Below are 115343 nucleotides of genomic sequence, written 5' to 3'. Positions count from 1 at the left end.
GCTCCAAAGCCATCTCCGACTACGGCGCCCACAACCAGCGCAGCGAGATCACCCTGGAGATCACCGGCACCGACGACACCCCTTATCCCCTGCCCGTCCACGAGATCATCCAGCTGCTGCGCGCCACTGGCTCCGCTCCCGTCATCCCGCTTATCAAGCGGGATGATGAACGCGTCGTCACCATGCAGGCCTACGACCACCCCGTCTTTGTCGAAGACATCATCCGGGATATAAGCCTCACCTGCCGGGACAAAGGACTCACCCACACCGTCACGGCGAAGAACCTGGAAAGCATCCACAGCCACGACGCCATCGCCACCCTCACCTACAACCACTACTGACCCGCCACAGGCGGCCCCGACCGCCACCACGAAACGATCAATGTGGCGACTGCCCGCCCGGGTCGCACCAACCAACGGTCCGGTCACCGCCAAGGCGAGAAGCCAACCCCCGTGCACGAATCCAGCCCGAGCAGCACCCCTCGCGCGCCCGAGCATGCCCGGCCCGCGCCAACCTCTCACGTCCCGCCGCGTGCCGTGTGCGTGCCCGCACACGGCACGCGGCGGGGCCGCCGACAGACGCCAGGCGCTTGCGCTACATGAATCGCTCCGGCTCAGATGAAGGTTCAATCGGGGGCCTGCCCGGCGATCACATGTTGACCACATTGGTGGTCGACCTTGGCCGCCCTTCCATCAGGTCGCTCAGGGTGACGCACCTCAGCCCGGCCCTCCCTGCATGACAGTTCACCCATCCGACTCCCAAATATTGCTACTCAAGTAGCGGCGCCTCAAGATTGGGGCATGCCGTCCTCCACTGCCCCTTGGGTCCCATGGCCCCGCTTGGACCGTCGCACCTACCTCCTCCTGCTGGATGACCAGCGTCGGCTCCTTCTGTGCGGCGGATGCTGCGGCGGCTGGACCGTCCCCCAGGTGCGCATGACATCCAGCGCCAGTTTCCTGGAGTCAGCCACCCGGTTCCTGCAGGAGCGATTCGAAGTGGCGGCTCCACGCTATGGATCGGTGTATGGCATCCGGCAGTCACGCATCGGTGACGATTGGGAGTTCGACCGAGCCACGGCTACGCGGGTCTTCATCGTCCGCATCAGCGACGGCGAAGGGTCGGCAATTGAGAAGCAGTCGGTCACACACGCCCGATGGAGCATCGAGGAACTGCAACGGCGAAGAAGGGAAATCTCCCCAGAGGGGATCGTCTTACTGGTCACCGGTTACGTCGAAGGATGGATTCCCGATGGCCCCATCACTCTCCGGTGAGAGTGGCGCCGCAGCGCCGGCCGACACGCCCTGGTCAGCGATCTGCTTACCTACGGGCCATCACGAGGATCCCATCTGTGTGACCGGCGAGATCGGGCCCTGGGCAGATAGCGGCGGCGCACCCTGCATCGAGTTCGATGACCACGGGCATCCTAGCTCCGGAGCATTCAGTGCATTGGGTGTCTTCCTCCTCTGAGGCAGGCGGCCTGAAGCAGGGCGTTTATTGACTCTTCGCAGTTGAGGGTGTAGCCGCAGGGCGTGCGGTGCGCGCGTCGGTGGCTGGCTAGGGGTCGACGTCTTCCGATGTTGGAGGCTCTTGCGCTGCTCACCCCAACTACCCTCAACTGCAAGGAGTCACTACAGGAGCGGGCGATGGATAACGAGATTCAGCTGATCAGTGACGGCGATGGACTTGCGGTCGTCGGGAACCCGACGGATGTCGAGCGCTTCCTCGCCTCAGAGGGACTGTTGTCACTGTCGAAGGACCTCGGATTGCAAAGGCTCGGACCTCTCCTCCGTGCCGGGGCTGGAGTCGCACAGGCAGGTTCTGAAATTGCCGCGAACTCAGGTCGCTGGGTGAAGCTGACCGAGGAGTCCGCGCAGCTTGTCAAGAAGTTCGGGCTGATGGAAAGCAAGACGCCAGGCGTCAGCTATGCGATGGTGGGGAAACCGGGCTCAATCAAGTCATGGCTCCAGATCGCGAAGGGGCCCGGCTCGCTCCTGACCAACCCGGCGATTCTTGCTGGTGCCGCGGGGATTATGGCGCAGTTCGCGAGGCAGCATGAGATGAGCGAGATCAAGAGCTATCTCGCGACGATCGACAAGAAGGTCGACGACGTGCTCCGCGCTCAGAAGGATGCTGAGTTGGCGAAGGTGTTCGGAGCGGGCCTCGACATCGAGTCCGCCGTGAGCGTTCTGGAACGAACGGGTCGGGTCGACGACGATACGTGGTCGACCGTGCAGGCCAGGACCCATACAATCACGGACGCCCTGGGGTGGGCGCTGGGTCGACTCGACGCACTCGCGGAGAGGGTGGAGAGCACGACCAAGATCGGTGATCTCGCCAAGATGGCCAAGGAAGCAGAGTCCGAGGTTCAGGAGTTGCTCGCCGTTGTGGCTCGTTGCTTCGAACTGCAAGACGCGCTCGACGTGCTGCGACTGGAGCGGGTGCTGGACGAGTCTCCGGACGAACTGGACGGACGTCGGCTCGTGCTGAAGGATGACCGGCAGAAGCGGCGGGAACTCATTTCACAGAAGATTGAGCACCTGATGGCACGCATGGATGCGGCTGCCGACACGGCCAACTCGAATGTGCTGCTGCACTTGCCCGCGCACCGGGCTGTGGTGGGCTCGATCAACCATGTCGGCATCGCCGTCGATAACTTCCACAGGCCGCTCGGAATCGAGTCTGGTCGACATTCATTGGAGGCGACACGATGGTGGGACGCGGCCCGAGACTCGACGCAATTGAAGAACGCCGCCGCAGAGGCGGGACTCAAAGCGGCCATAGGAGCGGGTGTGGCGGTCGTGGGGGCTGCGGGGGTCTGGGCGAGCCGCGCCGCCCTTGCCTGCGAAGAACGCGGCGAAGAGGAGTGAGCGAGCGCCGGCCGTCAACCGTGTGGGCTCTCGGTTGAACTGGACAAATAAGTCTCTCCCGCTGGGTATGCCTCGACGGGCTCGACCCAGCTCGGCGATCGCCGCACGCCCCACGGCTACACCCTCAACTGCGAAGAGCCCGTTCATTGGCGTGGAGGCGGCCTTGACCAAGTCCCTCCATAGCTGATGCGCTTGGTGAGTTGGGGTGTCGAACTCGGGGGGCTTCGTGGTCAGGGCTGTTCTAGGTTCGATGTTTCGTGCCCGTGGTAGCAAGACGGATTCGATCTTTCCGCTCGGTGGACGGGCGGCCCGCGCATGAGACTCCGGCGGGGGATCACGATCGGTGTCGTGGCAGCCGGGGGTGCCGTGACAACGATGCTCGTGGGACTCGTCACGAACGCGGTGTCCGAGTCGGAGTGGCCAGGCTGGTTGGGGTGGTTACAGCGGCATGCCTGGTTCTCGTTCGCTGTGCTGGGCGGGGCTACGGTCGGGCTGACCATGCTGCTCGCCGCGCTGTCGGAGACCCGCACCCCCCTACGGTCCGCTGAGCCGCATCAGCCGGGGAACGGGGCGGAGCCTCCGGGGGCCGCCTTGGTACTGCGGTCGCTACCGCGCGACACCGCGGCATTCACCGACCGGAGCGCCGAGCTCGAGGCGCTGGTCCGGTCCGTGAGGGTCTCGCAGGAGAGCGGCTCGGCGCTGCCCGTGCATGTGATCGACGGAATGCCGGGGGTCGGCAAAACGACGTTCGCCGTGCACGCCGGGCATGTGCTGTCGGAACGATTCCCGGACGGGCAGCTGTTCGTGAACCTCAACGGGCATACGACGGGGCGCGCGCCGGTGCAAGCCACCGAGGCACTGGCTTCGTTGCTGGCCGCGACCGGCGTGCCTGTGCAGCGGATTCCCGTCGGCGACGACGTGGGCGCGGTCGCCGAGGCGCGGGCGGCCATGTGGCGGAGTCGGCTCGCGGACAAGAAGGCGCTGCTCATCCTCGACAACGCGGCCAGCTACCGCCAGTTTGAGCCTCTGATCCCGGGCGGGAGCGGCTGTCTCGTGCTGGTGACCAGCCGGAAGCGGCTGGCGGCGTACGAGGAGGTGGTCCTGCCGGTGGCGGCGTTGCCGCCGGAGCACTCGGTCGACCTCTTCGTACGCCTCAGCCGGCGGCCGGCGGACTCGCTCGACCATGCCGTGCTCGCGGAGCTGGTGGGGCTGTGCGGGTATTTGCCGCTGGGGGTTTCGTTGCTTGCAGCGCGGCTGCGCCATCATCCTTCGTGGAGCGCCGAGGACCTGCGGGCGCGGCTGGTGGCGGCACGGGACCGGCTGGGAGAACTCCGGGCCGGGGAGCGCGCAGTCGCCGCGACGTTCGACCTGTCCTACCGGGACCTCGCGCCGGAGCGGCAGCGCTTCTTCCAGCGTCTCGGCTTCTACCCTGGTACCGACCTCGACGCCTATGCCGGTGCCGCGCTCGGCTCAGTCTCGGTGGCTGCGGCACGCGAGCAACTCGACGCGCTCTACGACGCCCATCTGATCGACGAACACCCTGGAAGCCGTTATCGGCTTCATGACCTCTTACGCGACTACGCCCGCGGTCTCGCCGACGAGGGAGGCACCATGGAACAAGTTCAGGCCGTTCAGCGCGTGTGCACCTACTACTTGGCCGCCCTCTCTGTCGCGAACGGACACATCCTTCGCGGTGGCGCTGCCACACCGGCGCCACCACGCGTCGCCGCGCAGGTGGAGACGCCGCCCATGGAGTCGCGTACGGCGGCCCTGGGCTGGCTGGAGAACGAGCGGGCGAACGTCCTTGCCTGCATCCGGCGAGCGAACAGTCTCGCGCTGCATGAACTGGTCATCCGCATGGCCGCGGCCATGGCCCCCTTCCTGCGGCAGGCCGGCCCGTGGGACCAGGCCGTCAGCCTTCACCGCACGGCCGCCGAGGCCGCCCGGCACACCGGCGACCGGCGCGCGCTGGCTGGCGCGCTCGCCGAGGTCGGAGTCGTACGGCGCTTCATGGCCGCCTACCCTGAGGCGATCGAGGCCCTGAACGAGGCGGTGACGGAGTACGAGGCAGTCGGCGAGCGACGCGGCAAGGCGGACGCTCTGAACCAGGCGGGCATCGTCTCGTACATGATCGCGGACAACGACGCCGCGGCCCGCGCCCAGACCGAGGCCCTCGCCCTCTACCGCGACATCGGCGACCGGCTCGGCCAGGCGAACGCGCTCGCAGACCTCGGCATGGTGCGCCGGCAGACAAGCCAGTTCGACGTGGCGGTGGAGGAGCAGACCGAGGCCCTGTCGATCTATCGCGAGCTGGGTGACCGCTACGGAGAGGCCAACTCGCTGCGGGACCTGGGCATCGTGCACTGCCTCATGGGTGAGTATGAGCTGGCCACGCGGCGGCACCGTCAGGCGTTCGACATCTATCAGGAGCTCGACGACCGGGTCCACCAGGCGTACGCCCTCAACGAACTCGGCGTCGTACGGCGGCTGACCGGCGACCTGCCCGGGGCACGAGAGGCCCATGCCCAGGCGCTGGAGCACTACACGGAGCTCGGCGAGCGGTTCGGGCGCGCGAACAGCGTCCGCCACCTCGGGGTGCTGGACCGCATGGAAGGGAACGTCACCGAGGCGATCCGTGTGTTGGAGGATGCCCTGGGTTCGTACCGCGATCTCGGTAGCCGTGGCGGCGAGGCTGCCTCGCTGGGCGAGTTGGGTGTGGCGCACGGAATCGTCGCGGAGCAAGACCACGCTGTCGAAGCGTTCCAGCAGAGCCTGGAGATTCTGCGGGAGCTCGGCGACCGGTGCGGGGAGGCTGAGGTCCTGAACCACTGGGGGATGCTGCTGCACACTTCCGGTGACTGGGCCGCCTCGCGGGGATACTTCGAGCAGGCGCTGGGGTTGGCTCGAGACATCCGCTGTCCGTTGGAGCAGGCGCGGGCGCTGGAGGGAATCGGACGCTGCGACTGGATGGCAGACGGACCCGCGCAGGCCGAGGGCTCGCTGAGCGAAGCACTCGCCGTGTACCGGCGGTTAGGCGCGAATGGGGCCGCCGACACTCTCGAGCGGCTGCTTGCGTCGCAGGCGGGGTGAGCCGAGCTTGTGGCCGGATTGGGTATGCCATCGTAGGTAGTGGGACTGCTACGTTGCGGGCCGATCTGCCGACTCAACCGCCGTCGCACTGTTACGAGGAGCGTTGAATGCTGTCACGCACGTCCGTTCCCACGCCGCACGCCCCGGTGACGCCCGTGGCCCCGGAACCCACGCAGAACTCGGTTGTCCTGGACCGCGTCGCCGCCCGTGTACGGCAGCGACTGGCAGCCGAGCGGACCGCGGCGAACAGTACAGGCGAAGGTGGTCACCAGGCTTCACTGATCTGGACCTGGCCCCTGTGAGCTCTCCCGCTCGATGACGCCGCGCGAGAACATCGCTCCCTTTCGGTCCTTCATTCTCAAGGTCGCCAATCGATGCAACATCGACTGCGACTACTGCTACGTCTTCAACTCCGCGGACCAGGCGTGGCAGCGTCTACCCGCCCGGATGAGTGTGGATATTGCACGGGCGGCCGGGCGGAGGATCGGTGAGCACGCCGTGGCGCACGGCCTGCCGGGCGCGCATGTCGTTCTGCACGGTGGAGAGCCCCTACTCGCTGGCCCCCGACACATGGCTGACCTGCTCGGCGTCGTACGGGAAAGTGTTCCGGCCGGTGTGGAGGTACGTTTCGAGCTCCAGACCAACGGGACGCTTCTCACCGAGCCGTGGCTGGACCTCTTCGAGCGGTACGAGGTTGTCGTGGGCGTCAGCCTCGACGGGCCACCGTCCGCGAACGATCGGCATCGGCTGACCCATGCCTCCCGGTCGAGCGCCGCCTCGGCCGTACGCGGCATCGACCTCCTGCGGTCCCGACCCCACCTGTTCGCAGGAGTGCTCGCCGTTGTGGACCTGGCCAACGACCCGGTCGAGGTCCACGACTACCTGGCGTCGTTCGAGCCTCCGGTGATCGACTTCGGTCTGCCGCACGGGACGCACGACGAGCCACCGCACCGCGGCGATCCGAGCGTGCCCGAGTACGGGGTGTGGATGAGCCGCGTCTACGACGCCTGGCTTGCCCGGCCCGAAGACGGGCACGGCATACGGATGCTGGAGGACATCGTGGCGCTCAGCTCCGGCGTGCGCGGCTCGGTGGAATCCCTGGGTCTGGCCCCGCCGACGAGTGTCGTGATCGAGTCCGACGGCACGATCGAGGGCGTGGACACCCTGCGGTCCGTCGAGGAAGGCGCCTCCTGGCTGGGGCTCGACGTCTTCAGGCAGTCCTTCGACGAGGTCCTTCACCATCCAAAGCTCCTGCACCGGCAGTACGGGAAGGCCACGCTCGCTGAGGAATGCCAGGACTGCCCTCTGGTGGAGGTGTGCGGCGGAGGCTACCTCCCGCATCGCTTCAGCACCGCCCGCGGCTACCAGAATCCGTCCGTTTACTGCGCGGACCTGGAGTACCTCATCCGGCATGTCCAGGGCTCCCTACGTCGGCACGGCTGGGATCCGGCGGCCCCGCCCCTGTAGCCATGAGCCGTGCCGCCACGGCAGGATCACGCGTTGGAATGAACGAGTGAAGCGATGGAAGAGCGACAGGAGATGTCGATGACCGTGACGATCCGCCCCGCTGACAGGCGGGACATCGTGGCCGTAGCCGAACTGATCGAGGAGATCGAGCGGTTCTACGGATCGACCGAGATCCAGCCGCTCGAGGAACGCCGGTCCCAGGTAGAGGAGGCGCTCTTCGGCTCGCCGCCGCTGGCGTCCGCGCTCCTGGTCGAGGACGGGGCTGGCAACCTCGTCGGGCTCGCCGCCTACTCGTTCCTCTGGCCAGCGGCCGGCTCCTCCCACTCCTTGTTTCTGAAGGAGCTCTACGTCCGCGACACCCTCCGCCGCCAGGGCGTCGGCGCCCACCTCATGGACGAGCTCCGTGCCCTGGCCGCCGCACGCCCCGGGTGCAGCCGTGTCGAGTGGATGACGGACCACGACAACCCGAATGCGCGTTCCTTCTACAAGTCGCTGGGATTCGCGGAGTTCGATGGGAAGATCGTCTACCGGGTGGACACCAATACGGGCTGAGGGCGGGGTGCGGCTGTGCAGGAAGAGCGGTGCGACCGGTGTGAATGCATCCTCGGGCTGGGATGCGCCTGCTTGCCAAACGGGGTCGTATCGGAAAGACGTGCTGTACCGCAGCACAGGCAGGAGTGGCGGCGCTTCCCCGCGGAGACGATCCTGATCTCACCGACGCGGTACGCGCACCTGCCCGGGACCTGCGCCCACCTGACCGAGGAGTTGGTGACGGCCCCGCGCTGGGGCTGGATCCCCGAACCGCCGCACGGGCTCTGGGACCGGTTGAGCAGCAGCCACCCAGCGACCGCGACAGAGGGGAGCACCACACGGCAGGCGGTACGACGGTGCGAGGAGTGCCAGTCGGCATTGTCGTGATGTAAGCCGCCGTAGGCACGGTCGCACGTGACCGACCTGGGCTCGCCAGGTGACCGTGCGCAGGGCTACAGCCGGACGCTGCAGCCCTGCGGGTTTGAGTGTGGACAGGCCTTTGCTTTCGGGTCGGTGGTCCATGTCGCGCAGCCGCCTTTGCTTACGGCGGCCCCGCTCCCCCCCTCGTGGCCAGGACAGCGGCTTGGTCGGCCGCCTGCGCCCAGGTCAAACTCCAGGAGTGGGGACGGCCGCGCGGCTGCAAGTGCTGGTCGAGCTGTGCATGACCTTCACGGCTTTCAGGTGCAGGACTCGGGTCTCACCCAAGGCTCACAGAGAGGGTGATCTGCGCATCGAGATGGAGATACGCGCGGTTGCACCCCAGCCCTCCGAGCTGGCGGCCTCGCCAAGCGCACAGCCGCGCTTGGCGTGCTGAAGATGACGCGGCACACCGCCGCCGGCTCACGCCGCTGGTCGGACGTTCCTTGCCCTCGTCCTTCAGGACGGCGACAAGGTCACCGGCCGCCGGGCGTTCTTCCGGGCGTGCGGACTCGTGCTGCTCGAACCCGACACACCTGGTGCCGCATGGGGCTGCCCCGTCGTCTACATCCTCACGGCAGAGGAATCGGCAGCCTGGGGACCAGCACCCGGGACCTGAACTCGTTGCTTCGATTGGGACCAATGCGTCCTCGACCAGATGGAGTTCGCCTTCATGGTTCAGTCAGGTGGCGCGGTGATCAGCTGCGGGTGGGCCCACTCCCATGCCTGGTATCGGCCTTGCCGTTGGCGGCGGTAGCGGCCCTGGTGGCAAGCACCGGTTCAGGCCAGCTATCGGGCTTGCGAAGCGGAGTTCCAGGCCGTGTCTCGGCTGGCGGCTATCACACCCTTCAGCAGGCGCATCACACGGAAAGTCCTGCACGTGGCGAGGAACGCGCTCGGAGTATCAACCCGGCAAACCAGGGCACCTCGCGCCCTTGTCCTTGCCCAGGTTCACGCCGGGCGGGACATAGACACTGGAGCTCAGGGGCCCGTAGAGAGCGCGGGATGACTGACCGGAAGTCATGTAGGGCTTGCCCCCCTCACGATGCAACACGAATTCTGTCTGTCACCTACGTACCCCTCTTGCCCCTCTATAGGGTGAAGGGAAGAATCAGGGCACTGAGGGGTCGGAAGATGAAGTGGGAATGAGCCTCTCAGGACCCACGCGTGGTTGCTCACGGTTGTTGAGCCCAGGTGGTGTTCAACCCTTCAGGATGTGAGCACCTGTCACCGCTGCCCTGCGGCAGGAGCCAGCTAGCCGAGCGAGCTCTCCGGTGGCTGTCTCCTATCCCGCCTAGGGAATCCGGGCTGGGCCGTTCTCCTGAGTGCCTCTCACAGACTGAGCTGTGGTCGGGTTCTCAAGTACTCGCACACAGGAGTCGCGTCAAGTTTTAAGGGCCGTCACACGAGGTCAGAGCTACCGTTCTCCGACGGTTTCCGGGGCCTGAGGCATCACGCTCCCGGCCTCTCTGACGCGCCCTGGGCTGCCGGCGGATCCCCCGATGACTATCAAAGCGGGCGAGCCGGTGCTGTCGAGGCCCTATGGTGATCGCCATGCAGCCCACCGACAGTGGCGCCGCGTCCGCCAATCCCAGCTGGGTCGCGGTGGATATGGGTGCCCTGATTCACCAGTGCGATGCCGAGTTGGCACAGCACGACGCCATGCTCGACCGACTGACGTCGGGAGTCGCCGCGCTGGAAGCTGAGAAGCAAGCGGTGCGCTCCGCGCGCCAGCAGGTGGTGCTCACTCGCGAGGAGGCGCTGCGCGTTCAGGAGATGCTCCACGCGGCGGCCCGGGCTGGAGCCGCTCTTCGTAGCGGGCAGCGCGAGGGCGGGTCCAGTTTCAAGGACGTGCCGGATCCTGACGAATGCAAGGGGACCGACGCCTGCGCCGATGAGGCTGCGAACAGTTCGGATGCGGCGGCCACGTCGGCTGAAGAAGGCAGCCACACCGGCAAGGCTTCGACAGCGTTTGACGCATCGAAGCTCGGCCCTCGCGGCATGCAGGCCATGCAGATCATCAACAGTGAGCCCACGCTGCAGTGGACCGGGAAGCTGCTCGCGGTACGGCTGGAAGGCCAGGAGGTCGAGGCCGACGGGAAGGCGCACAATCGCGCGCGGACGCTCATGGACGACCTGGCAAAGAAGCAGCTCGTGGCGAAGATGTACTCGGATGATGGTCGTCGCTGCTACTTCGTCGCGGCCGCGGCAACGGAGGCCGCCTAGAGGCACCCCAAGGCGACCGCCTCCCGCGCTGGCATGGTTCCTAGGCCGACGCATCAACGCGGGAGGCGGTCTGACGACTCTGGGCCGTACCCCCCACGCTACCGGGCAATTCCCGGGCGAGGGGCCAATTCGGCCTGCGTTCCCTCGATCGAGAGGCCGACCTTCGCATGACAGGCGCACCATCGGACTTTTCCCGGCTATCCGACCCGGCCGGCTACTACTCCTCGCCGCTTCGCCGATGCGAGGGAATGGGCTGGTGACGGGCACCGTCATCGCCTGCGGGCCAATCGGTGTGACGCGGCCAGAGCATTTCGTCGAGCGTCTCCTCGATGCTTGCGAGCGTAAACATGTCGGGCCAAACGGTTCCGGCAAGGATGTTGGAAATGACTTGCCGGTTGACGCCGGACGCAGTCGCCAGCGCGTTGGCCGACAAGCCGCGCCGCTCCATCGCCTCCGCCAGGGCCCGGGCTACGGCCTGCCCGACCTGTGCCTGCCGGGCACTGTCCATCACTGCGTACGGCCAGTGGCCGGACACGGCATAGTCGCGCGGCTTCTTTCCACGTCTCGTTCCTCCGGGCATGCGACCAGTGTGACGGACGGGATGCCGACTTGCTCACCCCGCACAATCATGGGTTGCTATAACAATAGCAACCCATGATTGGTCGCGCTTCCATCCCGGCCGGTTTGAAAGGATTGGTATCTACAGTGTCGACTCGCCAGGCGGGAACACCGCCGACCAACGGCCGCGCCAGGCTGAGGCCTGAAGAGCGGCTGATGCCGTCGCCCAAGCTGCGGGCGGAGCAGTACCTCCTAGTCACCGTGGCCGCCTGCTCGGCGGTCAACCCGGTAGGGGCCGAGGAACTGGCAGCGGCGACTGGGGTCTATGCCAAGAACTGCGGACTGGTGCCGGTGTTCATCATGAACACCGGACTGCTCACCAAGGGGCACCGGCGAGCGACGTATCTGCCCAGCGAGAAGGGTCGGTACATCGCACGTGCCTTCGCGCGCGGTGAAGCCGAAGGGCTTGGAGCGCTGAGGACGAAGTGGAGGGGGCAATGGTTCGCGCGAACAGTCAGAGACCGTTGCCGACACGGCCCCGTCTCCCGTGAGGGCCTGGTGGCCGCCCTCATGGTGGCGGCCAAAGCCGGGCCTGAGCGCATCAAGCAGGCCCACGTTCTACTCGATCTGATGGTCGCGGTCGGTCTCGTCACGGTGGAGAAGTCCGGCGAGCTGAACTATTTCGAGGGCCCCAGTCACACAGACACCCCGCCCACAGGCACCCAGAGCACCGACACGCCTCACGAGGCACCGCAGACTGCCAACGAGGACGACGAGCCGAGCGCAGCCGAGGAACCGTTGCCTCAGGACGAGCGTCAGTCCGGCAGCACCCAACAGCCTGACTCCGAGGGCGTGCAAGACGGTGACGAGCAGCCGCAGACGGAGGTACCTCGCCCGCGCACTGAGGCCCCCGGCAGCCAGCCGCCTGGGGGAACGGGCCCCGATCAGGATCTCTTGTCACTTCTTCTGCCACCGGTTCTGCTGGCGGACTTGACTCGTCTGACTTCGGCGGAGGTCCTCGAACTCCACAGTCATCTGACGGCCGTCACGGCCCTCACCGCCAAACTCCGGGGCCATCGCGTCACCTAGGCCCCGGGACACAAAAAACAGTCCGGCAGCGCCAGCTTCCTTGGCCGGTGCGGCGCTGCCGGACTCCCACCTCCACCCGACGACCCGCCCGGCAGCGCCGTGCAGGAAAGGGCTTCGGCATGTCCTCACACAAGGCGAGGAACAACCACCGTAGCGCGATCGATCGCGGGCCCGCCCACGTTCGCGCGAGTTCCGGCCCTCTTCAGGGGGTGGTCCGGCATGGCTAGGCCCACCATCCGCCGGGTGCTACTCGAAGTCAGCCGTCAGTGGCTGCAGCAGGCAGCCGACGGCGACATGGCCATCGAGACAGTCGACCTCTACATCCAGATCAGTGAACGGTTCGACGTCTTCGCCGACGCCCAGGGTATCCACCGAATGGATGATGTCACCGGACAACTGACCGACTCGTTCATGGACGCGCCCGGCCGCGACCGCCACGACAACATCACCCTCGTTCCGAAAGACGGCACACGGCGGCAGCGCCGCTCCGCCCTCGCCTCCCTCTTCGTGCACGCCCGGGCCCTCGGCATGACCCAGGCCGTGCCCCTGCTCGACTCCCCTCCCATCCCGCGGCCGCCTCGCAGCACAGGCGCCGAACTGACCGACGCGGAAATCGAGGAACTCCAGTTCCACTCCGAACGCGGCATGCCTGCGACCCGGCATGCTGCCCTGCTGGCCCTGCTGCTGTCAGGCCTCGGCAGCGCCGAGACCGCTCAGGCGACCCCCGGCGACCTGGACCTCGCACTAGCCACCGTGACCACCGAAGGCAGCACACGCACCACCCCCAGAACCTGCCCGCTCAGCCCCTGGGCCGTCCGCGCCCTCCGTCTGCGCACCGACTACCTGGCCGAGCACCGGCCGGGCCGGCGCCGCCTCGTCACCAGCGACTCCTCCACCCCGTACGCGGCGCAGGCCAGCGTCGGCGCTGGCTTCAACGACATCGCACGGCTCTCGGGCCTCGCCACCACCGCCCGCAGGGTCGAACCCCGCGACATCACCCGCTACGTCGCCCGCCAGGTGCTGCTGCAGACCGGTCAGATCTCCGAAGTCGCCCGAAGGCTCGGTCTCTCGTCCCTAGACAACGCCGCCGACCTCGCCGGACTGGCCTGGAAGATCGGCGGAGATCCGCGATGACACCCCACAGGACCACGCGCCCCAAGCGCACGTCCAAGACCACCCGCAAGCCCAAGAACACCCCGCCGCCGTACATCTACGGAACGATCCCCGACGACACCTTCGGAGCGAAGAGCGACCCACCAGAACTGCACGGGCCGCAAGCCCCGCACCTGATCACCGACCGCCGTTTCGCCTACCTGATCAATAACCCGGACCTCTACGCCGCGGCCGATACCCTGCCCGGGCCCCGACCAGTCGGCCGACCTCCGCACCATCCCCCCGTCATCTACCTGATCTTCCTGTGCTCAATCTCCGTCTTCGGCTCCGCACGCGCGACCGCTGCCCACTTCCAGGATGAAGACTGGTGGAAGCGCATCCGCTCAGCGATCCGCACACACCTGGGCGACGAGGCTGCAGACGCACTGCGGCCGACCGGCCCCACCCGCAGCAACTGGAATCACTACTTCCGGCGGCACCTCAAGCCCGCTCACGACAAGATCCGTGACATCAGCAGCGACCTGTGGGTTGAGCAGGCCCTGGCGCACGGCATGCTCTGCGAAACCAGCAAAAGAACCAGCCGCGTCCGCCCCGAACGCCAGCAGGTCCTCCACGGCGACGCCACCGTCGCAAGACCTCCCTCCGGGCACTCCGAACACGAGACGGTCGACAAGAGGACCGGCGAGATCCGCCAGCACCGCGTGGACGAAGACGCCGGCATCTGCATCGAAGGCGGCGGCAAGCAGGTCTACGGCAACAAGTTCCTCTCCACCGCCGTACGCCTGGCCGCCACCCCTCACAGCCGCGTGATCCTCGCCCTGGAATCCATCCGCCACAAATCTGTGAAGGAAGACCCCGAACGCGAATCGGAAGGCATCGCCCTGGTCGCCATGGTCAAGCGCATCCTCAAGCGCGCCCACGGCACCAAGGCCGTCACCTACGACGCCGCCCTGCGCGGCAAGCACCGCGCACCCCTCATCGCCGAAGGCCTCGTCGTGTTCACCCCACAGCACGACGGGCTCACGCCCCAGTCGCTCCTGCGCCACAAGGACGGCCCCTGCTCCCACGACCTCTACGTCGCCGAGGGCAGAGTGTGCGAGCGCCGCTTCATCGACGGCAACGAGACGCTCTACACGCCTCTGCCCGTCGAAGAACTCGAGTGCCGTGACGGAAAGAACAGCACCCGCTTCTACCACCGCATCACCATCCCCTGCCCCACCACCAAGACACACCAGCTCCGGATCCGCGTCGACGAGACCGACGAGGACAGGCAGGTCGACCCGAAGACGAAGAAGCAGCGCTTCAACCGCACCGAGCATCTCCGCCAGGTACCTCCCAGCACCCCCGCCGGCCGCCGCCTGAAAGGCTTCCGCCAGGACAGCGAGTCCATCCACTCCCGCTTCGACCAGGCCTACCCCCATGAGCGAGTCCCGGCATATGGCGCCCGGGGAGCCCTGTTGATCTACCTCGGCTACGCCTGGCTGAACAACTCGATCACCCGAGCACTCAACGCACTCCACTCCTGACACCCTCCGCAAGCCACCCCACCCCAGCACCCGGCCCCAGGACAAGATCCCCAGCCCGCCACACACCCCGTACATCGAGCACGCCACCCGCTACACTGGCGGCGGCGAGCAGACCCTCACAGGTCGATCACCAACCTGTCCAAAACATGTCAAGAATCGGCTCCGTGCATTGTGCCGTTTTAGACACATTTTTGTACAGATCCCCGCCTTCGTAGCTCAGGGGATAGAGCACCGCTCTCCTAAAGCGGGTGTCGCAGGTTCGAATCCTGCCGGGGGCACCAGGGGAAAGGCCCGGACCGATCATGGTCCGGGCCTTTTTGACGGCACCATTTGACGGCAGCCGAGCCTCAGGCGCCCGGCAGACGGCGCTTGAGCAGGCGGTCCATGTGACTGATCGCCTCTCGCTGGGTGTCATGGACGACGTGGGTGTAGACGTCCATCGTGATGCTGATCTGGCTGTGGCCGAGGATCTCCATGATGACCCTCGGCGCGACGCCGGCCGCCGTCAGCAGCGTGGCGCAGCCGTGCCGGGCATCGTGCAACCGGACCACCCGCAGACCGGCACCGGCAGCGACCCGCGTGAACGAGCGGTAGACGTTCCGCGGCTCCACCGGCCGGCCGTTCCTCGTCGCGAAGATATAGCCGCCCTCGGACCAGACGACGCCCGTATCGGCGAACGTCTCCCGCTGTCTCAGCCGGTGCCAGCGCAGCGGTGCGACGCACAGCGCGGGCATCGGGACGACCCTGCGGCGACGGCTCTTTGGGTCGTCGTCGTAGAGCGTTCCCCGGCGGCGCTGGGTCTGGTGGCGGACGTGCAGCACCCGGTTGTCCAGGTCCACGTCGGACCAGCGCAGGCCCACCAGTTCGCCGCGCCGGAGACCCATGCAGATGGCCAGCATGAACGCGGCGTACAGCGGGTCTCGGCGCGCGGCCTCAAGGAAGGACAGGGTCTCTTTCAGGGACCACGGGTTGATCTCGCGCTGTTTCACGCGCGGTGGCTCGACCAGTGATGCGACGTTCCGGGCGATCAGCTCCTCTCGGACCGCAGCCGTGAGCGCGGTCCGCAACACCCGGTGCGCTTCCTTCGCCGTCGCGGCCGTCTGGGCGGTCTGGACCCGGGTGATGAACCGGCGCACGTCGGCGACGCTCAGCGACTCCAGCCGCTTGGTGCCCAGCATGGGGACGAGGTAGAGACGCACGTGCGCCTCGTACTTGTCGTAGGTGCTGAGCTTGCGGCGCGGCTCGATGTAGTGCTCCAGCCAGTACGGCAGCCATTCCGAGAGCTTGGCCGACCGGGTCGGCGTCGGGATGCCCTGACGGTCACGGCGCACCAGCTCTTGACGCTTGGTGTCGCACTCATCCCAGGTGGACCCGTAAACGGTTTTGCGCTTACGGGTGCCGTCGGGCTGAGGAACGTACACCCTTCCCTCATACCGGCCATCCTTGCGCTGCCAGATGCTGCCAGCGCCATTCGGATTCCTCTTGCGTGCCATCAGGCAGCGTCCTCCAACTGGTGATCGATAAAGGATCGGAGAGCGTCAGCGGGCACCCTGCGGCATCGACCGATCTTGATGCTTTTGAGCTGACGCGAGCGGATGAGGTCGTAGACCTTGAAGCGGCTGAGGGCGAGCGCGTCCATAACTTCCGGGACAGTGAGTGCTCGGTGAGTGGTGGGCAGGGCAGAACTCACTGCGGCCTCCAAGGGCGGAACATCGGGAGCGGGCGCGTGTCTGTCCAAGGTGCGGATTTCTGCGTCACGGCGTCACCAGCGTCACGTATGTCACCTGAGCTGGGGTTTTGTGGTGACGCAAGGGTGTGGGGGTGCGTCATCTGTGACGCAGGCGTTCGTCACCGTGACGCGCGCTGTGACGCAGGTGACGCAGGATGACGCAGCCGAAAGCGCTCTGCGTCACGGCTGTTACGGCAGCTCAGGGGGTATTTCGGGCTGTCTGGTGACGCTGTGACGCAGCGCTTCCTTTCTTAAGAAAAAAGAGAGGGTGGTTTCTGTTGTGGTGCGCTGCGTCTGAAGGCGTGAATGCAGAGCCGCGACGCGGCACGTCCTTTGGGCGGCAAGCCGCCGAACAGCAAGAGGAGCACGCCGCGCCGCGTGGCCGGGGGCGTGCTCCTCTTGCTTGTCGGGCCGGGGTCGGTCAGAGCAGCGGGGGCTGCTCGTGCGGCGGCAGGACCGGGCGACGGGTCATTTCGACGTAGCGCCCTTCTCTGGTGCGTCCCCAGTCGATGAGGACTCCTCGCGCGGCGAGGGTGGGCTGAAGGCGCTTGAGACGGTCCGAGAGGACTTTGCCGGTGGTGGGCCACCCTTTGGGCAGGGGGCGGCAGTCGTCGCCGCTGTAGCGACCGGTGAGGCTGTGCAGCCACTCCGAGGACGTCATGCGCTGCTCCGTACCCGGGTCGAGGGTGGCGGCGTGCTTGAGGACGGTCTGCGCGAGCAGGTCGCCTTCGATGACGTCGTCGTTGAGGTCGTCCAGGCTCCTGCGGTAGGCGGTGAGCGTCTGGAAGCTCATCGCAGTGTCGAGTTGCGCGCACAGGTGCGCAAAGTCCGCCATCCGCAGGTCGGTTGGAGTCTCGGCCTCGGCCGCGCGGACCGAGACTGTGAGGTCGAGCAGGGAGCCGAGGATGACGGGCAGGGCCTCCTCGAACTCCGCCCACAGCTCGGCCTCGGTCCGCCGCACCTTGGGGCGCTCCAGACGCAGGGGAAGCAGGCGTTCGGCGAGGTCGGGGCGGATAACGCCGACGTCGATGCCGGTCAGCAGCAACGGACGGCGGTAGCGGGAGCGCACGACGTCACCATCGCTGAACAGCGCCCGCTTGATGCTCTCGGCCCCGGTAACGATGCAGCACATGAGGTCGGACAGGTCCGGGGCCAAGTGGCTCAGGTTGTCCAGGGCAGTGACCCACCCGGCCGCGACGGCCGTGATCAGGTTCTCCTCGTCCCTCGGTGCGCGGCGCAGGTCCCCGGTCATGCCCTCGATGATCCGCACCAGCATCCGGCCCGCCGTCGACTTGCCGGCGCCCTGGGGGCCGGTGAGGAACGGGGCAGGGACGGGCACGGACGGCCCGAGGCAGCCGACGAGCCAGGCGAGGGCCAGAGACTCGGTCTCGGCGGTGGCGAAGTTCGTCAGCCGCAACAGGAGATCGATGCCCTTGCTGTCGGTGTCGCGGACGGGCATGGGGAGCTCCCCAGTGAGCTGAGTGCGCCGCCAGCACACCTCACGCGGATCGGGGACGCGAATGTCCCAGCCGGTGGGGTGGATACGGACGGACTGCCCGTCGTCGCGGCCCAGGTCCAGCCAGGTCGCCCCGTCGAACCCGGGGGCGACACGGATGTATGTGGGCTGGACGTCCTGGCTCAGCGCGAGTGCTTCGATCAAGTCCAACGCCTCTTTCAGCGATGTGCCGTTGAATACGCCGACCCCGTCTTTGAAGAGGCCGACCATGAGTTCCTGGCGGTGGCTGCCCGTCGTGCCCTGGGACCGGATCGGGCGGGCGACGGGGCACCCGTTGCGCTGCGCGTACACGGTGCCCTCGGTCGTGCGGAAGTACCTGAAGTGGCTTTGCGCGTATTCGGTGATGACTTCGCGTGCCGGGGTCTTCTCATCCTCGGACATGGCTCACATCCCCAGCGCGGTGCGGGCGTTAGACCACGCATCCGCGCAGTGCCGGGGGCCCTCACCCTTGGCCTGCGCGGCGGCGAACAGCCGCTGCATGTGCGTGTCGGTGAGGCAGCCGCACCGGCCGTGAGCGGACAGCACGGCGAGAAACGTCCGGTACACGGTGCTGTGGACCGCGCTGCGGGCCTCGGCGATGCGCTGCTCGGCCATCGCGATGCCACGCTCCAGATAGGCGGGCTTGCGATGGCGGCATTCCCCACCCCCGGCCGGAATGGACACCGCGACGGTCACGTGCCGGACCGGTGATGGCTCCTTCACGACCAGCGCACGCACGACGTCCGGCAGGTGGGTCATGGTGCCGGTGCCGGGCCCGAGCCACCGGGCGTAGACCATGGTCGACTTGATGTCGACGCCGGGTCGCGCGTTGTTCGCGGACCGCATCGAGCCCAGGTAGATCCAGTGCTCTCCGCGCGTGGTGGGCACGGTCCGTGTGGCGGGCAGCGACTGGCGGGCCCAGGTGATCGCGTCGGCGTTGTCGAGGTCAACCACGGTGAGCCCGGCCCCGCCGGGGTGGTAGGCGACGGCTTGGGCCTCCCGCCAAGCCTGACCCCACGCGGGGGACCGGAGTACGGCGGGGGCGGTGGTGGCGGCGGCCCAGCCGTGGCACGGCCGCGGGCACTGGCAGGCTCCGACGGTCTTCATGTTCGGCCGGCCGCCGCATGCGGTGTGCCGGCATGTGGCGCAGTTCCCGAACGGAAGTTTCCCCGCCCGCAGGGGCAGCACGGGCACGCCGGCCGCCGCCAGGTCCAGGGCGGTTTCCAGGTGAGTGGTCATGCGGCGGCGCTCCCTTCGAGGGTGGGCTGGTGCCAGGGCGGGATGGCGTCGATGACGCGGGTGCGCCAGCGCATCGCGTACTCGAAGCAGTTGGCGCAGTTCTTGTGCGTGTGGCCGGGCATGGAAGGGCGCTTGCGGGCGTGCAGGCTCCACGCAGCCGAGTCCGCAGACGCGAGCAGGTGCCCTACCTTGGCCAGGCCGAGGGTTTTGAAGCCGAAGCCGTGTAACCGCAGGCCGTGAGCGGCCATTGCGGTCACTATGGCCGCGCCCTCGTTCGTGGACTGCAACCGGCACACCGAGCCGAGCCCTACCGTCGGCTCTGCCCGCAGGTCGACCCCGGCGCGTTCGTAGAGCTCCCGGCAGTGCTCGTACTCCGGGACCGTGCTCCCCTGGAGCGTAGGGATGATTCGCAGGTCCGGTGCGAGGGACCGCAGTTCGATGAAGTTCTCCACGGTGCGCCGCTGGTGCTCGGCAACGCTCAGGTGGGTGCCGACGAAGGTGAGGGGGCCTGCTTGGCCGCCGTGGATGATGAGGTCCTCACACATCCAGTCCTGTCCGGCGGCCCAGTCGTAGGGGCCGACGTGCTCCCAGATGCGCCGCAGATCATCGACGTACTGGCGCGGGGTGCGGGTCCAGCGGCCGTGGCGCTGGAGCTCCGAGAACCCGCCGGAGTCGACCGCGTACGGGCCAAGGGCCTCGGGCAGGGTGCGGGCCACGGCGAAGTGCTCGGACTTGAGGAACAGCGGCTTGTCGGTGAGCTTCACCCAGTGGCGTTTGTGGGTGGTGAGGTAGAACCTCATGCCATCCACGGGCGGGGGGAGCTCCCGGATCGGGACAGGTTGAGTCATGCTGGGTGTCTCCAGTTCTCGTGAGAGAGCGGCTGGACAAGGGCGGCCCCGGATCATTGGCGTGAGACAGGGGCCGCCCTTGGCGTAGCTACTCGCAGGTGCAGTCAGGGCGCTCGCTGCTGCCGTCCGCGCCGCAACCGCAGCAGTGCGCGTACGGGTAGGGCTCGGTGTCGTCGGCGGGGTCGCACAGGTCGCAGTCGAGGTACTCGGGTTCCTCGGTCGCGTCGTAGGCGGCGTGGTCGGTGGTGTTGCTCATGCGTGGTGCCTCTCGGGTGGGGAAACGGGGCTGTGGAGGGGTTCGGGTGGGTGGTGTGCACCCCCCTTTACCGGCCTTACCTTGCAGGTCAGGGGCCTTTACCTCCCCCTCTACTGGGGTAAAGGGCCCCCTCTACTCCGGGGCCCCTCGCGGAGGGGTCGGGGAGGGTGGTTGGAGGGGTGTTCGGTGGGGGTGGGGTAGCGGGGGCCCCTTTACCTGCCGGTGCTGAGGAGGATCTCGGCGGGCACGGCGGCCTCGATGTCGCGGCGCTGGTATCCGGCGCCGTTGGAGCCGCTGATCTTGACCTGCTTGCTCGTCCGCTTCACGCCGGCGGCCTCCAGCTCGGCGGCGAGCTGCTCGGCGTTGAAGTCGCCGTACACGTCCTCGTCCAGGTTCACAAGACCGTTCAGCAGGTCCGTGGTGAACATCCGGGGCGAGTGCCGCATGACTTCCAGGGCGTCGGACACGATCGCGGGGACGGTGACGCCGGCCGCGTCGGCGGCGGCGGTGACGTCGCCCGCGGCTTCCCCGGTGAGCTGCCCGGCCTGCTCGCGCAGGGTCCGGCCCTTGCGGCACAGGGCGGCGAACGTCGGCCCGTCGAGGTAGTCCGCCCGCACCGTGACATACGACGCGGGGCCGGTGACGAGCACGCCGACACCCTTGTGTTCCTCGGACAGGACCGAGGCGTCGGCGCCCTGGGCGGCCTTGCCCTTGCCCAGCACCATGTCGCTGCTGGCCCGGTCGACGACCTGGGTCGAGTAGCGGATGGTGATGATTTCGCGCAGCTTGGTCGGCACGCTGTCGGCGTCGGGGCGCTGGGAGGCGAAGTTGCTGATGAATCCGGCGGCCGGTCCGCGTCGGGCGATGCGGCACAGGTCGTTGATGACCTGCTCGCGGTCCTCCTTCTCCATCGCGGTGAAGTACTCCTGCAGTTCGTCGATGGTGACGAAGATGACCGGCAGGTTGTACTTGGCGACGATGTCCGGGGTGAGCTTGCCCTCGGGGCAGACCGAGGTGGGCAGGTCCCTGAGCAGGGCGAAGCGGCGTTCCATCTCGGTGAGGAGTTCGGCGAGCATGGCCTTGAGGGCTTCGATCGCGTCGTCCTCGGCGCCCATGACGAGCCGGTGCGCGACGGCCTTCATGGGCATCCAGTCCGCGCCGCCCTTCCCGTCCGCGACGTAGTGCCGCACGTACGCGTCGAGGAGACCGGCGGCGGTGAGCAGGCGCTGGGAGAACGTCTTGCCCCGGCGCGGGAGTCCGCCGAAGAACATCGACTGCCACATGACCGGGATGTTCACGCGGACGCCCCGGGCGTCCTGGCCGAAGGGGACCGGCTCCCAGATCGAGAACCGCTCGGCCTTCTCCAGCGGCGACGGGTTCGGCGTGCCCAAGTACGGGTCGTCGTCCGCGACCCACATGGACACCCGACCGGCGTTGCCGCCCTTGGCGGCGCGGACACGGGACATGATGACCTGGATCTCGTCCACCCCGAGTTCCTGCGCGATGACCTCACGCTTGGCCAGGACGTCGGAGGCGGTCTTGCCGCCACCCCGGGGAAGGTCGAAGATCACGGCCCAGCCACGGCCGTCACGGACCGGGCCCATCGAGCAAGAAACGCGCGGGCCTTCCTCGTCGCCCTTGCCGCTTTTCAGGAGGCCGGCGGCGCGGAGCGCGTCGTTGAGCTGCTGCGCGGACATGTCGACCCGCAGGGGCGGGGCGCCCTGGTCGAGGAACTGGGTGTTCTTGCCCCTGCCGAGGTAGGCGAGCGGGGTCACGACGGCTCCGGCGATCCCGGTCTGAAGCACCGGGTCCGCCAGGGCGATGCCGATTACGGCGGCGGCCACCCCGCAGGCGGCGGCACCGAACCGCCACCTGCGGGTGCGGGTCCGCTCGGCGTGGGCCATCTGCAACCGGGTCGCCAGCTCGACATCCTCCGGCCGGGCCTTGCTCTGGGCGCGCAGGGCCTTGACGGTGGCGCTGTGGTCCTGCGCGGACAGGGTCGGCCACAGTCCGACCGTGGCGCGGAAGAAACCACGAGCTGCGAGCAGCACGGTCTTGACCAGGTACTTCGGGGTCCGGATGCCGTGGTAGCGGGCGTGCCACCAGGACAGCCGGACCAGCGCGGCGGTATTGGCCTTGATGGATGTGGCTGACCGGGCCCACGCGGGCAGGACCGGGGCGTCCGGGACGGTCAGCCAGTCGGCCAACGGGTTGTCCGCCCGGTCCACCGCCTCCACTTCGGCGGCGGCGGGGGCGGTCGTGGTGTCGGAGGGGTCCTTGGCCAGGGACACCGGCGGGGTAGCGGGGCGGTGGTCGTCGAGGTGGTGCAGGGTGCCCATGTCGGCCCCCTCAACAGCGAGTTCGGTCATGACGGATGTGCTCCTGCCTGGAACGGGGGGGCGGGGGTGGTGTGCTCAGCGCTCCGCGCGGGCGACGGCGCGTTCGGCGCGGCGCACGGCGTCCTCGGCCTGCTTGCGGGCCTGGCGGGCGGCGGGGCGGTCGGTGCGGGCGGCGGTGCGTTCGGTGGCCTTGGCGTTGGCGAGGCTCTGGCGGGCATCGGCCTGCACCTGGTGCAGGGCCCGTAGCTCCTGCGCGCCACGCTCGGCGGCCCGCTGGTCGATCCGCTCGATCGCCTTCTCGACCTTCGGGTCGACGCAGTCCGCGAGGGCCTGGCGGAAGCCCTTGCGGAACAGCCGGGCACGCTCGCGCTTCTCGGCGGGGGTGTAGCTCTCCATGACGGTGCCTCCCAGATATGGGCCGGACTGTCCGGTCCCTCCGCCCGCCCGGTACGAGACCGGACGGACAGAGGGACCGTCAGGCGGGCCGCAGTTCGTGGGTGTGGCACAGCACGGGAGCGATGAAGGGGCTGATCCTGTGCACGGTCCACCGGCCCTCGGTCAGCGGGCCGGGCGGTACTTCATCGACGATGCGGCCGGTTTTGCCGACCGCACGCGGGTCGTCCTCACACGAGACGATCCGCACCTTGGTACCTGCCTTGAACGACATGACGGTCCTTTCGGGTCAGCGGCGACGGGACTTGGAGAGGGACTTGGAGGCGGCCTTGCCGTCCGCACCGCCGACGGACTTCACGACGGTCACGACGCCCCAGGCCAGCACCACCACGAGAAAGGCGAGCAGGGCGATGTTCGCGGCAATCGCGGTGAGGACTCCGACCAGCAGCGGGCCGAAGTAGACGCCGACCGCGACCGCCCCGGCGCCGACACCGGAGCCGAGCGCGATCCGCTGGACCGTGCGGTCGGGCGGGGCCTGGTGGATGTGCTGGACGATCTGCTGCGGCGCCGCCTGCGGGACTGGCAGGTGGGCCGCGTCGGCGTAGGTGTAGGTGCCGTCCGGGAGTTGGACGACAGTGACCGCCCGGACGGGCTCGGGGAGGTTGTTCACGGCTGCTTCCTTCCGGCCCGGACGCGCTTGTTCCAGGCGTCCTGACGGGCGATGAACGCGGCGTGGATCGGGGCCCCGACGGTGCAGGGCTGGTCGTTCTGGCAGGCCGTGCAGGCTCCGACGTGCGTCGTGGACGCCTCGAAGGCCTTCATGTAGGCGATTAACTCGCTGTCGCGGGACACAGGTCTCCTCGGTCCAGGAAGTGCGGGTGATTTCAGGCGACGCGTTTCCATGCGGCCCGGAGCCGGGTCTCGGACGCGGAGTGGCCGGCGGCCCGGAAGCGGGCGGCCATGTCGCGGTAGGACAGGGCGGGGGATTCGCTGTGACGGATCTCGTCGACCAGGACGTCCAGGGCGTCATCGGTGAGCGCGGGCCCGGCCTCCAGAGCAGGGACCGGTTCCGTGGGGCCCCACACGGGCAGCTCCCACCGGAGCGCGACGCCGGGAGCCTCGTTGGGTGTGACGCCCACGGTCACGCTGGTCAGGGCCCGGTTCGTGCCCTCGCCGCCCCTTGCCTGCTCCAGCGTCGACCACGCGTCGGAGAGGGTCCGGGCGGTCTCGGCCTGGACGCGTGCGACGCGTGCCCCGGCCTGCGTCACGGCCGTCAGCCGCGTCTCCTCGGTGCCCGCCTGAGCGCGGAGCCGGGCACGGGCCACGGCCGCGTCGTCGCGGGCCTCCTGCTGGATGCCGCGGATCTGGGTCAGGGCCCCGGCGGTGAGCGCGGTCCGCTCCCACATGGAATGGACCAGCCACAAAGCCTTGGCCGCGATCGGCAGCCAGGCCACGGCCAGCCAAGCCCCCGTGGACTCTTCGGCGGTCAGTGCGTGCGCGACCAGGACACCCGTGGCGATCAGGCCAAAAGCCCAGCCGACCCCGGTCACCAGGTCGCTGTGGTCGCCCTGCGCGGCGAGTCGGCGTTCGTAGGCGAGGGCGGCCAGCCACCCGCCGTCGATCCCGAGACCGACGACCAGCGCGACCATCCACGGCATCACCGGGCCCAGCCACAGCATCACCACGGCCAGAGTCAGCGCCATGGACACCGCCGTCATCGCGACGGCCGGCAGAACGGTCTTCCAGGCCCTCACGCCGCACCGCCCGACTGGGCCGTGGCGCGGTTGGTCAGGTCCCGGCGCGCGGCCATGACCCGGTTACGGGCGCGGCGGATACGCCGCTCATCCAGCTCGGTGGCCGGACGGTCAATGGTCATGATCTGCGCGTCCAGCAGCTCGACCTCCGCCCGGATGAGCGGCATCTCCTGCTCGATCGCGTCCAGCTCAGCAGCCGACGGCCCGCCGTCGAGCGACGCCGCCGTAACGAGGGCCTGAAGTGCAGCGATGGTCTTCATGGGTCGTTTTCTCCTTAGACGGTGGGACGGCCCGAAAGCGGCCCCGGTGGTAGGACACCGGGGCCGCGCGCCGTCATTGGGGGCAAGCCGCTTTGGTAGTGGCGCCTCATCAAGCAGGCAGGGCCAGCAGCCCCCGCAGGGGTGCCTTCCTGCCTGCATGACGAGGGCGATCCGGTGCTCATCACGCGGGGATCGCCTTCGCAGGTGCGGCATCCCGACAGGCCCTCTCCAGGTGCCCGTGTGCCGCCCTTACTGCTACGTGGCCCGCTCGCCTTGGTCGTTGCGCCCGTCTGCCCTCTCGGGTACGGGGATGGTCCGCTCGCTCAGCCCGGCGGCCTCGGTTTCACCCGAAGCCACCACGCGCCACGTTCCCGGGGATGTTCCGGCCTCCCCGGCCGCCGTTCTGACCTGCCCTGCTCGCTCCCAGCGCGACCTTGCGCACCGACCAGCTCAACCGCTGTCACCTCCCACATCACCTGTGGGGTTGTCACCAGCGGGACACAGCAGATCTTCAGTTCTCAAGCAACACGGCTTCCTTCGGGCTCGCTCCCGTTGTCGGGGCCCTCCGGGCGCTCTGCGGTCGTGCAGCCCAAAGAAGGGCCATTCGCACTCACTGTCCTGGGACTGCGGTGCGTCTGGAATGACAATGACGCACAGTCCCAGGACTGTCAACAGTCCTGGGACTGTGCTTCACTGGAGTCGTTGAGAGGAGTGCGCGTGGCACCCAAGTGGCGAGACCTGGCAGACAAGCTGGCCGGGCGGATCAAGAGTGGTGAGCTGGCCCCTGGTCAGCAGTTGCCGCATATCCGGGAGCTGGTGGAAGCCGGTGAAGGATCAAAGTCCACAGTTCACGCGGCCTATAAGGCTCTGGAGGCCGAAGGTCTGGTGACCTCTTCCCGAGGTCACGGCACTGTCGTGCGGCAGCAGGAACCGCTCAAGCGGCTCGGCATTGCTCGGTACGACAAGGTCAAATGGCGTGACGGTGATGAGGTCGCCTTCATCGCTGACCGCGTGGCGTCGGGCCGCGCGCACAAGCGTGGCGAGCAGACGCAGAACGTCAGCCGTGTGCCGGCCACGCCGCTGGTAGCGGCGGCGCATGGTCTACCGGAAGGCTCCGAGGTGTATGCGCGCGTCCGCCTCGTGAAGGAGGGGGACCAGCCGACGCACACCCTGACCAGCTACTACCGCCCCGAGCACGTCGAAGGAACGCGGCTTGTCGACCCGACGCCGGGTCCGGCTGGCAAGGGCGGCGGGTACCGCGTGCTCTACGACGCAGGGTACGAGATCGACCACATGCGAGAAGAGCTGTTCGCGCGCCCTGCGGCATCGGAGGAAGCGGCGCTACTCCAGCTGACGCCCGGCGAGTGGGTCGTAGAGCTCCACCGCACCACCTACACGGCTGACGGGACCGTGGTGGAGTTCGCCATCGGCATTCACGCGGCGAGCCGCTTCGCCTGGGCATACGACTTCAAGGTTCCCGATTCAGCGCAAGGGGCGGCCCAGTGATCTCAGTGCAGACATGGTCTGACGCTCAACAGCTCTGGGACTTTCAGCAGATGCACCACGAACCGCGGCCTTGTTCGGTCGCCGTCGGTCTCGGCAGCCATGACTTGGGCGTGGCGGATGCGACCGTGGATCTGTATCAACGCGGCATGTTCCCGTTGATCGTCTTCACGGGCGCGACCAGCCGGACGACACGCGATCGGATGCCCCGAGGGGAAGCCGAGCACTATCGGGAACGGGCGCTGGCACTGGGTGTTCCCGCATCGGCGATCCTTGTTGAGCCCAACGCGCGCAACACCGGTCAGAACATCAACTTCTCCCGCGAACTGCTTACAGAGCGCGGCATCGACGTGTCGTCTGTCCTGCTCGTGAGCAAGCCGTACGAGGAGCGGCGAGCCTACGCGACAGCCCGCAGGCTCTGGCCGGAAGTCGAGATCGTCAGCGCGTCAGCACCCATGACGCTTTCGGAGTACATCGACTCCATCAAGGACCCACGTCTCGTGCTGGACATGCTTGTGGGGGCACAGCAGCGGCTGCTGATCTATCCGGAGCAAGGATTCATGATCAGGCAGGAGGTGCCGGACTCCGTAACCGCGGCCTACGAGCGCCTGTGTTCTGAGGGGTTCACGAGTCGCCTCGTGCCGACGCATTAAGGGCGCCATGGGCCATGTGTGGGCCAGGCGCCTTCATACAGGCCCGTTTTGAAGCGTATTCGCAGGTCAGAGGCGGTGAATTCGCTTCACCCGCAGCGCTCTTGAAAACCGTCACGCTCTCAGCGCGGTACAACTTTCCCTACTTCGGCCCCCGTCCCTCCTGCCGGGGGAAGGGGGGACAGTGCCCCTGCCTGGCCCTGGAGCGAGGTGCACCGATGTGGACTTCGGCTTCACCTGACTTCCTCCACACCACCAGCGCGGGTATCTACGGGCGAGTGACCTTGATCTAGCGCGGCGGCGAGGATGTGGGCAGCCAGAAGTGGCGGAATAGCGTTGCCGATCTGTTGGGGAATGTTTCTGCCTGCCCATGGGTGGTCAGCGGGAAAGCTCTGAAGGCGACCCGCCTCGGAGGAAGATAGGCGGGGTAGGTCGACGGCGTCGCCAGTCATGACCCGGCTGCGGGAGATCTTGCCGGTGACGGTGAAAGCTGGTTCTGCAGAGGTGCGCCGGCCCCGAGCCCTTGGGTCTCCGCCGGAGCCGTAGTCGGAGACCACGAGGAACGGCTCCGGGCGATCCAATGCTTCGCCCATCGTCACGCAGGCCGGCAGTGAGGGGTCGCCGGGAGCGCAGGCTACGGTCTTGCGATACGGCCGGTGCGTCGCTTTGGGGAGTTCTGCTGTCCCATGACGGCGCGCGATCAACACGGCGCGGCGCCGCGTCTGTGGGACTCCGAACTCCTCGGCATTCAATACGCCGCATGCCACCGAATAACCCTCAGTGGATAGAACTTCACCCACCGCCTGCCAGACCGGCAAGACGGTTGGCACCTGCTCCAGTACTACCGATTCGTAGGGGCGGCCGCCATCTATGGCGGTCAGAGCCCACCGCAGCGGTTCCAGCACCAGGCCCGTGCGTTCGTCATCCAGTTCAGCCAAACATGCAGCAATGTCCTCACGATCCGCCATACGCCGCACAAGGCGCAGCACGTCTCTTAGAGCACGACGCCCCGCTCCAGGTCCAGCGACGGCGAACGTCTGGCACGGTGGTCCGCTCGCCAGGACGTTGGCAGAGGGAAAGTCGATCGGGGCGAACGCACGGACGTCGCCCTCCACTGTTGCCAACCCTGCCGCCCGACGCGTGGCACAGGCGTCCGCGTCCCATTCAATGCCGACTCCCGGCACACCCAAGTCACGAGCGGCTATATCCAGCCCACCCGCCCCAGCGAACAGGTCTACGAGCTCATATTCGTCCACGATCCCCCACCTCGAACGACCCGTTGATATCCGCGGCAACGGTAGTTGACGCGCGGGTGTCGAGACCGGCCTGGCTGCAGTGTCGGTGCCTCATGGGAAGCTGCGCTCATGATTGGTGAAGTACCCAGCGTTGAAGTAGGCCAGAAGTACGATACGCGTCGTCTCGCCCACGAAGCGGGAGTGCACCGGCCGTTGCAGGCCGGCATCTGCGGAACCAGGAAGGCCGGGGCCGAGTCCATCGTCGTGTCCGGCGGCTACAAGGACGATGAGGACTACGGCGACGTCATTGTCTACACCGGCCATGGAGGCCAGGACGGCGCCGGCAATCAGGTGACCAACCAGTCCTTGGACGACCCCGGCAACGCGGCACTGGTGACCAGCCACCTCGAAGGCCTGCCCGTCCGCGTACTCCGAGGCTGGCAGAGCGATTCCCCGTACGCCCCGGACGCCGGGTATCGCTACGACGGCCTGTACCGCGTCACCAACTACGGCAGCAAGCTTGGCATCGACGGCTTCCTCATCTGGCAGTTCCGGTTGGAAGCGTACGACGGCACCCCAATACCGCAAGTAGCCCAGCCGCAGGAGCTCCCGGCCGTGCCTGCCAAGCCGGCAGGGACGAGCAACGCCTATACGGTCGACGGGAATGAGGCACCCGAGCGCGTCACCGCGACCGTCCAGCGCATCGTGCGCAGCAGTGCCGTGAAGCGCCAGGTAAAGGCATGGCACGACAATCGCTGCCAGATCTGCGACCTGCGCATCGAGATGCCTGGAGGCAGCTACAGCGAAGGCGCACACATCCAGGCCCTCGGTTCGCCCCACAACGGCCCGGACACTACCGGCAACGTTCTCTGCCTCTGCCCGAACTGTCACGTGATGCTCGATGCTGGCGCCATCGTCTTGGCGGACAACCTCTCGGTGATCCGTGGTGGCGAGGCGAACGGCGTGCTGCGGACTCATCCGCAGCATGTCATCAACGTGGAATGTGTGAGGCAACACCGCGAACGGTGGCGTCAGTAGTGCTGAACTAGCTGGAAGGGGAGGTAGCGGTCGTGAGAGAGTCTCTCAACCGCTACCTGACGGACCCGCCAAGGAGTAGTGCGGCACGAGATCGGCCGCGGCCGCTGGCCTTGGTGGTCCTTGTTGGCCCATCCAGCACCACTTCCCCCGACAAGACCTAATCAGCCAGTCAGTTGGGCTGGGTGGAGTGGTCCTTTTATGAGTAAATCCCCTCAGGATGACCGCTTCCACACTACACTTGCGTCTCCACCTATGGAGGCAAGAGTGACTAACCCCGAAATCGACAACATGTTGCCCGTCGATGCAGCTTCTTCAGAATCTGAAGAGGACGTAATTGATCGCTTGAGTGCTGCACGCGCCAGCGTTTCCGCGACCGACTGGACAGTGGAGACCGTGGTTACACAGATGCGCAAGGGGCGCATTGATCTAAATCCTCGATTTCAACGACGCGCCGCATGGACCAATCCCACCAAAAGCCGATTCATCGAGTCGGCGATTTTGGCATACCCTATTCCTCAAATTGTACTGGCGGAAAAAAAGGGGCAACCTGGTCACTATTTCGTAATCGATGGAAAGCAGCGCCTGCTTGCCCTGCGACAGTTCTACGCCGGCGAGGGAAATTCGAAGGATGAAGGATTCACCCCCTTCAAGATCACCACTACGTCAATTTTGCAGAAGGTGCGGGGATTTGATATTGCACGCCTAGAGGGTGAGCGCAGTGACCTTTTTGATGCTTTCGAGAATCACACGATCAGGACCGTGACGATCCGGAACTGGGAGTCGGAGGATTTCCTTTACACCCTCTTTCTTCGACTTAATACCGGAAGCGTTCCCCTCTCGCCGCAGGAACTTCGGCAGGCCCTTGTGCCGGGAAATTTCGTGGAATTCGTCGACGAGCAGTCGGGGATGAGTCCTGGGATGCAGCATCTTTTGGGGAACAAAGGGCCGGATCGTCGCATGGTGGATGCGGAGATGCTGGTTCGGTATATTGGATTTCGCAACTCTGTAATTCAGTATCGGGGAAACCTCAAAGACTTCCTTGATAAGACGTGTGTACATTTCAACAAGAACTGGAGCGTCGATAGTGGTCTCGTAGCAGAACAACTCTCAGACATGGAGCGGGCGATTGCCGCCGCACGAGAGATCTTCGGAGACGATGGCGCCTGTCACAAATGGTCTGGCAGTCGGTGGGAGCGAGCCGTGAACCGTGCAGTCTTCGACGTACAGATCAATACGTTGGCCAATGAGCGCGTCCGTGATGCAGCTTTGGGGAAGAAGCAGGAGGTCCTCGATCTCTTCAAAAACTTGTGCGTGGAGAACGATGGCTTCGTGGCTGCGGTGACTTCGACCACCAAGAGCATCGAAGCCACGCGTACCCGGTTCAAAGTTTGGGCAAGCGGGCTACAGAGTATCCTCGGTGTTCCTGTTCCTCTTTCACCAAGTGTCCCTCTCTCTTCGACTGAGTCATAGAGAGGCCCATTTCCCAATGGACACGGTAAGTCAACTCAGGAACGACATTGACGAGCTCCGAAACTCTTTAATGTCAAAGTCACTACAGAGTGTTGCGCCGCCGGATGATCTATCCTCCGCGCAATCTCTACTGGTGAGATCATTCGTGATTCTGGCGCACGCCCACATCGAGGAATTCATTGAGCAGATGTTCTCCGATTTCATAGCGGCCAAGACGCTTGAAATTACGGACGAAACAATTCCAGCTTGCTACGCTCGATTGATTTTGCACTTCGGGGAGAATATTCGAGGCGAGAAGGGGAGTTCCGGCTATGCGCCCGGCCAGCTCTGCCTTACAGCCAAGAGCATGTACGAATCAAAGGTAATCAAGGCTAACAATGGCCTAAAGGAGAAGAACGTTACCCAGATGGCCAGGCCTCTAGGGCTGACCTCTGACGAGGTTTCAGATGCTTGCCCAGATTTGTTTCCTGCCCTTGATACCCTCGGAAGTAAGCGTGGGCGACTTGCTCACCGTTCGAGTCAAGCTGTTAGTGAAACGATCTACCCTGGACAGGCGATAAAGTGGGTTGAGGACGTTCTAACTCATTTCGCCCAACTTTCCAATCTGCTATCTAGCTCACAGGGTGTGGCGGCGAGCCTATCGACGCCGTGAGTGAGGCAGGTGAGTCACGCCGCGTCGCTCGCCCACAGGTCTTGGGCCGGTCCGGTCGACAACAGGGAGTAAGGGGCGCAGGGGCGACGGCAGTAGTTGACGGCAACGTAGGCGTACGCGAACTGCATCACGCACACACCTGAACAGATGCCGCGCCACGAAGCGGGCCCGATATGCAGGTGCCCAGTTCCGTTGCTCGAACTCCTAAAGCGGGTGTCGCAGGTTCGAATCCTGCCGGGGGCACAGCAGAGCAGCAGGCCGGAGGCCCTGTCGTCCTAGCGGGCGGCAGGGCCTCCGGTTTCGCAGCACATATGGGTCCGCAATGCGGGCGGGAAAGCCGACACGAAGTTTTCACGACGCGGCTCTGGCCAGGAACCCGTTCCCGACCGGGATCCCAACCAGGGAACAAACGGGCTCAGCGACGCCTACTGTTCTTGATACCCCATGGAAGCCAGCCGGCGAGGGCCTGCAATGTCGCTGGGATGTCCTTCGGCTCAACCCTGCAGATCGCCGTCAGCCCGATGACGAGCAGCGCCAGGGCGACGACGCCGAGGCCCCAACCGCCTATAAGCGCCAAGCTCGCGCCCGCCGTCAATAGCTGGGTCATTTCAGCCCTCATTTGCGACACATCGCCCCGTTGCCGTCCTGGGTTCAGCCAGCCGTGTTCCAGGGGAGCTTCCGCTGCCGAAGAGTGCATGGGCGGCCGCGGCTGCTTCAGCTTGTGCGTGACGGTCCAGCCAGTAAAGCGGCGGATAGTCGTCATCGTCACTCTCAAATGCCGTCAATGCATTGAGGAAGACAGCAGCCGTGTTCTGCGTGCGGCCCAAAGGGTTGCCGCTTGCATCGTTCCACCGCAAAGGCTGGAGTGCCCGATCCAGGCCAGCCAGCATTCGCAGGACACGCCCGTCATGCGAATCACTCTCGGGCACAAAATGTCGCCGCTCAGCCTGAGCCCGGCCGATCACGTTCCACACTCGGTACTCACCGTCGACGTTGCGGCCCAAAAGCCCCGCGAGATATGCGCTGTCTTCAGCATCCGGCATGCTGGCCCTGGAGCGCTGTTGGAACAGGTGCTGGTAGCGGGCCAACGTCTCCCGACTCAGGACACCAGCGTTGAACGCAGCGATCGCCCGGTTGAGCAAGCCCAGCTCATCCATCGCCAGTGACAGCTGATACAAGCAGTGACCGAACCACTCCTTGTTATGTTCCTCGTCGCCTTCCTTCACGACTTGATGGAGCCTGAGCACCACCTGAGCCACCGACTTGTGAACCTGCTCGTGCAGTGGAGACGGCATGTAGAACAGCTCTTGCTTCGAAAGTGACAACCCCTCGAGGCGCGGCGGTCGATCAGTCCGTGCGCATTCCTTCTCAACGCGAAGAATCCGACGAATTCCGTGTCTGCTCATGCCGTTCTCAACCACGTGGGCAGCGATCACTCCAGTGAGTCGCCCAAGGGTATCCATCGCATCACTCGCTCGGTACATACACATCCTGGCCCAGCCGTGGCTTGCTCTGTCGGGCGCGGAGTAACGCAACACTTCTTGCAGGAAATCGACCGCTTCGACGGCATTGGCGTAGGTGGCTCGCCTGAGATGCACGGGCATTGCCTGGCCATAGGCGCTGTTACGCATCCTGCTGCCCTCTCAATGCCTACCCAACCCGCGTGCGTCGGACAGGCGTGATGAGAACACAGCTGACCGCAGTAGTCGCGATGACTGAACTTCCGGCTGTTCAAAGCGTCTCGGGCACGGGCCAAGACACAACCGCGGCCGTCGCCACGGCCTCGGGCGAGCTTATACGGTCGCCCCCAGTACGGTCATTCCTATGGCTCGGCATTGCAGGCGTGTCACACGCAAGCCACGTTGAACTACGGGGCCGCCACGTACAGTCGCGCCGGTGGTCAGTCTTCCTGGCCACGGTGGGAGGCTGCTGGTTGTGCACCTTCCCTAAGGGCTGTCCCGTAATCCCTGGCGGGCGTGCGACGACGGCTACGGCGCCTCGCCGCGTTGTCGGAACGCCCGAATACATCCAGTATTCGGGCGTCCCTCCGCCTTGCGATGCACCGCATCCGACGCCGCACGCCGATCCACCAGGGATTACGGGACAGCCCTTAGCCTGGACGGCGAACATCCCGTCGGCAGGCACCGCTTCACCTTGGTATGCGCAGGTCGGGACGGAGCAGAGGTCAACTGTGGCAAGGGCATGGGCGCCCGGCTGGTTGCCGACTAGAGTCACCTCATCACTGTTGGTTATGGGGCCAGGACTTGGTGCATGCCTGCCACGTCGCTGGTGGGGAGGGCCTGTAGAGCATGAGCCGTCGCTCCAATGGGTTGGTCGGTGTCTGGGCTGAAGCGCAGCGCCAACAGCAACGTCAACGGGAGGCGCAAGCCAGATACCAGCGGGATCAGGAGAGGCAGCAACGCGCCTACCAGCGAGAGCTCGCGCGCAGCCACCGCGAGCAGAGGGCGGCCTACCGGGAGCAGCGCGAGGCAGAGGCCCGGCGGCGCACGGAGGAAATCGACGCGCGGGTCGAGTCGTTGCAGGGTCTGTTGGCGGCAGGGTGCCGGGCTCCGGCGTTCAGGGCCGACGCACTGACTCGGGCGGAGCAGATCGAGGCATTCTCCCCGGGGCAGCTCGCGCACCCCATCCGCATGCCGGACCCGAACCAGTACCAGCCGCAGGGTGGTTGGACCGCAACACGGCGAGCTCAGGCACAAGCGGAGGCCCGGTCCAGGTTCGAGCGCGACTGGCAGGCCGCACAGGCTGCAGAAGCACAGCGTCAGCACCAGTTGGCTACCTACCAGTTGCAGTACCAGCAGTGGGCCGAAACCCAGCTGGGCGAGATCCGTCGACACAACGCCGGTATCGCAGAGATGACGACGGGGCTTCGCAACGGAGATCCCGAGGCCGCGGTGGAGTATTTCTCCGCCGCCCTCTACGCCTCGACCGGTTGGCCAGAGGACCTGCCCCGTCAGGTATCCGCAGCGTACGACTCCGGTGCGCGCCAGTTGGTACTGAACTGGGAGCTGCCCAAGTACGACGTCGTCCCGGAGGCGAAGTCGGTGCGCTACATGATCAACGCCGATCAGGAGAAGGAGTCGCCCCGACCGGTCACGCAGCGCCGCGCCCTGTACCGGGACGTACTCGCGCAGTGTCTCCTGTTGGTTCTGCGTGATCTTTTCGCAGCCGATGAGTTCGGTGCGCTGGAATCGGTCGCGTTGAACGGGTTCGTGGACGATCACGACCCGACGACCGGCAGACGAGCACCCATATTCCTCGGCACTGTCATGGCTTCGCGTTCAACTTTCGCCGACCTGCATCTGGAACAGGTGAACGCTGTCAACTGCCTGGTGGACGGGCTCAGGGGGCAGTTGTCATCGCGCCCCGATCAGTACGCGTCCGTGCGACCCGGCCGGGTTCCCGAAGACGTCGGTAATGGTGTCGTCACCCATGGTGGCGACGAAGAGCCGGATCTGTACGAGATGGACCCCATCGCCTTCGAAGCGCTGGTCGCCGATCTGTTCCGGGCCATGGGCATGCAGGCCGTGACCACACAGCGCTCGAACGACGGTGGCGTGGACATCGATGCGCTGGACCCGACCCCGATTCGCGGCGGCAAGATCGTCGTACAGGTCAAGCGCTACCGCAACACCGTGCCCCCGACAGCTGTCCGCGACTTGTACGGCACTGTCCAGGGCGCCGGCGCCAACAAAGGTGTCCTGGTCACGACGTCCGGATTCGGCCCCGGCTCGCACGCCTTCGCCAACGGCAAGCCCTTGGAACTGGTGGCAGGCTCCGAACTGGTTGACCTGCTGCACCGCCACGGGCTGCGCGGGCGACTGGGCAGCGGCGAACGCCCGGTGCCCGCCCAGCGGACAGCGCCGGACAGCGAGACCAGCACGGACGACCACAATGTGCTGGGCATGTACTGGTCGGGCAACGTCGCCTTGGACGTGTGCGCGCTCGTCTGCCACGGCAACCGCGTCCTGGACGACGACCACTTCGTCTTCTTCAACAACCCCCGGACACCCGACGGCACGGTCCGCGCGCTCATCCCCGTCGCGCCGGACAGAGCCGCCATCCAAGTCTCCTTCGATGCGCTACCGACGCGCGCTGACCGTCTCGTCGTCATCGCCGCGGTCGATCCTGTCGCCAACCCCGCGGCCGACCTGTCCGGCTTCACCGGCGCCGGTATCCGGCTGCTGGACACCGAGAGAACCCCACTCGACCAGTTGGAAGTCTCCGACGGCCGCACCGGCGAAACCGCCCTGGTGCTGGGGTCCTTCCGCCGCCGCGCGAACGGCGACTGGGAGTTCGTCAGCGGAGGTAAGGGATACCGGGGCGGCTTGGAAGAACTGGTCCAGGAGTACGGCATCGATGTGGATTAGCGCCACTGCCGACATGAGACCTCAAGCAGGGTGCTGCCGCCCCTTCGTGTCTGTCACGAAGCCCCGCTGCCGACCACCTGCCGAGTAGCCCCGGTTCGGAACGGATTCAGCACACATCAGGACGTGAGAACTCGGGAGAGGAATTCTTCCAGGCGAGGTACCCTGTGCCCAAAATCTATGCAGGTCACAACCTCGCCCAGGGAAAACTCCTGAAGCGGGTGTCGCAGGTTCGAATCCTGCCGGGGGCACCAGTTCAAAGGGGCCTTGCCTACTAAATTTAGTAGGCAAGGCCCCTTTGACATCTACGTCTGACATCAACGGCGTCGGTCACTCCCGGACGGGCCGCCCCTTGAGCAGCCGGTCCATGTGGCTGACCGCCTCGCGCCGAGTGTCCTGGACGACGTGCGTGTACACGTCCATCGTGATGCTGATCCGGCTGTGACCGAGGATCTCCATCACGACACGAGGAGCCACACCGGCCGCGGTCAACAGAGTCGCGCAGCCGTGCCGGGCCTCGTGCAGCCTGATCACTCGAAGACCGGCGGATTCAGCGATGCGGGTGAAGGAGCGGTAGACGTTCCGCGGCTCGACCGGGCGACCGGTCCGGGTGACGAACACGTGCCCACCTTCCTGCCACGACTCCCCCGCGCGAACCTTGGCGTCAACCTGTCGCATCCTGTGCCAGCGAAGGGGCGCAATGCACATGGCCGGGAGCCTCACGGCGAGCGCGCACAAGAACGGCCCCCGACCGATTCACCAGGTCAGGGGCCGTTCATCTGCGGTGGGTGTGGGATTTGACCCCACGGTGACGTCGCCGCCACGACGGTTTACAAGACTGTGGGCCGGGCGAGGAACCGAGCTGGCCGGAGTAGCACTGGCGCTGCTGACGCGCGTACACGTCGGGTGTGGGTCATGAAGGGCAAATGCCGCGACGACAGCGACCAACGCAAGCACCGCCTGGGTCTTCCACACCATCGGTTTTCCGCGATAGGCGCCCCATATCGCAACGCCAGCCAGTGCCACAAGCACCATGCCCGCGAAGGGCGGGACAGGGTCGAAGTCCGCGGGGAAGACAACGTGGTCCGATTCCTCAGGTTCACTGCCGGGTGCCATGCACGGGAGTACGGAAAGGGTTGCCAGGACGAACCAGCCGACACCGAGCAGCGGAGTCAGCGCGACCACCTCGAAGAGGAGGTACTTCCCTCTTGTCAGCCAGGTACGGAGGGACGCTCCCCCAGGCGTGAGGTCACCCGTATCGGCACCCTGATCTTGCGGCACTTTCCCCCCTGCGCGATTGCCGGGATCGTACAGCAGGGAAGTGCTGCAACCACAGCAACCGACCGCGTCCAGCAGCGTCCTCCAGAGGCTTCGACGCGACCTCTATGACCGCCACTGCCCCCGGATAGAGCTACGGATCCGAAGGTCCCTGACATCAACGACGCAGGACGGAGACGAATGCCACCGCCCTTGTACAGTCGCTGTGCGAGTGAACAGGGGGCACCCGGAGCGCGCCCTGATCGAACTCCTCAAGCGGGTGTCGCAGGTTCGAATCCTGCCGGGGGCACCAGGCGAAAGGCCCCGGACCGATCACGGTCCGGGGCCTTTACCTTCATCCACTGCGCGTTCGACGGGCACCCTGCCTCGACGTCCTCGGCAAGTCCGCACCGCCGGCGGGTACCTCCGACGCGGGTCCGGCAAGTGGCCCGACGCGGACGGACTTCGGTCAGCCTTTGAACAGGTTCGAAACCGGATGTCGTGTGTTGGTCCCTCCTGGTACCGTCGCCCTCGCGCGCGGGGACGAGCGGCGGTTCCATGGGCGCCCCCCCCTGCGTCGCTTACCTTGGGGAGGGGCTCTTTCGTGATTCGTCCGCTGAACAGACGGGCCACGCGCCAGCAGCGCGCGCTCGGCCGTATCGCTCTCACCGTCACGCTTGTCGTGACCGCCGGAATCAGCACCGCTGCGGGGACGGCTGTCGCCGATACCCGCGGCGCGTCCGCCGATCCCGTCGTCATCAGCCCGGGCGCACGCTTCGTGCCCCGCGCCACCATCGTCCTGAACGCCGGCGAGACCGGATTCCTCACCGCGCAGGAGGGGGACGACCGCCTCCGCTGGATCGACTACACCACCGGTGCGACGACCCTCCTCGACCACCGGCTGCCCGAGCCTCTCGCCTACGACGTGGACGAGTTCCGCTTCGCCCAGTACCCGTCGGACTTCGGCCATGGCTCCGACACCGTCGCCCTCTACTCGGGCTCCCCGGCCCCGCACGTGACGCTCCAGCAACGGGCCGGCAGCGGAACGGCGATCACGGTCCCGATCCCGGAGGGCCAGACATACGCCGCGACCTACGGCGACACCGTCATCACCCGGACCGGTGCCGAGAACGCCACTACGAGCCTGCACCTCCTGCGCCTGGAGGACGGCGAGGTGCGGGACCGGAAACTGGAGGGCCTCCCGGAGGGGTGGAACCTTTCCATCGGCGAGGGAGACACCCGGTCCGTCGCCGTCCGCGGCATCAAGTGGGAGGGCAGCACCATGTCCCAGGGGTGGTGGGTCGTCGACCTCGCCACCGGCAGCGTGAAGGCGCTCTCCACCCACGGCGAGAGCGTCTCCTTCGACCGTGACACCGTCTTCCACGTCGGCGCCCCGTCCGGCGACGCCGCCCAGGTGTACCGCCGTGACGACCTGGACGCGGAGCCGACCACCGTCGACCTGCGGGACGTGGCTTCGTACAGCGACGTCGTACGGCGTCTCGGCGACGACTTCGTCACCGTGACCCCGCCCAACCCCGGTGACAACGAGTACCGGGGCAACCACCTCGTCCTGCGCGACGCCACGGGGAGCTGGAAGTCCCTGCTGGCCGTCGCCTCCCCCTCGGTGCACCGCACGCCCGACGGCTCGCTCCTGGTGGCCGGCGCGGAGGAGGACACCACCTACGGCGCACTCGACTGGGGGTACTACCTCTTCACCCCCGCCGCGGACGGCACCGTCACCCGCAAGCGCCTGGCGGACATAGAGGACCGTGAGGCCGAGCCGGCCGGCATCTCGCTGGGCAGCGGCATCCTCACCACGGCCGACGACTCGCAGCATTACAACCCCGCCACCACCATCGGCGGCTACCGGAGCACCTGGCTGAAGACCTCCGGCCGTCCGGAGGAGCTGAACTCGACCGTCGACGGCACCGTGTCCGGCCGCGACGACGACGGCTGCAGCTCCGCCGAAGGCACCTATTGCGTGACCATGTTCGCGAGCGGCGACGGGCATCACGGCCGCAAGGCCGCGACCGAGCAGGACGTCACCATGCTCTACCGGAACGGTGCCGCCCCGTGGGGCCCGCGGGTGACCTCCGGACTCGGCAGCCCGCAACTCGTCGACCTCTCCGGCCGGTTCGGTGTGGTGAATCAGGCGTGGGGCGGTAAGCAGGCGATCCTCCACTTCAAGGACGCCGACACCGGGAGCGCGCTCCTGAACCGGGAGCCGGTCGCGGCCTCCGTCTGGGGCAACACGCTGTGGAGCGCCCTCGGTCGGTGGGACGACACCGGCTCGGGCGTGCCGACCGGGGTGGCGGCGAAGAACCTGTCGACCGGTGCCGCCGGTGAGTCCTTCGACGCGGGTTGCGTCCCCAGTGACCTGCAGGCCGTGGGCCGTTGGGTGTACTGGCGATGCAGCGACTACTGGCACGACTTCAAGGGCGCCGGCGTCTATGACCGGCAGGCCAAGCGCTCCCTGAAGCTCGGGGGCGACGAGACGCTCCTCGGCGACGGCTACCTGGTCCGCCGCTCGGACGCGGCCGGCCTCACCCTCGTCGACCTGCACAACGGACTCCCGGTCAGCGGCAAGGAGGCCGACCTGCCCCAGCGCGTGGTCGCCACCGCCGCCGAGCTCGGTGACCGGACCGGGCGGCGTTCCGGGTGGACTGTCGACCGCTTCGGCGGTCACGTCGCCTACACGGGCGCGGATCGCCGGGTGCGGATCGTCCCGTCCGGCGTTCCGGCCTCCCAGATCGCCGTCATCGACGCCGACACGCCCGCCATGGACATCAAGGCCGGTGCGTGGAAGCCGCGTTGGTGGCTGTCGAAACCGGCGGGGTCGTGGGCGCTGACGCTGAAGAACAAGGCGACCGGGGAGACCGTACGGACGCTCTCCGGCGGAGAGGCCCGGGGGCTGGTCACGCCGTCGTGGGACGGCAAGGACGCGGCCGGGAAGTACGTACCGAACGGGGCCTACACCTGGGCCCTTACCGCGAAGCCCGCCGACGGTGTCCAGGCGGACCTTTCCGTCCTCGGGACGGTGCCGGTGACCGGCGGTGCCGCCGTGCGCCGCGACCATGTCGGCGACGACGGCTACCCGGACCTCTACGCCCGCGGCACCGACGGCTCCCTGCTCGTCTACCAGGGCAACGCCTCCGGCACGGTATCGGCGAAGGCCGACGGCGGCACCTGGCCCACCACCTCCGCCCTCGTCCCCTTCGGCGACCTCGAAGGCGACGGCGCCAACGACACCCTGGTCACCGACAAGGACGGCTTCCTGTACCGCTACTCCCCCGAGCGCGGCAAGGTCGTCACCCCGGACGCCCCGCACACGAAGATCGGCAGCGGCTGGACGGCCTTCGACGGCCCGACCCACTCGGGCGACCTCACCGACGACGGCGTCCCGGACCTGGTGGCCCGGCAGACCGCGACCGGTGACCTGTACCTGTACGCGGGCACCGATACGGGCGGCTTCACCCGTACCGGCCGGATCGGCACCGGCTGGAAGAACCTGACCATCGTCGGCGCGGGGGACCTCAACGGCGACAAGCACGCCGACCTCGTCGCCCGCGCCACCAACGGCGACCTCTACTGCTACTACGGCACCGGCAACGGCACCATCTCCTCCGGCACGAAAATCGGCTCCGGCTGGGGCGGAATGGCCGACATCGTCGGCATCGGCGACCTCACCGCCGACGGCAAGGACGACATCCTCGGCCGCACCACGACCGGTGACCTGTACCGCTATGCCGGCAACGGCACCGGCGGCATCGGCTCCGGCGTCAAGATCGGCACCGGCTGGAAGAACTTCACCAGCGTCCGCTAGGGCACCCAGGCGTAGGGCACGCTGGACGTACATCCAGCGTGCCCTACGCCTTCTCGTCAATCCGCGGCGCCGCTCGGGCATCCCGGGCACCCCGGGCATCATCGGCAGCACGGGCTGGGACCGGTCCAGTGCCTGGGTGAGTAGCCGGGGAGGATTTCACTCCCCGGCTCTCTCAGAACCGTGCGTAAACCTCTCGGCTTACACGACTCCCGTCGTCCAGTCGTGCACGGTTACGGCTTGACGAGTTTCCAGTGAGCGAGGAGTCCAGGGAACCGCCTGGCGTGACGGCTCAGGGTCTTTCGTGCTCTCGCTCGCTTCCGCTTGAACCATTTGTACTTGCGGACGAGCCACCGCACCGGACAGTCGTTGATGCGGTTGAGAGTGGAGAGCAACGCCGACGGGTGGAACCGCCCGAAGCAGTTGATCCAGCCCCGCACGACCGGTTGATCTCCCGGGCGAGCGCGCGCTGGTGAGCCGGGCGACGATCGCGTCGGCGCACGTGTTCAGCCGTTCGGGATCGCTCGGTGGCATGGCGAGCTCCAGCGGCTCCGGCGGAACCTCGACATCCAGGAAGGCGATGTCGGAGGGCAGCTCCATGTAGACCGGGAGCTTGCGCTGCCATGCGGTGAGGATGAGCCGGTCGATCTCCGTCACGGCGTTCTGCGGCGTCAGCCTGGTCTGCGCCGCCGTGACCTGGGCGTAGCCGCGCATGACGTCGTCGTACTCGATTTCACCCGAGGTGTGGTGCATCAGCAGCTTCCGGTCCAGCGCTTTCAGCGGAAGCGACCCGGAGACGCAGACGACGGGGACGCGCTCGCTGTAGGCACCGGCGACACCGTTGATGGCGCTCCAGGAGCCGACGCCGTGGGTCACTACGAGCCCCGAGATGCCGTTGAGCCGCGCGTACCCGTCGGCCGCGTAGACGGCGTTCAGCTCGTTGCAGTTGCCGACCCACATGAACTCGTTGCGGTCCTCCATCTGCTAGATCTGCTAGAGGAACTCAAGGTTGTAGTCACCGGCAACCCCGAACATGGGACATGCCCGCCTCCCGCAGGCGGCGCAGCAGGAAGTCGCCGATGGTCGTGGTCGAACGCGCGGTCGTGGTCGTCATGTCGTTCCCCGTCTCGCGGCTTGCTGAGCCCCCTCGTGCCTCGCCCAGGTAACCCCGTCCGGAGTACCCCCGCGCCCCGGCAGCAGCCGCCGGAGTGACCAGGTGGGGGGCGCCGTCGCTCCGGCCGCAGACGTCTGTGCACACGGCGAACAACAGGCGGTCACGGTACGCGGACACGCCGGCAGCCCCCGACTGATTTCGCTGGTCAGGGGCCGTTCGTCGTAGCGGGCGGCAGGGCCTCCGGTTTCGCGGCACGCATGGCGTGCGCGCAGACGACGTGGGCTGTACTCGGACATGAGCCGTACCCGAAGGACCAAGGACCAGGGCGTGTCGCGAAGGTGCTGTCCCCGGTCTCGCGCCGGGCTTGTCAGTCGTGTGGTGCATGATCGGCGCGTTGGCTCTTCAAAGGGAATGGGGCACCGTGCCGATCACAAACCAGCAAGTGTCTGAACACGCCTTTCTGCGACCGCTGTATGCGGACGCGTACTTTCCGGATCACGTACTCGACAAGGGCAAGGCGATCCTGTTGCGGTTGTGCGAGCGGATCGAGGCGGAGCAGCCGTCGGATCTGCCGGCCCTGTACGCGCTCACGGAGGCGGCGACCGAGGAGTTCAACTTGCTGGAGGCCGAGTTCGAGGCGGCAGGGAGTGAGATCGAGACCGTTGCGCGAGAGGAGATAGGCGAGGACTTCTGGTTCGTGGCAACGGCCTACGGGTTCACTGACGCAGACGCGGAGGAGCTGATCGCCGCCCGGGATTGGTGAGCGCCGAGTGGAGGGCCGTGCGCGCAGAGGCACGGGAGCTGTGCGCGCGAGGACGTGGGAGCTCTGCGCGCGGGGGTGCGCGTTCTCCGTGCCAGCCCAGGGCGATCCCGTACAGGCGGAACAGACGCGGTAAATGATAGTTACAGGGTTAGGGTGTTCGGGAAGCGCGTCAGGGCGACGAAGCGGCGCAGATGGCGGGTGCCGGCGGTTGTGGTGCAGCACCGTCCGGACGCCACGCACTCACTGGCGAAGCACGGCGACGCCACGCACTCACTGGCGAAGCACGCCACGAACGCTCCGGAGCCAGGCTCACTCCGGCCGCGCTCCTCGCCCCCAGGCCCCCGGGCCCCCGGGGGCTGCTCGCCGACGGCTGTCTCACCGACCGGCGTCGTTTCCTCCAGCGGCCGTGTCAGTCGCAGCCGCCCCGTTCCCCGGCGGCCTTCGCGCCGCGTGCGCCGGACCGGACAGGGCCTGCACCTGCGCGTACGTAGGCCCCTGACCGGCCACCGGGCGGCGGCCCGCCCGGATGTCCGCCGCTGCCTCCGTCGCCGCGCCGAGTGCCGTCCGGAACAGCAGCGAGCCGAGGCTCACCCGGCGCACACCCAGGTCTCCGAGCTGGGGGACCGTGGGACCGGACGGTGTGTAGAGAATGTTGAGTGGTGTCGCGAGCCGCTTCACCAGGGCGGCGATCACGGCCGGATCGGCCAGCCCCGGCACGAACACACCGTCCGCACCGGCCTGTTCATACGCGTGGAGCCGGTGCGCCGTCTCCTCCCCCGCCCGGCCGCCGCCCAGCCAGTACGTGTCCGTGCGGGCGTTGACGAAGAGGTCCGGTACGGCAGCCTTCACCGCCGCGACCTTCGCCGCGTGCAGGGCCACCGGAGCGAGGGTGCCGTCGTGGCGGCCGTCCTCCAGGTTGATGCCGACCGCCCCGGCGTCCGCCAGCTCGCGGGCCAGTCCGGCCACCTCGTCGGGGTCGTCGCTGAACCCGGACTCGGCGTCCACGGAGAGCAGGTACGGGCCCGGCCCGAGCCGCCGGGCCAGCAGCAGCGTCTCCGCCCGGGTCGCTCCCGCACCGTCCGGCAGTCCCGCCGCGGCCGCCACGCCGAGGCTGGTCGTGCCGATGGCCGGGAAGCCCTGCGCGGCGAGGACGGACGCCGAGGCGTGGTCCCACGCGTTGGGGATCAGGAAAGGCGAGGCGCCCGCGCGGTGCAGGTCGGCGAAGGGGGCGAAGGCGGCGGCGGGAGTGGTCGCCAGGGCATCGGGCGTTACGGCAGCGGGCGCCATGGCGTCCGACGTCATTGCGTCGGACGTCGCGCCTTCGCGCGCCATGGCACCGGGCGTCATGGCTTTGGGCGTCACAGCTTCGGGCGTCATGGCTTCGGGCTCCTGGTCGGGCCGTTCGCTCCCAGATCCCCCACGGAGTCCGCGTAGTACACCGACTCCTCCAGGTGGAAGGCGAGTTGGCGGAACGTCCACCCCTTTCCGGGCGAACGGTCGAGCTGGTCCGGCGTCAGGGCGTCCAGACGGTTCACCCAGATCCTGGCCAGTCGGGTGAGCCGGCTGCGCGCCTCGTCGAGGTCGGCCCCGGTGAACGGGGCAAGGTCCGCCGCGGTGGTGGTCGCCGAGGCATGCCAGTGGTCGGGCTGCGTCTCCTCGCCTGCGAGCCGGGCCTCCATCTCCGCGAGGTGGTCGACCATGTGGTCGGCGACGCGGCGGATCGCCTTGTGCGGGGTGTAGACGCGGTCACCGGCGGCGATGGGCCGGCCGTCCCAGGCGGTCCAGGTCGCGGCGAGGGCCAGGACGTGGTCGACCATGGCCGCCAGAATCCGCGCGGGGTCGCGGGCATCGGTCACCGGGACGTCGTCGAGCACATCGAGTACGTCGGGGGCGTCACAGGCATCGCGGACGTCACTGACGTCATAGGCGTCACGTGCGTCACAGGCGTCGTCGAGTGCGCCGGGGGCATCAGTCACCGGAGCGCCATCAAGCGCACCGCGCACGTCGCCGGCGTCGGCCGCCGAAGCGCCGTCAAGCACGCCGGGCACATCGGGGGCATCAGGCACGTCACGTACCTCTCCACGCACCTCGCCACCTACCTCGCCCGCGTCTACGACCGCCTCGGGCATGTCGGCCACCGCCTCGGGTTCGTGCTTCGATTCCGTCATGGCTCGACGCTAAGTCCAGAACGCTTCGGCCCCCGCCGAACCGTTCCGGCCCCGCCTCGGCCCGGGTCGACGTGTCCGCGTCCTGCACGTACCTCGCCGCCGGTGGGCGCTCAGCGCAGTTCCTCCGGGCACGGTGTGCCGGGTGACAGCTGGTAGGGCGCGGCCAGCCGGTACACGCCCGGCCGCGGCGCGAGCAGCTCCGTCCACTCGTCGCCGTCCGCGTCCTCCTCGACCTTGATCAGGCAGCCGTTGGTGTTGACGAAGGTCCGGGGGGTGTTCTCGTCCTCCCGCCGCTTGGACTCCTCGGTCTCCTGCGGCCGCTCGACGCTCTTGCCCTTCTCGTCGACCAGGGCGAGCCAGCGCGAGTACGGGATACGGATCAGGATCCGGCCGGGCTTCTTCACATGGATGGTCAGCTCGCCCGCACCCGCCCGGTCCACCGTGGCCGGCGGATCGGCCATCGGTATCGGGCCGTCGACCTCGAAGAGCCGCCAGTTCGCGTCGGACCAGACCAGCTTCAGATACGGCAGCCCGTCGTCGATCAGCTCCGCCTCCTGCACCGCGCCGGTGGAGTCCGGTGTCCCCCTGGGCAGCACCACGTAGTGCACCGCCCAGCGGTCGAGCCATTCGCGGTAGTTGGCGCTGTTCAGCGTGTCGTCGTAGAAGAGCGGATTGCGCTCCATGTCCGCCTGCCGGTTCCAGCCACGGGCCAGGTTGACGTACGGCGCGAGCGCGGACGCCTCGCGGTGGCTGCTCGCGGGCACGACCTCGACCCGGCCGCGCTCCGCGCCGACGTGCTGGAGCTCATTGACCAGCGGGGCCAGCTCACGCGTCCAGGAGGCGGCGGGGGCGGTACGGACGATGTCGTCGACGCCCTTGAAGCCGATCCAGAAGTTCAGCCCGACGAAGGCGAGGATCAGCGCGTACCAGCGCCGGGAGCGCGGCTTCGTGTACGGCAGCGCGGCGAGCAGCACCACACCGGCGAACAGCATCGCCATCCGGGTGACGTTCGAGCCGATCTGCGAGTCGATCACGTAGGTCAGCAGCGTCCCGACGCCGTACACGGCGGCCGCGGTACGGACCGTCTTCCAGTCGCGCGGTACGAGGACGAAGGCGAGGACCGCGAAGAGGAACGGCAGCGACAGCGTCGCGATCGACATCGGCTGCGTGCCGGAGAACGGGAACAGCCACGCGGACAGCGCCACGACCGCGACCGGGGCCAGCCCCAGCGCGTACGCGCCGGGGCGCCGCTTGTTCAGGAAGAGCGCGGCGGCGACCACGCCCAGGAACAGTCCGGCCACGGGGCTGCTCGCCGTCGCGAGCCCGGCGAGCGGGGCGGCGACGGCCGCCTTCGCCCAGCGCTTGTACCGCCACCGGTGCGGCCAGCAGAACACCGCGGCCACCGCGCCCACCGCGAACATCATGCCGAGCCCGAACGTCACCCGCCCGGACAGCGCGTTGCACAGGTACGCGAAGGCCCCGGCGAGCGAGCAGGCGAGCGGATTGCGGACGGCCCGGACCCGGACCAGGATCAGCGCGGTCAGCGCCGCCGACACGGTCCCGGCGACCATCATCGTCGTACGCACGCCGAGCACCGACATCAGATACGGCGACACGACGCTGTACGAGACGGGGTGCATGCCCCCGTACCAGGCGAGGTTGTACGCGGTACCGGGGTGCCGGCCGACGAACTCGGCCCAGGCGTCCTGGGCCGCGAGGTCGCCGCCGCTGTTCGCGAAGAAGAAGAACCAGAGCACGTGGGTGACCGCGGCGACCATGGTCGTCAGCAGGACCGGGTGGCGGCGGCAGAGTTCCTTGAAGCGGCCGAACCGGTCGCTGCCGCCCGGCGTGGGAACCCGTGCAGAGCCCTCGGCCGAGTCCGTACGGGCTGTACTGGGCTTCGCCCGTGTGGGCTCAGCAGTGGTCACTGCGACTCTCCCAGTCCTCGCCCGGACGTGTCGGAACCGACGATTTACTGCACGGGCCTCATTGCCGGAAGACGCGTTCCGGGGTCCACACGTTGCTTCCGGGACGCTAGCACGCGGCCTTTTTCTCTGTCCGGAAAGGTTCCTTGAAGTGGGATGTCCCCCGCAGTGACCTGCAAGAACGTTCCAGATCATCAGCTCGCGAACGACTGTGGAATCCCCCTGCACAGACGGCGCCATGTTCGGCAGCGACGAGTCGTGGACGAGCGGAGGGAGCCACTGCGGCTGACCGATCGTCCGGCCGACAAGCCGACCAGCCGACCGCTTCCCCGGAACGCCTGTGCCCCGCAGCGCGTGTGTCGCACTGCGGGGCACAGGTCTTCAGCACTTCAGTCGATCGGCCGGACCGACGGGCCGACGGGCCGACGGGCCGGATCAACCGATTCGGGTCAGTTTCTGGTCAAAGCTCGGAGCCTTCAGATCCTGCTGGAGCGCCACCGGCGCGCTGACCTTGCCGGGCCCCGTGCCCACGGTCACCACACCCACCTCGGCGCCTGCCGCCGCGCTGTGCGGGATCTGCTTGCCGTTGTCCGACATGGTCAGCTCGACCTGGAGGCCCGACCAGCCCTTCGCCTTCAGATCGCGGGTCGCGACCACCGGTGTCCGGCCGCCGAGTCCGTCGTCGACGTACCCGACCACGTCCCCCTTCTTCACGACCGTGGCCGAGGTGACGGCCTTCTGCGCGCGCTTGATCAGCTTGAGGCTGTTGTCCAGCGACATCTTGAGGCTGTCGTACGGCTGGCCGGTGCCTGCCTGCTGGCCCATGACAGCGCCGTAGATCCAGAGCTTCTTCCCGTCGACGACGGTGTTCGCGGACCAGAGCAGGTTGCCGCCGGCCGGAGTGGACGAGCCGGTCTTGATGCCGCTCACACCCGGCTCCAGCAGGATGGTGTTGTTGTTGTAGATCGTCTGGTCGATCCCCGGAATCTGGATCTGAGGGGTGTCGACGATCTCCCGGAACACCTCGTTCTGCATGACCGCCCTGGCCAGCTTGAGCTGGTCCTCGGCGGTGGAGACGGTCGTCTTCTCCAGGCCGCTCGGGTCCGTGTACGTGGTGTCGTTCATACCGAGGTCCTTGGCGGCGTCGTTCATCTTCGTGACGAACTCAGCCTCGGACGGGGCGTCCCAGCGGGCGAACAGGCGCGCGGCGTTGTTCCCCGAGGGGATCATCAGCAGCTGAAGCAGCTGCTTCTGGGTGAACTGCTGGCCCTTCGTGATCGGCGCCGTCGACTCGTCCTCACGCTTGGACTCGTCCTCCGCCCGCTGGTCGACGGTGATCTTCTCGCCCTGCTCCTTGCCGGTGAGGGGGTGGTCCTTGAGGACCACGTACGCCGTCATGACCTTGGCGACGCTGGCGATGGGCGCGGGCTTCTGCGCCCCTGCGCTACCCATCGAACCGACACCGTCCACACTCACCGCCGACTGCCCCTGCGCCGGCCAGGCGAGGTCCAGCTTGTCGCCCTTGAAGGTGTACGCCGACTGCGCCGACAAGCCGAGCCGGGGGTCCGGAAGCGGGCGCACCATCTGCACGATCGCAAAGATGATCAGCAGAAGCAGGACCAGCGGGGTCCAGATCTTGACCCGGCGGACGGCGGTGCGGACCGGCGTCTGGGGCGGCGGGGGCGTGTTCGTCAGCTCGGCGAGCAGGTCGAGCGGCGGCTTGGGCGGCATCGGCTGCTGCGTGGTCCGCTCGGCGCCGGGCGTGGGAGCGGGGGGCCGCACGCCGGGTGTCGAGGCGGCGGCTGCCGGCGTCTCGGGCTTGCGCGGTGCGGGCGCCGGTGCGGGCGCCGAAGCCGGTGCCGGTGCCGGTCGCACGTCGTCGCCGCGCAGGGGTACGAACTTGCTGGTCTGCTCAGCTGCGGACTCGGGCTTCGACCCCGAATCGGGCTTCGGTACGGGCGGAGTGATCTTCAGCGCGGTCGTCGGCTGGTCGATCTTGTCCGCTGCGGGCGCCCTGAAAACTGCGGTCGGCTGGTCGACTCCGCGCTTGTCCTCGGCAGCGACGGCCTCGTCCGCATCGCCCGCCTCGGCGTCGGCGTCGGCCTCGGCCTCGGCCTCGGCAGACTCCTTGGCGTCGGCTTCGGCGTCTTTCGCGTCCTCGGCAGCAGAGACCTTCTCGTGCGCCCCCGAGACCCGGGCTTCGTCGGAGACCTCGTCGGAGGCGTCGTCGGAGGCGTCGTCGGACACCTCGTCCGCGCCGCCGCCGCCGTCATCGCTGTCGGCATCGCTCGACGCGACCGCCTCGGACGCACCGGACGCACCGGCCTCCGCCGTGGCGTCGGTGTCCGTGTCGGACGAAGCCGCACTCCCGGACGCCTCGGACGCCTCGGCCTTCACACCGTCACCCTTCGGGCTCTCGCCGCCCTTGCCGCCCTTGCCGTCCTCGTCGTCGTCCTTCGACGCCCACGCGGCGACCGCCGCACGCAGCCGCGCATCGCCTTCCCCGGGCGCTCCGGCATCGACGGACTCGGCGCCGTCCGCACCCTCGGTGCCCTCGGAGCCTTCGGAGACCCCGGAGGACTCGACGGACTCCCCGGCATGCCCCTCGGCGGGCTCGGTAGCGGGCCCAGTGGCCTCAGAGGCCCCCTCCGCGCTCTCGGCGTCCCTCGCCGCCCCCTCGGAGCCCTCAGCGGCCGAGGAGGCCGAGGAGGCCGAGGAACCCTCCTGGGCGCCGGATTCACCGGAGCCCTCGCCACGCTCACTGTCCTTGCCGTCGATGTCGTCGACGCCGTCCATGCCGCCCTTGCCGTCCTCGGACGGCCGCGCACGGAAAACGGCGGTCGCCCTATCGGCCTCGCCGTTCCCGCCGTTCCCGCCACTCTCGCCTGCGCCGGTCAGCCCCGGCTCCGTACGGAAAACAGCCGTCGCCGTGTCCGTCCCGCCGCCGGTCCCGGCCTCGGCGGACGGTTCACGGAAGACGGCGAGCCGCGGATCGCTCTCACTCCGAGCCGTCCCCGACGGCTTCTGCTGCTTCGACTTGTCGGGGGACTTGCCCGCCACCGGTGCCTCCTCCATGCGGCGCGGGGACATCCCCGCGCTGTCCGAACCATCTACCAGTGTCCTGTGTGAACCACCGGCCCGGCTGCTAGACGAGAACGACATACCTACTGGTTCCCATACAAAGCACCCAGGCACCCTCGACAGACCAATGTGAGAGGGGTCACCCTGTCATTCATCCACGCGGGGAGGCATGGATGGGCAGGAGCCGCAGAACAATTCCGGAGGAGCTTCTGCTGCTCGCTCTGGACCCGGCCACGGGTACCACAGCGCAGCCGCAGTCGCTCGACCTCGGCCTCGCCGGAGCTCAGCTAGTGGAGCTGGCTCTGGCAGGACGGATAGCCCCTGACGGGGATCGTATCGCCGTGGTGATGCCACGGCCGACAGGAGATCCGACTCTGGACTCCGCACTGGAACTGCTGCGCCGACGCGGCAGCCCGGTTCGGGCGGTCCACTGGATCGGCGGACCCCGGCTGGGGCTGCGTCAGATCTATCTCGCCCATCTGGAGCGGTGCGGCATGGTGCATGCCGTGGCGGGCCAGATGTGCGGTGTGCTGCCGACAACTCGCTACCAGGCGACGGACACGGCAATCAGCCGGGACATCAGAGCCAGGCTGGACAGTGCGATCCGCACCGGCGTACCGCCGGACCCGCGGACCGCGGCGCTCGCCGCGCTGGCCCACGCGGTCGGACTCGGCAAGCACCTGTATCCCGGGAACGAGGGGCGTTCATCGCGCTCCAGGCTCCGGGACCTGATCAGACACGACCCGATGGGCGGACTCGTGGCGCACGCCGTGATGGACGTCCAGAACGGCGCGGTCGCACAGCCGCGCCGCAATCAGGCGGCCGGAGTGCCGTTGCAACCGCAAGTGCAGTCGCGCCGCGGCAGCATGGCGCAGAGCGCGGCCCACTAGGACCGCACCCGCCGCCACGCGCACCGCAGCACCGCAGCACCGCAGCACCAACCGAATACCACCGCACCGTCGTCCCCAAGACCCGGTTCGGGAGCCGCACCAAGCGCGGGGCAGCCGGAATCATGGCTGCCCCGCGCGCCTGCGTGTGGCCATTTCCCAGCGCGGCCGGGGTCAGGGGTGGCAATCTGCTCAGCAGTAGATACGCACAGCTACATAGCCGGAGGTGCCGTTTCCGTGCCGTCCAACGTCAATCCCACCGTCAGGCGACGCCGGTTGGGCCAGGAATTGCGCCGACTGCGCGAGCTCAAGGGCATGACGGCCGAGGAGGTCGCGGAGCGACTGCTGGTCTCGCAGTCGAAGATCAGCCGCCTCGAAAACGGCCGCCGCTCCATCAGCCAGCGCGATGTACGCGACCTCTGCGGAGTGTACGAGGTCGAGGACCACCGGATCGTCGACTCACTCATGCAGATGGCCAAGGACTCGCGCCAGCAGGGCTGGTGGCACGCCTTCGGCGACATCCCGTACAGCGTCTACATCGGTCTGGAGACCGACGCCGAGTCGCTGCGGGTGTACGAACCCCAGGTGGTCCCGGGCCTGCTGCAGACCCGTGGTTACGCCGAGGCGCTGATCAACGGCGCGCTCCCGGAGGCCCCGCCGAGCGACATCGACAAGCGCGTCAGCGTCCGGGCCCGCCGCCAGGACCGCATCACCGCCCAGGAGCATCCGCTGCGGCTGTGGGCGGTGATCGACGAGTCCGCGCTGCGTCGGATGGTCGGCGGCAAGCAGGTGATGATCGAGCAGTTGGAGCAACTGGTCGAGCTGTCGCACCTGCCTCATGTGACGGTGCAGGTGCTGCCGTTCGACATGGGTGCGCACCCCGGCATCAACGGGCAGTACGCCATTCTGGAATTCCCGGACGCCGCGGACTCCAGTGTCGTCTATATCGAGGGCGTCACCAGCGACCTCTATCTGGAGAAGGCGAATGACGTGCAGCGGTACAGCGTCATGTACGAACACCTGCGGGCACAGGCGTTGAATGTGGAGCAGACCCGGCACTTCATCGGCGAGATCGCGAAGGACTACGCCGGGCGCTCGGGCACGTAAATCCGGACGGCCCGCAAAGTCCGGTACGCGGGAGATCAGGCGGTATTACGGGAGAGGCGGCGGTAAGATACACCGTTCTTCGCACGCAGGGGAAGGACCTGGTGGTATATACCATCCGGTCGAGTGAACGCCCCCTTCGCTCACGGGACTTGGCGAGTAGCGTCGATCACGCCAACCAGAACGCTGTTGGCGTCCTTACACGACTCTCTGAACCGGAGTGAACATGGCCATTCGTCAGGGTGCTACGGACAAGTGGACGAAGTCCTCGTATTCCGGGGGCAACGGCGCCTGCGTCGAAGTCAAGTCCCCTCTCGCACGGGCAATCGCCGTACGCGACTCGAAGGCCCCCGAGGGCCCTTCGATCACGTTCGTCCCCGCCGCGTGGAACGCTTTCGTGCGTGACGTCGGCACGGGTGCCGTCGACGCCTGATCGGCGCTTTCCACCGTTCGCATCGCAGCACCGATGTTCCCGTGCTGCCGGTAGCCCTCTCGACCGGTCCGCCGTCCTGGCCGAGGGGGCTCGATGCCCGTCGGGGGACCCGGCGCCTGTCCGGGAACCCGATGCTCGTCCGGGGGCCGACGCGCGACCCGGGGGCCCGAAGCGCACCCCGGGGGGCCCGACGCGCGACCGGGCACTCAGCGCAGCCGGTCGACGTGGAGGTCGGTGCCGGGCACGGTCGGGATGAACGGCGCGACCAACTCCACCCGCCCCAGCCCGGATTCCGCGACCTCCGCGTCGAGCCCGGTGAAGTGCCCGGCCCAGCAGTCCCGCGGGTCCTCCTGGAGGAACCACAGCAGGGTCAGCCGGGTGTCGACACCCTCGACCTGCTTCACGTAGCTCATCCGGTCGCCCGGCAGCGGCGTGGGACGGAAGACGGTCACCATCGCCGCCGGTGAGCCGCCCAGCCGCTTCGGCAGGTGCCGCGAGCGCAGCCACTCCAGCAACTCGGCTCGCTGCCCCGCCCCTTCGGCGTCGATCACCTGGAGGACCAGCCCGCGGTACGGATGGTCGAGCGCGTGGAAGTCCCGGGGCCCCGCGGCACCGTCCCGGTAGACCGTCGCCTCATGGTCCTGGAACGACGTGAACACATGGGTGCGGTCCTGGTAGACCCGGCCGTCCCGGTTCAGCCGCTTGTTGATCCCGACGGTCCACTTCATGTGGTCGTCGTAGCGCCCCTCCGTCACCCAGTACGTCGACAGGTAGCAGCCGGCGCCGACCGGCTGCGCCACCGCGGACTTCTCCGGGTAGCGCAGTTCCCGCAACTCCCGGGTCGCGACCCAGCGGCGTCCCGCGAACATCCAGGGCATCGCCATCGCGCCCGCGTAGTAGTGGTCGTCCTCGTACCAGCGGTTGTACGCGTACTCATGACCCGGGTGCGGTTCGACCATGGTGATCAGCGCGTGGCCGGGGTGGACCCCGTACGGTCCCAGCGCGGCCAGTTCGGCGTAGGTGTCGCTCCGCGTCCCGCCACTCCGCGCCCCGTCGTTCCGAGTCCCGTCGTTCCGAGTCCCGCCACTCCTTGCCCCGTCGCCCCGTATCTCGTCGCTCATGCCGTTCCCCTTCCGTACTCCGCAGCGGCGTCCTACTCTGACGCCCCGTCAGGAGAACTGCCAGAGCCGGGAGGCCGCCGATGTTGCTCGCGGGGAAGACCGTCATCGTGTCCGGGGTGGGGGCCGGGCTCGGGCATCAGGTCGCGGCGACGGTCGTACGGGACGGCGGCAACGCGGTGCTCGGGGCGCGTACCGCGGCGAATCTCGCCAAGTCGGCCGCGGAGATCGACCCGGAGGGCCGGCACACCGCCCATCTGGCCACCGACATCACGGACGAGGCGCAGTGCGAAGCGCTCGCCGCGCTGGCGCTGGAGCGGTTCGGACGGATCGACGCGGTGGTCCATGTCGCCGCCTGGGACAGCTACTTCGGCGGGATCGAGGACGCCGACTTCACCACCTGGCAGTCGGTCGTCGACGTCAACCTGCTCGGCACCCTGCGGATGACCCGCGCCTGCCTGCCCGGCCTCAAGGAGCGGGGCGGCTCGGTGGTCGTCATCGGTACGCAGTCCTCGGTGGCCGCGCCGTCCCAGGTGCGGCAGGCGGCGTACGCGGCGTCGAAGGGGGCACTCACCTCGGCGATGTACTCCATGGCGCGGGAGTTCGGCCCGTACCGGATCCGGGTGAACACGGTGCTGCCCGGCTGGATGTGGGGGCCGCCGGTGCAGGCGTACGTGCAGTTCACGGCGGGCTCCGAGAGCGTGCCCGAGGCCGAGGTGCTCGGCAGGCTCACCGAGCGCATGGCGCTTCCGGACCTCGCCACGGACGGCGATGTGGCCGAGGCCGTCGTGTTCCTGGCCTCGGACCGGGCGCGGGCGATCACCGGGCAGTCCCTCCTGGTGAACGCCGGCGAGCTGATGCGGTAGGACCGCTTCGCGGTACCACCCCTCCTCCCACCTCGTCCCCGCCTCGCCCCCCTCCTCGCCCTCTCCTCAACGGCCGCGCGGGACCCGCATCCCGTGCGGCCCTTCTGTGCCCCTCGGGCCCTTCCGCTCCCGTCGGGCGCTTTCGTGCTCCTCGGGTACTTTCGCGCCCCTCGGGCACTTCCGTGCTCCTCGGGTCCTTCCGACGCTCTGCACAGCCTGACGAAGTGCCCGCTCATCGTGTGGTTGCCGTCATGTTCGCGACAACGCACCTGTGAGTCAAGAACGAGTAAATTCGTTCTACTTACTGATCCACGTTCACATCCCTGATCGCGAAAAACCTTGACCGAGGAGCTGGACAGGCGGTTCAATCCCCGAAGTCCCCGCTCCCGCACGGGGAACCGCTGAGCGGCCGTACCGACGAAGTGCGTACCCGTTCACAAGGCGGACCCCAGGAGGGGGCACATGAACAGTCTCGACTGGGTCGTGCTCATCGGCTACTTCGGCGTGATGATCGCGATCGGGCTCTGGTCCCACAAGCGTGTGGACAACGTCAGCGACTTCTTCACGGCCGGCGGCAAGATGCCGTGGTGGCTGTCCGGCATCTCGCACCACATGTCCGGCTACAGCGCGGTGATGTTCACCGGTTACGCCGGTATCGCGTACCAGTACGGCGTCACCTCCTTCGTCACCTGGTCGCTGCCGATCGCCATCGGCATCGGCATCGGTGCCCAGCTCTTCGCACCCCGGCTCAACCGGCTGCGTTCGCGGCTGCACGTCGCGTCCCCGCTCGAATACCTGAAGAACCGCTACAACATCCAGACCCAGCAGGCGCTCGCCTGGTCCGGTCTGCTGCTGAAGATCGTTGACGTCGGTGCCAAGTGGGCGGCCATCGCCACCCTCCTCTCCGTCTTCACCGGTATCTCGATCACTCAGGGCATCTTCATCACCGGCTGCATCACCGCCGTCTACTGCACGGTCGGCGGACTCTGGGCGGACGCGCTCACAGAGCTGGGGCAGTTCGTCATCCAGCTCTTCGCCGGGGTGGCGATGCTCGTCACCGCCATGGCGAAGCTCGACGGTTTCAGCACCCTGTGGACGGTCTGGGACAAGCTGCCCGAAGGCCACACCGATCCGACGGCCGGCCCGTACACCGTGACCTTCCTGCTGGCGTATCTCTTCATCAAGACCTTCGAGTACAACGGCGGCATGTGGAACCAGGCGCAGCGCTACATGGCCACGGAGTCCGCCGCCGCGGCGAAGCGTTCGGCCCGGCTCTCCGCCGTTCTGTGGCTGGTCTGGCCCACCGTCCTGTTCTTCCCGATGTGGTGCGCCCCGCTGCTGGTCCACGCGGAGAAGCCGGACGCCTCGGACAGCTACGCCCTGATGACCGAACAGCTGCTGCCACACGGCCTGCTGGGCCTGGTCGTCGTCGGCTTCTTCTCGCACACGATGGCCATGTGCTCCTCGGACGCCAACGCCATCTCCGCGGTCTTCACCCGGGACATCGCCCCGGTCTTCTCCAAGGCGGCGCGCGACTGGAGCAGCCGGGCCGGGCTACTGGCGGCACGGTTGTCCACGCTCGGCTTCCTCGGTCTGTCGATGGCGCTGGCCACCCAGATCAACTCGCCGACGTTCAAGGACATCATCTCCGTCGTCATCAAGTGGGTCGCCGGCCTGATGGGCCCGATCGCGATCCCGTTCATGCTGGGTCTGCTGCGCAGATTCCACCGGTCGGGACCGACGGCGGCGCTCACCAGCTGGGCGGCGGGGCTGCTGGCGTTCTACTTCACCAACTACAACCTCGACGGTTCGGTGAAGACGGACGTCGCGCTCCAGTACCAGGTGGCGCTGCCGCTGGCGATCTCGCTGGTCCTCTACATCGTGATCGGCTTCATCAAGCCGGAGGACACCCCGGAGCGCGACGCGGTCATCGAGAAGATCAACACGGATGGTGACGGTGACGGCAGCGGCGACGGCTCGGATGCCGGGGCGACGGTTCCGGCCCAGGCCGGCCCCGGGGACACCGCGGTCGCGGGGGCGTGAAGGACTGACGCCCACGGCTGTACGGGGAGGGGTGGGGTGCGGGCACGGACACGGCGGCGTCCGTACCCCCGCTCCCCCTGCTGTCCCCTGTGCGAGGTCTCAGCCGCGCGGATAGCGGGCCAGCCAGCCCGGCGCGACGGCCGACGGGCTGTGCAGAGCGGGGCCCTGGGTCATCTCCATCGCGAAGTCGTCGGCGAGTTCGAGGAGAGTGGCCCGGCCCTCCAACTCCGCAAGCCAGGCCGGTGGGAGCGCGGTCTCGCCGTGCAACGCGCCGAGCAGCGCCCCGCACAGGGACCCGGTGGCCGCGGAGGGCCCGCCGTGATTCACGGCCAGCCGCAGCCCGTGCCGTATGTCCTCGCCGACGAGGGCGCAGTACACGGCGACGGCCAGGACCTCCTCGGCCGCGTCCGTGGCGCCCAGCGACTCGATCAGGGCCGGTCCCGGGATGCCCTGGCGCACGGTACCGAGGGCCTGCTTCAGCGCCTCGGTGACCGGTTCGTGCCCCGGGCGCTCGGCGAGCAGGGCCAGGGCGTGCTGGACGGAACCGTCCAGGGTCTCGCTGCGGGCCAGCCCGTGCACGATGACGGCCAGGGCGCCCGCGGAGAGCAGCGCGGCGGGGTGGCCGTGGGTCTGGGCGGCGCATTCGACGGCGAGTTGGAGGACGAGCTGCGGCTCCCAGCCGACGAGCAGCCCGAACGGCGCGGACCGGGTGAGGGCCGCCGAGTCCCGTGCGGTGGGGTTCTTCGGCTGGTCGAGGGTGCCCATGGTGGCGTCCCCGAGCCCGGTGAGGCATTCGCGGGTGGGGGCGCGGCGGGCGTAGAGCCACTCCTGCTGAGCGAGCCAGCCGTTGTCCTTGCGTCGCTCGTCGGGCCCCCAGTCGTGCTGGGTGGCCGCCCAGCGGAGGTGGGCCCGGTGCACATCGGTGGGCGGGTGCCAGGCGCCGGTGTCGCGCCGGACCTGTGCGCGGATCAGCCCGTCGACGGTGAACATACCGAGCTGGGTGACGGCGGTGACGGTGCCGCGTCCGCCGTGCGCGGGCACGAAGTCGGTGACGGCGTCGGCGCCGTGGGCCGCCCGGATCTCTTCGAGCGTGAGTCCGTCGACCCCCGCCCCGAGCGCGTCACCGATGGCCCCGCCCAGCAGAGCGCCACGCACCCGGCTACGGAAGTCCTGCTGCTCGGCACGGCCCCAGACAGCTGTGGTCCCTGTACCCACCGTGCCCCTCCCCCGTCGACCGCCCGCCCGCCTGCCCGCCTGCGACTGCGCAGCACTGTAATCGAACAGGGACCGTCGGTTGAGGGTGCGGAATCGAGTACGCGTGGGTATGTGGACGGACGTCCCGCAGGTCGTTTTTGACCGGTCGGGGACAAGCCGGAGGCATCTGACGACACTCCGCATTTCCTAGGCGCTCTATGGTGCCCCTAAGGCAACAGACCCACATCGGCGTCACCGTAGGCGTCTACGACCGCGTCCGACTCCAACGAGACGTCATCGGCACCCTCGGCACAGTCCTCGACGGTCCGGCCGGCCGCGAGCCGGCCCGCAACGACGGCAACGACCCACCGCTCTGCGGTGCCACCGTGCGCCATACATTTCCGTCACCCACCTCGGAGGCCCGCCAGGACGCACCTGGCGGGCCTCTGGTTTGCTGTCGCCATCACTCAGCGAGGTCGCCGTGAGGCGTCTACTCCGCGGAGCAGTTCGATCAGGTCTTCGTATTAGGCGAAGCCGAATCGATTGACCTGGAGGCGCTCTCTGTCCTGGATTTCCAGGCACTGACGATCAGGTGCATCTCTCTCACAGGCAGGGCAGGATTGGTGGCCGCGGCGGCTGCCACCAACGGATCGGAGTCGTGCACAAGTGCGACGACGTACTGCACCGCAGTGCCGGGGTTACGCGCGCATCGGTAGCGGACATTCCTGTTGTCGTCCCGGCACAAGGCGGCGAGCAACGAAGGTGGACAGTGGTGGTTCCGGGCCATGGCCGCCCGGACATGGCCGGCTGAGTCGTCTCGGAACCTTTCCAGGAGATGGGGCGGGCAGTGTGGCGAGCGTGCCACCTGCGACCGCACCCACGGATCCGAGGAGGCCGCGTACGCCTGCAGGGTTGCAGCGCCCACTCGCAAGGTACTCAGTGCCGCCCGGCGGACTTCCAAGTCGTTGTGGAAGGCCATACGGTCGAGGGTTCCCGTGTCGCACGCCGGGTTCCTCGCCATCGGCAGGAGCACGGCTGCGTCACTCCACCGAGCATCGGCCAGATGGTCGAGTACCTGCGGGTGGACCGCAGTTGCCGCAATATCCGCTGCCGGAAGCCCTTCCTCGTACACGCGGTCGATGACGTCGCTGGGCGCGGAAGCATTGGCGAGTAGAGCGAGCCTGACCTCGCGGGACGTGTCCCCGGCCAAACGCCTGGCCAGAACCGCTGGCAGGGCTGCATTCCGGGCAAGGCGGGCGCGGATCTCCACCGAAGAGCTCTCCGCCAAGCGCTCTGCAACGGTCTCCGGAAGCGCTCCGTTGACGCTCATCCCGAGCAGCACGGCCGTATCGCCGACCACAAGAGCCCTGTCGAGCATGCCGAACGACAGCGCGGTGTTACCCGCGCCTGCCCGGCGCACCTCGTCGTCGGTGTCTTCACAGAGCATCCGCAGCACATCGGAGTCGATCTCGGGTCGTCGTGCCACCGCAGCCCTTACCTCGGGTCGGGGACTCCGAGCCAGCACCGCGACCCGCCACCCGGGAAGCATCCCGCTTGCGGCGGAGACGGGATCCACCGTCTCCGCCCCAAGCCGGTCGCGGAGCAGACGCTGCGACAGACTGTCCAGGGTGTTACGGCGCAGCGCTGCGGTCCACACTCCGCGTCCGCCCCGCGTGATGACCACGCGGAGCAGACTCGGCGGCAGCGCCCGGTTCGCCAGCAGCCCCTGAAGCAGCGGGTCGACAGCCTGGAATCCGCCGTGGTTCATTCTTCCCTCGCCTAACCGCTCATCCCTAGTCCGTCCAGGAGCGGCCGACAGTAGTCGTCACACGGTGCCACAGGTGTAATGGCTCCTCGTCGACCGCGAATCGTCGCCGACTCGAATCGGGCTCCGCTGAGATCCTCCATACTGCGACCGTCCTCCAATGCCTGGTTGATGCAGCCGATCTCCCCGCAGCCGCCGTGATGCATCCCATCAGGGCCACGGTGGTCCAGCATCGCCTCGCTCAGGTCCGGTTCCAGGTCCCACACATCGCGGGGACCGCTACGGTCCTTGTACACCGTGCCATCGCGGAGTCGCATGATGGTCGCCACTCGCGTTTCGTCGTCGCCAAGGGTCTTCTGCACACTCTCGGCATGGGCCTGGAGTTCGGTCCCACAGTTGTGAACGAGGACGGGGGTAGCCTCAGCCAGCACATAGTACGTGTGCTCGCCGGACGGGCGTCACCTGTATTTTCCCTGGTCAGCGAATTCCGGCTGGTCCGTGGGCGTGCGTGGAAGTGCCCTCTCGTACGCCCGTGTTGCCGTCGGCGTTGCCGTCAGACGGCTACGCGCGTGAGGACGGTGCAGTGGGCTTTGGCCGGTGTCCTGCCCGGGTTGGGGTCGGGCATGGTCAGGGGGCCGTACGCTGGCCCGGCAACTCGGGCAGGTCGTGATCCTGCCCGGAATTTGAACGTGTGGCCCCCTGGCCTTGCCCGACGCGGGCCCCGGCCCGGGGAGGTGGGTAAAGCCCACGGAGCCGACCGACCCCACCTCCGGGCCTACGCCCTGGCCAACTCCTCGCCGTCGCCTCGCCGTCGGCCTGGCGCTCGCCGTGCGGGCGCGTTCGTCTTCTCCGGACTTCCGGCACAACGCTGTGCTGTTTCTGCGCGGCCTGGTCGCTGGCCGGCCCGCGGTGGCGGAGCCGAGAGCGGGCCGGGTGGGCGGCCGTGCCGCGCGCGACCCGCGTCAGCGGGTCGCCTTGAAGACGTAGAGAAATTTTGGACGCATCCCGCTTCGGCGGTACGCCGAGACCGGCGGCTGAGCATTCGGCCGGGGTTGCTGGCCTGGCGCGATGGCTTACGGAAGCGGGTTCGACCGAGGCTTCTGATGGTCTTCTACTCGGCCTGCTCGACGCGGCTCACCTTGGCGTGGTCGGTGACGACGCGTCTGAAGAGGTCGTGGCCTGTGCTCCCGGTGTGACGGAGTGCCCAGTCCTGCGTGGCTTCCTGCTCATCGTGAGGGCCGGATTCGGCCTGGCACCCATCGGTGACACAGAACGCTTCGTAGGTGATGCCGCCTTCGGGAACGTGGCGGATGGTGTGGGGGATGAAACGGTAGGCGGCACGCATGGTCACTGGTGCCCCTCCGGGTGACGTCGCATGTAAACGTTGCAGTCGCTGACAGTGGTCATGTCGCCGACCACGCGGGCCCGGTCGCGCACGTTGGCCAGTTCGGCACAGCCAGCGCAGCCTTCGACGGGCGTCGGCTCCAGTTCCAGACGCAAGGGCAGTTCGACCGGCGGGGTCGAGTACCTGGTCGGCTCCGTCATTACACATCGCCACCTCTCGAACATCACATGGCCGACCTCTTGACAGGCCGGTGCTCTAGTGCAGTATTCGAGTGGCCGAAGCACTCCCGCTACGGTTCGTAGTGCACTAGTGTGCTCCCGCTGACATCACGTCAACTCAACGGAGGGGCAAACCTTATGCCCAGTCCCAAGACGTTCACGAAGATCGCGGATCACTTCCGGGAGCGCATCCTGTCGGGAGAGCTTGAGCCCGGCGCCAAGCTGCCGACTAACCGGGAGATCGCCGGGCAGTGGCAGGCCGCAGCCGCCACCGTCTCGCGGGCCTTGCAGGCTCTCCAGGTGGAGAACTTCATCCGCACTACTCCCCGGGGTACCTACGTCGCCGATGACCCGCGCTGGACGCTGTCGGCGCGGGACCGGCTGGCCCGGGTCCAGCGGGTGAAGTCGTTCCTGGCGGAGGGCGAGACGAGCCGGGTGACGGCTGCCGAACTGATTACGCCGCCGTTGTACGTGGCAGAGATCTTCGATCTGGAGGCCGGGGATCAGGTGGTCCGACGCGAGTGGCTGGCCGGACGGGGCAAGACCCGGACCGTGTTCGCCGTGACCTGGTACCCGGCCCCGTTCGCCGCCCTCGTGCCGGACCTGCTGAACACCGCCCCGGGCCGCAATCACGGACTGTCCGCCCGGGTTCTGGAAGCCACCGGGCGCACGATCACCCACGCCCGCGACGACATGCACGCCCGCCCCGCCGACGCCCGCGAAGCCAGCGCCCTGGGTCTGCCGGTCGGCTCCCCGATCCTGGCCGGCGCCCACCGCTGGTCGGACGCGGAGGGGATCATCGAGTACGGGGAGTGGTGCCTGCCGCCCCGGTTCACCATCGGCTACGAGTACCAGCCCTGACCGATCGACGCGAAGCCCGAAAGCCAGCCTGCGGCCTTCGGGGACGCTGTCGTTCACGTGTCCGCCTCAGTCCGCGTCGCGGCCTTCGAGACGTTCGACGCGTTCCTCCAGCTCCTCGATCCTCTCCAGGGCTCGTTCCAGCTTGTAGGTCAGATCCGCTACTCCGGACGCCGCCGGGAACTCGTTCTGCGGAGCAGTCGACGGTTCGCCCGACTGGTCCGCCGGCTGCACCGTGACCGGCGCTTCTGTGCCGAACTCGCCCCCCACGACGGCATACGCCATCGACCCGTTCCGCTGGTGGGCCTTCTTCATCCTGCCCTCCAGGGCGAGGAAGGTCAGGGCCTGGTCTGCGGATTCCGGGTCGCCGCCGATCATTTCGACCACGTCGTCCACGGTGACCCTGGCTCCCCTGGCCAGTGATCCGTCCCTGATCTTGCGGACCAGGCGGCCGTGGATGAGCTGAGTGGCGAAGCCGTGGTCGTCCCAGTCACGTACGTAGACCTCGTCGCCGGGCAGCTCGCCGGGGAAGCGCAGGAGGAAGTTGCCCGCCAACAGGGCGATAGCGTTGGTGACCACGTTGAGCGGCACCGCGTAATGCTCCGCCAGGACCTCGCGGGCGGGCAGCCTGGCACCGGGGGCCAGAGCGCCGGAGTAGATCTGCTGCTGGAGATCGCCGGCGACCTTCTCGAAGGCGTCCTCGAAGTCGGCCGAGCGCGTGACGAACGTGCCGCGCCCCTGGCGCGCGATGACCCAGCCCTCATTCCTGAGCAGCCGGATCGCCTTCTGCACGGTCAGGCTCGACGCCTTGTAGGTCTGCATGAGCTGGCTCTGCGTCGGCAGGAGCTGACCGGGCCGTAGCTCGCCGTCCCGGATCTGCTGCCGCAGGTCGTCTGCAATGCGTTCGAACGTCAAGCGCGCTTCGTCAGCAGCAGCCATGTCCATCCCTGGTCCCAGTCCGATTCCACCCGTCGCAGACCGCCCGCTGATTGTCGTGTTTCACCAGCCCTGGTGATCCTGGCCTCCGAGTCCCGCCCGCACTTCAAGGACCGCGAAGGCCAGCAGCCCGCGATCGACCGGCCCACCGGCGCCCACCTGCACCTGGTGGACGTGATGTTCGCCTTCAACGGCCGCGCCGAAGTGATCACCGTGAAGGTCCCGGAACCCGGTCTCGGCAAGGGCCTCAAGGTCGGCCTGCCGGTCGTCTTCACCGGGCTTGTCGCCTCGGCCTGGGAGAACGAGATCAACGGCAAGGACCGGCACGGCATCTCCCTGCGCGCCGACGCCGTCACCGCCAAGGCGGGCGCCTGATGACCGGGAATCCCCTTGGGCTCGTGCTCATGGCCGTGGTCGGCCTCGGCGCTCTCGGACTGCTGGGCCGGGCCGGGTTCTGCTTCGCCCGCTGGTACCGGGCCGATGCCGAGACCCGGGTCAGTCTGCGGCAGGCGCGGCGGCTGCGGTGGGGCTGGAAGCGGCTCGCCCCGATGCTGGGCCTGGCGGTCAAGGACGCCACCCCGACCGTGCTCCAGCAGTACGGCCCGCAGGACCAACCGACCAAGCCGCGCGTGCTGGTGCCACGCCTGCACACCCGCGCCGACGCCTTCGGCGTCACCGTCAGCGCCGATGCCCTGCCGCAGGTCGGGCTGAGCGCCTGGCAGGAGGCCCGCGAGGGCCTGTGTGACGCCTGGGGAATGCGGCGCATCCGGATCAGCCAGCCCAAGCCCGGAGTGATCGTCGCGCGCGGCTTCCGGCGGGAGCCGTTGGAGGCGGTGATCCGCTCACCACTCCTCGGCCCGGACGGCTCCCCCGTCTGCCGACCGGGGCAGTTCGTCTCCACCGATGACGTGCTACTCGGCTGGGACGAGGACGGCACCCCGATCGTGCTCAACCTCGCCTACTCCGCGCACGCCCTGGTCGCCGGCCTCACCCGCTCCGGCAAGTCGATCACGGTCAACACCCTGCTCGCCTACGCATCCCTGATGGGAGACGTGCGTCTGATCGTGATCGACCCCAACCTCGGCGCGGTCGCGCCCTGGTGGCGTACCGCTTACAAGGTCTCCGACGCAATCCACCCCGACGAGCCGACCGAGATCCCGCGCTGGGTCCGCGAGGAGATGCAGCGCCGCGAGCGGCTGTTCTGGTCCGGTCGCACCGACCGCATCACCGAATTCAGCCCCGAACTGCCGCTGCTGCTCGTGGTGATCGACGAGGTGGCGAACTACACCCGCCACCCGGACCGCAAGGCCCGCGAACGCTTCGAGGCCGAACTGCTCGCCATCGCCAGCCAGGGCGCCAAGTTCGGCATCCGGCTGTGGCTCCTCACCCAGAAACCCTCCGCCGACGTGCTCACCACCGCCGTACGCACCAACCTGTCCGCGCGGATCTGCCACCGCGTCGACACCGTCGAGGACTTCCTGCACCTCTTCCCCGACGGCCGGGAACTGGACATCACCGCCGCCGACCGCACCATGCCCCAGGGCGTCTCCATCGCCTCCGTAGGCGACATGCGCACCCCCGTCCGACTGCGCTCGGTCTACCTGCCCACCGAAGCCTGCTGGCAGATCAACAACCTCATGTGCGCCGAAGGGCTCAAGGTCCGCGACCTGCCCGCCTCCATCGACCTGGACAAGGCCGCGTGATCACCGCCCCCAGGTTCCGCTTCGCAGTGATCCCCGGCAAGGGCGCGTAGTCGCCAAACCCTCGCCCTTGCCGGGGCCTCCCTCCCTTACCCGTCCACGGCACACGTGTGTGCCGCAGTGCAGAGAGGTCCCGCCAGGATGCCACCGCACACCCCGACCACCACAATCCCCCGCCCGAACCGGACACGGCCGCGCTGCCCGCGTTCACCGGGTACCGGAACCTGCTCGGCCTGGTACGGCAGCTGTCCTCGCTCGGCGGCTGCGCCCAGCCGATCCGGCTCGACGGCCAGCGCACCGAGATCGACACCTTCACCGGCGAGATCCTGCGCGAACTGAAGTCCAAGGAACTGCCCGCCGGGCATCTCCTGGTCCGCTGCGGCAACCGCCGCACCAGCCGCTGCCCCTCCTGCGCCGAGCTCTACCGACAGGACACCTACCACCTCATCGCCGCCGGCCTGCGCGGCGGCAAGAACATCCCCGACCGGGTCGCCACCCACCCCCGCGTCTTCGCCACCCTCACCGCACCCTCGTACGGATCCGTACACGGGCGGCGCGTCAACGGCTCCGCTCGCTGCCGCTGCGGACGCACCCACACCAAGGGCGACCCGCTCCTCGGCACCCCGCTCGACCCCGAGCGGTACGACTACACCGGCGCCGTGCTGTGGAACGCCCACGCCCCCGCCCTGTGGGCCCGCTTCATGCTTCACCTGCGCCGCACCATCGCCGCCGCAGCCGGTGTCCCGCAGCGCCTGCTCTCCAGGGTCGTCCGGGTCTCGTACGCCAAGGTCGCCGAGTACCAGCAGCGCGGACTGATCCACTTCCACGCCGTCATCCGCCTCGATGGCCCCGCAGGCCCCTACACCCCGCCACCCGTCTGGGCCACGCCCGGACTCCTCGCCGATGCCATCCGGATCGCGGCCACGCGCGCCCACGTCGACGGACCGGAGATCAACGGCCGCGCCCGCGCCTTCGCCTTCGGCAAGCAGATCGACATCAGGATCATCCGGTCCACGGCCTTCCAGGCAGGGACCACGATCACGGAGGGCAAGGTCGCCGGATACGTCGCCAAGTACGCCACCAAGGGCACCGAAGCCGCCACCGGAACCCTCGACCACCGGCTCAAGAGGATCACGGAACTCTGGTTCGAGTCCGTACCCGAGCACGCCGCCCGCATGATCCGCACCGCCTGGGCCCTCGGCGCCCGCGACGACCTCAAGCACCTGAACCTGCGCAAGTGGGCCCACATGCTCGGCTTCCGCAGCCACTTCTCCACCAAGACCCGCACCTACTCCACCACCCTCGGCGTCCTCCGGGCCGCCCGCGCCGCCTGGCACCGCCGCCACACCCCTCCGCCCTCACCGACCACCCTCGTCCTCGCCCACTGGGCCTACGACGGCACCGGCCTCACCCCGGACCTCGCACGCCTCGCCGCACTCATCTACGGCGGCTCGACACGCGAACAGGGAGTGACAGCCGGTGCGTGACGACGAACTCCTCACCGTCCCCGAGGCGATGGCCCGCCTCAAGATCGGCCGTTCCGCCCTCTACGACCTCCTGCGCACCCGCCGCCTGGCCTCGCTGACCATCGGCCGCGCCCGCCGCATCCCCGCCCACGCCCTCGCTGACTACGTCCAGCGCCACCTGGAAGAGGCCGCCCGATGACCGCCCCCAAGCGCAAGAAGGCCCGCGCCAACGGCGAAGGCACCATCTACCAGCGCAAGGACGGCCGCTGGGAAGCCGCCGGCTACGTCCTCGCCGCCAACGGCACCCGCAAACGCGTCCGCGTCTACGGCAGCACGCGGAGGGAAGCCGCCGACAAGATCGCCGAGAAGATCGCCGACAGCAACCGCGGCCTCCCCGTCGCCACCGCCGACAGCACCGTCGGCGACCACCTCACCTACTGGCTCGGCAGCGTCGCCATCCACCGGCTCCGCGAGAACACCCACACCCGATACGCCGCCTGCGTCCGCCTCCACCTCATCCCCGGACTCGGCACCAAGAAGGTCGCCCGCCTCACGGCCAAGGACGTGCGCACCTTCCTCGACCGGCTCCGCACCACATGCCAGTGCTGCGCCCAGGAGCTGGATGCAGCCAAGCGCCAGTGCTGTGCCGTCGACGAGTGCTGCGACAAGCGGCTGTCCCCGCTGACCGTGACGTACGTCCACTCAGTCCTCAAGTCCGCCCTGGAACACGCCGTCCGCGAGGACGAACTCCCGCGCAACGTCGCCCGGAACGTCAAGACCGCCTCGCCCCGCCCAGACGCTTCCAGCCCCTCACCGCTACCGAAGCTCGCCAGCTCCTCCAGGCAGCCAGTGTCGACCGGCTACACGCTCTGTACGAACTCGCCCTCCGCACTGGCCTCCGCAAGGGCGAACTCCTCGGCCTCCACTGGGAGGACCTCGACCTCGACAACGGTACGGCCAACATCCACCGTTCCCTCCAGCGCACCCGCGCCCGCGGCCTGACCACCCTGCCCACCAAAACCCGCGCCTCCGAACGCCGCATCGCCCTGCCCGCCGAGTGCATCGACTCGCTGAAGAGCCACCGGGAACGACAGGAAGAGGAGCGCAACGCAACCAACGTGGGCTGGAAGGACAGCGGTCTCATCTTCACCACCCCGACCGGCGGACCACTCGACCCCGCCAACATGACCCGCCGCTTCGGTCGACTCCTCGACCGGGCCGGACTCCACCGCATCCGCTTCCACGACCTACGCCACTCAACCGCCACCCTGCTCCTGGAACAGGGCGTCGAACTCGTCGTCATCAAGGAACTCCTCGGCCACGCCCACATCGGCGTCACCGCCACCGTCTACGCCCACGTCCGCCTCCGCCTCCAACGCCAAGCCATCGACACCTTGGGCAGCGCCCTCGGGACGGATGCCGCCCCAAGTAGCAAGGCTGCCGACCAGTAGCGTTGCACTCATCCAGAACGGCCGACGGCCCCACGAGAAGACTCGTGGGGCCGTCGGCGTACGGCTGTGTTGCCGTCAGCGTTGCCGTCAAAGCCCCTCAGAGGACCGCTGGCGGGATGTCAGGAATCCGCTGATGCGTTTGCGCAACACGCCGTTCACCGTAGATCTATTCCGCCCAACCCTGCACATTTGACATTGATTCAATAGGGAAAGCGCTACCCATCCCCATTTCACTGCCGACTTTCTTCTCGTAAACGCCAGGAGCAAGATAGAGAAGCCCCTCTGCGGCCTGAGAGAAAGGGCTGACGAAACGCGAAAACTCCGAGCTTGTCCTCAAGGTTGCATCATACGCATCCCTGCCAGCCAAGACGCATGCGCAACGCGCATACAGGAAGTGGTCGCTTGTTTGCGGCAGCTCCAAACCGCCCGCCAGCACCACCGGAATCTCTGCGAGTTCCCGCCTGTCGATCCCGTAAAGAGCCTCGCGCAGCTTTTCGGAAAACTTGACCAAATCGGCCGCATCTAGCTCGTCAAGCCGCCCAGAGACGCGATCAAGAGCTGACCGTACATCGTCTCCGGACTGCGCGGGATTCGATCCGATAATCCGCCAGAACTCGGTCATGCGTTCCACCCTCACCAGAGATCCAACTGCTGGAACCCTCTTTGTTGCAGCTTCTTTTTGCCGGGCGAAGTGATGTCGTTGCCCAACTGAACCCCCTGTCGCTTCAACTCCTCCATGCGGAGGTGTTCAGCGATGAAAACATCGTCTTCCGTGCCGCATACGTGCGTGCACTTGACGTCGTCGAGGCTCTTCAAGCGCCCACTGTCAAGGTGATCCTTGAGCCTGTTCTTGAAATTCAGCGTCTTACCAACGTACGTCTTCCCAGGGTTCCACTGATCCGGATACTCGTAGATACCCTGATTCTTGTTGCAATTGTGGACGAGTACGGGTGTCTCGCCCGCCAGCACATAGTACGTATGCACGACTCCGACGGTCAGGTTGAAGACCGTGGCCGAGGCAGCCGTCCAGCGCTTCACCGCTTCGATCTCTACCTGCGTACCCGTGCTCGTACGGAGCTGCTCGCCCGGCTCCAGGTCGGTGGCACCGACCCAGGCGCCCAGTTCCGGAACCCAGAACGGGTGGCCGTCCGTCGCGGTGACCGAGGCGGTCCTGTCGCCCTGGGGGCCGTCGATGTCGATGGTGACCTCGACGAGGTTCTTCAGGCCGTGGCCCTTGATCTCGGCTGTGACCTTGCGGGGCTTGGTCTCGCCTGTCTCGGGGTCCGTGGCGACGACTTCGTCACCGATTCTGACTTTCTCGATCGGTTTTGATGTTCCGTCGGCCATCAGGACGCGGGTGCCCGGTGCAAAGCTGTTGCATTTACCCAGCATTCGGGCCAGCTTCGACTGGCTGTACCAGGTCTTGATTCCGCTGACCAGCTCGTCGCCCAGATTCCACAGGCGGTTGAGGAGTTCGCCGCCCTTCTTCCACTGCCACGGCAGGCCATATTTCTTGGCCATTTTGCCGATGATGCCGCCGACCGCGCTGGAGACGATATTGACGACAGTGGCACCGCAGGCACCCAGGGCGCCGGTGGTGAAGCAGTCGAGGGCGTCGGTGATGCCGAGTTCGTCTGCGGCGATCTTCGCGAGTTCCTTGGCCACGGCGATCGCGCGCTGCTTGGCCACGTCGGCGTCGCCCTGGGCCTTGCGGGCCTTGTACTGCGTCTTGGTCTCCTTGGGAGCCTGGACGCCGTAGTACGTGTAGTACTGCTGTGTGGGCTGGACGTTCCAGCCCTTGCCGGTCAGGTTGCAGCTGATCCCGACCATCATGCAGTCGTCGGGCTTCAGGCCGTCCGGGTCGGAGAAGGTGACCGGGTTGTTCAGGCCGTACGCGTAGCCGTTGATCTGCTGCGGGTCGGCGTAGTCGATGATCGGGTCGGCGGATATGAACCGTCCCGTCCCGGTGTCGTACTCACGCGCCCCGAGCGTGGTGAGCCCCGTGGACTCCTGCACGGTGCCGCCGACGAAGCCCTTGTCGTCCACCCAGTCCGACGACGAGCGCTCGCGCTCCGCTCCGAACGGATCCATCCGGCGCCGCTGGGTGGCACCGGTGGCCGCGTCCACGGCGAACTGCGCGGTGCCGTGGTGGTCGGAAGCCAGGAAGGTCACGCCGTTGTTGTCCCGGACCGCGACGGTCTGGCCGGCCAGGCTGTAGTAACGGGTTCCCGTCACCGCACCGGTGGCCTTCTTGAGGTGCAGTTCCATGCCCGGCAGGTAGAACGTCGACTCCGACGCGGTCTTGCTCAGCAGGCGGCTGCCGGCCGCGTCGTAGACGTACTCCGTGGTGGTGCCGTCGGCGTTGGTGACCTTGGTCAGTTCACCCTGCTTGTCCCAGTCGAGCGTCTGGGTGTCGCCGTTGAGTACGCGATGGTCGGTGTTGCCCGTGTCGTCGTAGGTGTAGGTGTTGGTCAGTTTGACGGCGGGCGTGGACGAGGTGGCGGTGGTGTCCACCACTTCGGTGGTGAGCTGGTGCGGGCCCTCGCCGTTCTCCCCGTAGGCGTACGACTTGGTGGAGGTGGCGGAGCCGTTGATGCCGTGGGTGGTCTCCGACTTCCGGTTGCCCAGGGTGTCGAACTCGTAGGAGGACCAGTACGGAGCCGTCCCGCCGACCGTCGTGGCGGACGCCGCCGGAGCACAGGCGGCGTCGGCCGGACCGGTGCCCACCGCCTTGTTCGGGGCCACGTTCGACGTCCACGCGTCGGTCATCTGCCGCAGACCGTCGTACCGGAAGCACTGGACGTCGGAGGTGCCGCTGCCCGGGGTGTCCGCGATGGACTGGACGTTGCCGCCCGCGTCGTAGGTGTACCGGGCGTCGTAGGACACCGAGGCGGCGCCCTCCACGGAGACCCTGGCGTTGATGAGCCGCGAGGTGCCCTGCTCGTAGGCGTAGGACAGCCACGTCTTCTTGGCCGCCGCGCCGCCCGTGGTCAGCTCCAGCTGCTCCAGCTTGTTCGTCGGCGAGTACGAGACGTTGGATACGTAACTCATCCCGCCCAGCGAGGTCCCCAGCGCGACCGGGCGCTGAAGGCCGTCGTACTCGTACGAGACGGTCTCCGCGGTCAGACCGCCCGCGGCCGGGAGCGCCTGCGTCCGGACCGTGCCGTCCTGGTTGTACTCGGTGTCGACCTGGTACGTACCGCCCAGTTCCGGCTCGGCCGTCTTCGACAGGTAGTACTTGGTCGTGGTCGGTTCGAGGTCGTCGGACAGTGCCGTATAGGTCACCGACGACAGCACCGCACCGTTCTTGTAGGTGTACGTGCCGTACAGCTCTCCCTTGGCCACCGTGTCGTACTTCGAGACGGACAGCTTGGTGCCGGTGGCCGCCGCGCCCTGCCAGGTCTCGGTGACGCGGCCGATCTTGTCGTAGACCGACGTGACGGTGTTCGACCGCGAGTCCGTGGTCGACAGCAGGCGGTCCAGGTCGTCGTACTCGTACGTGGTGGTGCCGGTGTCGGGGTCGGTCGCGAGGTGCTTGCGGCCGCGCTGGTCGTACGTGTACGACCAGATGTTGCCCTTGTCGTCGGTGACCTTGGCGAGGTGACCGGCCGGGTCGTAGCCGTACCGGGTGGCGACGTAGTCGGCCGGGGTTCCCGCCGGGAGCGGCTTGTCGCCCTTGTACTGGCGCAGTTCGACCGTGCGGTCCTGGGCGTCCGTGATCGTCGTGGTCGGGGTCTGGCCGTTCGGCGGGTCCACGTGGACCCGGTCACCACCGTAGGTGTAGCCGGTGCGGTTCTTCTCCACGCCCGCGACGTTCAGGATCGTGGCCGAGGTGCGGCCGGCGCCGTCGAAGGCGGTCACCGTCTGCGCGTCGATGTCCTCGTTGCGCGGGACGAACAGCGTGGCCGACGGGGCGCCCTTGGTGTAGTAGGTGTCGTTGGTCTTCACCACGCGGCCGGAGCCGTCGTAGTACGTGTCCGCGAGGAGGCGTCCGCCGCCCTGGGCCTCGGACTGGATCTGACGCGGCCTCAGCAGCCCGTCGTACAGGGTGTACTCGTGGCTGTAGGACGCGCCGTCCTTCTTGATCTTCTGGGTGTGCAGGTAGTTCGCGCCCGTGGTCCGGATGCCGTATTCGTAGGTGATCGACGGAGTGAAGTCCGCTTTCGCCCGGTCGGGCATCCACACCGAGACGAGGCGGCCGAGCCCGTCGTACGCCAGGTCCGTGCGCTTGCCGTTCATGTCGGTCTGCGCCGAGACCGTGCCCCACTGGGGGGCGTACTCGGTGGTCGAGGCCCAGCCGAAGACGTTCGTCTCGGTCTTGGACAGGGCCAGCCCGTAGGCGTTGTCCTTGTAGGTGGCCGTCGTGGCCGTCTTCGCCGCGTCGGTCACGACGAGCGGGCGGCCGTAGGCGTCGTAGGTGGAGGTGGAGACCTCCTGGTACGTGGCGGTCTTGCCGTTGTGCGAGGCCAGCCGCTTCACCAGGGTCGGTTCGCCCTTGGTCGGGGCGGCACCGAGCGTGGTCGTGCTGTCGTAGAAGGTCAGGTCGTCGGAGATGACCTGCTTGGAGCGGTCCGGTGTGGCGCCGCAGTCCACCGCGACGGTCTCGACCCGCGAGACGTAGCTGTACAGGTGCTTGCCGGGGTTGTCCGCGTACTCGGTGCGGGTGCACTGGTTGTCGGCGACGTTCACCTCTCCGACGTCAGCGACCTGGACGGCGCGGCCCTTGTCGTCGTACGACGTGGTGGAGGAGGTCTGCCGCCAGCCTCCCGCCTCCAGTGCCTCGTAGGTGTCGGAGCGCCCGGCCCTGACGAAGCGGGAGGTGGAGGTGGACCAGTCCTTGACGCGGGTTCCGGTGACCTGGGTCCAGGGGGTGTTGACCGACTTGGAGACGACCTTGCTGCCGTTGTAGGTCGTGGTCTCCAGTTCGGTGCCGGACTTCCAGTCGGAGTCGTCGTACGCGGTCCCGTTGGAGTCGGTCACCTTGACCGAGCGGGTGCCGCCGTCGGGGTCGGTGTCCCCGTCCAGACCCTGGAAGAAGACGTGCTCGGTCTTGGTGTTGGAGGGCTTGACGCTGCCGTCCGAGGTCTCGACCTGGACCTTGCCGTAGCCGCGCCAGTCGCTCCACGTCAGGTACTCGGTCTTGGACAGGCCGTCGGGCTTGGCCTTGCGCCAGCCCGCGTCCCCCAGGTACGTGTACGTGGTCACCTGGTCGGGGGCGCCGCCGACCAGGTCCTGGTCGGCCACCGAGGTGACGACGTATTTGTTGAACCAGTCGGTGATGGGGTCCTTGACGCCCGGCGGGTTCCACTTGACCGGGTAGCAGCGCACCGTCGACTTGCCCGGCGCGGGCAGGGTGGTGGGGGTGCACTCGGGCTTGGAGTAGTTGGCCGTCAGGGCGCTGCCCGACTCGCTCTCCACCCCGCTCAGGCGGAAGCGGTAGAACGGCTGGATGTTGTCGTTGGGAATGTCGATGCGGTTGGCGAGCTGGATGCCGTGCAGACGCACCGTGGGAACGGACTTGTCGGTGCCGACCAGGCCCGTGTGGTCGATGGTGTCGAGCCAGAGCGACCTGGAGCCGTCACCGTTGTCGGTGAACTTGTGCCCCAGCTTCCAGGTGTCGACGTCCTCGTACGTGGTGTCACCGTTGCGGATCTGCGTGGTGATCTGGGTGAGCTTCTTGCGGGTCCAGAAGGTGGGCGAGTTCTGCCCCGGGCATTTGGTGTCGACCTTGCAGTTGCGGTCCCATGGCACGTCCGGCCAGTCGGCGGCCGTGGCGTCCTTCAGCGCCGCGGCCGAGCAGTCGGTGAGGTCGCCCACGCAGCGCTCCGCGGTGGTGAACACCACGCGCGCGGCGGCCTGGGTGGAATAGGCCTTGCCCTCGCGCTGACCGTAGTCGATGCGCTTCAGGTAGCCGCCGCGGATGTACGGCTTGCCGTTCTCCCCGGTCTTCAGCCCCTGCGTGTAGTAGTTCACCTCCGTGCCGTAGAAGTACGACATGGTGTTGCCGTGCGGGTCCACGACGTAGTCGAGGTTCCAGCGCCACGCCTGGTCGCAGTAGGCGTCCGCGAGGGTGGACTTGTAGCAGGGCTCGCCGCTGTCGTCGCCGTAGACGGGAACGGTCCAGGCGGAGTCGGTGGTCTCCTTGCCGGACGTGAAGCCGGGCAGTTGGTTGAGACCGAAGAAGTACTGGGTCCCGTCCGCCGAGGTGACCTTCCAGTGCTCACCGTCGTTGTCGCCGTTGGTGGTGCCGGTGAGCTTCTCGACCTTGGAGAAGTCGTCGGAGCTGACGTGCCACTCGCCGGTGGTGTCGTCCTTGATCAGCTCGCCCGAGGTGCCTCCGGCCAGGGAGATGGTGGCGTTGTCGTAGCCCCAGCACTGGTCGCCGTTGGTGTCGGCGTGGCCGTCGTCGGCACACGGCTTGTAGCGGCGCTCGATGAAACCGGGTTCGTAGCCGAAGCCCTCACCGACCCAGGAACCCTGGTTGTTCGTGGCGGCGGTCTGTCCGTCCACCGCCTGGGAACTGTAGGTGAGGGAGACCCCCGGAGACTGACCGCCGGGCACCGGTGGGGCGCTGATCGGATAGGACCAGTTGAAGACACCGGAGGAGTTGGAGACGCTCCACTGCGACGAGGGCTTGAGCGAGGTGGCGCCGAAGTTGCCCTGGTCGCCGCCGGATCCGGCGGTGGCGGCCAGTACGGTGGCCGGGGAGGCCGTGCCCACCGCGGCCTTCGAGGCTGCTGTGTCCTTCGACGCTGCCGCGCCCTTCGAGGCCGTCGCGTCCTTCGAGGCTGCCGCGTCCGTCGTCGCGGCCGGTGCGGCCGGGACCTTCGCGGTCAGCGTGGCGCGGGCCGTGTCATTGGTGGTGGGCAACGGGGTTGCCGCAGAGCACTCCGGGCGTTCCGGCGTGGTGAGCACACACTCCGGATAGGTCACCAGGTGCAGTCGTGAGCCGTAGCCGCCGCCGTACGCGCCCGCGAAGTCCCGGTAGTCGAGCGAGACCTGGACCGGCCCGCTCTTCGCCGCGCCATCGGCACGCGACACCGTCATCAGCGGCCCGTCGACACCCGCCGCCTCGGCCTTCTTCCGGTCCAGGACCGCGAGCCGGACGGTGTCCGGGCTGGTGGTACCGGTCGCCGCGACCTTCAGGGGGAGGCCGTCGGCCTGCACCCCCTTGGAACCCTTGGCGCCGACCTCGACCTCGTCGGAGGCTGCCTCGGGCCAGTGCGCGACGGCGGCTTCGGTGACCTCGGCGCGGGCGGCCTCGTCGGTCCCGGTGTACTTGCGGGCCGTGCCGTTCTTGCCGGAGACCGGGTCGTCGAGGTTGGTCTGGGTGCCGGGCCGGGTCACTCCGTCACGCGCGGCGGCCTGCGGCGCGTACTGCGGCAGCATGCTGACAGAAAGGGCGACGGCTACGGCGAGTACGCAGTTGCGCACCGTGCGTGCCGGTATGGGGAAGCGTGATCTTCCATAGGGTGATGAGCGCATGAAAGCTCCGTCAGGGGATGTCGGTCAGGACTGTGCGGCAGAGCAGGCGGCCGGGGGCGGGACACGGATGTCCCACCCCCGGCCGCGGTGGTCGGATCAGGACACGGTCGCCTCGACACTCGTGTCGTCCGCGAGACCGCTGACGATGTTCACGAGGCTTGCGTCCAGTGCGCCCTGGAACAGGCGCAGTTCGTCGACGGCACCGGAGAGGAACGTTCCGGAGGTGCTGCCGGTGAGCTTGCGGCCGACCTGGAACGCGGTGGTGGTGAAGTCCCAGCTGTTGTCCCAGGGCACCCTGGCGCTCTCGACGCCGTTGACGTAGAGCACCACGTCGCCGAAGACCGCCGAGTAGACGAGGGCGAGGTGGTCTCCCTTGACACCCGTGCTGGGCAGGAAGCCCGTCGCCTTCGCGGTCGTGGTCACGGCCGTGGCCGAGTCCGCGTCGGTGACCGTGAGGGTCCAGCGGCTGTCGGCGGCCGAGTAGCCCACGGTGACCGCGCTGCCCTGGGCGCCGGACAGTGCCATGACCGTCTGGTCCTTGGTGGGAGACACCGAGGAGAGCCGGGCCCGTCCGGTCAGGGTGAAGCTGTCCCGCTTCGAGAGCAGTCCGGCCGCCCGTGCGGCGTAGGCGTCGGTGCCGTTCAGCAGCAGATGGCCGTCGCCCCACATGGGCTCCTCGGGCGCCGTCTCGACGCACTCCGGGTCTGCCTCCGGGTCGCAGCCCGGTGCCGGTACGTAGATGGACGCGCCGCCACCGAGCGTGAGCCCGGTTCCGCCGCCCGCCTCCGGCGCCACTCCGTCGGGTGCGGTGTCGACGTCCCAGTACGCGAGCTGCTGCGCCACGATGCCGCCCAGGTCGGCGCTCTCGGGGCCGGTCACGACCCGGTCGTAGACCTGGACATCGGCGACCCCGCCCTTGAGGTGGGCGGTGTATCCCTCCAGAGCGAGTCTGCGGCCGATCTGCAGGGTTCCGGCCGCGTTCCACGGGGCCTGCCGCTTCGCGGTGGCGGTGACCGCCGTGCCGTCCACGTACAGCCTCATCACTCCGGTGACGCCGTCGTAGGAGCCGATGAGGTGCGTCCAGGCACCGGGAACCACCTTGCCGCCGGTGACCTGCCAGTCTCCGATGGACTCCAGGTCGTTGTACGGGGCGCGGAACACCCAGCTGCGGCTGTCGGCGTCGTAACCCAGGTCGAAGCCGGGCAGGCCCGTGCCGTCCTGGCTGACCACGGTCTGGTCCTGCTTCGGCTCCTCGGGGAGATTGACCCAGGCGCTGACCGAGAACCCGGTGTCGGTGTCCACCATGTGCCGCCCCGCGTCCAGATAGGCGTTCTCGGTGCCGTCCAGGGCCGCGTACGTGTCGGCCGCGCCGAGCGGTCCGGGCTTGGCGCCGAAGGCGACTCCCGTACCCGGTGCGGCGCTGGGCGAAGTGCCCGTACCGGCCGCGGAACCGGATCCCTTGACGTCACCGAGGGTCCAGCCGCCGACGGGGGCCCGTCCGTCGGAGACGAGGAACACGTACCCCATGGGTGTCTTCTGGGCGTTTCCGGCCCCGTCGACGGCCTTGGCCTCCACGGACCAGTCGCCTTCGGAGGTCGGCATGAACTTCACCGTCGCGGGTCCGCCCGGTGTCGCCGTGGCGACCGTGGACCAGCCGCTGCTGCCCTTGAACCGGTACTGGTAGTGGGCCACATCGGTGGACGGCGAGTCGAAGGTGAAGGTTCCGTAGTCACCGACGCCCGCGTGCCAGGCGCCGTCGTCCGGGTACTGGACGGAGCTGATCACGGGCGCGGCGGGCGTGGTGGCGTCGTAGATGAACTCGCAGCGGGTGGCATCGCCCGCGCTGCTCCACGGGCCCCAGGCGGTCCCGTCCGTTCCCTGCACCTCCCAGCCGATCGTGACGTTGGAAGGGATGGTGAACCCGGCGTCCGAGTCCGTGCTGAGGTCCGAGCCGGCCGTGTACTTGAACGATGCCGAGCCCGTCTGGCCCGTACCGGTCGTCGTGCGGGCTCCGGTGGTGGCGTAATGGTCGACCTGCACGCCGTTCTTGGTCCAGAAGACGTGGAACCGGGCCTTCAGGCTTTCGGACTTCCCGGCCACGTCGTTGTGGTCGTAGTCCTTGATGACGGCGCTGAGGACCGGAGCCTCGGAGACATAGTGCTCATCCGCGTGCCCGTACTGGCACGAGCCGCCGGGCGACATGCTGAGGTCGCTCATGGCGGGCGCCGGCGGCGGGCGGTTGTACGTCACTTCGAGGTGCGCGTTTCCGCAGAACCGCTTCCAGTACGAGTAGTCGTCCTCGTTGTCCGCACGCAACCGGAACGTCGTGGTGTCCCAGCCGCTGTCGGCGGCCTTCTGGACGGTGCCCTTCACGTCGAACCGGACGTTCTGGTTGGTCGACGTGCACGACCCGGCCGGGTTGGTGGGGGACTTACTGGTGATGGTCTCCTTCAGCGAGGGCTGATTGCCCCAGTTGGTGGCGGAGTTGATCGCGCTCGCGCCGGTGGAGTTGACCCGTCCCAGCTGCACGGCCTTGGCGGTGGTGCTGTACGTGTGGACCATCGTCACGGCGAACTCGGCCTTGATGATGTCCTTGCCCTCGAAGGACGCGGTCGGGATGGCGAAGAACTGGCGCTTCTTGTCGTTGGAACTGGCGCACTGGTACGACACGTCGGCAGGGCACTTCCCGACGCCCTCGTGATCGTCGAACTTCCAGAACTCGGCCGACGAGTAGTACGACGACACCATCGTCCAGCCGGTGCGGCTGGCGGTCTTGACCACCGGGTCGATGTAGACCGGATACACCGTGTCGTCGCCCGTGAGCAGTGAGCTGTCCGGAGTCAGCGTCATCGTGTCGCGGCCGACCCGCACGTCGACATCGGCGACGCGGGTGCCGTCCGGGGGCGTCACGGCGACCTCCTCACCGGCCGGCTCGGACGGTGCGGGAGCGGGACCCGTCCCGGCCTCCCCCACGCCCTGCCTGCTGTCCCACATCAGCGGTGCGGGAGCCTCGAAGACGGTGCCGCCGGCCGCGTCGGTCGCGGTGAGACCGCCGTCGTCGGACTTCTTGAGATCGACCGCCGTCGTGTCCACCGGCAGTTGCAGTTCGGCCAGCTTCGGATTGCCGGCCGCCTCGGCGTCCTTGACGACGATCAGGTGCGAGAAGCCCTCCGCGTTCGCGGTCACCTTCAGGTCGACCCCGGGCAGGACGTCCGGGTAGGTCGCGGTCGGTCCGTCGACCGCGGGCGCGGGCAGCGTGTCGGGCCAGTCCAGGGAGAGGGCGCGCCCGTCCTTCTCGATCGTGGCGAACGTCGTGGCACCACCCCCGGAGAAGGACATCGCCGATACGGCCGCCTTCGGCGCGTACGAACCGTCCGGCTGCCGGACGAGAGTGGTGTCGATGTCCACCCACCGTCCGTCCTTGCGGGTCCGTACGGGCTGGACGGCCGTGGTGGTGGTGAAGGTGCCGTCCGGGTTGGCCACCGTGGTGCTGCGCTCGTCGCGCAGGCTCAGTACCTCGACCGGGGCATCGGTCTGCGCGGCAGCCTCCTGCGCCGCCTCGGTCCCGGCGGCCGTGCTGCCCCCGGCGGGTGCCGCGGCAGCCTCCGGAAGCTCGCCGGACAGGGCCGGGAATCCCAGCCCCGTGGCCAGCAGGGCCGTCAGTGTCACCGCCACAAGGGGGCCGCGGCTGCGCCGACGCCCGTGTGTAGCACGTCTGTTCACGATCGCGGTCTGCTCTCTGTCGCTCTCATCGCTGGTCAGCTCCTGGGTTTCCACGCCGGTCACCCGACTGCCGCGAAGGAGGTACCGATGTCCGAGAGCCCTCCGCTACCGGGCTGGAAGGTCTTGGTCCCCCCGGTCGTGGTGCCGTCGATGTCGGTCCACGGCATCGTGTGGAGGACGCCCTGGGAAGTGGCGGGGTCCTTGCTGTACGGGATACCGACGTAGAGGGTCACGGCGCCGGAGCGCAGTGAGATCCCGGTGAAGTCACGGGTGTTCGGTTTGCCCGGCAGGACGTCCGAGCCGCGCTTGATGATCCTGTCGGCGGCTCCGATGTCGCTGTCCAGCGGCTTGAACACCTGGATCGCCCCGGCGTCCTTCACCCCGTCGACGTCCCGGCCGGGGATGCCCACGGCCAGCCGGACGGTGGCGGTGCCGGTGACGACGCCGGTGTCCGTGTTCGTGATGGCCACGCGCTGCCCGAAGAAGTCGCCTGCTCCGGGATCGCCTTCGACGTTCGCGGTCCCGGCATCGAATGCCTTGATCTCGGTGACCCGGCCGGAGGGTTCGATCCGCACCACGGCGACGCCGCCCGCGTCGGGCACGTTGCCTATGTCCTCGCCCGGCGTGCCGATGGCGAGGAGGGCATCGGAGTTGTAGGTCTGGCCTGCCGGACGGTAGCCGGTCATCGACAGCGCGGCGCCGAACCTGTCACCGGTCTCGGCGATGCCCGTGAGGGCCTCGCCTTCGCCCGCCTGGTCCATACCGGCGATCGCGGTCGGTATCCCGTCGGTGAGTGTGTGGTTGAAGACGGCCACGCCTCCCGCTCCCACCGCGTCGGCGCCGATGGTCTCGCCCGGTGCCCCGACGGCGAAATAGCGATTGGTGCCGGTGAGCGAGGCCCCGAACTGATCGCCGGCCTCGACCACGCCGGGCACACCCGGGCTGTCCTGGGTGACCGTGGTCCGCTTGGTGCCCTGCTGGTAGACGATGACACCGGCATCGGCCTGATTCACGCCGTTCACGATCACCCCCTCGCCCGGAACGCCGACGACGAGATACGGCTGGCCCGTGTCGGTCGTACCCGCCTGGAGTGCGTAGCCGAAGCGGTCGCCCGCCTCGTTGTTGGCCCCCGGGGTGAACGCCGACTGGGTGTAGCCCTCGATGGCCGAGCCCGCGCCGATCCCGGTGGGCGAGCCGTAGATGATGTGCAGGCAGCCGGTGTCCTTGACGTCCGCCCCGGAGCCGCCGGTGTCCTCGTACGGGGTCCCGACGACGAGGTCGGTACACCCGTCGCCGTTGAAGTCCGTCCAGGCGACCGCCGTCCCGAACTGGTCTCCCCGCTCCGGGGCGACGCCCATCCCGGGGGTCGCCTGCGAAATCTCGCTGACGCCCTTGCCTCCGCCGTAGAGCACCCGGACCAGACCGGCCTGCGGGACTCCGTTCACGGTCGCCTGCGGGTCCGTGACCACGTTGTCGACAACGCCGTCACCGTTGAAGTCCGTGCTCGCGCCCGCGCAGGAGGCCGCCGCGGAGGCGGGTACGGCCCCCACGGCCGTCGCACCCGCGGTCGCGACGAACAGGCCGATTGCGGCCATGATTCCGGACATGCCGGATTTTCTATTCACATCCCACCCCTTGAGAGAAAACCGCACACCGCCCATCCCCCCGATTCGCAGACATTTGGCAGCGCACAGCAAAGCGAATGCAATAACGGCCTCCTGAACCTGTCAAGAACATGTCCGTTACATGCTGTTAAGTGGATGCCGAACAGTGACAAGCTTCGAAAAAGACGACATCGAAGCCCTATGGGAGGTACGCCAGATAGACATGACCAATCCCTTGAAGCATTACCAAATCTGCACAAGAGGAAAGGGGAGACTTTCATGTGCCCACCTGCCGAATACGGAGCGGAGAGCCATTCCCCCGGCAGCCCGTTCGTTGCCGGGGGTACGCCGAAGTCGACCGCGTGCACGCCGAGTTGAGCCGTCCGCGTGAAGGGGGCGGAACGCCGGCGCCCGCACCGGGGGCGTCGGTGCGCCGCGTTCGTGGGGTTCGCCGCCCGGCGCACAACGCCCTCGACTGCCCCATGACCGGCGGCTGCATCCGCGGCCGGGCCGACGCCGCGCTCGGCGCCACCCCGCACACCTCCGGCTTCCTGCCTCGTCCGGGCCGGACCCGGACCGGGCCCAGGAGAAGACGAGGGCGGGCAGGAGAGCCGCGATCAGGCACTTTCCTTCTAGGAAAGTACATGCCAGGATGTGAAGGCAGGCAGGTCACACAGCAACGAGAAGGCCGAGAGACGCGATGCCATCACCCGAATCCACCCCCTCACACGCGGGCGAAGTCCCCCTGTCGGGCGATCTCGCGGCCGATGCCCTGCGGGACATCGACGCGGCCCGGGAGCTGGCCCGCCTCAGGGCCGGGCTGACTCCCGCCTGGTACGGCCCCGCGGTGGCTGCGGCGCTGATCGTTCCGGCCCTCGGAGAAGCCTGGATGGAGGGACGAGGCGGCTGGGCGGCGCTGCTCTCTCTTCTGATCTCGCTCGTGGGTCTGGCCGTGGTGCTCCTGCTCGTCCAGGCCGCCAGGCGAAGGGCGGGAATCAGGGTGGCACTGTCCGCACGTCTGCGCCGGGCGGCGGCTCCCCTCCTGCTCCTGCCGGCCACCGCGGTCGCGGCGTACGGACTGTGCCGGCAGTTCGGCGCCGATCCCGCGCTCACCAGGATCGTTGTGTTCGCCGCGCTGGGACTCGGCGCCTGGGCCGTGTTCGCCAACCGGAACAGGTCGATCCGGAAGAAGCTTCGGCAAGACTCCTGGAGGTCGGATGACCAGCGCGTCCGAGTCGGATAGGCCAGTGATCGACGCGGCGATCCACCATCCCACCCGGCTGACGGTCGTCGCCTTTCTCTCCGCGTGCGACGAGGCGGATTTCGCCACCGTGCGCGGTAGTTGCGAGGTGTCCGATTCGGTGCTCAGCAAGATCGCCTCCGCCCTGGAGGAGATCGGATACCTCACCGTCCGCAAGGGCTACGTCGGCAAGCGCCCCCGCACCTGGCTGTCGCTCACCCCTGCCGGCCGGCTCGCGCTGGCCCGGCACATCGCGGCGCTCCAGGACATCGCCGCCACAGCCCGAACGGCGGGCTCCAGAGCCCAGGCCGGCCCGGCGCACCGGACGGACTCGCCGCGCGGCGACGACGCGATCGGCCGGCAGGGCAGCCTCGGGTGAGGTCCGGCCCGTTCAGCCGGTCCCGCTGCGCCCGCGCCCACGCGTACGCCGGGTCGGTCTCCAGCGCCCGGTCCAGGTCGGCCAGTACCCCCGCGCTGTCGCCGAGGAAGCGCCGGACGTGGGCCCGGCGGACCAGGACCCAGCAGTAGTCCGGCCACCGGGGCAGTAGTCCGGCCACCGGGCGGGGACGGAGTCGGCCGACTCGTCCGCGCAGGCGGTGAGGGCCCCGCACTCCTGCGCCACGCGCTCCCTCTCCCTCCCGTAGGGAGGTCTTTCCCGCACCCGCGTTGCCCCGGACGGGGAAGAGGAAGCGGCGTCGATCGTCTTCCGGGGAAAGGCCGAAGTTTCCCCGGAAGACGTCGAGTTCGGCCGTCCGGCCGATGCGCGAGGCCCGTCTGCGGTCCTCGGTGATCTGCTGCATCGAGCGGCGTCACGGCCTGGCTGGGGCCATGCGGCTCAGTTCGGCAGCACGGGAAGCAGCTCCGGAAGGTGCCCGTCGGACGCGGCGGCCGCCGCCACCCGCTCCTGCGGCACCTCTCCGTAGAGCGTCGTGCGCGGCTTCGCCGGGCGGCCCGCGAGTTCCGCGATCGCGACGAGGTCCTGGATCGACCGGTACGAGCCGTAACTCGACCCGGCCATACGGGAGATGGTCTCCTCCATCAGCGTGCCGCCCAGGTCGTTGGCGCCCGAGCGCAGCATCTCCGCCGCCCCCTCGGTGCCGAGCTTCACCCAGCTGGTCTGGATGTTGGTGATGTGCGGGTGGAGCAGCAGCCGGGCCATGGCGGTGACGGCCCGGTTGTCGCGGTCGGTCGGGCCGGGACGGGCGATGCCCGCCAGGTAGACCGGGGCGTTGGTGTGGATGAAGGGAAGGGTGACGAACTCCGTGAAGCCGCCGGTCTCCTGCTGGAGGCCGGCCAGGGTCCGCAGGTGGCCGAGCCAGTGGCGGGGCTGGTCCACGTGGCCGTACATCATCGTGGAGGAGGAGCGCAGGCCCACCTCGTGGGCGGTCCTGATGACCTCCAGCCAGGTCGCCGTCGGCAGCTTGCCCTTGGTGAGGACCCAGCGGACCTCGTCGTCCAGGATCTCGGCCGCCGTGCCGGGGACCGAGCCGAGCCCGGCCTCCTTAGCCGCGATCAGCCAGTCGCGGATCGACATGCCGGTGCGGGTCGCCCCGTTGACGACCTCCATCGGCGAGAAGGCGTGGACGTGCATGCCGGGGACGCGTTCCCGCACCGCCCGCGCGATGTCGAAGTACGCGGTGCCGGGCAGGTCGGGGTGGATGCCGCCCTGCATGCAGACCTCGACCGCGCCGACGTCCCACGCCTGCTCGGCCCGGTCCGCGACCTGGTCCAGGGACAGGGTGTACGCGTCGGCGTCGGTACGCCGCTGGGCGAAGGCGCAGAAGCGGCAGCCCGTGTAGCAGACGTTGGTGAAGTTGATGTTCCTGGTGACGACGTACGTGACGTCGTCACCGACCACGTCGCGCCGCAGGGTGTCCGCGATCCGGCACAGTTCGTCGAGCGCCGGGCCGTCCGCGTGGAGCAGGGCGAGGGCCTGGTCGTCGGTGAGCTTCGTCGGGTCGTCGGCGGCCCGGCTCAGCGCCTGGCGCACGTCGGTGTCGATGCGGGACGGGACCATGCCGGGGGCGGCGGCCTCGCGCAGCGCCTCCCAGTCGCCGTACACCTCGTCGAAGTCCTCGCGGCGGTCGCCGGTACGGCCCTCCGTGTCGATGGTGCGGTGCAGGTCGGTGCGGCCGGTGGCGCCGAACTCCTCGTCGGGTTCCTGCCAGGGCAGGCCGGAGGGGGTCGCTCCTTCGCGGGCCAGCCCTGTTTCCGGGTCGGCGAGGGCGCGGACGTGCGGGAGGAGACGGGGGTCGAGCCAGGGCTCGCCGCGCCGGACGAACTCGGGGTAGATGGTGAGGCGTTCCCGGAGCGTGAAGCCGGACTCGGCGGTCCTGGCGGCCAGTTCGTCGATGTGGGGCCAGGGGCGTTCGGGGTTCACGTGGTCGGGGGTGAGCGGGGAGACGCCGCCCCAGTCGTCGATGCCCGCGCCGATGAGCAGCGCGTACTCGGCGTCGACGAGGTTCGGCGGTGCCTGGATGCGGGCGGACGGGCCGAGGATGTGCCGGGCGACGGCGATGGCCGCGGCCAGCTCCTCCAGTTCGGCGTCCGGCATGCCGCGCATCGCGGTGTCCGGCTTGGCGCGGAAGTTCTGGACGATGACTTCCTGGATGCCGTGGTAGGCGCGGGCGGTCTTCCGCAGCTCGAACAGGGAGTCGGCGCGCTCCTCGTACGACTCGCCGATCCCGATCAGAATGCCGGTGGTGAACGGGACGTTGGAGCGGCCCGCGTCTTCGAGGACGCGGAGGCGTACGGCCGGTTCCTTGTCCGGGGAGCCGTGGTGCGGGCCGCCCGGCTCGGACCACAGGCGGGTGGCCGTCGTCTCCAGCATCATGCCCATGGAGGGCGCGACGGGCTTGAGCCGCTGGAGATCGGTCCAGGTCAGCACGCCGGGGTTGAGGTGCGGGAGCAGGCCGGTCTCCTCCAGGACGCGGATCGCCATGGCGCGTACGTAGGCGAGGGTGTCGTCGTACCCCTCGGCCTCCAGCCATTCCCGCGCCTCGGGCCAGCGGTCCTCGGGCCGGTCGCCCAGCGTGAACAGCGCTTCCTTGCAGCCCATGGCCGCGCCCTCGCGTGCGATGGCCAGCACCTCGTCCGGCGACAGGAACATCCCGTGTCCCGCACGCCGGAGCTTGCCGGGGACGGTGACGAAGGTGCAGTAGTGGCACTTGTCGCGGCAGAGCCGGGTCAGCGGGATGAAGACCTTGCGGGAGTACGTGATGACACCCGGCCGGCCCGCGGCTTCGAGGCCGGCGTCGCGGACCCGGGCGGCCGAGGCGGCGAGATCCGTCAGGTCGTCGCCCCGCGCCTGGAGCAGGACGGCGGCCTCGGTCACATCGAGGGCGACACCGTCGCGGGCCCGCTTGAGGGCGCGCCGCATGGAATTGGTGGTCGGGCGTCCGCGCTGAGGATCGGTCATGAAGCGAGCATACGAGCGGAGCACACGCCCCGGACCAGGGACTCCGGCCAGGGACTCCGGCCAGGGACGCGGCGCGGAGGCGGACGCGGCGGCGCGGGGCGCGGCAGAGAACCGGCCGGGGAGCAGCGCAAGCACGGACGCGGACTGCCGCGGGGCAGCGGAGGCGCGGCCGACGCACGCGGGTCCGGCCCTGGCGCCTGGGCCGTCGGGGCCCTTCCGGGCCGTAGGGTCGGGACGGTGATGGAAACGATCGTCTTCGGCATCGGCGAAACACTCGTACGCGACGACCGCTACTGGGCGTCCTGGGCGAACTGGCTCGGCGTCCCCCCGCACACGCTCAGCGCGTTGGTCGGCGCGGCGGTCACCCAGGGCCGCGACAGCGCGGACGCACTGCGCCTCCTGCGCCCCGGCATGGACGTCAAGGAGGCGTACCTGGCGCGCGCGGCGGCCGGGCGCGGCGAGCACCTCGACGAGACGGACCTCTACCCCGATGTCCGCCCCGCCCTCGCGGAGTTGCGCGCGCTGGGGGTACGGGTAGTGGTCGCGGGCAACCAGACGGTGCGGGCCGGGGAACTGCTGCGGGCGCTGGATCTGCCCGCGGACCTGGTCGTCACCTCGGACGAGTGGGGCGTGGCCAAGCCGGATCCGGAGTTCTTCGCACGGGTCCTGGGGGCGTCGGGGGCCGCCCCGGAGCGCACCCTGTACGTGGGCGACCACCCGGCCAACGACCTGTTCCCGGCCAAGTCCTTCGGCCTGCGCGCGGCGCATGTCCGCCGTGGCGCGTACGGGCACTGGTGGGCGGACCATCCGGACGTGGTGGAGACGGCGGACTGGCGCATCGACGCGCTGACGGACCTGCCGGCACTGATCAACGAGGCCAGGGAATCCGGCCCTTCCGGCGCATGGGCCGGACCGGGAGAGCCGGCCCGTCGGCGCGTAGGCGAGACCGGGGCATCCGGCCCGCCGAGCGCATGAGGCGAGACCGGGAGATCCGGCCCGCCCGGCACATAGGCGAGACCCGGAGATCCGGCCCGCCCGGCGCATGAGGGCGGCGCCGCCGCCCGGCCGACCGGGCGTCACGCGTGACGTCCCCCTCTGGGCGGAACGGGCCGGGAGCGCCGACCTGTCCACCCATTGGTCCAGACCTATTGTGCACATGCGTCCGGGTCGCTACCTTCATCTGGCGGCGCGCGCCCTCGGTTCTTCTCCACCCCTACGCCGACGCAACGTCATGTGCGTCGGCGGGACAAGGAGTTCTTGACATGCACAGACGTATCGCCGCCCTCGCGGTGACCGCATGCGCCGCCACCGCGCTGCTGCTCGGCAGTGCTTCCACCGCCTCCGCCGTGCCGCCGGGCTTCTACGTCCGCAGCCACCACGCCTCGCTCGCCGAGTGCGAGGCCGCCGGTCAGGCGGGCGGCGACATCTGGGGGGCGCTGTACTTCTGCACCCCGTTCCAGGGCAAGGCCGGCGTCTACGAGCTGTGGGTGCGCTACTGATCCCACCGGGAACGGATCCGGCAGGAGTTCGATCCGGCCGCCGAGTCGCTCCTGAACACGCGTCTTCCCCCCTCCCCGGGGTGGCCCGGCCCGCTGTCCCGCCGGGCCACCCCGCACACGTGCGCGCCCGATAATCGCTGGATCCGGTGGGGGTGCGTTGCTACGGTGCTCGCACCTCGACCACGGTGTACGACCGTCGGTGACCTAGGGGCATTCGCCCTGGAAAGTAGTTGATGTATGCCCCGGCCAGTAGTTCCGAGCCTCCCTCGCCGCGTCTTCATCCGCGCCGGGGCGATCGGAGCTGCGTGCATGCGCACGCCCGCGGCATCGCACTGACCCACGCGCCCTGACCCATACGCGCGTCCTTCCCGTCAGTGTGTGATCCCCGGCCGACGTCTCATGCCTCTCCGGCCTCCGCCTTGAGGGCTGCTCGGTACTCCCCTGCTGCATTGCTCATCCTCTTCGGCAAGGAGAAACCCGGGTGTCCACCGACAACCCCCAGCACCGTACGACCAACTCCTCCCACCACGGCGCCAGCGCGTACCTGAGGACCGATACCTTCACCTGCCTGTGGTGCGGGCTGACCATCGCCACGCTCGCGCCCGACGGCAGCCGTCGCAACCACTGCCCCAGCTGCCTGCACTCGAAGCACTGCCTCGACCACGTCGAGGGCGGCCCGTCCGACTGCGGGGCGCGTATGACCCCGATCTCCATCGCGGTGCTCCGCACCGGTGACTGGATGGTCATCCACCGCTGCACCCGCTGCGACGAGCTGACCTCGAACCCGGTCTGCGGGGACGACAACCAGCTGATCCTGATGCGGATGGCCGTCCGCCCACTGGCCCAACCGCCCTTCCCGCTCGAAGCGTTCGGCGATCTGTGAGCCACCGGAAGCGACCGAGGAACGGACGGAGGACCCCCATGCCACGACGTGGACCCCGGCGGTCGTCGCACCGCCCGCAGAGACGGAAGGACGTCCTGCACGGACCGGGCGGCGCTCACGGCGACGCGTTCCGCTGCGTCGGCTGTCGGCTCGACGTACCGCTGACCGCACCGGGCACCGCCCATCGCAACCACTGCCCGCACTGCCTGACCAGCCTGCACGTCGATCTGCGGATACCGGGCGACCGGGCCGCCGACTGCCGCGGGCGGATGACGGCGCTCAGCCTGTCCGTCCGGCAGGACGGGGAATGGACGCTCATCCACGAGTGCCTGACCTGCGGTGAGCTCAGTGCCAACCGCATCGCGGGAGACGACAACGCCCTGGCGCTGATGCGCATGGCCGTACGCCCCCTGTCGGACTCCCTCGTCCCGGTACGGGCGCTGCTCATGCTGTGACGCGCGCGATCTCTGCCCGAGCCGCCCGGCTCGGGCAGGGGTCGACGAACCAACGTGACGTCCACGGCCCCATGTGTCACGTTCCTTCGATGGGGGGCACACAGCCGGCGTCATCCCACCGGAGAACGACCGCGACGGGCGGGCACGCGCCGCCCTCCCGTCACCACCGGCGGGGTCCGGTTCCTGCCGAACCCGCGCCTCCGGCCTCCTCGCCCGGGTAGAGGCGGACGAATAACGTGACACCCACGACCCCATGTGTCACGTTCCTCCGATGGGGGCACACAGCCGGCGCCATCCCACCAGGGAACGACCGCGACAGGCGCGCCCACGCCACCCCCTCGCCACCACCGACGGCGTCCGGTTCCTGCCGAACCCGCGCCTCCGGCCTCCTCGCCCGGGTAGAGGCGGGGATCACCCGCGTGGCGTCGGCCATTCCTGGGTGCCGGCCCAGGCGGCGTACGAGGTCCACGGGACCGTGGGAAACCGGCTCCGCAACGCCCCCAGATCCACCTGGTAACCGGTGCCCGCGAGGAACCTGTACATGGCGTACATGTCGGGGTTGGCGGTGCGCAGGTCCTCCAGTGGCGTCTGCCGGAACGCCACTTTGCCGCCCGCGGCCCGGCCGATCTCCTCGGCCATCCGGAGCGGCGTGGGATCGTCGCCCGCCACCTCGATCCGCTGCCCGGTCCAGCGGCCCGGATCGGCCACGATGGCGGCCACGACCCGGCCGAGATCCTGCCGCGCCACCTGCTGGAGAGGCGTGTCCCCGGGAATCGGCATGGTCAGGACACCGGCGGCGACCTCGTCCAGGGCGCCCAGCGCGTTGTCGTAGAAGTAGGTCGGCGCCACCACCGTCGCCGGAAGCCCGGAGCCGGCAAGCAGCTCTTCGGTCCTGGCCTTGGTCTCGAAGTGCGGGACCCCCGTGCCGCGGTCCGCGCTGGCGACCGAGGCCAGCACCAGATGCGGCAGCGCGGCCTCCTCGGCGGCCCGTACGATCGCCGCGCCCTGCGCCACCTCCGCGTCCAGACCGTCCTGGAACGGTGTGGTGACGGCGAACGCGGCCGACGCGCCCCGGAACGCCTCGGCGAGCGAGGCCGCGTCGAACAGATCTCCCGCGACCACCTCCGCCCCGGCTGCCGCCAGCGCCTTGGCCCGCCCGCTGCCGGGATCGCGCACCACGGCGCGCACACCGTGCCCCGCCTCCAGCAGGGCGGCAACCACCGCGCCACCCTGGCCGCCGGTCGCTCCGAGTACCGCGATGGACATGGGTTCTCCCTGATCGAGGGGCATGGGTCCATGCTGACCAGCAGCGGCCGGACCTGCCACCGGGAGGGCCCCGGGCGGTGGGCGTCGGCCCCGTTTCGCCTCTGCGTCAATGATGACCGGTCAGCAACTCGGCCCAGACCGTCTTGCCCACGACCCGGTCGGCGACCCCCCAGGACGTGGCCAGCGCCTCGACCAGGTGCAGGCCGAACCCGGACTCCGCGCCGGGCCGGAGGCCACGTTGCTCCGGCCCCCGCTCACCCCGCGCGTCCGACACCTCGATACGGAGCGTGTCCGCGAGGCAGGCGAGCCTCGGTTCGAAGTCCCGTCCCTGCACGTGCCCGTGCAGCACCGCGTTGGCCGCCAGCTCGGACACGATCACTGCGGCGTCCTCGGAGAGCTCGCTCCCGTACGGCACACCCCCCCGTCGAGTTGGTGCACAGCGAGCCGACGGGCGAGCCGTGCCCCGCGACGGGTGGCACTGAAGCGCTGGACGAACTCGGCGCCCACAAGGGTGATTTCGACGTTCACCTCACCAACCGTCAGCGGGCGACCGCCTTGGTCGCCTTGCTGGTGGCGGAACCACTGGCGTGGCCGGTGCGGCGGGCGGTCACCTTCACGGTGATCTTCTTGCCGCGCTGGACAGACTTGAGCGTCAGCGAGGACTTGGTGGCGCCGGAGATCGCCTTGCCGTTCGCGTACCACTGGTAGCCGTACGAGGTCGGGGCGGGCGTCCAGGTGCCGTGGGCGGCCTTGAGGGTGCGGCCCGCCTTCGCGGTGCCGGAGATCGTGGGCTGCTTGGTGGCCTTGGGCGCGCTGCCCTTGGCGACCTTCACCGAGGCGGGCGTCGCGGAACCGTCGGCGTGACCGGTGCGGTGGGCCGTGACGGTGACGGTGATGTACTTGCCGAGCAGCGACGCCGGGACGGTGTGCGTCGACGCCGTCGCGCCCTTGACGGCCTTGCCGTCGGCCTTCCACTGGTAGCCGTAGGAGGTGGCGGACGGCGTCCAACTGCCGCTCGTGGTGGTCAGCTTGGCGCCGACCTTCACGGTGCCGGTGATATTCGGGGTGGTCGTCACCCTGGGCGCCGCGCCCTTGGCGACCGTGAGCGCCGCCGAGGTGGCCGGGACGTCCGGAGTGCCGGCCCGGCGGGCCGTGACGGTGACGCCGATCTTCTTGCCGAGCAGCGAGACCGGGACGGTGTACGCGGTGGCGGTCGCGCCGGTGATCGGCAGGCCGTCGGCGTGCCACTGGTAGGCGTACGAGGCCGGGGCGGGGGTCCAGGTGCCGGGGGACACGGTGAGATGGTCGCCGACGCGGGCGGTGGTGCCGATCGTCGGGAGGGCGCTGTTGCGGAGCGGGGCCGAGGTGACGGTGAAGTTGCCCCGCGAGTACTCCGCGCCGTTGTGCGTGATGACGCTCGCGCTCCAGGCGCCCTCGGCCGCGCCGGTCAGGTCCAGCTCGGCGGTCAGGGTGCGGCGGTCGGGCGAGACGGAGACGGTGGTCCCGGTGATCTCCCGGCCGGAGTTCCGCAGCACGAGGCGGTGGTCCTTGTGCAGGGCGGTGCCGGTGACCGCGACCGTCGTCCTCGTACCGGAGACACCAGTGGCCGGGGTGAGCTTCGTGACGGTCACCCGCTCCATGCCGCAGAGCCCCGGGCAGACCGCCTCGGCCCGGTAGGAGGTCTGCGAGGCCCTCTCCGGCAGGGAGAGGACCAGGATGCTCGGGGTGAGCTCCCTGGAGTAGCTCTCGATCACCCTGCACGAGTAGCCGCTGGAGGCGGAGTACGTGCAGCCGTTGTCGAGGCTCGGGTCGTACAGCGCGGGCACCGCCGTATCGGTGGCGCCCGTCGTGTCGCTGATCTCCATCGTGAAGCGGTCGCTGTACACGGTGGGCAGCGCGGCGCAGAAGGCGGTGTGCTCCTCGTCGAGGGTGCCGGTGACCGGGCCGTAGCCGTACGCGATGCTCTGCGACTTGTCGCACTCGGCGGCCGGTCCGTCCGGGCCCGCGATGCGCAGGGCATCGAAACGGTACGAGCCGGGGGCCTTCAGCGTCGCGGGGACGGTGACCAGGACCTGGTAGTGGGTGGAGCCGGTGACGGCGCACGCCTGGTTCTTGTTGCAGAGGGGGGTGCCGTCGTCTCCGTGCACCACCACGTTGGCAGTGCCGAGCGGGTCGCGGACGTCGATGTGCAGGGTGTCCTTGGCGTCGGCGGTGGTGACCTGGCGGCAGCGCAGCTCGCCGGGGGCCCCGAGGGTGCCCCCGGTGGACGGGCCGCCGGGCTTCGTCGCAGGGTTCGCGGTGCAGCCCTTGGCGGTCGCGGTGACGTCGCGGCGGGTCAGGATGTACTCGGCGGGGATGTCGCGGCCGGTGACCAGCACGGTGTGGGCGACGCCCGGGGTCAGCGCGCAGGTCGTCCAGGTGGAGACAGAGGGGCGGACCGAGCAGATCTGCTTGCCCTGGACGTCCAGGACGGTGAACTGGGCGAGGTCCCTGGTGCCGGGTGCCGCCTGGAGCTGGATGTTCTCCTGGGCGCTGTGGTCGTTCGCCGGAATGCTCAGGCAGCGCGAGAAGACGCCGTCACCGGTGGTGACGCGGGCGGTGGGGCCGGTCGCGGTGAAGTCGCCCGCCGGGATGGCCGGGCAGTCGGCCGCCGCGTCGGTGCGGTGCAGGGCGAGGGTGTACGGGCCGGTCGGCTTGGAGTAGCTGTCGGTGGAGACCAGGGCGCGGAACGGGGCCTTGCCGGTGAGTCCGCAGGTCCCGTCGGCGAGGCGGGACGGGTCGCAGCGCTGGATGCCATCGGCGTCGACGAGGGTCACGTCCGGGTGGGGCGCGGGCCCGAAGAGAGGCTCCAGCACCGCCAGCCGGGCGCCCTCGGGGAGCGGCAGGGCCAGACAGTCGATCTCCCCGCCGACGGTGAACTGCGACTTGTGCACACCGAGTTCGACCGGCTCGCAGCCGGTGGTGGCGGAGTGGTCGATGACGAGGGTGGGGGCGTCGGTGAAGACGGTGTAGTCACCGGCGGCGGGGAGGGAGCAGACGTCCCAGGTCTCGCAGACGGTCCTGCCGCCTTGGCCGTACACGGCGAGCAGGGAGCGTACGCCGTCGTGGACTGCGTACGCGTCGTAGCGTCCGGCGGCGGGGGCGGTGAAGGTCCGGCATCCGTGGACCGGGTCGGCGGCCGTGGGGCCGGAGTTGTATCCGTTCAGCGCCGGGTGGGCGCAGTCGGCCGGGTCGGAGATGCGGCCGACTGCGAGGGTGTGCTCGGCGGGGAAGCCGTGCTCGGCCTCGCCGACCTGCGAGAGGGCCCGGTAGGGGCCGTCGCCGGGCAGTACGCAGCCCTCGCTGTCGTCCTCGCCGAGGCCGGAGAGCGGCAGGGCGGCACAGTCCTCGTCGGCCCTGGTGTCGGCCGCCGCCGTGGTGTCGGCCCTGGTGTCGGCCGCCGCCGTGGGGGCGTACGCCTGCGCGGCGCCCGCGGGTATCAGCAGCGCGAACAGGACCGACAGCGCGAGCAACAGCGTGGCGTACGCCGCCGATCCCGCCGATCTCTCGGATCTCGCCGCCGTGCGTGGGTAGCTGGGCATTCCGTTCCCCCCGGACCGGTGGAGTGTGCGCTTCTGCCGGGGGGCTTCACGAACGACGCGCGAACGCGGGACGGCCCGGGACACAAGCGAGATGTGCGCGACTCGTAAAGAAGAGTGCACACGATGATCGCACACGCGTCCCAGGGGGCTACTTGCCCAGGACCGCCTTCATCACGCTCTTCGCGATCGGCGCACCCAGGCGGCCACCGGAGATGTCCGATCGGGAGATGTCCATGTCCGTCGGGTCGATGAACACCGCGACCGCCACCGACTTGCCGCCGGTCTTGCCGTACGAGACGAACCAGCCGTACGGCACCTCGTCGTTCACGTTGACGCCGCGCTGCGCCGTGCCGGTCTTGCCGCCGACCGTGACGCCGTCGATCAGGGCGCGCTTGGCGCTGCCCTCCTTGGCCGTGAACTCCATCATTTCCCGGACCTTCTTCGCCGTCTCCTCGGAGACGGCCTGGCTCTTGAGCTTCGGCTCGTTCTTCTCCAGGACCGACACGTCGGGGCCGCGCAGCTCGTCGACGATGTACGGCTGCATCAGCTTGCCGTCGTTGGCGAGGGCGGCCGTCACCATCGCCATCTGCATCGGTGTGCTGGTGAGGCTGCCCTGCCCCATGCCCGTCAGCGCGGTTCCGGGCTTGTCCAGTTTGTTCGGGTAGAGGCTCTTGGTGGCGAGCATGTCGCCGAACTCGTCGGAGTAGACATCGGCGTTGAAGCCGAACTTCTCGGCGGTCTCCCGCATCTTCTCGGCGCCGACCTTGGAGGCCGCGTCGAGGAAGACGTTGTTGCAGGAGTACTGCATCGCGGTCTTCATGGACGCCTTGTTGCACACCGCGTCGCCGGCCTCGCTGCCGATCTTGTTCGTGGAGAGCGGCAGGGGGTACGGGGAGACGGCGTCGGACCGCGCGTCGACGTCGGTGACCACGCCGTTCTCCAGGGCCGCGGCCGCCGTGAGGATCTTGAACGTCGAGCCGGGCGGGAAGGTCTCCCGCAGCGGACGGTTGGCCAGCGGCTTGCTCTTGTCCTTGACGAGCGCCTGGAACTTGTCCCCCTCCTTGAACGAGTTCCCGGCGAAGACGGACGGGTCGTACGAGGGAGTGGAGACCAGGGCCAGGACCTTCCCCGTGCTCGGTTCCAGCGCGACGACCGCGCCCCGCGCGCCGAGGTCGGTCAGTCCCTTGTAGCCGGCCTTCTGTGCCTTCGGGTCGATCGTGGTGATCACATCACCGCCGCGCCGCTGCTCGCCGGTGATGATGTCCTTGGCGTGCCGGAACGCGAAGCGGTCGTCCTGGCCGCTGAGGATGTTGTCGTACGTCTTCTCCAGGAGGGACATGCCCTGCGCCTGGGAGGCGTATCCGGTGACGGGGGCGTACATCGGGCCCTGCTTGAAGGTCCGCCGGTACTTGAAGTCCGTTCCGTCGACCGCCTTGGATCCGGTGATCGCGTCGCTGCCCACGATGATGTCGCCGCGCGGGGTGGCGAACTGGGCGATCTTCACCCGGCGGTTCTTCTCGTGAGTGGCCAGGGACTCGCTCTGGAAGTACTGGAGCCAGTTCGCCCGCAGCAGCAGCGCCATCACCAGCAGCCCGCAGAATATGGCTATGCGCCGCAACGGCCTGTTCATCGTGATCCACTCCCGTTCCCATAACCCATTTGATCCTTAATGAATAAGGATGCCGGTTAGGCACGGATGGTTGCACCGGCAACCATCCGTGCGGGCCCTTCCGGCCGGGAGGTGCGGGCCGTCCCGGACGCGGCCGGGTGCGCAGGCCGTGGGCGTGGCCGTGGCCGTTCAGAGGTCGACCCTGTCCTCCTCGCGCCTGCGCCGACCGCCCACCGCCTGCCGTCCACCGCCCGCCGCCCGCCGTCCTTATCCTGTCCGGATGACCACGACGGCTGCGCCTCCCCTTGAACTCGTCATATTCGACTGCGACGGCGTACTCGTCGACAGCGAACGAATCGCCGTGCGCGTCCAGGTCCAGGTGGGCGCCGAGCTGGGGTGGCCGCTGACGGCGGACGAGGTCGTCGAGAAGTTCGTGGGCCGGTCGAACGTATCCATCGGCGAGCTGATCGACGCCCGCCTGCCGGGCCGGTCCGCAGCCTGGCAGCAGCGCTTCGAGCAGCTCCACCGCGATGCCGTCGACGCCGAACTCGTCGCGGTGGACGGCATCCACGAAGCACTGGCCGCCCTCACGCTCCCCACCTGTGTGGCATCGAGCGGCAGCCACGAGAAGATGCGCCACACCCTCGGCCGCACCGGGCTCCACTCCCACTTCGAAGGCCGCATCTTCAGCGCCGGCGAGGTCGCCCACGGCAAGCCCGCCCCCGACCTCTTCCTCCACGCGGCCCGGCGGATGGGCGTCGCCCCCGCCGCCTGCGTGGTCGTCGAGGACAGCAAGTACGGCGTCCAGGCCGCCCGTTCGGCCGGCATGCGGTCCCTGGGCTACGCGGGCGGGCTGACCCCGGCACACTGGCTGGAGGGCCCTGACACCGTGGTCTTCGACGACATGCGCAAGCTGCCGGTACTGCTGTCCGAACTCTCCCTCTCCCGCTGAGCAACTCCGCCGAACGGAAGGCCGCTACGACCGCCCGCCACAGCCGTCGTCCGCTGACGTTGCCGTCACCGTTGCCGTCAGACGGCACAGAGGCCCCACGAAATCACTCTCGGTGGGGCCTCTGAAACAGGCAGCGCTATTCCCGTCCTGCATCTGCAGAAACAGACGGAACAGAGCAGAGAACCTATCCACTGCCGTCAGACGGTTCAGCCCAGGTACGGCTTCTCGCACTGTTCCAGGAAGTGCTGGAGCCTGAGTCGTTGGGTGTGGTGCATCGGCAACTGCTCGATCTCGTCCGGCGGCACGAACCGGAGTTCGGTGGACTCGTCGGAGATCTCCAGCCGGCCGCCGGTGATGCGGGCGGTGAAGCAGACGTTGAACTGGCGGCGGACCTCGCCGTCGGTGTAGGCGATGATGTGTTTCGGGTCGGTGTAGGTGCCGACCAGGCCGGTGATCTCTACGTCGAGGCCGGTCTCTTCCTTGACCTCGCGGACGGCCGTGCCTGGCAGGGAGTCGGTGAGGTCCATACCGCCTCCGGGCAGGGCCCATAGGTCGTTGTCGCGGCGGCGCTGGAGGAGGATGCGCCCGTGATCGTCGGTGACGACGGCGGATGCGGCGACGACCATGCTGTTCGGCTTGGGCGCGTTCGGGTCGTCGTAGTACTCGGTGCGGACCATGATCAGCCTTCCTCCCGTACGGGGGGTGCCGTCGTCCACACGGCGTCGAAGCTGTTGGCGTAGGTGTCGAACATGCCGCCTGCTTCGTGTCGTCGAAGGTGCTATACGGGGGCGGCGTACGCGTTGACGCCCCAGAGGTGTGCGTTGACGAGTTGCTGGTCGTCGGCGCGGTAGAGGGAGTTGCAGAGCGTGGTTTCGTGGGTGCGGACTTCGATTCCGGGGGTGGCGAGCGGCCTGTAGTGCATGAGCGCGAGGCGGCAGCGGGATTCGATGCCGTGGCCGAACCGCTCCTCCTGGCCGCGGGCTTGGACGCGGTTGGGAATCCGGAATCCGGGCCGAAGAGGGACGGGCTCTCAGAACCGCTCTCGGTCGCTACAGATACTCCGCGTACGCGTCCAGCGCCCTCAGCACCTCCGCCTCTCCCGCCGGGGGCAGTTGCAGGACGACCTCCTCGATGCCCAGGTCCGCGTAGTGCGTCAGCTTTCCCGGGCTCGGGAGCACCGCGTAGGGGACCACCTGGAGCTGCTTCGGGTCGCGGCCGGCCGACTCCCAGGTCTCGCGCAGCTTCGGTACGGACTCCGTCAGGCCGCGGCCGCCGATCGGGAGCCAGCCGTCCGCGTACTGCGCGATGTGCGTGAACAGCTTCGGGCCCGCCGCGCCGCCGATCAGGGTGCGGGGGCCGTTCACCGGGCCGCGGGGCTTCCGGACCGGCTTCGGGTACGCGTGGCTGGCCCGGACGGAGCCGAACTCTCCGTCGTACGCCTTCGGTTCGTCGGCCCACAGGGCGCGCATCAGGGCCATGCGGTCGCGGACGAGTTCACGGCGCGTCGACCAGTTCACCCCGTGGTCCGCGGCTTCCTCGGCGTTCCAGCCGTAGCCGAGGCCGAGCGTGAACCGGCCGCCGGAGAGATAGTCGAGGGTGGCGATCTGCTTCGCCAGGTCGATCGGGTCGTGCTGGGCGACGAGGGTGATGCCGGTGCCGAGGGCGAGGCGTTCGGTGACCGCGGCGGCCTGGGCGAGGGCGACGAAGGGGTCGAGGGTGCGGCCGTACTCCGGCGGGAGTTCGCCGCCCGCCGGGTAGGGCGTGTCCCGGCTCACCGGAATGTGGGTGTGCTCGGGCAGCCAGAGCCCGGCGAACCCGCGCTGTTCGAGCTCGCGGGCGAGCCGTAGCGGCGTGATCGTCTCATCGGTGAGGAAGATCGTCGTGGCGATCCGCATGGGGAGGACACCTCCGTCGTGGTCCGGTGACGGCCCCAACGTATGCCGTGCGGTACGGAAAGCCGAGCGTCCGGAAGCGCGGGTCCCGGCCATTCCTCCCGCCGTTTCCCCGGAGTTCACGGCTCGCGGCCAGGGTCGGGTAGGTCACCCCTCGACCGCCACGACACCCCCGGGGAGCCCCGTATGCCCGTACCGCAATCCGCCCACGGCCGTCCGATGGCCAGGCGCGGCCTTCTCGTCGGAACGGCCGCCACCGCTCTGACGTTGGGAACTGTGAGCTTCGCCGACGCCGCGACCGGGGACGGCGCCCCGGACCGGACCAGGACCGTGCGCGGCACCCTGCCGGCCGGGTCGCCCGACTATGTCTACCTGCCGGTCGAAGTCCCGCGCGGGGTACGGGAGATCGCCGTCTCGTACACGTACGGGAAGACGCCCGTCCCGGCCGGGACGCAGGGCAACGCCCTCGACATCGGCATCTTCGACGAGCGCGGCACGGAGCTGGGCGGGCGCGGGTTTCGCGGATGGTCCGGCGGGGCGCGCACCGCCTTCTTCATCCGGGCGGACGAGGCGACGCCCGGCTACATCGCGGGGCCGGTGCGGGCAGGGACCTGGAACATCGCCCTCGGGCCGTACACCGTCGCCCCGGAAGGGCTCCCGTACGAGGTGACGGTCACCCTGCGCTTCGGGCCCACCGGGTCCACGCCGAAGCCCGTGTACCCGCCGGAGCGCGCGAAGGGGCGCGGGCGGGCCTGGTACCGCGGGGACTGCCATCTCCACTCCGTCCACTCGGACGGCAGGCGCACCCCGGCCGAGATCGCCGCCGCCGCACGCGCGGCCGGGCTCGACTTCATCAACAGCAGTGAGCACAACACGTACTCCGCGCACGGCGCGTGGGGCGGACTGTGGGGTGACGATCTGCTGGTCCTCACCGGCGAGGAGATCACCACCCGCAACGGGCATGTGATCGCGCTCGCGACCGACCCGGGCACCTGGATCGACCGGCGCTACCGGGCCCGCGACAACCGGTTCGGGCACTACGCGAAGGCCGTGCGCCGGGCCGGCGGCCTGGTCGTGCCCGCGCATCCGCACGCCACCTGCATCGGCTGCCACTGGAAGTTCGGCTTCGGCGAGGCGGACGCGGTGGAGGTGTGGAACGGGGCGTACACCCCGGAGGACGAGATCGCCCTCGCCGAGTGGGACAACTCCCTTGTGGCGGCGGTCCGTTCGTCGAAGCCCTGGGTTCCGGCGATGGGCAACAGCGACGCGCACCGGGAGCCGGACAGGGTGGGGCTGCCGCAGACCGTCGTCCTCGCCGACGAGTTGTCGCGCAGGGCGATCGTGGCCGGGATCCGGGCCGGGCGCTCCTACATCGCCGAGTCGTCCGCCGTGAGCCTGTCCTTCGGCGCCTCGGGCGGGCGCGGCCGGCACGCCGGGATCGGTGAGCGGCTGCGGGTGGACGGGGACGGCACCCCGGTCACCGTACGGCTGGAGGCGACCGGGGCGCCCGGCTGCACCGCGCACTTCGTCACCGATCAGGGCACGCTGTTCACGGCCGCGCTGCCGGAGTCGGGGGCAGGCACGGTGGAGTGGAGTACGACGCCGGCCTACGCCGCCTATGTGCGGGCCGAGGTCCGGCACCCGGCGACGGTGCCGGGGCTGCCGGGGGCACTGGCGGCGCTCACCAATCCGGTGTCCCTGGAGGGTTAGGGAGCAGTCGCTGCGCGGGCGGTCCCCTGCGCGGCCGGTGGCGCGAGCGTGCGAAGCCGTCGTACACACGCTCGTCGCTGGACGGCCGAAAGGCCAGCGACCAGCGCACCCAGCACCAGCCAGCCCGCCGGGCCGGCGGCCATCACCACGCCGGTCAGCAGCGGCGGCCCGGCGGACTTCTGGATGGACTGGGACATCCCCGCCACCCCCAGATACTCGGCGCGGGCGTTCTCGGGCGCGAGGAGGACCGCCAGCTCCCAGGAACTCACCGAGCGCATCAGCTCCGCCAGGGTCACCACGAGTGCCGCGGCGAGCAGTACGGCCGTGGCCACCCAGGTCCCGCCCCGGGTGGCCACGGCCAGGAAGGCGCAGCACACGAACATCAGGCCCCCGTACAGCAGCACCGCCCGCGTGGCCCGGCGCGGCCCCTCGGCCCGCGCCGACACGCTGATCTGGAGCGCCACGACCATCACGGTGTTGATGACCAGGAAGACGGGGACGAGGGCGTGCGGCGCCGAGGTGCGGTTCACCAGCCACAGCGGCAGACCGACGCCGAGGACCGAGTCGTCGAGGTTCATCGGAATGTCCAGCAGTACGAACGTGAGGTAGCCGCGGTCCCGCCACGGACTGGCCCTGCGGGCGGGCCGCTGCGGCTGCGACAGTGGCTGCGGGTGTGGCTGCGACTGCGACAGTGGCTGCGGATGCGGGTGTGGCTGCGGATGCGGGTGTGGCTGCGGGTGTGGCTCCGACCGCAGTGGCTCCGGCTGCGGCTCCGGCCGCGGCCCGTTGGCGGCTCCGGCCACCTCGACGGTCTCTTCCCGCGGCTCGTTCGTACGCCACACCAGCACCGCCGCGACGAGGAAGGAGAGCGCGTTGCCCAGGATCAGGGCCCGGTAGGCGCCGCCGGTCCCCACGGCCAGACCGAGGGCCGCGATCCCCGCGCCGAGCCCGTAGCCCGCGTTGGCCGCGCTGCGGGAGAGCGCCTGATAGGCCACGCGCCGCGCGCCTGCCGTCCGGGTGGCGAAGAGCATCTCCAGCGTCTTCGCCGCCCTGTCTCCCAGATAGGTGACGGCGACGACGGGCAGCAGCGCGTCGAAGCCGTCGCACATCAGCACCAGGGCGAGCGTCACCAGGCGGAGCAGGTGGCAGCCGATCAGCAGCGGGCGCACCGGGAAGCGGCCGGCCAGCCGTCCGGCGAGCGGGGAGCCCGCGATGCCCGCGACTCCGGCCACGCCGAGCAGCACCCCGATCTGCTGGGCGCTCAGATGCGTCACGAAGGTGAGATACAGGACCGAGGACGCGGCCCACAGCCCCGATCCGGTCCGGTCCACGGCCAGGGCGAGCAGCATGATCCGCGCGTTGCGACCGCCCGGCGGATTGCGCAGCTGGGCCAGGAGGCCCCGCCCGCCCCGCGCCGCTGAACCGCCTTGCCCCGTTGGTCCCGCCGAACCGCCCCGCCCCGCTGGTCCGCCTCGTCCCCCTGGCCCCGCCGGTCCGCCTTGCGGGGTCGCCGGTGCCCCGCTGTCCTTGTCGCGCCGCATGGCACGCCCCCTCAGATGTGTCCCGATGCGTCCCGATACATCCCGGCCGCATGCCTCGACATCGGGAGATCGGCAGATCAGGGGGAGCTTGCCGGGCCAACCATCTCGATGTCAAGATACTTGATGTCGACATACTTAGGGCCCCTGCACGCCCCGCCGCCCCTGTGCACCGCCCCTGTGCACTTCACGCCCGGGGGCGTCACAGTGGAAGGGGGACATCGGGCGGGGCTGCCGGAGGAGGTATCCGGATGGACGCGACCGGCGAGAACGACGACCGGCTCCGGGACTACCGCGGCAAACGGCACTTCGACGCGACCGCGGAACCGCACGGCGACGGGGAGCGGCCGGGCCCGGCGCCCTGCTTCGTCGTCCAGATCCACCAGGCACGGCGCATGCACTTCGACTTCCGGCTGGAGGTCGACGGCGTGCTGAAGTCCTGGGCGGTGCCGCGCGGTCCCTCGGAGAACCCGCGCGAGAGGCGGCTGGCCGTCCCCACCGAGGACCACCCGCTGGAGTACCGCACGTTCGAGGGAGTGATCGCGAAGGGCGAGTACGGCGGCGGCACGGTGATCGTCTGGGACCAGGGCACCTATCGGCCGCTCAGCCACGACCGCTGGGGCGCACCGGTGCCGTTCGAGCAGTCCCTGGAGAACGGGCACGCGACCTTCTGGCTGGACGGCACCAGGCTGCACGGCGAGTTCGCCCTCACCCGCTTCAAGAAAGGCGGCGAGGAGGGCGCCCCGGGCGGGGAGATATGGCTGCTGATCAAGGCCAAGGACCGGCTCGCCACCCAGGACGGGCCGGACGCGCCCGACCCGTACCGGGCCCGTTCGGCCCGTACGGGGCGCACGCTGCAGCAGGTCGCCGCCGAGGAGGGAGGCGGGTCTCCGTGACCGCGCGCCGGACCGTGGAGGTGCTTCTCGACCGGTACGGCACCACCTATGCCGCCGAGGCCGGTATCCGGCTGCGGAACACCCCGCAGCCCCTGTACCAACTCCTCGTCCTCAGCGATCTGCTGAGTGCCCGCATCCGGGCGTCCGCGGCGGTGGCGGCGGCACGCGCGCTGTTCGCCCACGGCATGCGGTCCCCGGACCGGATGATCGGAGCGACCTGGCAGCAGCGCGTCGACGCACTGGGCGAGGGCGGCTACCGGCGCTACGACGAACGGACCGCCACCCAGCTCGGCGACGGGGCGGAGCTCCTGCTGGTCGAGTACGGGGGCGATCTGCGGCGGCTGCGCAAGGAGGCCGACGGCGACCTGGACGTCCTGCGGGGCGGGCTGCGCAGGACCCCGGGCATGGGCCCGGCCGGTGCGGACATCTTCGTACGCGAGGTGCAGGCCGTATGGCCGGAGACGGCACCGTTCCTGGACGGGAAGGCACTTCAGGGCGCGGAGGAACTGGGACTGCCCGCCTCTCCGGCGAAGCTCGCACACCTGGCGGAGCAGGCCGAGGGAGAGGAGCGGGGCGGGGAGGCCGACGCGGTGCTCGCGGCGGCCCTGGTGCGTGCGGCGCTGGACAAGCACGTCGTGGACGACGTCATGGAGCACGCCACCTGAGGACGGCGGACGGCGCGGGACCGGAGCACCCGCCGCCCCCGGGCCACGGCCGACGCCCGGCGGCGGTGCGCCCGGCGGTCAGCAGCGGGCCGTTCGGGCCGGCGGCGCCGGGGCCTCGGGCGGTGAAGAGCGCGGCCGGACGGCTCGGCCGCCGGTCCCCCACGACCAACGCCCGCCAGTCCTCCACGACCAACGCCCGCCAGTCCTCCACGACCAACGCCCGTCAGTCCTCCACGACCAGCGCCGGAGTCTCCTTCGTCAGCACCTCGCCGCGGAAGAACGCCGGGCTGCGGCGCCGCATCACCAGCATCAGCACCACGCCGAGCAGCAGCAGCCCGACACCGATCACGAACACCGAGCCGACCCCGAAGACCGACGAGCCGGAGCCGTACGCGGGATTCCACATGTCGTAGAGGGTCTTGCCGAAGACCGCGGTGAGCAGGATGCCGCCGACGACCGGGAAGAGGCCCTTGAAGACCAGATCGCGGACGGAGCGGGTCAGCTCGGCGCGGAAGTACCGGGCGCAGGCGAAGGCCGTCAGCGCGTAGTAGAAGCAGATCATGAGGCCGAGCGCGTAGATCGTGTCGACCAGGACGTGTTCGCTGACCAGGGTCATGACCGTGTAGAAGACGCCGGTCGCCACGCCCGCGGTGACCGTGGCCCTGCCCGGGGTCCGGAAGCGCGGGTGGACGCGGGCGTACGAGGCGGGCAGGGCCTCGTAGGTGGACATCGCCAGGACGGTGCGGGCCACCGGGATGAAGGTGGTCTGCAGGCTCGCCGCCGCCGAGGCGAGTACGGCGATGAAGAGCAGGACGCCGAGGCCGGGGCCCATGACCGGGCCGGCCAGTGCGGCGAAGACGTTGTCGGAGTGGGCCGGGTTGGCGAGGCCGAGACCCGAGCCGCCGGAGCCGACGGCCATCTGGGCGGCGACACCGGTCGCCAGGTAGGAGCCGACGAGCACGACCATCGCGATGAGAGCGGCGCGCCCGGGGGTCTTCTCGCTGCCGATGGTCTCCTCGTTGGCGGTCAGGCAGGTGTCCCAGCCCCAGAACATGAAGATCGACAGCGAGAGCCCCGCCGTGAACGCCGCGAAGGACTGCACCGCGAACGGGTTCAGCCAGGACCAGGAGAAGTGCAGCGACGAGGCGAACTCCCCGCTGCGCGCCTTCTGTACGGCCATCACCACGAACAGCGCGAGGACGACGAGCTGAAGGCCCACCAGGGCGTACTGGATCCCTTTGGTGGCCGTCATGCCCCGGTAGCTGATCGCCGTGGCGATGGCGATCAGGATCAGGCAGCTGAGGATGTGGACGGGTTTGCTGTCGTCCAGGGCGGCGATCGAACCCTTGCCCGTGATCTCGCCCGCCAGGAGCCAGAAGTACGAGGTGGCGACGCCCGCCAGGTTCGACAGGACGATGATCGTCGCGATGACCAGGCCCCAGCCGCACATCCAGCCGACGCGCGGGCCGAACGCCTTCACCGTCCAGGTGAAGGAGGTGCCGCAGTCCGGCATGGCCTTGTTGAGTTCGCGGTACGCGAAGGCGACGAGCAGCATCGGCAGGAAGCCGGCCAGGAAGACGGCGGGCATCTGCACGCCGACCTCTCCCGCCGTGGAGCCGAGCGTGGAGGTGAGGCAGTAGACGGGGGCGACGGTGGAGATGCCGATGACCGCGCTGCCCATCAGGCCGACGGAGTTCCCGCCGAGGCCCTTGCCGCGCACTCCGCCGTCGGCCGGGGCGGCTCCCCGGACCGTGTCTCCGGCCTGCGGCCGCACGTCCAGCTGTGTCATGGAAAGGACGTTAAGCGCTGCGATATCCACATTCGGAGGATGAGACTCCGCCCTCCCATCCTTGAATTTCGGATGACAGAACGGATAAGTGAGCGTGAATTGAAGGCGATCGACGCACACGCCCTTCCAATAAGAGGCCGATCCCTGATCGCAGCACCGTACGGGAATCGCAGCACTGTCCGTTTTGTGGGGATTCAAAATTTTCCCGCGGGTGTCCGCTCAGCGGACACCCGCCGGGCCGCGCACAGCGTCCACCGGTTCAGCCCGGCCAGACGATCGCCTGGAGTTCGCTGTACGCGTGCAGGGCGTAGGAGCCGACATCGCGCCCGACGCCGCTCTTCTTGAACCCGCCGAACGGGGCCTCCATGTTCCGCCCGACGGTGTTCACCCCGACCCCGCCCGCGCGCAGCCGGCGGGCCACCCGGAAGGCCCGTGCCACGTCCGAGGACCAGACGTAGTCGATCAGTCCGTAGTCGCTGTCGTTGGCGAGTGCGATGCCCTCCTCCTCGTCGTCGAAGGGGACGACCACGACGACCGGGCCGAAGATCTCCTCCCGGACGACGCGCATGTCGTGAGTGCAGTCGGCGAGGAGGGTGGGCGCGACGTAGAAGCCCCGGCCGGGTCCGGCCGGGCGTTCGCCGCCCGTGACGATCCGCGCCCCCTCCTTCCGGCCGAGTTCGACGTACGACTCGACGCGGTCGCGGTGGGCGGCGGAGATGACCGGGCCGACGACCGTGCCCCTGGCCGTCGGGTCGCCCACCTTCAGATGGCCCGCGTACGCGGTGAGCTTCTCGATCAGGGCGTCGTGGGCCGCGCGCTGGACGAGGACGCGGGTCGGGGCCGTACAGATCTGCCCGCTGTAGAAGGAGAACGTGGTGCCGATGCCCGCCGCCGCGGAGTCGAGGTCCGCGTCGTCGAGGACGACGGCGGCGCCCTTCCCGCCCAGCTCCATCAGCTGACGCTTCATCGAGCGCCCGCACACCTCGGCGATGCGCTGTCCGACGGCGGTGGAGCCGGTGAAGCTGACCATGTCGACGTCCTCGCAGTCGACGGCCGCCTCGCCCGCCTCCGGGCCCGATCCGGTGACGACGTTGACGACGCCCGCCGGAACGCCCGCCTCTTCGAGCGCCTCGGCCATCCGGTAGACGGAGAGCGGGTCCTGCGGTGCGGGCTTCACGACGACCGTGTTGCCCATGGCGAGTGCGGGGGCGACCTTGCCGGCCGGGTTGGCCCAGGGGTTGTTGTACGAGGTGATGCAGGTGACGACGCCCACCGGCTGGCGTACGGCGAGCGCCCCGAAGACACCGGCCCGGCCCATCGGCCCGGCCTCGTTGATCTGGGGTGCGACGGCTTCCTCGACCGGCTCCAGGGCGCCCCTGGCGTACCGGCGGAAGCGGGCGGCGCCGACGGCGACCTGCATGCCTCTGGCCGTCGCCGTGGTGGCGCCGCTCTCCGCCTGGGCGAGCGCGGCGTTGCCGGCGAGGTCGCGCTGCATCAGGTCGGCGGCCCGGTCGAGGATCGCGGCCCGCTCCTCGGGGCGGGTGCGGGACCAGCCGGCGAGGGCCTCGCGGGCCGCGGACGCCGCCGTGTACACCTGCTCACGGCTCGCCTCGGGGGCGAGGCCGACGACCTCCTCGGTGGCCGGGTTGATCACCTCGTAGTGCCCGTGGTCGGGTTCGGTCCACTGCCCGCCGATGAACAGGCGCCGGTTCCGGTCGCTCATACGGTGCTCACCGTCCGGGTGTCGCGGCCCGAGCGCAGCACCGTACCGGGGACCGCGCCGGTCACCTTGTCGTCGCGCAGGGTCTCCACCCCGTTGACGCGGACGGAGACGATGCCGATGGCCTTGGAGTCGAGCCGGGGGCTGTCGCCGGGCAGGTCGTGCACGAGGGTGGCGGGCCCGGCGTCGATGCGTTCGGGGTCGAAGAGGACCAGGTCGGCGTGGAAGCCCTCCTGGATCCGGCCCCGGTCGCGGAGCCCGAAGAGGCGGGCGGGATCGTCGGTGAGCATCCTGACGGCCTGTTCGAGGGGGAGGAGCTTGCGCCGGCGCAGGCAGTCGCCGAGGAAGCGGGTGGTGTACGGGGCGCCGCACATCCGGTCCAGGTGCGCGCCCGCGTCGGAGCCGCCGAGCATGACGTCCTCGTGTTCCCAGGTCTGCTGTCGCAGCGCCCAGGAGTCGGGGTCGTTGTCGGTGGGCATGGGCCACAGCACCGTGCGCAGTCCGTCGTTGGCGCAGATCTCGACGAGGCAGTGGAAGGGGTCCTGGCCGCGTTCTGCGGCGATGTCGCCCACGACGCGTCCGCTCAGCCCCTCGTTGGCGGCGCTGTAGGTGTCCCCGATGACGTAGCGGCCGAAGTCGGCGAGGCGGCGGAAGACGCCGGCCTCCTTGCTGTCGGCGCGGCGCAGCATCTCGGCGCGGGTGGCGGTGGAGCGGAGCCGCTCGATGCGTTCGGGGACGGGAAGGGCGAGGATGTCGCCCCAGCCGGGGATGAGGTTGAGGGCGCAGAAGGTGCCGAGCGACATGTTCATGGGCGTGAGGATCGGCATGGTGAGGGCGACGATCCGGCCGCCGGCCCGGCGGGCCCGTTCGCTGGGGACGAGCTGGCGCGGTACGCGTTCGGGGACGGCGGCGTCGATGGTGAGGACGTTCCAGTTCAGCGGGCGTCCGGCGGTGGCCGTCATGTCGACGAGGAGTTCGATCTCTTCGTCGGCGAACTGGTCGAGGCAGCCCGCGACGATCGCTTCGAGCTGGGTGCCCTCGTGCTCGCCGACGGCGCGGGAGAGGGCGAGGAGCTCCTCGGGCAGCGCGTGCCGGGAGGCGACCGGTCGTCCGTCCCCGTCGGAGTGGGTGGCGGACTGGGTGGTGGACAGCCCCCAGGCCCCGGCGTCCATCGCGTCGTGGAGGAGCGCGAGCATGGCGTCGAGCTGCTGGGGGGTGGGCTGCCCGCCGATCGCGTCGGCGCCCATGACGTGTCTGCGCAGGGCGCAGTGGCCGACCATGAACCCGGCGTTGACGGCGATCCGTCCTTCGAGGGCGTCGAGGTATTCGCGGAAGCTGGACCAGTTCCAGTCGACCCCCTCCTCCAGCGCCGTGAGGGCCATGCCTTCCACCCGCGCCATCATGCGGCGGGTGTAGTCGGCGTCCTCGGGGCGTTCGGGGTGGAGCGGGGCGAGGGTGAAGCCGCAGTTGCCTCCGGCGACGGTGGTGACGCCGTGGTTCATGGACGGGGTGGCGTACGGGTCCCAGAAGAGCTGGGCGTCGTAGTGGGTGTGGGGGTCGACGAAACCGGGGGCGAGGACGAGGCCGGTGGCGTCCTCGGCGGTGACGGCCTCCTCGGCGAGCGTGCCCGGTTCGGCGATGACGGCGATACGGCCGTCACGGATGCCGACGTCTGCGCGGTACGAGGGTCCGCCGGTGCCGTCCACGACGGTCGCTCCGCGGATGAGGTGGTCGAGCATGACGGGGGTCCCCTTCTGTGGTGGATGTGGAGCCGGGGTGCGCACGGCCGCGACCCGCACCCCGGCTCCACGCAGCGGCGGTCCGGGAAGACGCCGCAGCTTTCGGCGGGGCTGGATCCAGCCCCGCCGGGCGCGATCAAGCCCCTCCGGCGATTGAGGAGCGGGGTTCCGGGGGCAGAGCCCCCGGACCCACTACGCCGCGTCGCGGAAGCGGGACGTCCGATGCACCGGGTCCGTGTCGATCTCCGGGATCACGTGCTCACCGATCAGCCTGATCGAGTTCAGCGTGTCCTCGCGGCTGATCCCGATCGGCAGCCCGAAGCTCAGCTGATCCGCCCCCGCCTGCTCCCACCGCTTGCACTGCCGCAGCACCTCGTCCGGATCGCCGCAGATCATCAGCTCCTCGGCGATCAGGAGCTCGATGATCTCCTCGGAGTACTCCGGCAGCAGCTCCGGCCACTCCGGTATGCCCTCCGGCCGGGGGAACGTGTCGTGGTAGCGGAACAGCAGCGACTGCAGGTAGTTCAGCCCGCCGCCCACCGCGATCTCGACGGCCTTCGCGTGCGTCTCGGCACAGATGGCCGTGGAGGTGACCATGACGTTGTCGTTGACGAAGTCCCCGACGGGCTCGGCCTCCTTGACGGCCGTCTTGTAGGACTCGACCACCCACTCCATGTCGGAGACCTTCTGCACGCTGAAGCCCAGCACGCCGAGCCCCTTCTTCCCCGCCATCGCGTACGAGGACGGCGACCCGGCCGCGTACCACATCGCCGGGTGCGACTTCCCGTACGGCTTGGGCAGGATCTTGCGCGGCGGCAGCGACCAGTGCTTGCCCTGGAAGCCGGCGTACTCGTCCTGGAGCCACATCTTGGGGAACTCGGCGATGGTCTCTTCCCAGAGTTCCTTCGTGTGGTTCATGTCGGTGATGCCCGGCATGAAGCCGAGGATCTCGTGGCTGCCGGCCCCGCGCCCGGAGCCGAATTCGAAGCGGCCCTCGGAGAGGTGGTCGAGCATGGCGACCTTCTCGGCCACCTTCACGGGGTGGTTGACGGGGGCGAGCGGGTTGAAGATGCCGGATCCGAGGTGGATGCGGTCGGTGGCGTGCGCGAGGTAGCCCAGGTACACATCGTTGGCCGAGAGATGCGAGTACTCCTCCAGGAAGTGGTGCTCGGAGGCCCAGGCGTACTTGAAGCCGGACTTGTCCGCCTGGATGACGTACTCGGTCTCCTCGATCAGCGCCTTGTGCTCTGCCCCGGGGTCGCTCTTGGCCCGTGCGGCGGGCACGTACCCCTGTACAAAGAGCCCGAATTCCAAGGGGGTTCACCGTCCTCAATCGTTTCTGACGCACCGTCAGATCGTGATGCGTCCGACTGTTCCACCGGCACTCGCACCCGTCAATACCTGACGCTGCGTCAGATCAACTCGTGCGGCTCAGAACAGGCTGACGCCCGCCAGCCATCCCCCGTCGATGACGAACGGCTGCCCGGTGATGTACGAGGAGTCGTCCGAGGTCAGGAAGAGCGCCAGCGCCGCCACCTCCTCCGGCCGCCCGATCCGCCCCAGCGGTACGTGCTTCCGGTACAGCTCGGCCACCGCCGCCCTGGACTCCTCCGGGTCCGCGGTGGGATCCAGCGCCGCCGGGTTGGTCATCGCGGTGTCCACGGCCCCGGGGCAGAGCGCGTTGACCCGTATCCCCTTCGCCGCCAGCTCCACCGCCGCCACCTTGGTCAGCCCGAGCACCGCGTGCTTGGTGGCGGCGTACGCGCCCACGAACGCCATGCCCGTGAGCCCCGTGTACGAGGCGGTGTTGACGATGGTCCCGCCGCCCGCGGCCTCGATCTCGGGCGCGACGTTCCTGATCCCGAGGAACGCGCCCACCTGATTGACCTGCACCACCTGCTGGAACTCCGCCAGCGGCGTGGCCACCAGCTCGTTGAACCGGAGGATCCCCGCGTTGTTGACCAGCCCGTCGATCCTGCCGAAGGCGTCCTTCGCGGCAGAGACGGCGGCCTGCCAGTCCTCCTCCCGGCTCACATCCAGATGGACGAACCGGGCGACGTCCGCCCCCAGCTCCTCCCGTATCTCCTTGGCCAGCGCCTCGCCCTGCTCGTCGAGCACATCGGCGATCACCACCCGCGCGCCCTCCGCGGCGAACAGCCGCGCCTCCTGCTCGCCCTGTCCGCGCGCCGCACCGCTGATCAGCACGGCGCGCCCGTCCAGCTTGCCCATGGCCTGACTCCTACCTGTCGAGATGGGGTGCGACCTCGGCGGCGAACGCCGCCATCTGGTCGGTCAGTTCGCTGCGGCTCCGGCTGCGGAACCGCACCTGGATCTGGTGGACGCCCATGGCTCCGTACGCGCGCAGCGACTCGGCGAGAACCTCGGGCTTGCCGGCGAGGGTGCGCCGCCCCACGGACCACTCGGGCTCACCGACGTACAGCGGCTCGGTGATCGCGCCGACGACGATCGGGTCCTCGATCCCGGCCGCCTCGCGCAGCTCCTTCAGCCGGGCGATCTGCGCGGGCAGCTTCTCCCGCGGATCGCCCTGCGGCAGCCAGCCGTCACCCCGCACCGCGGCCCGGCGCACGGCGGCGGGCGAGGAGCCGCCCACCCAGACCGGCACCCGTTCCTGGGCCGGTCGCGGCAGCTGTCCGAGCCCGGCGAAGGAGAACCGCTCCCCCGCGAACTCCGGGTACTCCTCGGGCCCGAGCGCCGCCTTCAGCGCGTCCACGGCCTCGTCGAGCACCCGGCCCCGCCCCTCGAAGTCCGCCCCGAGCGCCTCGAACTCCTCCTTCACGTGCCCGGCCCCGACCCCGAGGATCAGCCGGCCGCCGCTGAGGTGGTCGAGGGTGGCGTAGTGCTTGGCGGTGGCCAGCGGATGCCGCAGCCCCACCACCGCGACATGGCTCATCAACAGGACCCGCTCGGTGATCCCGGCGAGAAAGGCGAGGGTGGCGACCGGGTCGTACCAGACGGTGCCCATGACCCCGGCGAGCCTGCGCGGGATCGCGACGTGGTCGCAGCTCGCCAGATAGGCGAAGCCGGTGCGGTCGGCGGTGCGGGCGATCGCGGCGAGGTCGGCCACAGTGGCCGCCGCCTCCCACCCCTCGGCGTAGATGGTGCTCTGCGACTGGATCGGCAGCTGCATCCCGTACGACAGCGGCCCGGTGGGTGATATCGGCACCGTGCGGCCTCCTCCCGAGAAGATCTGACGCACCGTCACACAACGGGGCGCGGGGTCATCGTCGTACCTGACGCTGCATCAGACAAGGGGTGGGCGGCCGGGAAGGGGCCAGTCACCCAAGCCCCGGAACAGGAGGTCGCGCTCGATCGCAACATAATGATCAGTGTTGACTGATTCATACAACAGCAGTCCCACCACGGGGAGTTGGCATGCAGAGTATGAACGGCGGGGGCCTCGTCATAGCTCTGGTGAACGTCGGCTTCGTGGTGCGACAGCAGCTGCGCATCCGTCCCGTGCGGCGCAACGTCTCGCTCATCGTCCCGGCGATCCTCGGCGTCCTGGGCGCCGCTCTGATCGCCTTGGGTATCGCCTCGGTCGTCAAGGAACATTCCCTGACCGCACTGCCCGTCGTCCTTCTCGAAGTGCTGGCCAGCCTGGCCGTCGCGGGGCTGTTCGGAGCGGTGCGGGCCAGGACCGTACGGATCTGGCGTGAGCCCCGGGGCGAGGTGCTGCGCCGGGGGGCGGTGGCGACGACCGGACTGTGGGTCGCCTCGGTCGCCGTTCACACCGGGCTGGCGCTGTGGACCGACCACGCGGCCGGGACCGGATCCCTGGGGGCCGCGTCGCTGTACGCGTACCTGGCGATCGGCCTGGGCACGCAGAACCTCCTGGTACGCAGGCGCGCCGTCGCGCTGTGACCCCGCGGCCGGAGCTCACCGCTGCCGCCTACAGCGGCACGATGACGAGGGCGGTGTCGTCGCTGAGCCCTGTCGAGGGCAGCAGATCCGCCAGCAGGGCATCGGCGAGATCTCCGGCCTCGGCCTGGGTTCCGCGATGGCGGGTCAGGGAGGCGGCCAGCCGGGAAAGGCCGGTGTCGATGTCTTCGTGCCGGCGCTCGATCAGGCCGTCGGTGTAGAGCACGAGGAACGCGCCCTCGGTGAAGGGCACCGTGGCCTGCGCCCAGGGGCCGCGGTCGAGGCGGGCGCCGAGCGGTGGGTCGGTGGCCCGGTCCAGGAACTCGACGTTGCCGTCACTCCGCAACAGGGCCGGTGGCGGATGACCGGCGCTGCTGTAGGTGATGTGGTGGGTCTCCCAGTCGATGAGCGCGCTGGCCACCGTCGTGTTCTCGGCCCCTACGACGGAGTCGGCGTACAGCTCCAGGATCTCCAGGGCGCGGGCGGGGCCGCCGCAGGAGCGCGAGGCGGCGCTGAGCGCGCTGCGCAGTTGCCCCATGACGGTGGCCGCGGACAGCCCGTGACCGACCACGTCGCCCACGGCGACCCCGAGGCGGTCGCCCGGCAGGTCCACCAGGTCGTACCAGTCGCCGCCCACCTCCAGCGCGCGGACGGCAGGCCGGTAACGCACGGCCACCGGGTGATGCCCGATCGCACGCGGCGCGGGCAGCATCGCTTCCTGCAGGCTCAGCGCGACCGCGCGGGCCTGGATCAGTTCGGTGACGTCCGCCACCCGGTGCAGCAGCATCGCGACCCGTCCGTCCGCGTCGGGGACAGGGATGTTGGTGATGCTCCAGAAGCGCGCATCCACCGTCCGGGGCCGGACGGTGATGCCCGTCGGGTCGAACCGCTGCAACTCCATGGTCTCGGCCCTGCCGGTCCTCGCGACCCGGCGCAGGGACTCCCCGATGTTGCGCGCCACGGCCGCGTTGGGATGGTTCGGCGTGTCGGCGTAGTCATCGGGCATGTAGTGGCCGATCACACGCTCGCGGCTACGGTTGACCACGCGCAGCCACTCCTTGTTGACGTCCGCGAAGAACAACTGCGGAGTGAGGAGGGCCACCGCCCCCGGGAGTGCCTGGAACACCGCCCTGTAATCGATCTCCGGTTGCTTCATGGCTGTCCCGCCTGGACACAGTGAGGTCCCACTTACACCATGTCGGATTTACGCGGCACGCGCCTCTGGATGCCGCCGCGGCCGCGCCGTACGGTCACACAGCGTGACGCGGAACGGATGGCGCTCGCCCCGCCGGCCGGAACGGCCGTGGTGAAGGACATCACCAACTGACCGGCCAGGCCCGAAGGGCAGTGGCATCGGCCCCGCCCTCGACCCGGCCGGATCGACGACTCACGCCCCGATGAAGCGCACGGTCTCCGTCAGGTCCGCCCGGCCGGTGCGCAGCGGGGGTACGCCTTCGTCCTCGTACCCCACCGAGACACCGCAGAACAGCATGTGCCCGTCATCGGCCCCGACCACCTGGCCGACGGTCGTGCGGTACATCGACCACATCATCTGGGGGCAGCTGTGCAGCCCCTCCGCCCTCAGCAGCAGCATGACCGTCTGGAGGTACATCCCCAGGTCCGACCACTGCGCGGACCCCATCGTCCGGTCGAGGTAGCAGAACAGCACGACCGGCGCCCCGAATGCCCCCGCGTTCAGAGTGGCGATCTTCTTGGGGCGGTCGGGGTCGTCGCGCTCGATCCCGAGCGCCCGGTACCGCTGGGCGGCCGCGGCGGAGAACCGGTCCGTGTACGGCGAGGTCATGTCGGCCGGGTACATCGGGTACTCCCGCTCGTCCCCCGGGTCCCCCGCCAGCGCCCGAGCCGTCGCGCGGCGCTTCAGCTCGGCCAGGGGCTCGCCGGTCACGGCGTACAGGTGCCACGGCTGGAGGTTCCCGCTCGATGGAGCCCGCGTCGCGGCGGCCAGCACGCGTTGGAGTGCGTCCACGGGCACCGGCTTGTCGCTGAACGCCCGCACGGCCCTACGGCTGTCCACGGCCTCGTACACGTCCATGGCGCTGCTCCCCCCTGCCGTTCCGCGATGAGCCCCGAGCCCCGGAACTCCCGCCTCAGATCGCGCCCTCGCACACGGCAGCGACGAACACCCGCCACGGGGCGGGCCCGAAGACCTGCGCGCCCAGGCCCCGGTCCTTGCTGTCCCCGACTGCCACCAGGGCGTCCGGCGTCACCTGGGTCTCGACGCACGACCCCCCGTTGTCAGCGCTGTACGAGGACTTCGTCCACGCGTTCTCGGGGAGGCCGTGTCGCGCCATCTGCTGTGTCCACCTTCAGGTTCTGTCCGCGAACTCCCGCGCGATCTCCGCGATCAGCTGCATGGACTGACGCGTCGCGAGAGCCGATGCCCGCAATTCCTCAAAGCTAGCCGGTACCGGTCATGCCCCGCCACGCGTTCCTCAGATCACGCCGTCACACACGGCGGAGACAAACACCCGCCACGAGGAGGGCCCGAAAACCTGCGCGCCCAGGCCCCGGTCCTTGCTGTCGCGCACGGCCTGGCGACCGGATATCAGAGCGGCGTGCTCGACGCAGTCGTTGTTCGAGCCGCTGTAGGTGCTCGTGTGCCAGGCCGCGGCCTCCAGTTCGGCAGCCGGGGAATCCAGTTCTTCGGTCATGATCCGCTTTCCTCGATGAGGTCGTGAATGTACCGCCGGGAGGCGGTCGGGGAGAGTGCGGCGGCGGTCAATTCGTCCCACGCCTTCGCATACCTCTGAACATCCGCACGCTGCTCAAGCAACGTACCACCGGTGATGTGCTCCAACCACACCACTTCGACCGGGGGTTCCGGCAGCAGGCTGAGTGCGGCGAACGACACGTACTGCTCCATGGGCAGTACGGAGTTCAGCGGAAGAACCTGGATGGTGATGTTCGATCGGGAGCCCGCGCTCAGCAGATGCTGCAACTGTTCCTGGACGACATCGGCCCCTCCCCCGATCCGGTGGAGAGCCGGTGCGTCGATCACCGCTCGAAGCCGGAACCCCGCAGTGTTGTCGAGGAGTTCCTTGCGCTTCATGCGCGTCTGGACCAGAGCCTCGATCTGGTTCTCGGATGATGCGGCCCCGAACAGGCACCGCATGTACGCCTCGGTCTGCAGAAGGCCCGGCACGAGCACCGGCTGGAAGGTGCGGACCGCCTGCGAGTCCGCCTCCAACGTCAGATAGTCCTTCAGCTCGTCGTGGAGCAGTGGGCCGTGCCCGCTCCACCAGTCGACCTTGTGGATCTCCTTCGCCAGGCGCTTCAGATTCGCCCGCTGCCGCTCGTCCTCGACTCCGTACAGATTGAGCAGCGTGGTCAGGTCGAGCGGACGGATACCTCGCTTGCCGTTCTCGATCTGACTGATCTTGGGCTGCCCGCACTCCAAGGCGTCGGAAGCATCCTGCACCTTGAGACCGGCTTCCAGACGAAGTCGACGAAGTTCGCCGCCGAGTCGGCGGCTACGCATGGTGGGCATGTCGCTCTGAGCCATGGCCACATGATGGTCACGCCCTTCAACGGTGCACAACTGCCACCGGCAAGTTGCACCCGTACGCATGAATCACTTATGGAATAGTTGCCTAAGAGATGACTCTCGCGGCACCATCCTCCGCATGACCGAGAGCAGTCGGTCCACCACTGCGCATTGATCGATTGGCACGCCCTCACATCACCCAGGAGGAGCCATGAACGCCACGACCGAGACAGAACCCCCGCACTACCGCCACGAGTTGTACGTACACCCGCAGTCACTCGCCCAGATGCGCCGCATCGTCGCCTGCCTGGTGGACCTGTGGGACTTCCGGGAGTTGACGGACACCGCCGCGCTCTGCGCCCACGAACTGCTGACCAACGTCGACCGTCACACCCCCTCGCCGCGCTGCACCCTCACACTCCGGCGCCGCACCGACGGCGTACGCATCACCGTCGGCGACTCCAGCCCGACGCCTCCCACACCTCGCGTCCCGGACTGGATGGCCGAGAGCGGGCGGGGGCTCGCGCTCATCGGTGGACTGGCCGCCAACTGGGGCTCCGAGCCCGCCCCGTACGGCAAGGACGTCTGGGCGGACCTGCGCAGCTCACGCCGGAGGGGCGTCGCATGAGGCGCCACGACTCCCCCGCGCATGC

The 115343-nt window shown here is 68.8% G+C and carries 93 protein-coding genes, 2 tRNA genes and 6 pseudogenes (2 of these 101 cut by a window edge); 46 read left to right on the top strand and 55 right to left on the bottom strand.

Features of this window, described 5'->3' with window-relative positions:
- From ACIOMQ_RS25800 to ACIOMQ_RS25765, 8 genes are all read left to right on the top strand, one after another.
- Positions 1 to 341 carry the 3' end of a GTP cyclohydrolase I FolE2 gene (locus ACIOMQ_RS25800; protein WP_402190553.1) on the top strand. 436 nt of this gene lie to the left of the window's left edge, so the window shows 341 of its 777 coding nt (coding positions 437-777); the start codon falls outside the window, past its left edge; the stop codon is at positions 339 to 341.
- 498 nt (positions 342 to 839) lie between these two features.
- Entirely contained in the window at positions 840 to 1271 is a 432-nt protein-coding gene (locus tag ACIOMQ_RS25795; RefSeq protein WP_193463181.1) for a hypothetical protein, read from the top strand.
- A 372-nt stretch (positions 1272 to 1643) separates the two neighbouring features.
- Positions 1644 to 2867 (top strand): hypothetical protein, encoded by a 1224-nt coding sequence (locus ACIOMQ_RS25790; RefSeq protein ID WP_401815719.1) that lies wholly within the window; start codon positions 1644 to 1646, stop codon positions 2865 to 2867.
- 315 nt (positions 2868 to 3182) lie between these two features.
- Positions 3183 to 5957: a cyclophane-containing RiPP biosynthesis TPR protein HaaT gene (haaT, locus tag ACIOMQ_RS25785; RefSeq protein ID WP_193463183.1), complete on the top strand. Its 2775-nt coding sequence runs from the start codon at positions 3183 to 3185 to the stop codon at positions 5955 to 5957.
- 107 nt (positions 5958 to 6064) lie between these two features.
- The gene (gene haaA, locus ACIOMQ_RS25780) at positions 6065 to 6259 is read left to right on the top strand and encodes a HaaA family cyclophane-containing RiPP peptide (protein ID WP_308438671.1); all 195 of its coding nucleotides are present in this window, start codon (positions 6065 to 6067) and stop codon (positions 6257 to 6259) included.
- A 13-nt stretch (positions 6260 to 6272) separates the two neighbouring features.
- The gene (locus ACIOMQ_RS25775; protein WP_193463184.1) at positions 6273 to 7424 is read left to right on the top strand and encodes an FxsB family cyclophane-forming radical SAM/SPASM peptide maturase; all 1152 of its coding nucleotides are present in this window, start codon (positions 6273 to 6275) and stop codon (positions 7422 to 7424) included.
- 78 nt (positions 7425 to 7502) lie between these two features.
- Positions 7503 to 7976, top strand: coding sequence for a cyclophane-containing RiPP N-acetyltransferase HaaN (haaN, locus tag ACIOMQ_RS25770; RefSeq protein WP_193463185.1), 474 nt, complete (start codon positions 7503 to 7505; stop codon positions 7974 to 7976).
- Between the two features lie 1950 nt (positions 7977 to 9926).
- Positions 9927 to 10598 carry a hypothetical protein gene (locus tag ACIOMQ_RS25765; protein ID WP_230543607.1) on the top strand — a complete coding sequence of 224 codons (672 nt, stop codon included), beginning with the start codon at positions 9927 to 9929 and terminating at the stop codon, positions 10596 to 10598.
- A 217-nt stretch (positions 10599 to 10815) separates the two neighbouring features.
- On the opposite strand, the gene ACIOMQ_RS25760 is transcribed toward ACIOMQ_RS25765, so the two are convergent.
- Complete coding sequence (locus tag ACIOMQ_RS25760; RefSeq protein WP_230543608.1) at positions 10816 to 11178, bottom strand: helix-turn-helix transcriptional regulator; 363 nt, start codon at positions 11176 to 11178, stop codon at positions 10816 to 10818.
- A gap of 125 nt (positions 11179 to 11303) precedes the next feature.
- On the opposite strand from ACIOMQ_RS25760, the gene ACIOMQ_RS25755 reads away from it, so the two are divergent.
- The 4 genes from ACIOMQ_RS25755 to ACIOMQ_RS25740 all read left to right on the top strand — a co-directional run bounded on the left by ACIOMQ_RS25755 (position 11304) and on the right by ACIOMQ_RS25740 (position 15165).
- Positions 11304 to 12245: a hypothetical protein gene (locus ACIOMQ_RS25755; RefSeq protein WP_230543609.1), complete on the top strand. Its 942-nt coding sequence runs from the start codon at positions 11304 to 11306 to the stop codon at positions 12243 to 12245.
- Between the two features lie 219 nt (positions 12246 to 12464).
- A complete protein-coding gene (locus tag ACIOMQ_RS25750; RefSeq protein WP_193463188.1) occupies positions 12465 to 13379 on the top strand; it encodes a hypothetical protein in 915 nt (304 codons plus the stop codon).
- Complete coding sequence (locus ACIOMQ_RS25745; protein ID WP_402190545.1) at positions 13376 to 14884, top strand: hypothetical protein; 1509 nt, start codon at positions 13376 to 13378, stop codon at positions 14882 to 14884. Before ACIOMQ_RS25750 ends, ACIOMQ_RS25745 begins: the two co-directional genes overlap by 4 nt.
- Positions 14885 to 15089: 205 nt before the next feature.
- A tRNA-Arg gene (locus ACIOMQ_RS25740) sits at positions 15090 to 15165 on the top strand.
- 66 nt (positions 15166 to 15231) lie between these two features.
- Here ACIOMQ_RS25740 and ACIOMQ_RS25735 read toward each other — a convergent pair.
- The 13 genes from ACIOMQ_RS25735 to ACIOMQ_RS25675 all read right to left on the bottom strand — a co-directional run bounded on the left by ACIOMQ_RS25735 (position 15232) and on the right by ACIOMQ_RS25675 (position 25197).
- Positions 15232 to 16377, bottom strand: a complete 1146-nt coding sequence (locus ACIOMQ_RS25735) for a tyrosine-type recombinase/integrase (protein ID WP_402190542.1) — start codon at positions 16375 to 16377, stop codon at positions 15232 to 15234.
- Entirely contained in the window at positions 16377 to 16574 is a 198-nt protein-coding gene (locus ACIOMQ_RS25730) for a helix-turn-helix domain-containing protein (RefSeq protein WP_382952693.1), read from the bottom strand. The genes ACIOMQ_RS25735 and ACIOMQ_RS25730 overlap by 1 nt, the downstream gene beginning before the upstream one ends.
- A gap of 460 nt (positions 16575 to 17034) precedes the next feature.
- On the bottom strand, positions 17035 to 18510 hold the full coding sequence (locus ACIOMQ_RS25725) for an ATP-binding protein (RefSeq protein WP_402190539.1): 1476 nt from the start codon (positions 18508 to 18510) through the stop codon (positions 17035 to 17037).
- Between the two features lie 3 nt (positions 18511 to 18513).
- A complete protein-coding gene (locus ACIOMQ_RS25720; protein ID WP_402190536.1) occupies positions 18514 to 19347 on the bottom strand; it encodes a bifunctional DNA primase/polymerase in 834 nt (277 codons plus the stop codon).
- Entirely contained in the window at positions 19344 to 20147 is an 804-nt protein-coding gene (locus ACIOMQ_RS25715; RefSeq protein ID WP_402190534.1) for a hypothetical protein, read from the bottom strand. The genes ACIOMQ_RS25720 and ACIOMQ_RS25715 overlap by 4 nt, the downstream gene beginning before the upstream one ends.
- Positions 20148 to 20283: 136 nt before the next feature.
- On the bottom strand, positions 20284 to 20451 hold the full coding sequence (locus tag ACIOMQ_RS25710) for a hypothetical protein (protein ID WP_402190531.1): 168 nt from the start codon (positions 20449 to 20451) through the stop codon (positions 20284 to 20286).
- Positions 20452 to 20663: 212 nt separating this feature from the next.
- Positions 20664 to 22820: an FtsK/SpoIIIE domain-containing protein gene (locus ACIOMQ_RS25705; RefSeq protein WP_402190529.1), complete on the bottom strand. Its 2157-nt coding sequence runs from the start codon at positions 22818 to 22820 to the stop codon at positions 20664 to 20666.
- 45 nt (positions 22821 to 22865) lie between these two features.
- A complete protein-coding gene (locus ACIOMQ_RS25700; protein WP_402190526.1) occupies positions 22866 to 23186 on the bottom strand; it encodes a hypothetical protein in 321 nt (106 codons plus the stop codon).
- 79 nt (positions 23187 to 23265) lie between these two features.
- Complete coding sequence (locus ACIOMQ_RS25695; protein WP_402190523.1) at positions 23266 to 23457, bottom strand: hypothetical protein; 192 nt, start codon at positions 23455 to 23457, stop codon at positions 23266 to 23268.
- Between the two features lie 15 nt (positions 23458 to 23472).
- The gene (locus ACIOMQ_RS25690) at positions 23473 to 23853 is read right to left on the bottom strand and encodes a DUF6251 family protein (protein ID WP_402190520.1); all 381 of its coding nucleotides are present in this window, start codon (positions 23851 to 23853) and stop codon (positions 23473 to 23475) included.
- On the bottom strand, positions 23850 to 24035 hold the full coding sequence (locus tag ACIOMQ_RS25685; RefSeq protein WP_402190517.1) for a hypothetical protein: 186 nt from the start codon (positions 24033 to 24035) through the stop codon (positions 23850 to 23852). The genes ACIOMQ_RS25690 and ACIOMQ_RS25685 overlap by 4 nt, the downstream gene beginning before the upstream one ends.
- Positions 24036 to 24067: 32 nt before the next feature.
- On the bottom strand, positions 24068 to 24937 hold the full coding sequence (locus tag ACIOMQ_RS25680; protein ID WP_402190514.1) for a protein spdB: 870 nt from the start codon (positions 24935 to 24937) through the stop codon (positions 24068 to 24070).
- Complete coding sequence (locus ACIOMQ_RS25675) at positions 24934 to 25197, bottom strand: DUF6284 family protein (protein ID WP_402190512.1); 264 nt, start codon at positions 25195 to 25197, stop codon at positions 24934 to 24936. Before ACIOMQ_RS25675 ends, ACIOMQ_RS25680 begins: the two co-directional genes overlap by 4 nt.
- A 717-nt stretch (positions 25198 to 25914) precedes the next feature.
- On the opposite strand from ACIOMQ_RS25675, the gene ACIOMQ_RS25670 reads away from it, so the two are divergent.
- Entirely contained in the window at positions 25915 to 26703 is a 789-nt protein-coding gene (locus tag ACIOMQ_RS25670) for a GntR family transcriptional regulator (protein ID WP_402190509.1), read from the top strand.
- A complete protein-coding gene (locus tag ACIOMQ_RS25665) occupies positions 26700 to 27353 on the top strand; it encodes a YdcF family protein (protein ID WP_398632607.1) in 654 nt (217 codons plus the stop codon). The genes ACIOMQ_RS25670 and ACIOMQ_RS25665 overlap by 4 nt, the downstream gene beginning before the upstream one ends.
- Positions 27354 to 27583: 230 nt before the next feature.
- On the opposite strand, the gene ACIOMQ_RS25660 is transcribed toward ACIOMQ_RS25665, so the two are convergent.
- Positions 27584 to 28339: a DNA cytosine methyltransferase gene (locus ACIOMQ_RS25660; RefSeq protein ID WP_402190663.1), complete on the bottom strand. Its 756-nt coding sequence runs from the start codon at positions 28337 to 28339 to the stop codon at positions 27584 to 27586.
- A gap of 30 nt (positions 28340 to 28369) precedes the next feature.
- Positions 28370 to 28606, bottom strand: a pseudogene (locus ACIOMQ_RS25655) (DNA cytosine methyltransferase); the annotation flags it as partial.
- Positions 28607 to 28714: 108 nt separating this feature from the next.
- On the opposite strand from ACIOMQ_RS25655, the gene ACIOMQ_RS25650 reads away from it, so the two are divergent.
- The 4 genes from ACIOMQ_RS25650 to ACIOMQ_RS25635 all read left to right on the top strand — a co-directional run bounded on the left by ACIOMQ_RS25650 (position 28715) and on the right by ACIOMQ_RS25635 (position 31988).
- The gene (locus ACIOMQ_RS25650; protein WP_402190505.1) at positions 28715 to 29623 is read left to right on the top strand and encodes a YDG/SRA domain-containing protein; all 909 of its coding nucleotides are present in this window, start codon (positions 28715 to 28717) and stop codon (positions 29621 to 29623) included.
- 264 nt (positions 29624 to 29887) lie between these two features.
- On the top strand, positions 29888 to 31093 hold the full coding sequence (locus tag ACIOMQ_RS25645) for a DUF262 domain-containing protein (RefSeq protein ID WP_402190502.1): 1206 nt from the start codon (positions 29888 to 29890) through the stop codon (positions 31091 to 31093).
- Positions 31094 to 31109: 16 nt separating this feature from the next.
- The gene (locus ACIOMQ_RS25640; RefSeq protein WP_402190499.1) at positions 31110 to 31745 is read left to right on the top strand and encodes a HEPN domain-containing protein; all 636 of its coding nucleotides are present in this window, start codon (positions 31110 to 31112) and stop codon (positions 31743 to 31745) included.
- Between the two features lie 181 nt (positions 31746 to 31926).
- A tRNA-OTHER gene (locus tag ACIOMQ_RS25635) sits at positions 31927 to 31988 on the top strand.
- Between the two features lie 172 nt (positions 31989 to 32160).
- Here ACIOMQ_RS25635 and ACIOMQ_RS25630 read toward each other — a convergent pair.
- Both ACIOMQ_RS25630 and ACIOMQ_RS25625 read right to left on the bottom strand, forming a co-directional pair.
- Positions 32161 to 32352, bottom strand: coding sequence for a hypothetical protein (locus tag ACIOMQ_RS25630; RefSeq protein WP_401266307.1), 192 nt, complete (start codon positions 32350 to 32352; stop codon positions 32161 to 32163).
- 1 nt (position 32353) lies between these two features.
- A complete protein-coding gene (locus tag ACIOMQ_RS25625; protein ID WP_402190496.1) occupies positions 32354 to 33376 on the bottom strand; it encodes a hypothetical protein in 1023 nt (340 codons plus the stop codon).
- Positions 33377 to 34054: 678 nt separating this feature from the next.
- Between ACIOMQ_RS25625 and ACIOMQ_RS25620 the strand changes: the two genes are divergently transcribed.
- The gene (locus ACIOMQ_RS25620; protein ID WP_402190493.1) at positions 34055 to 36133 is read left to right on the top strand and encodes a restriction endonuclease; all 2079 of its coding nucleotides are present in this window, start codon (positions 34055 to 34057) and stop codon (positions 36131 to 36133) included.
- A 327-nt stretch (positions 36134 to 36460) separates the two neighbouring features.
- On the opposite strand, the pseudogene ACIOMQ_RS25615 reads toward ACIOMQ_RS25620, so the two are convergent.
- Positions 36461 to 36856: pseudogene (locus ACIOMQ_RS25615) on the bottom strand (tyrosine-type recombinase/integrase); the annotation flags it as partial.
- Between the two features lie 1135 nt (positions 36857 to 37991).
- On the opposite strand from ACIOMQ_RS25615, the gene ACIOMQ_RS25610 reads away from it, so the two are divergent.
- Entirely contained in the window at positions 37992 to 41210 is a 3219-nt protein-coding gene (locus tag ACIOMQ_RS25610) for an FG-GAP-like repeat-containing protein (RefSeq protein WP_402190491.1), read from the top strand.
- 230 nt (positions 41211 to 41440) lie between these two features.
- On the opposite strand, the gene ACIOMQ_RS25605 is transcribed toward ACIOMQ_RS25610, so the two are convergent.
- Together ACIOMQ_RS25605 and ACIOMQ_RS25600 are read right to left on the bottom strand one after the other, a co-directional pair.
- Complete coding sequence (locus ACIOMQ_RS25605; protein WP_402190661.1) at positions 41441 to 41647, bottom strand: group II intron maturase-specific domain-containing protein; 207 nt, start codon at positions 41645 to 41647, stop codon at positions 41441 to 41443.
- 322 nt (positions 41648 to 41969) lie between these two features.
- A pseudogene (locus ACIOMQ_RS25600) lies at positions 41970 to 42188 on the bottom strand (thiamine pyrophosphate-binding protein); the annotation flags it as partial.
- A 554-nt stretch (positions 42189 to 42742) separates the two neighbouring features.
- Here ACIOMQ_RS25600 and ACIOMQ_RS25595 point away from each other — a divergent pair.
- Positions 42743 to 43084 carry a DUF5713 family protein gene (locus ACIOMQ_RS25595; RefSeq protein WP_362199989.1) on the top strand — a complete coding sequence of 114 codons (342 nt, stop codon included), beginning with the start codon at positions 42743 to 42745 and terminating at the stop codon, positions 43082 to 43084.
- Positions 43085 to 43459: 375 nt separating this feature from the next.
- On the opposite strand, the gene ACIOMQ_RS25590 is transcribed toward ACIOMQ_RS25595, so the two are convergent.
- The 4 genes from ACIOMQ_RS25590 to ACIOMQ_RS25575 all read right to left on the bottom strand — a co-directional run bounded on the left by ACIOMQ_RS25590 (position 43460) and on the right by ACIOMQ_RS25575 (position 50267).
- Positions 43460 to 44461: an isocitrate lyase/phosphoenolpyruvate mutase family protein gene (locus ACIOMQ_RS25590; protein ID WP_402190488.1), complete on the bottom strand. Its 1002-nt coding sequence runs from the start codon at positions 44459 to 44461 to the stop codon at positions 43460 to 43462.
- Positions 44458 to 44901 carry a hypothetical protein gene (locus ACIOMQ_RS25585; protein ID WP_362199986.1) on the bottom strand — a complete coding sequence of 148 codons (444 nt, stop codon included), beginning with the start codon at positions 44899 to 44901 and terminating at the stop codon, positions 44458 to 44460. Before ACIOMQ_RS25585 ends, ACIOMQ_RS25590 begins: the two co-directional genes overlap by 4 nt.
- 461 nt (positions 44902 to 45362) lie before the next feature.
- Positions 45363 to 47180 carry an MFS transporter gene (locus ACIOMQ_RS25580; protein ID WP_401266297.1) on the bottom strand — a complete coding sequence of 606 codons (1818 nt, stop codon included), beginning with the start codon at positions 47178 to 47180 and terminating at the stop codon, positions 45363 to 45365.
- 432 nt (positions 47181 to 47612) lie between these two features.
- A complete protein-coding gene (locus tag ACIOMQ_RS25575) occupies positions 47613 to 50267 on the bottom strand; it encodes a D-alanyl-D-alanine carboxypeptidase family protein (RefSeq protein ID WP_402190484.1) in 2655 nt (884 codons plus the stop codon).
- Between the two features lie 164 nt (positions 50268 to 50431).
- Between ACIOMQ_RS25575 and ACIOMQ_RS25570 the strand changes: the two genes are divergently transcribed.
- The 3 genes from ACIOMQ_RS25570 to ACIOMQ_RS25560 all read left to right on the top strand — a co-directional run bounded on the left by ACIOMQ_RS25570 (position 50432) and on the right by ACIOMQ_RS25560 (position 52682).
- Entirely contained in the window at positions 50432 to 51148 is a 717-nt protein-coding gene (locus ACIOMQ_RS25570) for a GPP34 family phosphoprotein (RefSeq protein WP_362199520.1), read from the top strand.
- Between the two features lie 234 nt (positions 51149 to 51382).
- Entirely contained in the window at positions 51383 to 52252 is an 870-nt protein-coding gene (locus tag ACIOMQ_RS25565; RefSeq protein ID WP_362199517.1) for a helix-turn-helix transcriptional regulator, read from the top strand.
- Positions 52253 to 52475: 223 nt separating this feature from the next.
- Positions 52476 to 52682, top strand: coding sequence for a DUF397 domain-containing protein (locus tag ACIOMQ_RS25560; RefSeq protein ID WP_362199514.1), 207 nt, complete (start codon positions 52476 to 52478; stop codon positions 52680 to 52682).
- A gap of 206 nt (positions 52683 to 52888) precedes the next feature.
- On the opposite strand, the gene ACIOMQ_RS25555 is transcribed toward ACIOMQ_RS25560, so the two are convergent.
- A complete protein-coding gene (locus ACIOMQ_RS25555; protein ID WP_401757866.1) occupies positions 52889 to 53803 on the bottom strand; it encodes a hypothetical protein in 915 nt (304 codons plus the stop codon).
- An 80-nt stretch (positions 53804 to 53883) separates the two neighbouring features.
- Here ACIOMQ_RS25555 and ACIOMQ_RS25550 point away from each other — a divergent pair, with 80 nt between their 5' ends.
- Together ACIOMQ_RS25550 and ACIOMQ_RS25545 are read left to right on the top strand one after the other, a co-directional pair.
- A complete protein-coding gene (locus tag ACIOMQ_RS25550) occupies positions 53884 to 54666 on the top strand; it encodes an SDR family oxidoreductase (protein WP_401987067.1) in 783 nt (260 codons plus the stop codon).
- Positions 54667 to 55128: 462 nt separating this feature from the next.
- Positions 55129 to 56709: a sodium:solute symporter family protein gene (locus ACIOMQ_RS25545; protein ID WP_401943419.1), complete on the top strand. Its 1581-nt coding sequence runs from the start codon at positions 55129 to 55131 to the stop codon at positions 56707 to 56709.
- 99 nt (positions 56710 to 56808) lie between these two features.
- Here the strand turns inward: ACIOMQ_RS25545 and ACIOMQ_RS25540 are convergent, their stop codons facing one another.
- The 4 genes from ACIOMQ_RS25540 to ACIOMQ_RS25525 all read right to left on the bottom strand — a co-directional run bounded on the left by ACIOMQ_RS25540 (position 56809) and on the right by ACIOMQ_RS25525 (position 61213).
- Complete coding sequence (locus tag ACIOMQ_RS25540; RefSeq protein WP_362199502.1) at positions 56809 to 57924, bottom strand: ADP-ribosylglycohydrolase family protein; 1116 nt, start codon at positions 57922 to 57924, stop codon at positions 56809 to 56811.
- A 490-nt stretch (positions 57925 to 58414) separates the two neighbouring features.
- Entirely contained in the window at positions 58415 to 59671 is a 1257-nt protein-coding gene (locus ACIOMQ_RS25535; protein WP_401266280.1) for a hypothetical protein, read from the bottom strand.
- Positions 59672 to 60779: 1108 nt separating this feature from the next.
- Positions 60780 to 61013: a hypothetical protein gene (locus ACIOMQ_RS25530; protein ID WP_362199983.1), complete on the bottom strand. Its 234-nt coding sequence runs from the start codon at positions 61011 to 61013 to the stop codon at positions 60780 to 60782.
- A gap of 2 nt (positions 61014 to 61015) precedes the next feature.
- Complete coding sequence (locus ACIOMQ_RS25525) at positions 61016 to 61213, bottom strand: hypothetical protein (protein WP_362199496.1); 198 nt, start codon at positions 61211 to 61213, stop codon at positions 61016 to 61018.
- A gap of 156 nt (positions 61214 to 61369) precedes the next feature.
- Here ACIOMQ_RS25525 and ACIOMQ_RS25520 point away from each other — a divergent pair, with 156 nt between their 5' ends.
- On the top strand, positions 61370 to 62092 hold the full coding sequence (locus ACIOMQ_RS25520) for a GntR family transcriptional regulator (protein WP_019761424.1): 723 nt from the start codon (positions 61370 to 61372) through the stop codon (positions 62090 to 62092).
- Positions 62093 to 62158: 66 nt separating this feature from the next.
- Here the strand turns inward: ACIOMQ_RS25520 and ACIOMQ_RS25515 are convergent, their stop codons facing one another.
- On the bottom strand, positions 62159 to 63028 hold the full coding sequence (locus tag ACIOMQ_RS25515) for a GntR family transcriptional regulator (protein ID WP_402190480.1): 870 nt from the start codon (positions 63026 to 63028) through the stop codon (positions 62159 to 62161).
- Between the two features lie 72 nt (positions 63029 to 63100).
- On the opposite strand from ACIOMQ_RS25515, the gene ACIOMQ_RS25510 reads away from it, so the two are divergent.
- From ACIOMQ_RS25510 to ACIOMQ_RS25490, 5 genes and pseudogenes are all read left to right on the top strand, one after another.
- Positions 63101 to 63400 (top strand): hypothetical protein, encoded by a 300-nt coding sequence (locus ACIOMQ_RS25510; RefSeq protein WP_402190477.1) that lies wholly within the window; start codon positions 63101 to 63103, stop codon positions 63398 to 63400.
- A complete protein-coding gene (locus ACIOMQ_RS25505; protein ID WP_402190473.1) occupies positions 63400 to 64728 on the top strand; it encodes an FtsK/SpoIIIE domain-containing protein in 1329 nt (442 codons plus the stop codon). The genes ACIOMQ_RS25510 and ACIOMQ_RS25505 overlap by 1 nt, the downstream gene beginning before the upstream one ends.
- Before the next feature lie 221 nt (positions 64729 to 64949).
- The gene (locus tag ACIOMQ_RS25500; protein ID WP_402190657.1) at positions 64950 to 66212 is read left to right on the top strand and encodes a replication initiator; all 1263 of its coding nucleotides are present in this window, start codon (positions 64950 to 64952) and stop codon (positions 66210 to 66212) included.
- Positions 66205 to 66390, top strand: a complete 186-nt coding sequence (locus ACIOMQ_RS25495) for a helix-turn-helix domain-containing protein (RefSeq protein WP_125543060.1) — start codon at positions 66205 to 66207, stop codon at positions 66388 to 66390. The genes ACIOMQ_RS25500 and ACIOMQ_RS25495 overlap by 8 nt, the downstream gene beginning before the upstream one ends.
- Positions 66387 to 67642: pseudogene (locus ACIOMQ_RS25490) on the top strand (tyrosine-type recombinase/integrase). The gene ACIOMQ_RS25495 and the pseudogene ACIOMQ_RS25490 overlap by 4 nt, the downstream one beginning before the upstream one ends.
- A 166-nt stretch (positions 67643 to 67808) precedes the next feature.
- Here the strand turns inward: ACIOMQ_RS25490 and ACIOMQ_RS25485 are convergent.
- The 4 genes from ACIOMQ_RS25485 to ACIOMQ_RS25470 form a co-directional block, all read right to left on the bottom strand.
- On the bottom strand, positions 67809 to 68264 hold the full coding sequence (locus tag ACIOMQ_RS25485; RefSeq protein WP_402190467.1) for a DUF4240 domain-containing protein: 456 nt from the start codon (positions 68262 to 68264) through the stop codon (positions 67809 to 67811).
- Between the two features lie 11 nt (positions 68265 to 68275).
- Positions 68276 to 75127, bottom strand: coding sequence for an RHS repeat-associated core domain-containing protein (locus tag ACIOMQ_RS25480; RefSeq protein WP_402190464.1), 6852 nt, complete (start codon positions 75125 to 75127; stop codon positions 68276 to 68278).
- Positions 75128 to 75223: 96 nt separating this feature from the next.
- Positions 75224 to 78796 carry a LamG-like jellyroll fold domain-containing protein gene (locus tag ACIOMQ_RS25475; protein WP_401987075.1) on the bottom strand — a complete coding sequence of 1191 codons (3573 nt, stop codon included), beginning with the start codon at positions 78794 to 78796 and terminating at the stop codon, positions 75224 to 75226.
- A gap of 113 nt (positions 78797 to 78909) precedes the next feature.
- Positions 78910 to 80457, bottom strand: coding sequence for an FG-GAP repeat protein (locus ACIOMQ_RS25470; RefSeq protein ID WP_401943430.1), 1548 nt, complete (start codon positions 80455 to 80457; stop codon positions 78910 to 78912).
- A 697-nt stretch (positions 80458 to 81154) separates the two neighbouring features.
- Between ACIOMQ_RS25470 and ACIOMQ_RS25465 the strand changes: the two genes are divergently transcribed.
- Positions 81155 to 81697 carry a hypothetical protein gene (locus ACIOMQ_RS25465; RefSeq protein WP_402190461.1) on the top strand — a complete coding sequence of 181 codons (543 nt, stop codon included), beginning with the start codon at positions 81155 to 81157 and terminating at the stop codon, positions 81695 to 81697.
- Positions 81672 to 82073 (top strand): winged helix-turn-helix domain-containing protein, encoded by a 402-nt coding sequence (locus tag ACIOMQ_RS25460; protein ID WP_401943433.1) that lies wholly within the window; start codon positions 81672 to 81674, stop codon positions 82071 to 82073. The genes ACIOMQ_RS25465 and ACIOMQ_RS25460 overlap by 26 nt, the downstream gene beginning before the upstream one ends.
- Positions 82074 to 82529: 456 nt before the next feature.
- Here the strand turns inward: ACIOMQ_RS25460 and ACIOMQ_RS25455 are convergent, their stop codons facing one another.
- Positions 82530 to 85112 (bottom strand): bifunctional FO biosynthesis protein CofGH, encoded by a 2583-nt coding sequence (locus tag ACIOMQ_RS25455; protein WP_401266263.1) that lies wholly within the window; start codon positions 85110 to 85112, stop codon positions 82530 to 82532.
- A 240-nt stretch (positions 85113 to 85352) separates the two neighbouring features.
- Between ACIOMQ_RS25455 and ACIOMQ_RS25450 the strand changes: the two genes are divergently transcribed.
- The 4 genes from ACIOMQ_RS25450 (at position 85353) to ACIOMQ_RS25435 (ending at position 87949) form a co-directional block, all read left to right on the top strand.
- Complete coding sequence (locus ACIOMQ_RS25450) at positions 85353 to 86087, top strand: HAD family hydrolase (protein WP_401943530.1); 735 nt, start codon at positions 85353 to 85355, stop codon at positions 86085 to 86087.
- Between the two features lie 287 nt (positions 86088 to 86374).
- Positions 86375 to 86611: a hypothetical protein gene (locus ACIOMQ_RS25445; protein WP_362199459.1), complete on the top strand. Its 237-nt coding sequence runs from the start codon at positions 86375 to 86377 to the stop codon at positions 86609 to 86611.
- Positions 86612 to 87092: 481 nt separating this feature from the next.
- The gene (locus ACIOMQ_RS25440; RefSeq protein ID WP_362199456.1) at positions 87093 to 87494 is read left to right on the top strand and encodes an RNHCP domain-containing protein; all 402 of its coding nucleotides are present in this window, start codon (positions 87093 to 87095) and stop codon (positions 87492 to 87494) included.
- 38 nt (positions 87495 to 87532) lie between these two features.
- On the top strand, positions 87533 to 87949 hold the full coding sequence (locus tag ACIOMQ_RS25435; protein ID WP_362199453.1) for an RNHCP domain-containing protein: 417 nt from the start codon (positions 87533 to 87535) through the stop codon (positions 87947 to 87949).
- 411 nt (positions 87950 to 88360) lie between these two features.
- Here the strand turns inward: ACIOMQ_RS25435 and ACIOMQ_RS25430 are convergent, their stop codons facing one another.
- The 4 genes and pseudogenes from ACIOMQ_RS25430 to ACIOMQ_RS25415 form a co-directional block, all read right to left on the bottom strand.
- Positions 88361 to 89215, bottom strand: coding sequence for an NmrA/HSCARG family protein (locus ACIOMQ_RS25430; RefSeq protein ID WP_362199450.1), 855 nt, complete (start codon positions 89213 to 89215; stop codon positions 88361 to 88363).
- Between the two features lie 106 nt (positions 89216 to 89321).
- Positions 89322 to 89743 (bottom strand): annotated as a pseudogene (locus ACIOMQ_RS25425) (ATP-binding protein).
- An 11-nt stretch (positions 89744 to 89754) separates the two neighbouring features.
- On the bottom strand, positions 89755 to 92796 hold the full coding sequence (locus ACIOMQ_RS25420) for a hypothetical protein (protein WP_402190457.1): 3042 nt from the start codon (positions 92794 to 92796) through the stop codon (positions 89755 to 89757).
- A 148-nt stretch (positions 92797 to 92944) separates the two neighbouring features.
- Positions 92945 to 94426, bottom strand: a complete 1482-nt coding sequence (locus ACIOMQ_RS25415; RefSeq protein WP_362199441.1) for a penicillin-binding protein 2 — start codon at positions 94424 to 94426, stop codon at positions 92945 to 92947.
- A 259-nt stretch (positions 94427 to 94685) separates the two neighbouring features.
- Here ACIOMQ_RS25415 and ACIOMQ_RS25410 point away from each other — a divergent pair, with 259 nt between their 5' ends.
- On the top strand, positions 94686 to 95357 hold the full coding sequence (locus ACIOMQ_RS25410; protein WP_402190453.1) for an HAD family hydrolase: 672 nt from the start codon (positions 94686 to 94688) through the stop codon (positions 95355 to 95357).
- Between the two features lie 206 nt (positions 95358 to 95563).
- Here ACIOMQ_RS25410 and ACIOMQ_RS25405 read toward each other — a convergent pair whose 3' ends face one another.
- The 3 genes and pseudogenes from ACIOMQ_RS25405 to ACIOMQ_RS25395 all read right to left on the bottom strand — a co-directional run bounded on the left by ACIOMQ_RS25405 (position 95564) and on the right by ACIOMQ_RS25395 (position 97252).
- A complete protein-coding gene (locus ACIOMQ_RS25405) occupies positions 95564 to 96034 on the bottom strand; it encodes an NUDIX domain-containing protein (RefSeq protein WP_401266251.1) in 471 nt (156 codons plus the stop codon).
- A gap of 2 nt (positions 96035 to 96036) precedes the next feature.
- Positions 96037 to 96351 (bottom strand): annotated as a pseudogene (locus tag ACIOMQ_RS25400) (XRE family transcriptional regulator); the annotation flags it as partial.
- Positions 96352 to 96406: 55 nt separating this feature from the next.
- On the bottom strand, positions 96407 to 97252 hold the full coding sequence (locus ACIOMQ_RS25395) for an LLM class F420-dependent oxidoreductase (RefSeq protein ID WP_402190449.1): 846 nt from the start codon (positions 97250 to 97252) through the stop codon (positions 96407 to 96409).
- Positions 97253 to 97468: 216 nt separating this feature from the next.
- Here ACIOMQ_RS25395 and ACIOMQ_RS25390 point away from each other — a divergent pair, with 216 nt between their 5' ends.
- Positions 97469 to 98959, top strand: a complete 1491-nt coding sequence (locus tag ACIOMQ_RS25390) for a CehA/McbA family metallohydrolase (RefSeq protein ID WP_402190655.1) — start codon at positions 97469 to 97471, stop codon at positions 98957 to 98959.
- Here ACIOMQ_RS25390 and ACIOMQ_RS25385 read toward each other — a convergent pair.
- Positions 98956 to 100308, bottom strand: a complete 1353-nt coding sequence (locus ACIOMQ_RS25385; protein WP_402190446.1) for an MFS transporter — start codon at positions 100306 to 100308, stop codon at positions 98956 to 98958. The genes ACIOMQ_RS25390 and ACIOMQ_RS25385 overlap by 4 nt on opposite strands.
- A gap of 440 nt (positions 100309 to 100748) precedes the next feature.
- Between ACIOMQ_RS25385 and ACIOMQ_RS25380 the strand changes: the two genes are divergently transcribed.
- Positions 100749 to 101393, top strand: coding sequence for a DNA polymerase ligase N-terminal domain-containing protein (locus tag ACIOMQ_RS25380; RefSeq protein WP_362199426.1), 645 nt, complete (start codon positions 100749 to 100751; stop codon positions 101391 to 101393).
- Positions 101390 to 102058 carry an endonuclease gene (locus ACIOMQ_RS25375; RefSeq protein ID WP_402190443.1) on the top strand — a complete coding sequence of 223 codons (669 nt, stop codon included), beginning with the start codon at positions 101390 to 101392 and terminating at the stop codon, positions 102056 to 102058. Before ACIOMQ_RS25380 ends, ACIOMQ_RS25375 begins: the two co-directional genes overlap by 4 nt.
- A 223-nt stretch (positions 102059 to 102281) precedes the next feature.
- Here ACIOMQ_RS25375 and ACIOMQ_RS25370 read toward each other — a convergent pair whose 3' ends face one another.
- The 6 genes from ACIOMQ_RS25370 to ACIOMQ_RS25345 form a co-directional block, all read right to left on the bottom strand.
- Positions 102282 to 103847 (bottom strand): APC family permease, encoded by a 1566-nt coding sequence (locus ACIOMQ_RS25370; protein WP_362199420.1) that lies wholly within the window; start codon positions 103845 to 103847, stop codon positions 102282 to 102284.
- 259 nt (positions 103848 to 104106) lie between these two features.
- Positions 104107 to 105570, bottom strand: a complete 1464-nt coding sequence (locus ACIOMQ_RS25365) for an aldehyde dehydrogenase family protein (RefSeq protein WP_401266242.1) — start codon at positions 105568 to 105570, stop codon at positions 104107 to 104109.
- Entirely contained in the window at positions 105567 to 107306 is a 1740-nt protein-coding gene (locus ACIOMQ_RS25360; RefSeq protein ID WP_401266240.1) for an amidohydrolase family protein, read from the bottom strand. Before ACIOMQ_RS25360 ends, ACIOMQ_RS25365 begins: the two co-directional genes overlap by 4 nt.
- Before the next feature lie 192 nt (positions 107307 to 107498).
- Positions 107499 to 108620, bottom strand: coding sequence for an LLM class flavin-dependent oxidoreductase (locus tag ACIOMQ_RS25355; protein WP_362199411.1), 1122 nt, complete (start codon positions 108618 to 108620; stop codon positions 107499 to 107501).
- 117 nt (positions 108621 to 108737) lie between these two features.
- Positions 108738 to 109535, bottom strand: a complete 798-nt coding sequence (locus ACIOMQ_RS25350; RefSeq protein ID WP_362199408.1) for a glucose 1-dehydrogenase — start codon at positions 109533 to 109535, stop codon at positions 108738 to 108740.
- A 10-nt stretch (positions 109536 to 109545) separates the two neighbouring features.
- Positions 109546 to 110490, bottom strand: coding sequence for an LLM class F420-dependent oxidoreductase (locus ACIOMQ_RS25345; protein WP_362199405.1), 945 nt, complete (start codon positions 110488 to 110490; stop codon positions 109546 to 109548).
- 209 nt (positions 110491 to 110699) lie between these two features.
- Between ACIOMQ_RS25345 and ACIOMQ_RS25340 the strand changes: the two genes are divergently transcribed.
- Positions 110700 to 111188, top strand: a complete 489-nt coding sequence (locus ACIOMQ_RS25340) for a hypothetical protein (protein WP_402190439.1) — start codon at positions 110700 to 110702, stop codon at positions 111186 to 111188.
- A gap of 28 nt (positions 111189 to 111216) precedes the next feature.
- On the opposite strand, the gene ACIOMQ_RS25335 is transcribed toward ACIOMQ_RS25340, so the two are convergent.
- Positions 111217 to 112341, bottom strand: a complete 1125-nt coding sequence (locus ACIOMQ_RS25335; RefSeq protein WP_362199399.1) for a SpoIIE family protein phosphatase — start codon at positions 112339 to 112341, stop codon at positions 111217 to 111219.
- 39 nt (positions 112342 to 112380) lie between these two features.
- On the opposite strand from ACIOMQ_RS25335, the gene ACIOMQ_RS25330 reads away from it, so the two are divergent.
- Positions 112381 to 112512 (top strand): hypothetical protein, encoded by a 132-nt coding sequence (locus ACIOMQ_RS25330; RefSeq protein ID WP_362199396.1) that lies wholly within the window; start codon positions 112381 to 112383, stop codon positions 112510 to 112512.
- A 60-nt stretch (positions 112513 to 112572) separates the two neighbouring features.
- Here ACIOMQ_RS25330 and ACIOMQ_RS25325 read toward each other — a convergent pair whose 3' ends face one another.
- From ACIOMQ_RS25325 to ACIOMQ_RS25310, 4 genes are all read right to left on the bottom strand, one after another.
- Positions 112573 to 113238, bottom strand: coding sequence for a nitroreductase (locus ACIOMQ_RS25325; RefSeq protein ID WP_401266230.1), 666 nt, complete (start codon positions 113236 to 113238; stop codon positions 112573 to 112575).
- 55 nt (positions 113239 to 113293) lie between these two features.
- Positions 113294 to 113497, bottom strand: coding sequence for a DUF397 domain-containing protein (locus tag ACIOMQ_RS25320; RefSeq protein WP_362199391.1), 204 nt, complete (start codon positions 113495 to 113497; stop codon positions 113294 to 113296).
- A gap of 141 nt (positions 113498 to 113638) precedes the next feature.
- Positions 113639 to 113857: a DUF397 domain-containing protein gene (locus tag ACIOMQ_RS25315; protein ID WP_401266223.1), complete on the bottom strand. Its 219-nt coding sequence runs from the start codon at positions 113855 to 113857 to the stop codon at positions 113639 to 113641.
- Positions 113854 to 114708, bottom strand: a complete 855-nt coding sequence (locus tag ACIOMQ_RS25310; RefSeq protein ID WP_401266220.1) for a helix-turn-helix domain-containing protein — start codon at positions 114706 to 114708, stop codon at positions 113854 to 113856. Before ACIOMQ_RS25310 ends, ACIOMQ_RS25315 begins: the two co-directional genes overlap by 4 nt.
- 193 nt (positions 114709 to 114901) lie before the next feature.
- Here ACIOMQ_RS25310 and ACIOMQ_RS25305 point away from each other — a divergent pair, with 193 nt between their 5' ends.
- Complete coding sequence (locus tag ACIOMQ_RS25305) at positions 114902 to 115318, top strand: ATP-binding protein (RefSeq protein WP_401266218.1); 417 nt, start codon at positions 114902 to 114904, stop codon at positions 115316 to 115318.
- On the top strand, positions 115315 to 115343 hold the 5' portion of the coding sequence (locus tag ACIOMQ_RS25300; protein WP_402190436.1) for a hypothetical protein. Its footprint extends 457 nt past the window's final position; the window shows 29 of its 486 coding nt (coding positions 1-29); it begins with the start codon at positions 115315 to 115317; its stop codon lies beyond the right edge, outside the window. Before ACIOMQ_RS25305 ends, ACIOMQ_RS25300 begins: the two co-directional genes overlap by 4 nt.

It is taken from the genome of Streptomyces sp. NPDC087845, from assembly GCF_044742755.1.
Taxonomy (GTDB): Bacteria; Actinomycetota; Actinomycetes; order Streptomycetales; family Streptomycetaceae; genus Streptomyces.
This window is presented reverse-complemented; position numbering and strand designations above follow the sequence as displayed.

Bases quoted from the DNA above. Each gene is read 5' to 3' on its own strand.
- ACIOMQ_RS25555 (WP_401757866.1), bottom strand. From the start codon at position 53,803: ATGAGCGACGAGATACGGGGCGACGGGGCAAGGAGTGGCGGGACTCGG.
- ACIOMQ_RS25325 (WP_401266230.1), bottom strand. From the start codon at position 113,238: ATGGACGTGTACGAGGCCGTGGACAGCCGTAGGGCCGTGCGGGCGTTC.
- ACIOMQ_RS25390 (WP_402190655.1), top strand. From the start codon at position 97,469: ATGGCCAGGCGCGGCCTTCTCGTCGGAACGGCCGCCACCGCTCTGACG.
- ACIOMQ_RS25485 (WP_402190467.1), bottom strand. From the start codon at position 68,264: ATGACCGAGTTCTGGCGGATTATCGGATCGAATCCCGCGCAGTCCGGA.
- ACIOMQ_RS25360 (WP_401266240.1), bottom strand. From the start codon at position 107,306: ATGCTCGACCACCTCATCCGCGGAGCGACCGTCGTGGACGGCACCGGC.
- ACIOMQ_RS25640 (WP_402190499.1), top strand. From the start codon at position 31,110: ATGGACACGGTAAGTCAACTCAGGAACGACATTGACGAGCTCCGAAAC.
- ACIOMQ_RS25405 (WP_401266251.1), bottom strand. From the start codon at position 96,034: ATGGTCCGCACCGAGTACTACGACGACCCGAACGCGCCCAAGCCGAAC.
- ACIOMQ_RS25505 (WP_402190473.1), top strand. From the start codon at position 63,400: ATGACCGGGAATCCCCTTGGGCTCGTGCTCATGGCCGTGGTCGGCCTC.
- ACIOMQ_RS25545 (WP_401943419.1), top strand. From the start codon at position 55,129: ATGAACAGTCTCGACTGGGTCGTGCTCATCGGCTACTTCGGCGTGATG.
- ACIOMQ_RS25430 (WP_362199450.1), bottom strand. From the start codon at position 89,215: ATGTCCATCGCGGTACTCGGAGCGACCGGCGGCCAGGGTGGCGCGGTG.
- ACIOMQ_RS25715 (WP_402190534.1), bottom strand. From the start codon at position 20,147: ATGAGGTTCTACCTCACCACCCACAAACGCCACTGGGTGAAGCTCACC.
- ACIOMQ_RS25305 (WP_401266218.1), top strand. From the start codon at position 114,902: ATGAACGCCACGACCGAGACAGAACCCCCGCACTACCGCCACGAGTTG.
- ACIOMQ_RS25775 (WP_193463184.1), top strand. From the start codon at position 6,273: ATGACGCCGCGCGAGAACATCGCTCCCTTTCGGTCCTTCATTCTCAAG.
- ACIOMQ_RS25350 (WP_362199408.1), bottom strand. From the start codon at position 109,535: ATGGGCAAGCTGGACGGGCGCGCCGTGCTGATCAGCGGTGCGGCGCGC.
- ACIOMQ_RS25365 (WP_401266242.1), bottom strand. From the start codon at position 105,570: ATGAGCGACCGGAACCGGCGCCTGTTCATCGGCGGGCAGTGGACCGAA.
- ACIOMQ_RS25710 (WP_402190531.1), bottom strand. From the start codon at position 20,451: ATGAGCAACACCACCGACCACGCCGCCTACGACGCGACCGAGGAACCC.
- ACIOMQ_RS25575 (WP_402190484.1), bottom strand. From the start codon at position 50,267: ATGTCCCCGCGCCGCATGGAGGAGGCACCGGTGGCGGGCAAGTCCCCC.
- ACIOMQ_RS25310 (WP_401266220.1), bottom strand. From the start codon at position 114,708: ATGGCTCAGAGCGACATGCCCACCATGCGTAGCCGCCGACTCGGCGGC.
- ACIOMQ_RS25745 (WP_402190545.1), top strand. From the start codon at position 13,376: ATGACACCCCACAGGACCACGCGCCCCAAGCGCACGTCCAAGACCACC.
- haaA (WP_308438671.1), top strand. From the start codon at position 6,065: ATGCTGTCACGCACGTCCGTTCCCACGCCGCACGCCCCGGTGACGCCC.
- ACIOMQ_RS25590 (WP_402190488.1), bottom strand. From the start codon at position 44,461: ATGACGCCCGAAGCTGTGACGCCCAAAGCCATGACGCCCGGTGCCATG.
- ACIOMQ_RS25725 (WP_402190539.1), bottom strand. From the start codon at position 18,510: ATGTCCGAGGATGAGAAGACCCCGGCACGCGAAGTCATCACCGAATAC.
- ACIOMQ_RS25420 (WP_402190457.1), bottom strand. From the start codon at position 92,796: ATGCCCAGCTACCCACGCACGGCGGCGAGATCCGAGAGATCGGCGGGA.
- haaT (WP_193463183.1), top strand. From the start codon at position 3,183: ATGAGACTCCGGCGGGGGATCACGATCGGTGTCGTGGCAGCCGGGGGT.
- ACIOMQ_RS25340 (WP_402190439.1), top strand. From the start codon at position 110,700: ATGCAGAGTATGAACGGCGGGGGCCTCGTCATAGCTCTGGTGAACGTC.
- ACIOMQ_RS25455 (WP_401266263.1), bottom strand. From the start codon at position 85,112: ATGACCGATCCTCAGCGCGGACGCCCGACCACCAATTCCATGCGGCGC.
- ACIOMQ_RS25480 (WP_402190464.1), bottom strand. From the start codon at position 75,127: ATGCGCTCATCACCCTATGGAAGATCACGCTTCCCCATACCGGCACGC.
- ACIOMQ_RS25585 (WP_362199986.1), bottom strand. From the start codon at position 44,901: ATGGTCGACCACGTCCTGGCCCTCGCCGCGACCTGGACCGCCTGGGAC.
- ACIOMQ_RS25385 (WP_402190446.1), bottom strand. From the start codon at position 100,308: ATGCTGCTCGCCCTGGCCGTGGACCGGACCGGATCGGGGCTGTGGGCC.
- ACIOMQ_RS25705 (WP_402190529.1), bottom strand. From the start codon at position 22,820: ATGACCGAACTCGCTGTTGAGGGGGCCGACATGGGCACCCTGCACCAC.
- ACIOMQ_RS25330 (WP_362199396.1), top strand. From the start codon at position 112,381: ATGTCGGATTTACGCGGCACGCGCCTCTGGATGCCGCCGCGGCCGCGC.
- ACIOMQ_RS25335 (WP_362199399.1), bottom strand. From the start codon at position 112,341: ATGAAGCAACCGGAGATCGATTACAGGGCGGTGTTCCAGGCACTCCCG.
- ACIOMQ_RS25445 (WP_362199459.1), top strand. From the start codon at position 86,375: ATGCACAGACGTATCGCCGCCCTCGCGGTGACCGCATGCGCCGCCACC.
- ACIOMQ_RS25380 (WP_362199426.1), top strand. From the start codon at position 100,749: ATGGACGCGACCGGCGAGAACGACGACCGGCTCCGGGACTACCGCGGC.
- ACIOMQ_RS25415 (WP_362199441.1), bottom strand. From the start codon at position 94,426: ATGAACAGGCCGTTGCGGCGCATAGCCATATTCTGCGGGCTGCTGGTG.
- haaN (WP_193463185.1), top strand. From the start codon at position 7,503: ATGACCGTGACGATCCGCCCCGCTGACAGGCGGGACATCGTGGCCGTA.
- ACIOMQ_RS25535 (WP_401266280.1), bottom strand. From the start codon at position 59,671: ATGAACCACGGCGGATTCCAGGCTGTCGACCCGCTGCTTCAGGGGCTG.
- ACIOMQ_RS25790 (WP_401815719.1), top strand. From the start codon at position 1,644: ATGGATAACGAGATTCAGCTGATCAGTGACGGCGATGGACTTGCGGTC.
- ACIOMQ_RS25750 (WP_193463188.1), top strand. From the start codon at position 12,465: ATGGCTAGGCCCACCATCCGCCGGGTGCTACTCGAAGTCAGCCGTCAG.
- ACIOMQ_RS25370 (WP_362199420.1), bottom strand. From the start codon at position 103,847: ATGACACAGCTGGACGTGCGGCCGCAGGCCGGAGACACGGTCCGGGGA.
- ACIOMQ_RS25550 (WP_401987067.1), top strand. From the start codon at position 53,884: ATGTTGCTCGCGGGGAAGACCGTCATCGTGTCCGGGGTGGGGGCCGGG.
- ACIOMQ_RS25675 (WP_402190512.1), bottom strand. From the start codon at position 25,197: ATGAAGACCATCGCTGCACTTCAGGCCCTCGTTACGGCGGCGTCGCTC.
- ACIOMQ_RS25470 (WP_401943430.1), bottom strand. From the start codon at position 80,457: ATGTCCGGAATCATGGCCGCAATCGGCCTGTTCGTCGCGACCGCGGGT.
- ACIOMQ_RS25410 (WP_402190453.1), top strand. From the start codon at position 94,686: ATGACCACGACGGCTGCGCCTCCCCTTGAACTCGTCATATTCGACTGC.
- ACIOMQ_RS25395 (WP_402190449.1), bottom strand. From the start codon at position 97,252: ATGCGGATCGCCACGACGATCTTCCTCACCGATGAGACGATCACGCCG.
- ACIOMQ_RS25700 (WP_402190526.1), bottom strand. From the start codon at position 23,186: ATGGAGAGCTACACCCCCGCCGAGAAGCGCGAGCGTGCCCGGCTGTTC.
- ACIOMQ_RS25695 (WP_402190523.1), bottom strand. From the start codon at position 23,457: ATGTCGTTCAAGGCAGGTACCAAGGTGCGGATCGTCTCGTGTGAGGAC.
- ACIOMQ_RS25450 (WP_401943530.1), top strand. From the start codon at position 85,353: ATGGAAACGATCGTCTTCGGCATCGGCGAAACACTCGTACGCGACGAC.
- ACIOMQ_RS25620 (WP_402190493.1), top strand. From the start codon at position 34,055: ATGAGCCGTCGCTCCAATGGGTTGGTCGGTGTCTGGGCTGAAGCGCAG.
- ACIOMQ_RS25320 (WP_362199391.1), bottom strand. From the start codon at position 113,497: ATGGCGCGACACGGCCTCCCCGAGAACGCGTGGACGAAGTCCTCGTAC.
- ACIOMQ_RS25435 (WP_362199453.1), top strand. From the start codon at position 87,533: ATGCCACGACGTGGACCCCGGCGGTCGTCGCACCGCCCGCAGAGACGG.
- ACIOMQ_RS25735 (WP_402190542.1), bottom strand. From the start codon at position 16,377: ATGGCACGCAAGAGGAATCCGAATGGCGCTGGCAGCATCTGGCAGCGC.
- ACIOMQ_RS25760 (WP_230543608.1), bottom strand. From the start codon at position 11,178: ATGCCCGGAGGAACGAGACGTGGAAAGAAGCCGCGCGACTATGCCGTG.
- ACIOMQ_RS25720 (WP_402190536.1), bottom strand. From the start codon at position 19,347: ATGACCACTCACCTGGAAACCGCCCTGGACCTGGCGGCGGCCGGCGTG.
- ACIOMQ_RS25520 (WP_019761424.1), top strand. From the start codon at position 61,370: ATGCCCAGTCCCAAGACGTTCACGAAGATCGCGGATCACTTCCGGGAG.
- ACIOMQ_RS25560 (WP_362199514.1), top strand. From the start codon at position 52,476: ATGGCCATTCGTCAGGGTGCTACGGACAAGTGGACGAAGTCCTCGTAT.
- ACIOMQ_RS25765 (WP_230543607.1), top strand. From the start codon at position 9,927: ATGCAGCCCACCGACAGTGGCGCCGCGTCCGCCAATCCCAGCTGGGTC.
- ACIOMQ_RS25515 (WP_402190480.1), bottom strand. From the start codon at position 63,028: ATGGCTGCTGCTGACGAAGCGCGCTTGACGTTCGAACGCATTGCAGAC.
- ACIOMQ_RS25525 (WP_362199496.1), bottom strand. From the start codon at position 61,213: ATGACGGAGCCGACCAGGTACTCGACCCCGCCGGTCGAACTGCCCTTG.
- ACIOMQ_RS25530 (WP_362199983.1), bottom strand. From the start codon at position 61,013: ATGCGTGCCGCCTACCGTTTCATCCCCCACACCATCCGCCACGTTCCC.
- ACIOMQ_RS25465 (WP_402190461.1), top strand. From the start codon at position 81,155: ATGCCATCACCCGAATCCACCCCCTCACACGCGGGCGAAGTCCCCCTG.
- ACIOMQ_RS25315 (WP_401266223.1), bottom strand. From the start codon at position 113,857: ATGACCGAAGAACTGGATTCCCCGGCTGCCGAACTGGAGGCCGCGGCC.
- ACIOMQ_RS25460 (WP_401943433.1), top strand. From the start codon at position 81,672: ATGACCAGCGCGTCCGAGTCGGATAGGCCAGTGATCGACGCGGCGATC.
- ACIOMQ_RS25630 (WP_401266307.1), bottom strand. From the start codon at position 32,352: ATGACCCAGCTATTGACGGCGGGCGCGAGCTTGGCGCTTATAGGCGGT.
- ACIOMQ_RS25570 (WP_362199520.1), top strand. From the start codon at position 50,432: ATGGGCAGGAGCCGCAGAACAATTCCGGAGGAGCTTCTGCTGCTCGCT.
- ACIOMQ_RS25650 (WP_402190505.1), top strand. From the start codon at position 28,715: ATGATTGGTGAAGTACCCAGCGTTGAAGTAGGCCAGAAGTACGATACG.
- ACIOMQ_RS25625 (WP_402190496.1), bottom strand. From the start codon at position 33,376: ATGCGTAACAGCGCCTATGGCCAGGCAATGCCCGTGCATCTCAGGCGA.